Annotated in this window: 111 protein-coding genes (2 of these 111 running past the window's edge); 72 read left to right on the forward strand and 39 right to left on the reverse strand. The window is 67.7% G+C overall.

All coding sequences use genetic code 11. The annotated features are described in order from the left end of the window. Both ABQ271_RS05500 and ABQ271_RS05505 read left to right on the forward strand, forming a co-directional pair. Positions 1-1,433, forward strand: the 3' portion of a protein-coding gene (locus ABQ271_RS05500) for a MinD/ParA family protein (RefSeq protein ID WP_349310855.1). 1 nt of this gene lie to the left of the window's left edge; the window shows 1,433 of its 1,434 coding nt (coding positions 2-1,434); its start codon straddles the left edge of the window (only 2 of its three bases are visible, at positions 1-2); the stop codon is at positions 1,431-1,433. Next, positions 1,433-1,921: a peptide deformylase gene (locus ABQ271_RS05505; protein ID WP_349310491.1), complete on the forward strand. Its 489-nt coding sequence runs from the start codon at positions 1,433-1,435 to the stop codon at positions 1,919-1,921. Before ABQ271_RS05500 ends, ABQ271_RS05505 begins: the two co-directional genes overlap by 1 nt. Before the next feature lie 49 nt (positions 1,922-1,970). Here ABQ271_RS05505 and ABQ271_RS05510 read toward each other — a convergent pair whose 3' ends face one another. Beyond that, positions 1,971-3,806 (reverse strand): long-chain fatty acid--CoA ligase, encoded by a 1,836-nt coding sequence (locus ABQ271_RS05510; RefSeq protein ID WP_349310492.1) that lies wholly within the window; start codon positions 3,804-3,806, stop codon positions 1,971-1,973. 146 nt (positions 3,807-3,952) lie between these two features. Here ABQ271_RS05510 and ABQ271_RS05515 point away from each other — a divergent pair, with 146 nt between their 5' ends. From ABQ271_RS05515 to ABQ271_RS05525, 3 genes are read left to right on the forward strand one after another with little or no spacing between them, the layout of a single operon-like run. Next, positions 3,953-4,888 (forward strand): ROK family glucokinase, encoded by a 936-nt coding sequence (locus ABQ271_RS05515; protein ID WP_349310856.1) that lies wholly within the window; start codon positions 3,953-3,955, stop codon positions 4,886-4,888. A 1-nt stretch (position 4,889) separates the two neighbouring features. Beyond that, positions 4,890-5,579 (forward strand): lysophospholipid acyltransferase family protein, encoded by a 690-nt coding sequence (locus ABQ271_RS05520; protein WP_349310493.1) that lies wholly within the window; start codon positions 4,890-4,892, stop codon positions 5,577-5,579. A gap of 52 nt (positions 5,580-5,631) precedes the next feature. Next, positions 5,632-6,960, forward strand: a complete 1,329-nt coding sequence (locus ABQ271_RS05525; protein ID WP_349310494.1) for a class II 3-deoxy-7-phosphoheptulonate synthase — start codon at positions 5,632-5,634, stop codon at positions 6,958-6,960. 72 nt (positions 6,961-7,032) lie between these two features. Here ABQ271_RS05525 and pknB read toward each other — a convergent pair whose 3' ends face one another. After that, positions 7,033-8,994, reverse strand: a complete 1,962-nt coding sequence (gene pknB / locus ABQ271_RS05530) for a Stk1 family PASTA domain-containing Ser/Thr kinase (RefSeq protein ID WP_349310495.1) — start codon at positions 8,992-8,994, stop codon at positions 7,033-7,035. Positions 8,995-9,065: 71 nt separating this feature from the next. Further along, on the reverse strand, positions 9,066-10,238 hold the full coding sequence (locus ABQ271_RS05535; RefSeq protein ID WP_349310496.1) for a LysM peptidoglycan-binding domain-containing protein: 1,173 nt from the start codon (positions 10,236-10,238) through the stop codon (positions 9,066-9,068). 195 nt (positions 10,239-10,433) lie between these two features. On the opposite strand from ABQ271_RS05535, the gene ABQ271_RS05540 reads away from it, so the two are divergent. Beyond that, positions 10,434-10,760, forward strand: a complete 327-nt coding sequence (locus tag ABQ271_RS05540) for an Rv2175c family DNA-binding protein (protein WP_349310857.1) — start codon at positions 10,434-10,436, stop codon at positions 10,758-10,760. Between the two features lie 36 nt (positions 10,761-10,796). On the opposite strand, the gene ABQ271_RS05545 is transcribed toward ABQ271_RS05540, so the two are convergent. Further along, complete coding sequence (locus ABQ271_RS05545) at positions 10,797-11,894, reverse strand: polyprenyl synthetase family protein (RefSeq protein ID WP_349310497.1); 1,098 nt, start codon at positions 11,892-11,894, stop codon at positions 10,797-10,799. Positions 11,895-11,954: 60 nt separating this feature from the next. Between ABQ271_RS05545 and ABQ271_RS05550 the strand changes: the two genes are divergently transcribed. From ABQ271_RS05550 to ABQ271_RS05645, 20 genes are all read left to right on the forward strand, one after another. Continuing rightward, positions 11,955-12,332 (forward strand): DUF3040 domain-containing protein, encoded by a 378-nt coding sequence (locus tag ABQ271_RS05550; RefSeq protein WP_349310498.1) that lies wholly within the window; start codon positions 11,955-11,957, stop codon positions 12,330-12,332. A gap of 206 nt (positions 12,333-12,538) precedes the next feature. Continuing rightward, positions 12,539-12,970 (forward strand): division/cell wall cluster transcriptional repressor MraZ, encoded by a 432-nt coding sequence (gene mraZ, locus ABQ271_RS05555; RefSeq protein ID WP_349310499.1) that lies wholly within the window; start codon positions 12,539-12,541, stop codon positions 12,968-12,970. Positions 12,971-13,072: 102 nt separating this feature from the next. Next, on the forward strand, positions 13,073-14,032 hold the full coding sequence (gene rsmH / locus ABQ271_RS05560; protein ID WP_349310500.1) for a 16S rRNA (cytosine(1402)-N(4))-methyltransferase RsmH: 960 nt from the start codon (positions 13,073-13,075) through the stop codon (positions 14,030-14,032). Continuing rightward, positions 14,029-14,631, forward strand: coding sequence for a hypothetical protein (locus ABQ271_RS05565; RefSeq protein ID WP_349310501.1), 603 nt, complete (start codon positions 14,029-14,031; stop codon positions 14,629-14,631). Before rsmH ends, ABQ271_RS05565 begins: the two co-directional genes overlap by 4 nt. A gap of 4 nt (positions 14,632-14,635) precedes the next feature. Then, positions 14,636-16,447 carry a penicillin-binding protein 2 gene (locus tag ABQ271_RS05570; protein ID WP_349310502.1) on the forward strand — a complete coding sequence of 604 codons (1,812 nt, stop codon included), beginning with the start codon at positions 14,636-14,638 and terminating at the stop codon, positions 16,445-16,447. A gap of 27 nt (positions 16,448-16,474) precedes the next feature. Then, positions 16,475-17,887 (forward strand): UDP-N-acetylmuramoyl-tripeptide--D-alanyl-D-alanine ligase, encoded by a 1,413-nt coding sequence (gene murF / locus ABQ271_RS05575; RefSeq protein ID WP_349310503.1) that lies wholly within the window; start codon positions 16,475-16,477, stop codon positions 17,885-17,887. Continuing rightward, entirely contained in the window at positions 17,884-18,993 is a 1,110-nt protein-coding gene (gene mraY / locus ABQ271_RS05580; RefSeq protein WP_349310504.1) for a phospho-N-acetylmuramoyl-pentapeptide-transferase, read from the forward strand. Before murF ends, mraY begins: the two co-directional genes overlap by 4 nt. Continuing rightward, positions 18,990-20,531, forward strand: a complete 1,542-nt coding sequence (gene murD, locus ABQ271_RS05585; RefSeq protein WP_349310505.1) for a UDP-N-acetylmuramoyl-L-alanine--D-glutamate ligase — start codon at positions 18,990-18,992, stop codon at positions 20,529-20,531. The genes mraY and murD overlap by 4 nt, the downstream gene beginning before the upstream one ends. Continuing rightward, on the forward strand, positions 20,488-21,702 hold the full coding sequence (ftsW, locus tag ABQ271_RS05590; RefSeq protein WP_349310506.1) for a putative lipid II flippase FtsW: 1,215 nt from the start codon (positions 20,488-20,490) through the stop codon (positions 21,700-21,702). The genes murD and ftsW overlap by 44 nt, the downstream gene beginning before the upstream one ends. Before the next feature lie 10 nt (positions 21,703-21,712). Beyond that, positions 21,713-22,786, forward strand: a complete 1,074-nt coding sequence (locus ABQ271_RS05595) for a UDP-N-acetylglucosamine--N-acetylmuramyl-(pentapeptide) pyrophosphoryl-undecaprenol N-acetylglucosamine transferase (protein WP_349310507.1) — start codon at positions 21,713-21,715, stop codon at positions 22,784-22,786. Positions 22,787-22,855: 69 nt separating this feature from the next. After that, positions 22,856-24,256 (forward strand): UDP-N-acetylmuramate--L-alanine ligase, encoded by a 1,401-nt coding sequence (gene murC, locus ABQ271_RS05600; RefSeq protein ID WP_349310508.1) that lies wholly within the window; start codon positions 22,856-22,858, stop codon positions 24,254-24,256. Positions 24,257-24,258: 2 nt separating this feature from the next. Further along, positions 24,259-25,251, forward strand: coding sequence for an FtsQ-type POTRA domain-containing protein (locus tag ABQ271_RS05605; protein WP_349310509.1), 993 nt, complete (start codon positions 24,259-24,261; stop codon positions 25,249-25,251). Between the two features lie 157 nt (positions 25,252-25,408). Then, entirely contained in the window at positions 25,409-26,569 is a 1,161-nt protein-coding gene (ftsZ, locus tag ABQ271_RS05610) for a cell division protein FtsZ (RefSeq protein ID WP_349310510.1), read from the forward strand. Positions 26,570-26,575: 6 nt separating this feature from the next. Beyond that, on the forward strand, positions 26,576-27,265 hold the full coding sequence (locus ABQ271_RS05615) for a YggS family pyridoxal phosphate-dependent enzyme (protein WP_349310511.1): 690 nt from the start codon (positions 26,576-26,578) through the stop codon (positions 27,263-27,265). Between the two features lie 32 nt (positions 27,266-27,297). After that, on the forward strand, positions 27,298-27,744 hold the full coding sequence (locus tag ABQ271_RS05620; RefSeq protein WP_036308496.1) for a cell division protein SepF: 447 nt from the start codon (positions 27,298-27,300) through the stop codon (positions 27,742-27,744). Positions 27,745-27,748: 4 nt separating this feature from the next. Then, a complete protein-coding gene (locus ABQ271_RS05625) occupies positions 27,749-28,051 on the forward strand; it encodes a YggT family protein (protein ID WP_036308497.1) in 303 nt (100 codons plus the stop codon). A gap of 114 nt (positions 28,052-28,165) precedes the next feature. After that, complete coding sequence (locus ABQ271_RS05630; protein WP_349310512.1) at positions 28,166-28,786, forward strand: DivIVA domain-containing protein; 621 nt, start codon at positions 28,166-28,168, stop codon at positions 28,784-28,786. 11 nt (positions 28,787-28,797) lie between these two features. Further along, positions 28,798-29,415, forward strand: a complete 618-nt coding sequence (gene lspA, locus ABQ271_RS05635) for a signal peptidase II (RefSeq protein WP_349310513.1) — start codon at positions 28,798-28,800, stop codon at positions 29,413-29,415. Continuing rightward, a complete protein-coding gene (locus ABQ271_RS05640; protein WP_349310514.1) occupies positions 29,402-30,322 on the forward strand; it encodes an RluA family pseudouridine synthase in 921 nt (306 codons plus the stop codon). The genes lspA and ABQ271_RS05640 overlap by 14 nt, the downstream gene beginning before the upstream one ends. A gap of 32 nt (positions 30,323-30,354) precedes the next feature. Next, positions 30,355-30,924, forward strand: a complete 570-nt coding sequence (locus tag ABQ271_RS05645; protein ID WP_349310515.1) for a GNAT family N-acetyltransferase — start codon at positions 30,355-30,357, stop codon at positions 30,922-30,924. A 3-nt stretch (positions 30,925-30,927) separates the two neighbouring features. Here the strand turns inward: ABQ271_RS05645 and ABQ271_RS05650 are convergent, their stop codons facing one another. Next, positions 30,928-31,401 (reverse strand): NUDIX domain-containing protein, encoded by a 474-nt coding sequence (locus ABQ271_RS05650; protein ID WP_349310516.1) that lies wholly within the window; start codon positions 31,399-31,401, stop codon positions 30,928-30,930. A 48-nt stretch (positions 31,402-31,449) separates the two neighbouring features. On the opposite strand from ABQ271_RS05650, the gene dnaE reads away from it, so the two are divergent. From dnaE to ABQ271_RS05675, 5 genes are all read left to right on the forward strand, one after another. Beyond that, on the forward strand, positions 31,450-34,968 hold the full coding sequence (gene dnaE, locus ABQ271_RS05655) for a DNA polymerase III subunit alpha (protein ID WP_349310517.1): 3,519 nt from the start codon (positions 31,450-31,452) through the stop codon (positions 34,966-34,968). 65 nt (positions 34,969-35,033) lie between these two features. Continuing rightward, positions 35,034-36,143: a hypothetical protein gene (locus tag ABQ271_RS05660; RefSeq protein WP_349310518.1), complete on the forward strand. Its 1,110-nt coding sequence runs from the start codon at positions 35,034-35,036 to the stop codon at positions 36,141-36,143. 20 nt (positions 36,144-36,163) lie between these two features. After that, positions 36,164-37,465 (forward strand): histidinol dehydrogenase, encoded by a 1,302-nt coding sequence (gene hisD, locus ABQ271_RS05665; protein WP_349310519.1) that lies wholly within the window; start codon positions 36,164-36,166, stop codon positions 37,463-37,465. 13 nt (positions 37,466-37,478) lie between these two features. Continuing rightward, positions 37,479-37,952: a transcriptional regulator NrdR gene (gene nrdR / locus ABQ271_RS05670; protein WP_349310520.1), complete on the forward strand. Its 474-nt coding sequence runs from the start codon at positions 37,479-37,481 to the stop codon at positions 37,950-37,952. Positions 37,953-37,977: 25 nt separating this feature from the next. Continuing rightward, entirely contained in the window at positions 37,978-38,997 is a 1,020-nt protein-coding gene (locus ABQ271_RS05675) for a quinone-dependent dihydroorotate dehydrogenase (RefSeq protein ID WP_349310521.1), read from the forward strand. A gap of 73 nt (positions 38,998-39,070) precedes the next feature. Here ABQ271_RS05675 and ABQ271_RS05680 read toward each other — a convergent pair whose 3' ends face one another. After that, entirely contained in the window at positions 39,071-39,631 is a 561-nt protein-coding gene (locus ABQ271_RS05680; protein ID WP_349310522.1) for a DUF3043 domain-containing protein, read from the reverse strand. A gap of 52 nt (positions 39,632-39,683) precedes the next feature. On the opposite strand from ABQ271_RS05680, the gene ABQ271_RS05685 reads away from it, so the two are divergent. The 6 genes from ABQ271_RS05685 to ABQ271_RS05710 all read left to right on the forward strand — a co-directional run bounded on the left by ABQ271_RS05685 (position 39,684) and on the right by ABQ271_RS05710 (position 45,557). After that, entirely contained in the window at positions 39,684-41,075 is a 1,392-nt protein-coding gene (locus tag ABQ271_RS05685) for a dipeptidase (RefSeq protein ID WP_349310523.1), read from the forward strand. Between the two features lie 115 nt (positions 41,076-41,190). Continuing rightward, on the forward strand, positions 41,191-41,556 hold the full coding sequence (gene erpA / locus ABQ271_RS05690; protein WP_349310524.1) for an iron-sulfur cluster insertion protein ErpA: 366 nt from the start codon (positions 41,191-41,193) through the stop codon (positions 41,554-41,556). A gap of 114 nt (positions 41,557-41,670) precedes the next feature. Continuing rightward, positions 41,671-42,570: a cytochrome c oxidase subunit II gene (gene coxB, locus ABQ271_RS05695; RefSeq protein WP_349310525.1), complete on the forward strand. Its 900-nt coding sequence runs from the start codon at positions 41,671-41,673 to the stop codon at positions 42,568-42,570. After that, entirely contained in the window at positions 42,570-44,318 is a 1,749-nt protein-coding gene (gene ctaD, locus ABQ271_RS05700) for a cytochrome c oxidase subunit I (RefSeq protein WP_349310526.1), read from the forward strand. Before coxB ends, ctaD begins: the two co-directional genes overlap by 1 nt. After that, positions 44,319-44,753 carry a cytochrome c oxidase subunit 4 gene (locus ABQ271_RS05705; RefSeq protein ID WP_349310527.1) on the forward strand — a complete coding sequence of 145 codons (435 nt, stop codon included), beginning with the start codon at positions 44,319-44,321 and terminating at the stop codon, positions 44,751-44,753. A gap of 6 nt (positions 44,754-44,759) precedes the next feature. Next, positions 44,760-45,557, forward strand: a complete 798-nt coding sequence (locus ABQ271_RS05710; RefSeq protein ID WP_349310528.1) for a protein phosphatase 2C domain-containing protein — start codon at positions 44,760-44,762, stop codon at positions 45,555-45,557. 7 nt (positions 45,558-45,564) lie between these two features. Here ABQ271_RS05710 and ABQ271_RS05715 read toward each other — a convergent pair whose 3' ends face one another. From ABQ271_RS05715 to ABQ271_RS05735, 5 genes are all read right to left on the reverse strand, one after another. Beyond that, entirely contained in the window at positions 45,565-45,990 is a 426-nt protein-coding gene (locus tag ABQ271_RS05715) for a rhodanese-like domain-containing protein (RefSeq protein WP_349310529.1), read from the reverse strand. 78 nt (positions 45,991-46,068) lie between these two features. Next, on the reverse strand, positions 46,069-47,856 hold the full coding sequence (locus ABQ271_RS05720; protein WP_349310858.1) for a cytochrome bc complex cytochrome b subunit: 1,788 nt from the start codon (positions 47,854-47,856) through the stop codon (positions 46,069-46,071). Between the two features lie 32 nt (positions 47,857-47,888). Next, a complete protein-coding gene (locus ABQ271_RS05725; protein ID WP_349310530.1) occupies positions 47,889-48,968 on the reverse strand; it encodes a Rieske 2Fe-2S domain-containing protein in 1,080 nt (359 codons plus the stop codon). A gap of 38 nt (positions 48,969-49,006) precedes the next feature. Then, a complete protein-coding gene (locus tag ABQ271_RS05730) occupies positions 49,007-49,807 on the reverse strand; it encodes a cytochrome c (RefSeq protein ID WP_349310531.1) in 801 nt (266 codons plus the stop codon). Positions 49,808-49,831: 24 nt separating this feature from the next. Further along, a complete protein-coding gene (locus ABQ271_RS05735) occupies positions 49,832-50,476 on the reverse strand; it encodes a heme-copper oxidase subunit III (protein ID WP_349310532.1) in 645 nt (214 codons plus the stop codon). 122 nt (positions 50,477-50,598) lie between these two features. Here ABQ271_RS05735 and trpD point away from each other — a divergent pair, with 122 nt between their 5' ends. Together trpD and ABQ271_RS05745 are read left to right on the forward strand one after the other, a co-directional pair. Next, the gene (gene trpD, locus ABQ271_RS05740; RefSeq protein ID WP_349310533.1) at positions 50,599-51,651 is read left to right on the forward strand and encodes an anthranilate phosphoribosyltransferase; all 1,053 of its coding nucleotides are present in this window, start codon (positions 50,599-50,601) and stop codon (positions 51,649-51,651) included. Between the two features lie 6 nt (positions 51,652-51,657). Continuing rightward, positions 51,658-52,650, forward strand: coding sequence for a PHP domain-containing protein (locus tag ABQ271_RS05745; RefSeq protein WP_349310534.1), 993 nt, complete (start codon positions 51,658-51,660; stop codon positions 52,648-52,650). A gap of 4 nt (positions 52,651-52,654) precedes the next feature. Here ABQ271_RS05745 and ABQ271_RS05750 read toward each other — a convergent pair whose 3' ends face one another. The 3 genes from ABQ271_RS05750 to ABQ271_RS05760 form a co-directional block, all read right to left on the reverse strand. After that, complete coding sequence (locus tag ABQ271_RS05750; RefSeq protein ID WP_349310535.1) at positions 52,655-53,572, reverse strand: 5'-3' exonuclease; 918 nt, start codon at positions 53,570-53,572, stop codon at positions 52,655-52,657. A 16-nt stretch (positions 53,573-53,588) separates the two neighbouring features. Further along, positions 53,589-54,254, reverse strand: coding sequence for a hypothetical protein (locus ABQ271_RS05755; protein ID WP_349310536.1), 666 nt, complete (start codon positions 54,252-54,254; stop codon positions 53,589-53,591). 227 nt (positions 54,255-54,481) lie between these two features. Then, positions 54,482-55,024: a hypothetical protein gene (locus tag ABQ271_RS05760; protein ID WP_349310537.1), complete on the reverse strand. Its 543-nt coding sequence runs from the start codon at positions 55,022-55,024 to the stop codon at positions 54,482-54,484. A 230-nt stretch (positions 55,025-55,254) separates the two neighbouring features. On the opposite strand from ABQ271_RS05760, the gene ABQ271_RS05765 reads away from it, so the two are divergent. From ABQ271_RS05765 to uvrB, 6 genes are all read left to right on the forward strand, one after another. Then, on the forward strand, positions 55,255-55,536 hold the full coding sequence (locus ABQ271_RS05765; protein ID WP_349310859.1) for a YchJ family metal-binding protein: 282 nt from the start codon (positions 55,255-55,257) through the stop codon (positions 55,534-55,536). Positions 55,537-55,683: 147 nt separating this feature from the next. Then, positions 55,684-57,135 carry a 30S ribosomal protein S1 gene (rpsA, locus tag ABQ271_RS05770; protein ID WP_349310538.1) on the forward strand — a complete coding sequence of 484 codons (1,452 nt, stop codon included), beginning with the start codon at positions 55,684-55,686 and terminating at the stop codon, positions 57,133-57,135. 162 nt (positions 57,136-57,297) lie between these two features. Then, positions 57,298-58,947, forward strand: a complete 1,650-nt coding sequence (locus tag ABQ271_RS05775) for an ATP-binding protein (protein WP_349310539.1) — start codon at positions 57,298-57,300, stop codon at positions 58,945-58,947. Beyond that, positions 58,944-60,134 carry a diguanylate cyclase gene (locus ABQ271_RS05780; protein ID WP_349310540.1) on the forward strand — a complete coding sequence of 397 codons (1,191 nt, stop codon included), beginning with the start codon at positions 58,944-58,946 and terminating at the stop codon, positions 60,132-60,134. Before ABQ271_RS05775 ends, ABQ271_RS05780 begins: the two co-directional genes overlap by 4 nt. Before the next feature lie 23 nt (positions 60,135-60,157). Further along, positions 60,158-60,754, forward strand: a complete 597-nt coding sequence (gene coaE / locus ABQ271_RS05785) for a dephospho-CoA kinase (RefSeq protein WP_349310541.1) — start codon at positions 60,158-60,160, stop codon at positions 60,752-60,754. Between the two features lie 60 nt (positions 60,755-60,814). After that, on the forward strand, positions 60,815-62,896 hold the full coding sequence (uvrB, locus tag ABQ271_RS05790) for an excinuclease ABC subunit UvrB (RefSeq protein ID WP_349310542.1): 2,082 nt from the start codon (positions 60,815-60,817) through the stop codon (positions 62,894-62,896). Between the two features lie 13 nt (positions 62,897-62,909). Here uvrB and ABQ271_RS05795 read toward each other — a convergent pair whose 3' ends face one another. Beyond that, positions 62,910-63,146, reverse strand: coding sequence for a hypothetical protein (locus ABQ271_RS05795; RefSeq protein WP_349310543.1), 237 nt, complete (start codon positions 63,144-63,146; stop codon positions 62,910-62,912). Positions 63,147-63,186: 40 nt separating this feature from the next. Between ABQ271_RS05795 and ABQ271_RS05800 the strand changes: the two genes are divergently transcribed. From ABQ271_RS05800 to ABQ271_RS05850, 11 genes are all read left to right on the forward strand, one after another. Further along, the gene (locus tag ABQ271_RS05800; RefSeq protein ID WP_349310544.1) at positions 63,187-63,627 is read left to right on the forward strand and encodes a MarR family transcriptional regulator; all 441 of its coding nucleotides are present in this window, start codon (positions 63,187-63,189) and stop codon (positions 63,625-63,627) included. Positions 63,628-63,681: 54 nt separating this feature from the next. Further along, positions 63,682-66,567: an excinuclease ABC subunit UvrA gene (gene uvrA, locus ABQ271_RS05805; RefSeq protein ID WP_349310545.1), complete on the forward strand. Its 2,886-nt coding sequence runs from the start codon at positions 63,682-63,684 to the stop codon at positions 66,565-66,567. 1 nt (position 66,568) lies between these two features. Beyond that, on the forward strand, positions 66,569-68,488 hold the full coding sequence (gene uvrC / locus ABQ271_RS05810; RefSeq protein ID WP_349310546.1) for an excinuclease ABC subunit UvrC: 1,920 nt from the start codon (positions 66,569-66,571) through the stop codon (positions 68,486-68,488). 33 nt (positions 68,489-68,521) lie between these two features. Next, complete coding sequence (gene rapZ, locus ABQ271_RS05815; protein WP_349310547.1) at positions 68,522-69,394, forward strand: RNase adapter RapZ; 873 nt, start codon at positions 68,522-68,524, stop codon at positions 69,392-69,394. A gap of 56 nt (positions 69,395-69,450) precedes the next feature. Further along, the gene (gene whiA / locus ABQ271_RS05820) at positions 69,451-70,428 is read left to right on the forward strand and encodes a DNA-binding protein WhiA (protein WP_349310548.1); all 978 of its coding nucleotides are present in this window, start codon (positions 69,451-69,453) and stop codon (positions 70,426-70,428) included. Positions 70,429-70,541: 113 nt separating this feature from the next. Beyond that, positions 70,542-71,168 (forward strand): Fe-Mn family superoxide dismutase, encoded by a 627-nt coding sequence (locus tag ABQ271_RS05825; protein ID WP_349310549.1) that lies wholly within the window; start codon positions 70,542-70,544, stop codon positions 71,166-71,168. A 136-nt stretch (positions 71,169-71,304) separates the two neighbouring features. After that, positions 71,305-72,315, forward strand: a complete 1,011-nt coding sequence (gene gap / locus ABQ271_RS05830) for a type I glyceraldehyde-3-phosphate dehydrogenase (protein WP_349310550.1) — start codon at positions 71,305-71,307, stop codon at positions 72,313-72,315. 2 nt (positions 72,316-72,317) lie between these two features. Continuing rightward, positions 72,318-73,535: a phosphoglycerate kinase gene (locus ABQ271_RS05835; RefSeq protein WP_349310551.1), complete on the forward strand. Its 1,218-nt coding sequence runs from the start codon at positions 72,318-72,320 to the stop codon at positions 73,533-73,535. Then, positions 73,523-74,314 carry a triose-phosphate isomerase gene (gene tpiA, locus ABQ271_RS05840; RefSeq protein WP_349310552.1) on the forward strand — a complete coding sequence of 264 codons (792 nt, stop codon included), beginning with the start codon at positions 73,523-73,525 and terminating at the stop codon, positions 74,312-74,314. The genes ABQ271_RS05835 and tpiA overlap by 13 nt, the downstream gene beginning before the upstream one ends. A gap of 97 nt (positions 74,315-74,411) precedes the next feature. Further along, entirely contained in the window at positions 74,412-74,660 is a 249-nt protein-coding gene (secG, locus tag ABQ271_RS05845) for a preprotein translocase subunit SecG (RefSeq protein WP_018186506.1), read from the forward strand. After that, positions 74,660-75,016: an RNA polymerase-binding protein RbpA gene (locus ABQ271_RS05850; protein WP_349310553.1), complete on the forward strand. Its 357-nt coding sequence runs from the start codon at positions 74,660-74,662 to the stop codon at positions 75,014-75,016. The genes secG and ABQ271_RS05850 overlap by 1 nt, the downstream gene beginning before the upstream one ends. Before the next feature lie 35 nt (positions 75,017-75,051). On the opposite strand, the gene pgl is transcribed toward ABQ271_RS05850, so the two are convergent. Genes pgl through tkt form a run of 5 tightly spaced genes read right to left on the reverse strand, consistent with a single transcriptional unit; the run spans position 75,052 to position 81,509 of the window. Beyond that, positions 75,052-75,831 (reverse strand): 6-phosphogluconolactonase, encoded by a 780-nt coding sequence (gene pgl / locus ABQ271_RS05855; protein ID WP_349310554.1) that lies wholly within the window; start codon positions 75,829-75,831, stop codon positions 75,052-75,054. Positions 75,832-75,838: 7 nt separating this feature from the next. After that, the gene (locus tag ABQ271_RS05860) at positions 75,839-76,771 is read right to left on the reverse strand and encodes a glucose-6-phosphate dehydrogenase assembly protein OpcA (RefSeq protein WP_349310555.1); all 933 of its coding nucleotides are present in this window, start codon (positions 76,769-76,771) and stop codon (positions 75,839-75,841) included. Beyond that, positions 76,768-78,315: a glucose-6-phosphate dehydrogenase gene (gene zwf, locus ABQ271_RS05865; protein ID WP_349310556.1), complete on the reverse strand. Its 1,548-nt coding sequence runs from the start codon at positions 78,313-78,315 to the stop codon at positions 76,768-76,770. The genes ABQ271_RS05860 and zwf overlap by 4 nt, the downstream gene beginning before the upstream one ends. 3 nt (positions 78,316-78,318) lie before the next feature. After that, a complete protein-coding gene (gene tal / locus ABQ271_RS05870) occupies positions 78,319-79,431 on the reverse strand; it encodes a transaldolase (RefSeq protein WP_349310557.1) in 1,113 nt (370 codons plus the stop codon). Further along, positions 79,428-81,509, reverse strand: a complete 2,082-nt coding sequence (gene tkt, locus ABQ271_RS05875) for a transketolase (RefSeq protein ID WP_349310558.1) — start codon at positions 81,507-81,509, stop codon at positions 79,428-79,430. Before tkt ends, tal begins: the two co-directional genes overlap by 4 nt. A 231-nt stretch (positions 81,510-81,740) precedes the next feature. Between tkt and ABQ271_RS05880 the strand changes: the two genes are divergently transcribed. Next, positions 81,741-82,667: a heme o synthase gene (locus tag ABQ271_RS05880; RefSeq protein ID WP_349310559.1), complete on the forward strand. Its 927-nt coding sequence runs from the start codon at positions 81,741-81,743 to the stop codon at positions 82,665-82,667. Between the two features lie 22 nt (positions 82,668-82,689). Here the strand turns inward: ABQ271_RS05880 and ABQ271_RS05885 are convergent, their stop codons facing one another. Next, a complete protein-coding gene (locus tag ABQ271_RS05885) occupies positions 82,690-83,052 on the reverse strand; it encodes a dinucleotide-utilizing enzyme (protein ID WP_349310560.1) in 363 nt (120 codons plus the stop codon). A 95-nt stretch (positions 83,053-83,147) separates the two neighbouring features. Then, positions 83,148-84,074 (reverse strand): COX15/CtaA family protein, encoded by a 927-nt coding sequence (locus ABQ271_RS05890; protein WP_349310561.1) that lies wholly within the window; start codon positions 84,072-84,074, stop codon positions 83,148-83,150. 222 nt (positions 84,075-84,296) lie between these two features. Between ABQ271_RS05890 and sufB the strand changes: the two genes are divergently transcribed. Genes sufB through ABQ271_RS05915 form a run of 5 tightly spaced genes read left to right on the forward strand, consistent with a single transcriptional unit; the run spans position 84,297 to position 88,364 of the window. Beyond that, a complete protein-coding gene (sufB, locus tag ABQ271_RS05895) occupies positions 84,297-85,715 on the forward strand; it encodes a Fe-S cluster assembly protein SufB (RefSeq protein ID WP_036308589.1) in 1,419 nt (472 codons plus the stop codon). After that, positions 85,715-86,914, forward strand: coding sequence for a Fe-S cluster assembly protein SufD (sufD, locus tag ABQ271_RS05900; RefSeq protein WP_349310562.1), 1,200 nt, complete (start codon positions 85,715-85,717; stop codon positions 86,912-86,914). Before sufB ends, sufD begins: the two co-directional genes overlap by 1 nt. Continuing rightward, positions 86,911-87,240, forward strand: coding sequence for a non-heme iron oxygenase ferredoxin subunit (locus ABQ271_RS05905; protein ID WP_349310563.1), 330 nt, complete (start codon positions 86,911-86,913; stop codon positions 87,238-87,240). The genes sufD and ABQ271_RS05905 overlap by 4 nt, the downstream gene beginning before the upstream one ends. A 14-nt stretch (positions 87,241-87,254) precedes the next feature. Further along, a complete protein-coding gene (gene sufC / locus ABQ271_RS05910; RefSeq protein WP_349310564.1) occupies positions 87,255-88,025 on the forward strand; it encodes a Fe-S cluster assembly ATPase SufC in 771 nt (256 codons plus the stop codon). 9 nt (positions 88,026-88,034) lie between these two features. Beyond that, positions 88,035-88,364 carry a metal-sulfur cluster assembly factor gene (locus tag ABQ271_RS05915; RefSeq protein ID WP_036308596.1) on the forward strand — a complete coding sequence of 110 codons (330 nt, stop codon included), beginning with the start codon at positions 88,035-88,037 and terminating at the stop codon, positions 88,362-88,364. Between the two features lie 41 nt (positions 88,365-88,405). On the opposite strand, the gene ABQ271_RS05920 is transcribed toward ABQ271_RS05915, so the two are convergent. The 7 genes from ABQ271_RS05920 to ABQ271_RS05950 all read right to left on the reverse strand — a co-directional run bounded on the left by ABQ271_RS05920 (position 88,406) and on the right by ABQ271_RS05950 (position 97,235). After that, positions 88,406-89,311 (reverse strand): siderophore-interacting protein, encoded by a 906-nt coding sequence (locus ABQ271_RS05920; protein WP_349310565.1) that lies wholly within the window; start codon positions 89,309-89,311, stop codon positions 88,406-88,408. A gap of 15 nt (positions 89,312-89,326) precedes the next feature. After that, positions 89,327-90,151, reverse strand: a complete 825-nt coding sequence (locus tag ABQ271_RS05925; protein WP_349310566.1) for an ABC transporter ATP-binding protein — start codon at positions 90,149-90,151, stop codon at positions 89,327-89,329. Further along, positions 90,148-91,197 (reverse strand): iron chelate uptake ABC transporter family permease subunit, encoded by a 1,050-nt coding sequence (locus tag ABQ271_RS05930; RefSeq protein ID WP_349310567.1) that lies wholly within the window; start codon positions 91,195-91,197, stop codon positions 90,148-90,150. The genes ABQ271_RS05925 and ABQ271_RS05930 overlap by 4 nt, the downstream gene beginning before the upstream one ends. Beyond that, complete coding sequence (locus tag ABQ271_RS05935; protein WP_349310568.1) at positions 91,194-92,243, reverse strand: iron ABC transporter permease; 1,050 nt, start codon at positions 92,241-92,243, stop codon at positions 91,194-91,196. The genes ABQ271_RS05930 and ABQ271_RS05935 overlap by 4 nt, the downstream gene beginning before the upstream one ends. A 19-nt stretch (positions 92,244-92,262) precedes the next feature. After that, a complete protein-coding gene (locus tag ABQ271_RS05940) occupies positions 92,263-93,300 on the reverse strand; it encodes an iron-siderophore ABC transporter substrate-binding protein (protein WP_349310569.1) in 1,038 nt (345 codons plus the stop codon). 72 nt (positions 93,301-93,372) lie between these two features. Further along, positions 93,373-95,931: a DUF2156 domain-containing protein gene (locus ABQ271_RS05945; RefSeq protein WP_349310570.1), complete on the reverse strand. Its 2,559-nt coding sequence runs from the start codon at positions 95,929-95,931 to the stop codon at positions 93,373-93,375. Beyond that, a complete protein-coding gene (locus tag ABQ271_RS05950; RefSeq protein ID WP_349310571.1) occupies positions 95,928-97,235 on the reverse strand; it encodes an alpha/beta hydrolase-fold protein in 1,308 nt (435 codons plus the stop codon). The genes ABQ271_RS05945 and ABQ271_RS05950 overlap by 4 nt, the downstream gene beginning before the upstream one ends. Positions 97,236-97,424: 189 nt before the next feature. Here ABQ271_RS05950 and ABQ271_RS05955 point away from each other — a divergent pair, with 189 nt between their 5' ends. Then, complete coding sequence (locus tag ABQ271_RS05955) at positions 97,425-99,023, forward strand: ABC-F family ATP-binding cassette domain-containing protein (protein ID WP_349310860.1); 1,599 nt, start codon at positions 97,425-97,427, stop codon at positions 99,021-99,023. Between the two features lie 15 nt (positions 99,024-99,038). Here ABQ271_RS05955 and ABQ271_RS05960 read toward each other — a convergent pair whose 3' ends face one another. From ABQ271_RS05960 to ABQ271_RS05975, 4 genes are read right to left on the reverse strand one after another with little or no spacing between them, the layout of a single operon-like run. Next, a complete protein-coding gene (locus ABQ271_RS05960; RefSeq protein WP_349310572.1) occupies positions 99,039-99,872 on the reverse strand; it encodes an SURF1 family protein in 834 nt (277 codons plus the stop codon). Continuing rightward, entirely contained in the window at positions 99,869-100,072 is a 204-nt protein-coding gene (locus ABQ271_RS05965) for a hypothetical protein (RefSeq protein WP_349310573.1), read from the reverse strand. The genes ABQ271_RS05960 and ABQ271_RS05965 overlap by 4 nt, the downstream gene beginning before the upstream one ends. Next, on the reverse strand, positions 100,069-100,542 hold the full coding sequence (locus tag ABQ271_RS05970; protein WP_349310861.1) for a DUF3099 domain-containing protein: 474 nt from the start codon (positions 100,540-100,542) through the stop codon (positions 100,069-100,071). The genes ABQ271_RS05965 and ABQ271_RS05970 overlap by 4 nt, the downstream gene beginning before the upstream one ends. After that, positions 100,443-100,952, reverse strand: a complete 510-nt coding sequence (locus ABQ271_RS05975; protein WP_349310574.1) for a DUF4190 domain-containing protein — start codon at positions 100,950-100,952, stop codon at positions 100,443-100,445. Before ABQ271_RS05975 ends, ABQ271_RS05970 begins: the two co-directional genes overlap by 100 nt. Positions 100,953-101,044: 92 nt before the next feature. Between ABQ271_RS05975 and fabG the strand changes: the two genes are divergently transcribed. Continuing rightward, on the forward strand, positions 101,045-101,755 hold the full coding sequence (gene fabG / locus ABQ271_RS05980; RefSeq protein ID WP_349310575.1) for a 3-oxoacyl-ACP reductase FabG: 711 nt from the start codon (positions 101,045-101,047) through the stop codon (positions 101,753-101,755). 6 nt (positions 101,756-101,761) lie between these two features. On the opposite strand, the gene ABQ271_RS05985 is transcribed toward fabG, so the two are convergent. The 3 genes from ABQ271_RS05985 to glgC are packed head-to-tail and all read right to left on the reverse strand — an operon-like array spanning position 101,762 to position 104,398. Next, the gene (locus ABQ271_RS05985) at positions 101,762-102,445 is read right to left on the reverse strand and encodes an alpha/beta hydrolase (RefSeq protein ID WP_349310576.1); all 684 of its coding nucleotides are present in this window, start codon (positions 102,443-102,445) and stop codon (positions 101,762-101,764) included. A 37-nt stretch (positions 102,446-102,482) separates the two neighbouring features. Next, positions 102,483-103,118 (reverse strand): phosphoserine phosphatase SerB, encoded by a 636-nt coding sequence (gene serB, locus ABQ271_RS05990; RefSeq protein ID WP_349310577.1) that lies wholly within the window; start codon positions 103,116-103,118, stop codon positions 102,483-102,485. A gap of 35 nt (positions 103,119-103,153) precedes the next feature. After that, positions 103,154-104,398, reverse strand: coding sequence for a glucose-1-phosphate adenylyltransferase (gene glgC / locus ABQ271_RS05995; protein WP_349310578.1), 1,245 nt, complete (start codon positions 104,396-104,398; stop codon positions 103,154-103,156). A gap of 76 nt (positions 104,399-104,474) precedes the next feature. Here glgC and glgA point away from each other — a divergent pair, with 76 nt between their 5' ends. The 3 genes from glgA (at position 104,475) to ABQ271_RS06010 (ending at position 106,825) form a co-directional block, all read left to right on the forward strand. Then, entirely contained in the window at positions 104,475-105,668 is a 1,194-nt protein-coding gene (gene glgA / locus ABQ271_RS06000) for a glycogen synthase (protein WP_349310579.1), read from the forward strand. Between the two features lie 39 nt (positions 105,669-105,707). Next, positions 105,708-106,493, forward strand: a complete 786-nt coding sequence (locus ABQ271_RS06005; RefSeq protein ID WP_349310580.1) for an ABC transporter ATP-binding protein — start codon at positions 105,708-105,710, stop codon at positions 106,491-106,493. An 80-nt stretch (positions 106,494-106,573) separates the two neighbouring features. Then, positions 106,574-106,825: a type B 50S ribosomal protein L31 gene (locus tag ABQ271_RS06010; protein WP_349310581.1), complete on the forward strand. Its 252-nt coding sequence runs from the start codon at positions 106,574-106,576 to the stop codon at positions 106,823-106,825. 66 nt (positions 106,826-106,891) lie between these two features. Here the strand turns inward: ABQ271_RS06010 and ABQ271_RS06015 are convergent, their stop codons facing one another. Further along, positions 106,892-107,701, reverse strand: a complete 810-nt coding sequence (locus ABQ271_RS06015; RefSeq protein ID WP_349310582.1) for an exonuclease domain-containing protein — start codon at positions 107,699-107,701, stop codon at positions 106,892-106,894. 87 nt (positions 107,702-107,788) lie between these two features. Here ABQ271_RS06015 and ABQ271_RS06020 point away from each other — a divergent pair, with 87 nt between their 5' ends. Beyond that, complete coding sequence (locus tag ABQ271_RS06020) at positions 107,789-108,685, forward strand: alpha/beta hydrolase (protein ID WP_349310583.1); 897 nt, start codon at positions 107,789-107,791, stop codon at positions 108,683-108,685. Here the strand turns inward: ABQ271_RS06020 and ABQ271_RS06025 are convergent. Continuing rightward, a complete protein-coding gene (locus tag ABQ271_RS06025) occupies positions 108,645-109,202 on the reverse strand; it encodes a CGNR zinc finger domain-containing protein (protein WP_349310584.1) in 558 nt (185 codons plus the stop codon). The genes ABQ271_RS06020 and ABQ271_RS06025 overlap by 41 nt on opposite strands. A gap of 91 nt (positions 109,203-109,293) precedes the next feature. Between ABQ271_RS06025 and ABQ271_RS06030 the strand changes: the two genes are divergently transcribed. Then, entirely contained in the window at positions 109,294-110,295 is a 1,002-nt protein-coding gene (locus tag ABQ271_RS06030) for a DMT family transporter (protein WP_349310585.1), read from the forward strand. Here ABQ271_RS06030 and ABQ271_RS06035 read toward each other — a convergent pair. Further along, entirely contained in the window at positions 110,243-110,716 is a 474-nt protein-coding gene (locus ABQ271_RS06035) for an Lrp/AsnC family transcriptional regulator (RefSeq protein ID WP_349310586.1), read from the reverse strand. The genes ABQ271_RS06030 and ABQ271_RS06035 overlap by 53 nt on opposite strands. Before the next feature lie 177 nt (positions 110,717-110,893). Between ABQ271_RS06035 and pdhA the strand changes: the two genes are divergently transcribed. The 3 genes in view from pdhA to ABQ271_RS06050 are tightly spaced (each overlapping or abutting the next) and all read left to right on the forward strand, a layout consistent with a single transcriptional unit that may run on beyond the window. Continuing rightward, positions 110,894-112,012, forward strand: a complete 1,119-nt coding sequence (gene pdhA / locus ABQ271_RS06040) for a pyruvate dehydrogenase (acetyl-transferring) E1 component subunit alpha (RefSeq protein ID WP_349310587.1) — start codon at positions 110,894-110,896, stop codon at positions 112,010-112,012. Then, on the forward strand, positions 112,009-113,019 hold the full coding sequence (locus ABQ271_RS06045; protein WP_349310588.1) for an alpha-ketoacid dehydrogenase subunit beta: 1,011 nt from the start codon (positions 112,009-112,011) through the stop codon (positions 113,017-113,019). Before pdhA ends, ABQ271_RS06045 begins: the two co-directional genes overlap by 4 nt. Next, positions 113,016-113,494, forward strand: the start of a protein-coding gene (locus tag ABQ271_RS06050) for a dihydrolipoamide acetyltransferase family protein (protein WP_349310589.1). 850 nt of this gene lie beyond the right edge of the window; only the first 479 of its 1,329 coding nucleotides appear in the window; its start codon is at positions 113,016-113,018; its stop codon lies beyond the right edge, outside the window. Before ABQ271_RS06045 ends, ABQ271_RS06050 begins: the two co-directional genes overlap by 4 nt.

Consider the following 113,494-nt stretch of genomic DNA (forward strand, 5'->3'; position numbering starts at 1 on the left):
TGCGTGAGCGCGACAACGAGACGTCGGACGACGTCGACAACGGTGTGCTCGAGCGCACCGACAACCTCGAGACGACCGGGATCGGCATCGTCGACGGTGCCACGGCGCAGATCGATCTCGCCCTGCCCACGCTGTCCGACGGTGACGACGATTACGTCGAGGATGACGGATCCGCCCTTCCGGTGAGCGAGCACGACCTGCGCTACGGCGATCAGGATGCCGAGGTGCACGAGGTCGCCGCGGACGACGTCGCCACGGAAGATTCTGCGATCGCGGAGAACGAGCGCGACGAGTCCAATGAGGTCGTCGATGCGGACGTCGTCGCTCCGCACGGAGAGACCACTGTGTCCGCGCAGACGGGCGTCACGAGGCGCGCCATGCACCACCCGGTGTCCAGCGACAAGCATGCGCTCGAGCGAGTGCGCGGCGCGCGCGTCGAGGAGGAACCGCTCCAGTCCCGCCGACTCGACCAGTTGAGCGCCGATCGCGAGAGCCCCGACCTCCTCACGGCCGACCGGCTCATCGACCGCACGCGCGTTGCGGGGGCGGAGCCCGAGGGCATGTGGCAGCGACTCGTCTACGGCGCCACCGGTGGTCGGGTCGTGCTCGCGGACAACGCCCGCGTCCGTGCCCGGAAGGACCTCGACGGTCGCATCTCTGCGCCGCTGACGGGTGGCGCGAAGTTCGTGCCGGTCCTGTCCCGCAAGGGCGGCGTCGGAAAGACGAGCGTCACGACGCTCCTCGGGATGGCCCTCGCCGACGCGCGGGAAGACCGCGTGATCGCCATCGACGCGAATCCCGATCGGGGGACCCTGGCCGAGCGGATCGAACGCTCGAGCGGCAAGACCGTCCGCGACCTCGTCCGCGCCCGCGCCGACGTCTCCGGCTTCAACGATCTCTCCGCCATCGTCGCCCGGGACGAGACGCGCCTCGACATCCTGGCCTCCGACGCAGACCCGCACCTCTCCGAGGCGTTCAGTGACCGCGACTACCACGACGTCGCCGCCATCGCGGCCCATTACTACTCGATCGTCCTGACGGACAGCGGCACCGGGATCGTCCACTCCGTGATGGATGCGACGCTCGAACTGGCCGACCAGCTTCTCATCGTGGCGGGCCGGAGCATCGACGAAGCGAAGCTCGCGTCCGAGACGCTGTCGTGGCTCGAATCCAACGGGTACGCCGACCTCGCCCGCGGCGCGGTCGTTGTCCTCAACACCTCCCGTCCCGGTGCGAGCCTCGTCCGACCCAGCGAACTCGAGGCGCACTTCCGCACCCGCGTGCGCGCCGTCGTGACGATTCCCTACGACGCCCATATCGCCACCGGCGGACCGATCACCTTCCGTCGCCTCTCCGCGGCGACGCGCGGCGCGGCCCGGGAGCTCGCGGCCGTCGTCGTCGAGGGCCTCCGCGCCACGGGGACGGTCCGCTGATGGCGGTTCGTCCCATCCGCCTCTTCGGCGACCCGGTGCTCCGGAGCGTGAGCAACCCCATCGAGGACATCGACGAGGGCGTCCACGGACTCGTCGCAGACCTCGTGGACTCGGTGGCAGAACCCGGACGCGCGGGCGTCGCCGCCCCTCAGATCGGGGTCGGCCTGCGGGCTTTCAGCTACAACGTCGACGGTGTGATCGGGTACGTCCTGAACCCCACCATCGAGGTGTCCGGCGACCCCGTGCCGACGGGGGAGGGATGCCTCTCCGTTCCTGGCCTGTGGCACGACGCGATGCGTCACCCGTGGGCGCGTGTCACCGGCATCGACCTGAACGGCGAGGAGATCGTGATCGAGGGTGAGGGGCTGCTCGCCCAGGCGCTGCAGCACGAGTACGACCACCTCGAGGGCATGCTCTACCTCGATCGCCTGCCGAAGGACGTGCGCCGTCAGGCGATGCGCGAAGTGCGAGAGTCCGACTGGTTCTGACCCGCATGACAGAAGGCCCCGGTTGCCCGGGGCCTTCTGTCATCTGCGGTCAGTTGCCGAGCGAGATGTTGGTCGTCGACACGTTCGCCTGGTAGAGCTCGTCGATGTCGGCCGCGAAGTCCGACAGGATGACGTTTCGCTTGATGCTCATCTTCGGCGTCAGATGGCCGGATGCCTCGGTCCACTCGGTGTCGAGGATCACGAACTTCCGAATCGACTCCGCACGGGAGACGGTTTTGTTCGCTTGGTCGACCGCGGACTGGACTTCGGCGAGGACCTTCGGGTGCGCGATCACCTGCGACATCGGCATGTCGGCAGCCAGGCCGTTGTTCGACATCCATGTCGGCAGCATCTCGTGGTCGAGGGTGACCAGTGCGCCGATGAACGGCTTCTGGTCTCCGACGACGACGACCTGACCGACGATCGGGTTGGCGCGGATCGGATCCTCGAGCACAGCCGGAGCGACGTTCTTGCCGCCGGCGGTGACGATGATCTCCTTCTTCCTGCCGGTGATGGTCAGATAACCGTCCGAATCGAAGGAACCGATGTCGCCCGTCCGGAACCAGCCGTCGTCGAAAGCGGCAGCCGTCGCTTCGGGGTTTCGCCAATACTCCTTGAAGACGTTGACGCCGCGCACCTCGATCTCGCCGTCCTCGGCGAGGCGGACCCCGACTCCGGGGAGCGCGGGACCGACGGTTCCGATCTTCGACTTGGTGGCGAGGTTAACCGTCGCGGGAGCCGTCGTCTCGGTGAGGCCGTAGCCCTCGAGGATCTGCACACCGAGGCTGTGGAAGAAGTGGCCGAGGCGCGAACCGAGAGGGGCGGACCCCGACACCGCGTGGGCGACGCGGCCACCCATCGCGGTCCGCAGCTTGCTGTAGACGAGGCGGTCGAAGAGCGCGAACTTGATCTTCATGCCGAGCGGGATCTTCTCGCCGTCCTGCAGGCGACGCGAGTGCTCGACCGCGACGGCCGCGGCGGCTCGGAAGATCTTTCCCTTGCCACCCGCCTCCGCCTTCTGCTCCGCCGAGTTGTAGACCTTCTCGAACACACGCGGCACGGCGAGTAGATACGTCGGCTTGAACGAGCCGAGGCCGGCGAGGAGCTTCGTCGTGTCGGGCTCGTGCCCTGTCTTCACGCCGCCGTGGATGTTCAGGATCGAGATGAACCGGGCGAACACGTGTGCGAGCGGGAGGAAGAGGAGGGTCGACGCGCCGGGCTGCTGAACGACCTCGCGGAGTGCTTCGGCGGAGTTCCGCGACAGCTCGACGAAGTTCTTGTGGGTGAGGACGCACCCCTTGGGGCGACCGGTGGAGCCCGACGTATAGATGAGGGTGGCGATGTCGTCGGTGTTGGCGAGTGAGCGTCGACGCTCGATCTCGTCGTCGCTGACGTCCGAGCCGCGGGAGCGCAGCGTGTCGAGGTCGCCCGTCTGCATGGTCCAGACCTCCCGGAGGAGCGGCACCTCTGAGCGGATCTCAGCGACGCGGTCGGCGTGCACCGAGCTCTCGACGACCATGGCGACGGCGCCCGAGTCGGTGAGGATCCAATTGATCTGCGACGCGGAACTCGTCTCGTAGACCGGGACCATGACGGCGCCTGCGAAGAAGAGGGCGAAATCGACAAGCGACCACTCGTACGTCGTACGGGCGAGGAACGCGACCTTGTCCCCGGGCTGGATGCCGCTGGCCGCGAATCCCTTCGCCAAGGCGAGGACCTCGCGGTGGAACTCCGCGGCGGTGATGTCGCGCCACCCCTCACGGTCGGGGACGGCGAACAGAGCGAGCGACGGAGTCGCTTTCACCCGCTCCACCAGGATGTCCGAGGTGTTGGCGGTCGGATCCGCGGGTACGACAGCGGGGACGTCGAATAGGACGGCGCTCATGGGCGGCAACTCCTTCGGTACCGGGTGGCGTCAGGTGCGACTGAGTCTAGGGCATCGTGATCCTCGATCCCGGGGCGACGCCGCGCGGCAGCGCCCCGTTAGACTCACGGATGCCGTGCGACAGCGCGCGTGCGGAGGGGAGTGGCGTGCTCAACGTCGGCATCGACATCGGTGGGACCAAGATCGCCGGGGGCATCGTCGATCCTGATGGCGCGATCCTCGATCGTCGGCGTGTTCCCACTCCCGCCGATCCCCAGGCACTGGCGGATGCCGTCGCCGCCATGGTCGACGACCTCGTCACCGACCGCGTGGTCCATGCTGTCGGTGTCGCGGCGGCCGGCTTCATCGACGCCAGCCGTTCCGTCATCCTGCACGCGCCCAACATCGACTGGACGGACGAGCCGCTCCGCGACGAACTGGAGCGGCGCATCGGTCGCCCGGTGACCCTCGAGAACGATGCGAACGCCGCCGGGTGGGGCGAGTTCCGCTTCGGCGCCGGTCGCGACGTCCGCGACATGGTGATGATCACCCTCGGCACCGGCGTCGGCGGCGCCGCGATCATCGATGGCGACCTGCTGGTCGGCGGAAACGGCATCGGCGGCGAACTCGGCCATCTCCGCTTCGAACGCGGGGGCCGCCCCTGCGGGTGCGGGCAGAGCGGATGTCTCGAACAGTACGCATCCGGCCGGGCGCTGCAGCGGGAAGCCGCGGACATCGCGGCATCCGGATCGCTCGGTGCCGGTCTTGCTGCCGCGCGCACCGCCGACGGCATCGTCCCGGGGGCCGCGATGGCAGCGCTCGTGGCCGCCGGCGATGCAGGAGCCCTCGAGGCGGTGCACCGCGTCGCGACCGCGCTGGGGGAGGCCTGCGGAGGGTTCCAGGCGGTTCTCGACCCTGCCCTGTTCGTCATCGGCGGCGGCGTGGCCGATCTCGGTGAGCGACTCCTGCATCCCGTCCGGGAGGCCTACGCGACGGCGCTTCCCGGCTACGGCGAGCGGCCGATCGCCTCTTTCGCCATCGCGACGCTGGGTAACGACGCCGGGCTCATCGGCGTCGCCGACCTCGCCGGCGGCCGAGTCTGACATGGTCTACTGGGTCCTCAAGTACCTCATCATCGGACCGATCGTGAAAGCGATCTTCCGTCCGTGGATCGTGGGACGCAGCAACATCCCGGCATCCGGTGCAGCCATCATCGCGAGCAATCACCTGTCGGTCAGCGACTCCGTGTTCCTGCCGCTCATGATCGATCGGCGCATGTCGTTCCTCGCGAAGAGCGACTACTTCACGGGTTCCGGGCTGCGGGGATGGGCCACGCGCGTCTTCATGAAGGGGACCGGCCAGATCCCGATCGACCGGACCGGCGGCAAGGCCTCGGAAGCCTCGCTGAACACCGGCCTCCAGGTGCTCGGGCGGGGTGACATCCTCGGGATCTATCCCGAGGGCACCCGAAGCCCCGACGGGAAGCTCTACCGAGGCCGCACCGGACTCGCCCGCATGGCACTCACCGCTCGTGTTCCGGTCATTCCCGTCGTGATGATCGGCACCGACGACATCATGCCCATCGGCCGTTCCGTCCCTCGGGTCGGGCGCGTGGGCATGGTCATCGGTGAACCGCTCGACTTCAGCAGGTTCTACGGCATGGAGTCCGACCGCTTCGTCCTCCGCTCCGTGACGGACGAGATCATGGTCGCGCTGCAGCGTATGGGGGAGCAGGAATACGAGGACGTCTACGCGTCGACTGTCAAGGACCGTCGTCCGGCCGCAGCGTCCTGAGCTCGCTCGTCACACGACCGATGGGGCCACCCGCCGCCACTAGAATGAGCGGATGCCCACTCCTCTCGACCACTGGCGTTCGCTCCCGATCAAGCAGCAGCCGTTGTGGACCGACGCGGATGCGGTCGCTGCCGTCTCCGCCGAGATCGCGACCCTCCCGCCCCTCGTCTTCGCCGGCGAGGTCGACAACCTCCGCGACCGCCTCGCGAAGGCGGCGTCCGGGCAGGCGTTCCTGCTTCAGGGCGGCGACTGCGCCGAAACGTTCGCCGGAGCCACCGCGCAGCAGATCCGCGACCGCATCAAGACGGTTCTGCAGATGGCGGTCGTCCTGACGTATGGCGCGTCGATGCCCATCGTGAAGATGGGGCGCATGGCGGGACAGTTCGCCAAACCGCGCTCGAGCGACACCGAGACGCGGGGCGACATCACGCTGCCGGCGTACCGGGGAGACATCGTCAACGGATACGACTTCACCGAGGCCTCCCGCACCGCTGACCCGCAGCGCCTGCTGAAGGGGTACCACACGGCGGCATCCACGCTGAACCTCATCCGCGCCTTCACGCAGGGTGGATTCGCCGACCTCCGCGAGGTGCACAGCTGGAACCAGGGCTTCGCGAAGAACCCCGCCAACCAGCGCTACGAGCGTCTGGCGGGCGACATCGACCGTGCCATCAAGTTCATGGAGGCGGCCGGGGCGAACTTCGACGAGCTTCGCGGGGTCGAGTTCTACACCGGCCACGAGGGTCTGCTCATGGACTACGAGCACCCGATGACGCGCATCGACTCGCGGACGGGCACGCCGTACAACACCTCCGCGCACTTCCTCTGGGTGGGTGAGCGCACACGTGAGCTCGACGGTGCGCACGTCGACTACTTCTCGAAGATCCGGAACCCCATCGGCGTGAAGCTCGGGCCGTCGACGACGCCCGAGACGGCGCTCGCGCTCATCGACAAGCTCGACCCCGAGCGTGAGCCCGGTCGGCTCACCTTCATCACTCGGATGGGCGCGGGCAAGATCCGTGACGCGCTTCCCCCGCTGTTGCAGGCGGTCAAGGACTCCGGCGCGACACCGCTGTGGGTGACCGACCCGATGCACGGCAACGGCATCACGACGCCGACCGGGTACAAGACGCGTCGCTTCGACGACGTCGTCGACGAGGTGCGCGGCTTCTTCGAGGCTCATCGATCGGTGGGGACCTTCCCCGGCGGCATCCACGTCGAACTCACCGGTGACGACGTCACCGAGTGCCTCGGTGGCTCCGAGATGATCGACGAGGCGACCCTGGCCACGCGCTACGAGTCGCTGTGCGACCCGCGTCTGAACCACATGCAGTCGCTGGAGCTGGCGTTCCTGGTCGCCGAGGAGCTCGGCAACCGCTGACCGCACGACCCGAAGGCCCGGTGACCACGATCGCCGGGCCTTCGCCGTTCCCGGATGCCGTCTCGATCCGTTTCAGCCGAAGGGCTGGAACTGGGGGGTCAGGCTGATCGTGATCCCGGGGCGCTGCATCGTGCCACCGTCGGGGGTCATGGATCGGACGCGGTAGACGTCCCAGTAGCGCCCACCGAGAGGGATCTCCGCATCCTCGATGTTCGGGTTGACCTTGAAACCCGCCGCTTGGAGACGATCGACCGCTGTCCGGACGGTTTCGCCGACGACGTTCGGCACCTCGACCGGCTTCGGGCCGTCGGACACGACGATCGTGATCTCCTCGCCCTGCTGCCAGGAGCCGCCACCGCCCGGGCGTTCGGGGACGCGGATCACGAGGTCATCTGCGACCGTGCTGCTGAACTCGCGTTCTTCCTTCACCTTCATGCCGGCGCTCTGGAGGATGTCCGTCGCCTCGTCGCCGCTCTTGCCGACGACGTCGGGCAGGGCACCCACCGATACACGGAGCTCGGCCGTCGAGCCCTGGAGCACGGAGCAGCCCGCGGTGCACTCGACCGGGTCTTGCGAGCCTGCCTGCGTCACGTAGACGCGGACGATGCGGTCGGCGGCGAAGCTCGTGAAGTACTTCTTGGTCGCCGCGACGGTGATGTTGTTCTCCTGCAGGAGGGTTTCGACGTCGGTCCGCGTCCGGTCCTGGAGCGCCGGCAGATCCACGGTCGCGGGACCGGACGAGATCTCGACGGTCACCGTCGCGTCGCGGTCGAGGAGGGTCCCGGCATCCGGGTCGGTGCCCACGACCTCTCCGGTGGGGACCTCGAGGCTGTGCACATCACTCCGCTTCGCGACGAGTGCATTCTCAGCGAGCGCTCTGGAAGCAGTGTCGAAACTCATCCCCTCCAGTGACGGGACCGAGACGAGTGAACCCGGTCCGGAACCGAACCACCAGCCCACGCCGCCGGCGGCGGCCGCGAGCACGAGGACGACAGCCAGCAGCCAGCCCCCCTTCAGCGTGTTGCGATGCGAGCGTCGACGGAGCCGGGTCGCGTTGTCGACCTCGGTGGTGACGCTCGGCGCGGTGAAGGTCCCGGGCATGACCCGGGTGACTTCGTCGGAGTCCAGCGAGTCATCGACGACGACCGTGGCACCGGCGGGAGTGGAACGCACGACCTGCGGAAACACCCCGAGTTGCTTCTCGATGTCGCGGAGGCGTTCGAGCATCTCGCGCGCATCCGTCGGACGGTCCTCGGGGGAGCGCTCGGTCGCCCAGAGGACGAGTTCGTCGAGTTGTTCCGGGACGCCGGGGTTCTTGACGCTCGGGCGGGGAACGGAGTGGGTGGCGTGCTGATAGGCGATCTGCATCGGCTGCTCGCCCTTGTAGGGCTGGTCACCGGTGAGCATCTCGTAGAGCATGATGCCGAGCGCGTAGATGTCGCTCCGGGCATCGGCGGTACCCCGGGTGACGAGCTCCGGGGCGAGGTACGCGATCGTCCCGAGGAGCATCTGCCCCGTCGCGGTGTTCGCGCTCGTGGCGCGCGCCAGACCGAAATCGCCGATCTTGATGCGGCCGTCTTCCGCAAGCAGGACGTTCTCGGGCTTCACGTCCCGGTGCACGATGCCTGCGCGATGGGCGGCCGAGAGGCCCGACAGGATCGCGTCCATGATCGTGATCGTCTGAGGGAGAGTGAGGCGCTTCTGCTCGCGCAGCAGCTCACGGAGCGTGATGCCCGGGAGGTACTCCATGACGAGATAGGCCATTTCGCCGTCTTGGCCCTGGTCGAACACGTTGACGACATGGGGATCGGCGAGGCGCGCGGCGGACCGGGCTTCCTGGATGAAGCGGTTCTGGAAGACGGTGTCGTCCGAGAGATGGCCGTGCATGACCTTGAGGGCCACGCGGCGCTCGAGCCGAAGATCTGTGGCGACGTAGACGGTCGCCATGCCGCCGCGCGCGATGCGCCCGCGAACCCGGTACCGGCTGTCGACCAGGCGGCCGATCAACGGGTCGGTATGCGGGTTGGCGTTCACGTCAGAAGTCTACGGAGCCGACCCTGCGAGCCCGGGTAACGGCGCACCCTGGCTCGGACGCCGATGCGGATTCACCCATACGTCGCGAGCCAGCGCCGCGCCTGCTCCTCCCACGGCGCGTAGCGCTCGGGGTACGCCGAGATCTGCACAGCCTGCGCAGCATCCCCGAAGTCCATGTCCTCCCAGCCGTCGATGTCGAGGAGGCCGCGGGTGCGATCGCCGTTGGGGTCGGTGGGGCCGCCGAAGAACGCGGCCGCCGAGCGACGCGGGTCGCGGATCTCTGCTTCTGAACCCCACCCCGCGCTCGGGCGCTGCTGGAACAGCCCGAGCGAGTCGCGGTCGCCGCCGTCGAGGTTCCGGATCCACGACTCGACCATCGCCGTGGCGAGGGCGATGGCGATCCCGTCACGCGAGACCCCGCGCTCGCGCCCCACGTCGATGATCGTCCGGACGTTGGCGATCTGCTCGGCATCGAGCACGACCTGCGCGGCGCCCGAGCTGGCCACAGCCGGCGCCGGCGTCGGCGCTGCGGTCGGGATCCGAAGTTTCTGTCCCGGGTAGATGATGGACGTCTCGTCGAGACCGTTCGCCGCGAGCAGACGCGCGAGGCTCACGCCGCTTCGCGTCGCGATTGCCCACAGCGTCTCGCCCGAGGAGACCTCGTGAACGGGTCCGGCGGCCGCCTTCGCCGGGGCGGCGCGGACGACGGCGCGAGGGGCGGCCAACACTCCGACGGTCAACTTCTGCCCCGGGTGGATCATCGTGGACGCGCCCAGATCATTGGCGCGGGACAGGGCGGACACGCTCATGTCGTGGCGCGCAGCGATCGACCAGAGCGTGTCGCCCGCGCGGACGGTGTACGTGGATGCCGCGGGTCGGGCCTTCGGCGCGGGTTCCGCCGCGGTCCGGACGGCCTTCGGGCCCAGTCGCAGGACGTCGCCGGGGTGGATGACCGACCGCCAGTTCAGCCCGTTCCACGTGAGGACATCGGCCGTGCGGACGCCGTTGGCGGCCGCGATCGCGCTGACGGTGTCGCCGCGCTTGACGACGTGCGCGGCGACCGCGTTCCGGGATGCGGGAGTTCCGACGACGTCGAGGTCGTCTTCTGCGGCCGAAGGCGCTGCGGACGTCCGGGCGGAGAGCGGCTCGGGAGCCGGGCGTTCGTGCCCGTCAGCCGTCCCGGCGTCGAGGGGAACGAGCGAGAGTGACAGGGCGATGGACCCGATCATTGCGGGTCCGCTCATGTGTCGGACGGAGGCGGGGAGGACGTCGTTCCGGCGCACAGGTATTCCTTCTTTCAGCCTCAGATCGGTGGATCCCCCTCCGAAACCGTGACACGCGCGTGTGACTGGTGTCAATCCATGAGGCAGATGTGACTGGTGGTACAAGCGCGTGGGCAAACGTGATGCGATAGTGGAGGAGTGAGTTCTGATGCACCCGTGTCCACTGATTGGCTGAGTCTTCCCGAACTGGTGGAGCTGACGGGGGAGCCGCTCGGGCGGGTGCGCCGCATGCTCGACGAGCACCAGCTCGTCGCCTCCCGCCGTTTCGGAGCTCCGCGCGTCCCGTCGGTCTTCCTCGTCGAGGGTGAGCCCCTCTCATCGCTGCGCGGCACGATCATCGTGTTGCACGATGCCGGCTTCTCCGACGACGAAGCGATCGACTGGCTGCTCGCCCCGGAGGAATCGATCGGGTTCGCTCCGATCGAGGCGCTCCGCCAGGGGCGCAAGAGCGAGGTCCGGCGCGTCGCGCAGACCCTGGCCTGAGCGCAGGCCCTGGCCTGAGCGGACGGATGCCGCGCGTCAGGCTGCGCGGACAGTCGCTGCGCGTGCCAGGTCGCGGAGTTCGCTGACCGCGGCGTTACCGAGCCGCGCACCCCGGAGAGCTCGATCAGCCTCGGTCGCCCACTCGGTGATCCGAGCTTCGACGCGGGCCAGAGCGCCGGTCTCGACGATGGTCTGCTGCAGGTGGGACACCTGCTGGGGTGTGAGATTGCGGTCGCCCACGAGTTCGTCGAACACGCGAAGCGCTCCCGGCGCGAGAGCGGCGCGGGCGTAGGCGATGAGCAGAGTGCGCTTCCCCTCGCGCAGGTCGTCACCCACGGGCTTTCCCGTCACGACGCTGTCTCCGAACACCCCGAGGACGTCGTCGCGCAGCTGGAACGCAAGGCCCACGGGATGCCCGAAGTCAGCGAGCACGCGATATTGCTCGTCGTCCGCACCGGCCAGGACCGCGCCGAGCTGCAGCGGATGCTGGACGCTGTACCGCGCCGACTTCAGCGACGCCACGCGGAGCGCACGGTCGGGGTGCGTATCGACGGGAGCGGCCACGTAGGCGGACTCCTCGGCGACGTCGAGGAACTGACCGATGGTCACTTCGCGGCGCATGCGCGCGAACTCGGTGCGAGCGCGGTGCGCGCCCATCGGGTCGATCTCCGCCAGACCCTCTTCGAGGAGGTCGTCACTCCACGCCACGAGCAGATCGCCCAGCAGGATGGCGGCGGACCGGCCGAATTCCTCGCCGTCGCCCGCCCATCCCTTCGATCGGTGCTCGGACTCCCAGGCCCGATGCGACGCCGGGCGACCTCGGCGGGTGTCGGAGCGGTCGATGACATCGTCATGGACGAGGGCGGCGGCATGGAAGATCTCGAGGGCAGCGGATGCCGCGGTCACGGCGTCCGGAACGCTCGGTGCTCCGCTCGTTGCGGCCGTCGCGACAGCGCGCCACCCGGCCAGGCAGAACTTCGCTCGGAACCCCTTGCCTCCGGTGGCCGCGGACGCGCCCGACTCGACGAAAGCCTGCGCCTCCTCGCCGAATTCGGATGCGGCGTCCCGCTGGGCCTTCAGGAACCTCTCGACTCGCTGGGAAACGGCCACGATCGGATCGGGGAAGGAGGACACGGGCCTAGCCTAGTGATCGCGCGGACGCGTAGACTTGATGGACCGAACCGAGGGGGATGCATGCCACTGTCAGAGCAGGAGCAGCGTCTGCTGGACGAGATGGAACGCCATCTCATGCGCAACGACGCCGATGTCGTCAGCGCGGACCGGGGATCCGCTCCCCTCAGCTACCGCAACATCGTCTACGGCTCCGTCATCGTGCTCTTGGGTATCGCCGGGCTCGTCGTCGGAGTAGCGACGTCGCTCATCGTGATCGGTGTGATCTCTTTCGTTCTCATGGTGGGAGGCGTCGTTCTCGCCTTCACGCCCGCGAAGGGCGCGGCGGCATCCCGCGCCGCCACCGGAACCCGCAAGCCCCGTCCCGCCCAGGCCCCGGCCTCCGCCTCCTTCATGGACCGGATGAACGATCGATGGGATCGCCGTAACGACGATCGCTGATCCGGCCTCCACAGCCCTCCACTTCTGAAGCACCGACCTCCGGGTCGGTGCTTTTTTTGTGCCCTCCGGGCGTCGGGGGTACAGGCCAGGTGTGCGGAGTGGCGCGGCGCAGCGTCGCCGTCCCCGAGATCTGTCGCAAAGTGGAGGAAAGTGGAGTAAAGTGGCGTCAACCTGGAGCGGGCCGGATGTAGGGGGGTGACCGAGCGATGTTGTTGGGCACCCACACCCCGAAGCTGGACGACAAAGGTCGGGTCATCCTGCCGGCGAAGTTCCGCGACGACCTCGGCCCCGGCATCGTCATCACCCGCGGTCAGGAACGGTGCCTCTACGTCTTCAGCTCGGTCGAGTTCGAGCGCGTGTACGAGCGCATCCGGGAAGCGCCCCTGACCAACAAGCAGGCTCGTGACTTCCAGCGCATGTTCCTCTCGGGCGCGAGCGCCGAGAAGCCGGACTCGCAGAACCGCATCACCATCCCGCCGCACCTGCGTACCTACGCCGGGCTGGAGCGGGAGCTGATCGTGACGGGTGTCGGCGCGCACGCCGAGATCTGGAACGCCGACGCGTGGAACACCTACGCCGACAGCAACGAGGACACCTACTCGGACATGGAACAGGAGGTGATTCCCGGACTCTTCTGATCCTCGACTGCGACTCCCAGCCGCACGCCCTGACGCACTTCCCCGGCGCCAGGTCGGAGCGGATGGGGATCGGGGTCGAGGGCCCACGGACCCGAACGCACCATGACACACGACGACATCCACACCCCCGTTCTGCTCGACCGCTGTGTCGAGCTGCTCGCCCCTGCGCTCCAGCGGGACGGCGCGGTCGTCGTGGACGCCACACTCGGCATGGGCGGTCACTCCGAAGCGCTCCTCGACCGCTTCCCGCAGGTGCGCCTCATCGGCCTCGACCGCGACACCGACGCCCTCCGGATCGCGGGGGAGCGGCTCGCCCGCTTCGGCGACCGGGTGACCCTCGTGCACACGGTGTACGACGGCATCGCCGAGGCCGTCCGCAGCGCAGGCGTCCGCCAGGCCGACGGCATCCTGTTCGATCTCGGCGTCTCGTCGCTGCAGCTCGACGACGCCGACCGGGGCTTCGCATACTCGAAGGACGCGCCGCTCGACATGCGGATGGATCAGACCTCGGGCACGACCGCCGCTGACGTCGTCGCGACCTACGGCGAGGGAGACCTGCGACGGATCTTCGAGCGCTACGGCGACGAGAAGCTCGCCGGACGATATGCCCGAGCGATCATCGCCGCACGTCAGCAGACTCCGATCGAGCGCTCGGCGCATCTCGTCGAGATCCTGATCGCCGCGACGCCCATGGCCGTCCAGCGAGAGCGCAGCGGACACCCCGCCAAGCGCGTCTTCCAGGCGCTGCGCATCGAGGTGAACGGCGAGCTGTCGGTGCTCGAGCGCGCGCTTCCCGCCGCGCTCGGCATCCTGCCCGTCACCGGTCGGATCGTGGTCATGTCGTACCAGTCGCTCGAGGACCGCCTCGTCAAGCGCGTCTTCGCTGAGGCCACCCGCTCGACGGCACCCGCGGGACTCCCGATCGAACCGCCCGAGCACGCCCCCCGGTTCCGCCTGCTCACCAAGGGCGCGGAACTGGCATCCGACGAAGAAAAGATCCGCAACCCGCGCGCCACTCCGGTGCGGCTGCGTGCGGCCGAGCGAGTGAGGGAGGCGTCATGAGCGCTTCGGCCCAGGCCACCACAGTCATCGAGACCGCCCCCGACGAGCTCCTCCTCGGCTCGGAAGCACCCATTCTCCGCCCCGTCGGTCGCATCGGCGCCGGCGTCGCGCCTCGGCGTCGCCCCCGCCGCGTGTTCGGCGTCGTCGCGGTCGCCGGCGCGCTCGCCATCGCCGGGGTGCAGATGGGGTTGTCCATCGTCACGACGCAGGGCGCCTTCGAGGTCAAGAGCCTCACGTCGCAGCAGCAGGACGCGAACTACCGCAAGCAGATCCTCCAGGAGGAGGTCGCCGGTCTCAGCTCGCCTCAGTTCCTCGCGGCCAACGCGGCGGCTCTCGGCCTCGTCGCCGGCGGTGAGCCGAACTACCTCCGCCTCAGCGATGGCACGACCCTCGGTCCGCAGAAGGGCGCGTCGGATGCCTCTTCGATCGAGGCGCTCTCGCGGGCGGCGGTGTCGAACGCTCTCGTCGCGGGCGTGCCGCTCGTCACCGACCCCGAAGCGAGCCTCGACACGGGCGTCTCGATCGACAAGGACCTGCTGGCCAATACGCCGACACCCCCATCGATCACCGACGGACTGCCGACCCCCGCCACACACTGAGATCATGACGACACGAGCAACCCGAAGCCCGCGCCGTCGCACCGTCGTCGCTCTCGCCGTCGTCCTGGCGGTCTTGGTGGCGTTCGTCGTCCGGCTCGTCGACATCCAGATCGTCAACGCGAGTCAGCACGTCGAGGACGCCTTCAGTAAGGGCATGCAGACCACCTCCACGCTCCAAGGGGCAAGAGGATCCATCGTCGATGCGAACGGCTCTCCGCTCGCCACGAGCATGCTTCGGTACAACGTCGTGGTCGACCCGATGCTCGCGGAGCAGGGGATGTCGCTGCGCGACGAGAACGGCGCGATCGTCAAGGACGACGCCGGCGACGCGGTCAAGGTAACCTGGCCGGAGATCGCCGCTGAGATCGCAGAGGTGACCGGGCAGGACGCCGACGACGTGCGTGCGACCGCCGACGATGCGGTCGCGAAGGATCCGAAGAGCCGCTACCAGGTGATCAAGCGGCTCGTGTCGACGGCGGAGTTCCGGAAGCTCGCCGACTTGCAGATCCCGTTCGTCAGCTTCGAGCCCGTTGCTTCGAGGTCGTACCCCGACGGCGCGGTCGCCGGCAACATCCTCGGCTTCGTCGGTTCTGACGGCAAGCCGTTGGAGGGCGTTGAGATGCTGCAGGACTCGTGCCTGGAGCCCACCAACGGCAGCATCCGCTATCAGCGTGGTGCGAACGGCGTGACCATTCCCGGGACCGCGGTTGAGAAGCCCGCCGTCAACGGCGGAACGCTCAAGCTGACGATCGACTCCGACCTCCAGTGGTACATGCAGCAGCTGATCGCCGAGGAGACCGACCGATACCAGGCCGACTGGGGCGGGGTGCTCGTCATGGAGGTCGCGACGGGCAAGATCCGCGCGATCGCGGAGACCAACACCGTCGACCCCAACGACCCCGGCGCCAGCGAGCCACAGGACCGCGGCTCGCGGCTCCTGCGGTTCTCCTTCGAGCCGGGTTCCACGTTCAAGCCCGTCACCGCCGCGACCGCCATCGAGCATGCGGGAGTCACGCCCGGAACGACCGTCACGGTCCCCGACCGCATGGTGTTCGACAACGGGGCCGTCGTGAACGACTCCGAGAAGCACTCCACCGAGAACCTCACACTCAACGGCGGCCTCGTGACCTCCTCCAACGTCGCGATGTCGCAGTTCGGCGCGATGGTGGACCCGCAGACCCGGTACGACTACCTGAAGAAGTTCGGCGCCGGTCAGCCTTCCGGTCTCGACTGGTCGGGCGAGCCGAAGACGACGCTGAGCCCCGCAGACACGTGGGACAACCAGACGAAGTACGCCACCACCTTCGGGCAGGCGTTCACGGTCACCGCGGTCCAGGTCGCGAGCGCGTACCAGACCTTCGCGAACGGGGGAGTGCGGATGCCGGCATCCCTCGTCGAATCGTGCACGAAGGCGGACGGCCAGGTCGTCACGCCGAAGCTCGCCGCCCCTGAACGCGTCATCAAGGAGGAGACGGCGAAGGAGGTCTCGCTCATGCTCGAGAACGTGTTCGCGCAGGGGACGCTGGCCGACGACGTCGCCCTCCCCGGCTACCGCATGGGCGGCAAGACGGGCACGGCGCAGATCTCGGACGGCAAGGGCGGGTACAAGAAGAACCTGTACTTCACGTCACTCGTCGGCTTCGCTCCCGCCGAGGATCCGAAGTATGTTGTCCTGACGGTCTTCGACGAGCCTAAGAAGCAGCGCATGTCGTCGGCCAACCGCTCGGTGTTCAAGAAGGCGATGGCGCAGGTGCTCACGCACTACCGCGTCATGCCGTCGGGCTCGGAGACCCCCCTCCTGCCCGTCACAGGCTGAACCCGAGCGCACGAGGAGATCCCCCGCATGATCCGCATGACGCTTGCCGAGGTGACGCACGCCATCGGCGGTACGCTCCACGTCCACGGCACGGACACCCCTGAGACCGTCGTCTCCGGGGTTGTCGACACCGATTCGCGTGAGATGGGACCAGGTTCCGTCTTCGTCGCCAAGCCCGGCGACGTGACGGACGGTCACCTGTTCGTCGGCACCGCCGTCGAGGCGGGAGCGGTGCTCGCGATCGTCGAACGCCCGGTCGAGGTCCCTGTCACGCAGATCGTCGTCGGCGATGCCGTCGTCGCTCTCGGCGCTCTCGCGCGCGACGTCGTCGCCCGTGTGCGAGCTCATGGCAACCTGCGGGTCGTCGGCATCACCGGCTCCAACGGCAAGACGACCACGAAGAACCTCCTCGCCCGCATCCTTCAGGACGAAGGGCCCACGGTCGCCCCTCGCGCGTCGTTCAACAACGAGGTGGGCGCGCCGGTCACCATGCTCCGCGTCGCGGATGACACCCGCTTCCTCGTGAGCGAGCTGGGCGCCTCGCGCCCGGGGCGTATCGCGGAGCTCGCCGGTCTCATCACCCCCGACATCGGCGCGGTCCTGATGGTCGGTCTGGCGCACGCGGGGGGCTTCGGCGGCGTCGAAGCCACCCAGAAGGCGAAAACCGAACTCGTCCAGGCGCTCCGTCCCGGCGGCACCGCGGTGCTGAACTCCGACGACGCCCGTGTGGCGGCGATGGCGGTCGCCGCTGCGGAGCGCGGCGCCTCCGTCCGCTGGTTCGGTCGCGGTCCCGCTGCGGATGTCCGGGCTGAGGACGTCGAGGTCACCGCATCCGGCACCACCGCGACGATCCACGTCGACGGTCGCAGCCTCCCGCTTCACCTGCGGGTGCTCGGCGAGCATCACATCATGAACGCCCTCGCCGCGATCACGATCGCGCAACTGCTGGGGGTCGACCCTGACGATGCGATCGCTCGGATGGGGACGGTCGAGATCGCCGAACGCTGGCGGATGCAGCCGCTCGGCACCGAGCGGGTCCGCATCATCAACGACGCCTACAACGCCAGCCCCGATTCGATGGCTGCCGCGCTCCGGACCGTCGCGCAGATCACCGCACCCGGACAGCGCAAGGTCGCCGTTCTGGGCGCGATGTCCGAGCTCGGTGAACAGGCGGGGGAGGAGCACGATCGCATCGGGCTCCAGGCCGTTCGCCTCCGTTACGAGCGCATCGTCGTGATCGGCACCGCCGCGCGACGCCTTTTCCTGGCTGCCATCAGCGAGGGCTCCTGGGACGGCGAAGCCGTCTTCTTCGAGACCGCTGACGAGGCCTACGACTACCTGACGGCCGAGCTCCGCGACGGTGATCGCGTGCTGGTGAAGTCCTCCAATTCCGCCGGGCTCAGGTTCCTCGGCGATCGTCTGGGAGAATTCTTCTCGTGAGATCTCTGCTGGCCGCTGCGACGATCTCGCTGGCTTTCACTCTGTTCCTGACGCCCCTGTTCATCCGGTTGTTCCGGAAGATCGGATGGGGGCAGGTCATCCGTACCCCGGAGGACGCCCACAACCCGAGTCACCACACGAAGCGGGGAACGCCCACGATGGGCGGGATCGTCTTCATCCTGGGAACGATCGTCGGGTTCCTCGTCGGAAGCTACACCGGTGGCACCGAGCCCACGATCTCCGGCCTGCTCGTCCTCTGGATGATGGTGGGCCTCGGGATCATCGGCTTCATCGACGACTACATGAAGGTCCGCTCGCAGCGGAGCCTCGGGCTGTCGGGGTGGCGGAAGATCGCCGGCCAGATCGCCGTCGCGGTCCCGTTCGGCGTCATGGCCCTGAACTTCCCGAATCAATACGGCGAGACCCCGGGTTCCGCCTACATCTCGTTCTTCCGCGACATCCCGACCCTCTCCTTCATGGCGCTCGGCGCCATCGCCGGGTGGATCCTCTACCTCACCTGGATCTCGTTCATGTCGGTCGCGTGGTCGAACGCCACCAACCTCACCGACGGACTCGACGGTCTCGCGACCGGCGCCGGCATCTTCACGGTCTCGGCATACAGCCTCGTGACGTTCTGGCAACTGCAACAGCGCTGCCACTCGGCCGCACTCGTGACGGAGTACACGGCGGCCTGCTACGACACGCGCGATCCGATGGGTCTCACGATCGTCGCCGCATCGTTCGTCGGCGCCCTGGTCGGATTCCTCTGGTGGAACGCCCCGAAGGCGAAGATGTTCATGGGCGATGTGGGCTCGATGGCGATCGGCGGCGTGATCGTCGCGATGGCCGTCCTGAGCCGCACCGAGATCCTCTCCATCATCCTCGCGGGCGTCTTCATCATCGCCCCCGCCTCGGTCATCCTGCAGCGCTACTACTTCAAGGCGACGGGGGGCAGACGCCTCTTCCTGATGAGCCCGTTCCACCATCACCTCGAGATGCGCGGCTGGCCCGAGATCACGATCGTGGTCCGGATGTGGGTGATCGCCGGCATGCTCGCGATCTTCGGCGTCGCCTTGTTCTACGTCGGCTGGCTGGCCGCGGTATGAGCACCGACCTCGATCGACTGACCAGCTGGAACTCCGACTGGTCGGGGCTGCGGGTCGTCGTCCTCGGGCTGTCGATGACGGGCTTCTCCGTCGCCGACACCCTGGCTGAGCTGGGCGCCGAGGTCCTCGTGGTCACGGAGCACGCGGACGAGGAGTACGCGAGGCTCCTGCCCGTCATCGGCGTGCAGATGTGGCAGGGGGCGCTGGACGCCGTTCCCGATGAGCTCGTCGCGCATCGCCCCGACGTCGTCATCGCATCGCCCGGGTTCGCGCCCCACCATCCCGTCGTTTCGTGGGCTCTCTCCGCGGGCGTGGCCGTATGGGGTGACATCGAACTCGCGTGGCGCGTCCGCGACAAGGTCCTCCGTCCCGACGGGACGCCCGCCGACTGGGTGCTCATCACGGGCACGAACGGCAAGACCACGACGACGCAGCTGACCGCGACCATGCTCGTCGCGGGCGGACTCCGCGCCGCTCCGTGCGGCAACATCGGGGTACCCGTGCTCGACGCGGTCCGGGACCCCGCGGGCTTCGACGTCCTGGTGGTCGAGGTGTCGAGTCATCAGCTCTGGTACCTGGGGCTCCAGTCCGGGGACGATCGACTGTCGCCGCACGCGAGCGTCTGCCTCAACCTCGCCGCGGACCACCTGGAGTGGCACGGCTCGTTCGACGCCTACCGCGACGCGAAGGCCGTCGTCTACCAGCGCACCCGGGTGGCCTGCGTCTACAACAAGAGCGACGTCGCGACTCGCGAGATGGTCGAGGACGCAGAGGTCGTCGACGGATGCCGCGCCATCGGTTTCGATCTCGGCGTCCCGGGTCCGAGCGACCTCGGCGTCGTGGACGGGATCCTCGTCGACCGCGCCTTCCTCGAGGAGCGGCGGACCAACGCCCTCGAGCTCACGACGGTGGACGAGCTCGTCGAGGCGGGCCTCGCCGCACCCCACGTCGTCGCGAACATCCTCGCTGCAGCAGCGCTGGCACGCTCGTTCGACGTCCCGCCCGCAGCGATCCGAGACGCCCTGCGCGGCTTCCGACTCGACCCGCACCGCATCGAGGTCGTCGCCGTCGCGGATGGCGTGACGTGGATCGACGACTCCAAGGCGACGAACCCGCACGCGGCGGCATCCTCCCTGCAGGCGTACCCGGGCGCCGTGTGGGTGATCGGCGGGCTGCTGAAGGGCGTCGACATCGACGATGTGGTCGCATCCAGGGGTCCGGCGGTGAAGGCGGCGATCGTGATCGGTGTCGACCGCGCCGAGATCGTCGAGGCTTTCGGGCGACACGCCCCGGCGGTTCCGGTGTTCGAGGTCGACCACGCTCAGACTGAGGACGTCATGACCGAGGTCGTCGCGCTCGCGGCGGGCGTCGCGCAAGACGGAGACGTGGTCCTCCTCGCTCCGGCAGCGGCATCCTTCGACCAGTTCGCCTCGTACTCGGATCGCGGTCGGCGCTTCGCCGCCGCGGTGAACGCACGGATCGGAAAGGACGCCGGTGACAACCACGACCGACCGTCCGGCCCCGTCGGATCCGGCTGACCGAGGTTCCTCCGCCTTCACGGCGCGCGTCGCCCTCGGCAAGGTCTTCGCCCCGGTCCCGAGCGAGTTCCTGCTCATCGCCTCCACGGCGCTGATCCTCACGATCTTCGGCCTCGTGATGGTCCTGTCGGCCACCATGGCGACGTCCGCCGAGGGCGGGCCGTTCCAGACGGTGCTCCGTCAGGCGATGTTCGCGGTTCTCGGCGTGCCGCTGATGTTCGTGTTCAGCCGTTTGCCGGTTCTCTTCTGGAAGCGCATCGCCTGGATCGCCCTCGGTGTCGCGCAGGCTTTCCAGCTGCTCGTGTTCACCGGCCTCGGTTACGACTTCGATGGCAACCGCAACTGGATCTCCATCGCCGGCGTCCAGGCGCAGCCGTCGGAGTTCCTGAAACTCGCCTTCGCGCTCTGGCTCGGGTACGTCCTGTACCGCAAGCACACGCTCCTCGGACTGTGGCGGCACGTCTTCATCCCCGTCGTGCCGGTCTCGGCGATGGTGATCGGCTCGGTGCTGGCGGGCAAGGACCTCGGCACGGCGATGATCCTCGTGCTGATCCTGCTGGGTGCTCTCTTCTTCTCCGGGGTCAAACTGCGGGTGTTCATCATCCCCGTCGTCGCCGCCATCGTGATCGTGGGACTCCTCGCGCTCACGAGCGCGAACCGCATGGCACGCATCACCAGCTTCCTCAACCCCAACTGCCTGGACGAGTATTACAAGGGTTGCTACCAGCCGCTCCACGGCATCTGGGGCCTTGCGAGCGGCGGCGTCCTCGGTCTGGGCCTGGGGAACTCCCGCGAGAAGTACGCATGGCTGCCGGCGGCATCCCACGACTACATCTTCGCGATCATCGGAGAAGAGCTCGGCCTCATCGGGTGCATCGTCGTGCTCGCCCTCTTCACACTCTTCGCCGTCGGCGCCTTCCACGTCGTCCGGAAGACCAATGACCCGTTCATCCGCATCGCCGCGGGCGGCATCACGGTGTGGGTCGTCGGCCAAGCGCTCATCAACATCGGCGTCGTGCTGCGCGTCTTCCCCGTTCTCGGTGTGCCCTTGCCGTTCATGTCGCAGGGCGGAACCTCGCTCGTCTCGGTGCTGATGGCCTGCGGGGTGCTGCTGGCGTTCGCCCGCACGCTGCCGTCCTCCGCGCCGGTGGCTCCGCCGGCCCGCCGGTAGGCTCGATCCGGTGACCACGTACCTTCTGGCCGGCGGCGGGACCGCGGGCCACGTCAATCCGTTGCTCGCCGTCGCTGACGCTCTCACTGCCCGAGAGCCCGACGCCACCGTCCTCGTCCTCGGTACGCGGGAAGGTCTCGAGGCGCGCCTCGTGCCCCTCCGCGGGTACGAACTGCTCTTCGTCGACAAGGTCCCGTTCCCGCGTCGACCGGATGCCGCGGCTCTCCGCTTCCCCGTCCGCTTCGCGCGCGCGGTGCGTCAGGTCCGGAACCACCTCCGCGAGCGCGGCGTCGACGTGGTCGTCGGCTTCGGCGGCTACGCCTCCGCCCCCGCGTACATCGCGGCCGGCCGCGCGGGTGTGCCCGTCGTCGTGCACGAGGCGAATGCCAAAGCGGGACTCGCGAACGTCCTCGGCGCGCGGCGAGCCGCGGCATCCGGTGTCGCGTTCGACGGCACGCCGCTGCGCGGAGCGGAGGTCGTCGGGATGCCGCTCCGGCCCGAGATCGTGCACCTCGACCGAGCGGCCCTCCGCGCCGAGGCCGGCGAAGCGTTCGGGCTGGACCCCGCCCGTCCGGTCCTCCTCGTCTTCGGCGGGTCGCTCGGTGCCGTCCGGCTGAACCGAGCACTCGCGGACTCGTGGCAGGACGTGGTGGCGGCCGGTTGGCAGATCCTCCACGCGGTGGGGGAGCGCAACGACGTCGCCGAGCCGGGTGACCCGTCCTACCGCGTCGTCCCCTATATCGACCGCATGGACCTCGCCTTCGCCCTCGCCGACGCGATCGTGTCGCGCTCGGGCGCGGCGACGGTGAGTGAGATCAGCGCCCTCGGCATCCCGGCCGTCTACGTGCCTTATGCGGTCGGCAACGGCGAGCAGGCGCTCAACGCGGCGTCCGCCGTCGCCGCGGGTGCCGCCGTTCTCATCCCCGACGGCGAACTGAGCGGCGACCGGGTCCGCTCGACGATCGTCCCGCTGCTGGCCGATGCTGATGCGCTCGACCGGATGCGGGCTGCCGCGGCGAGCGTCGGAACCCGCTCCGGCAGCGAGAACGTCCTCGGTCTCATCGATCGCGCCCTCGCCCGCTGATCCGCGGCGCCGGACGCCCCAGCGCGCCGCAGCGTCCTCCCGGCGGCCCCGACCTAGACTTGACGGGCCATGATTCGACCCGATCTCTCGCTCCCCATTCCTGCGGACATCACCGCTGCCCACTTCATCGGGATCGGTGGTTCTGGGATGTCGGGCCTCGCCGGGATGTTCCTCGATCGCGGCATCCGCGTTTCGGGGTCGGACCGATCCGACAGCGCCGCGATGCGCGCCGTCGCCGCGCGCGGAGCCGACGTGCACGTGGGGCATGACGCGGCGAATCTGCCCGACGGGGTGGACGTGGTCGTCTTCACCGGCGCGATCTGGCCGGAGAACCCGGAATACCTGCGGGCGAAGGAGCGCGGCGTTCCGGTCATCCACCGGTCACAGGCGCTGCACTGGCTCGTCGGCGGGCGCCGCCTCGTCAGCGTCGCGGGAGCGCACGGCAAGACCACGTCGACCGGCATGATCGTGACGGCGCTCCGCGCCATCGGCGCGGATCCGACCTTCGTCAACGGTGGCGTCATCGCGTCGCTCGGTGTCTCGAGTGGCACGGGATCGGACGACCTGTTCGTCATCGAAGCGGACGAGTCCGACGGGTCGTTCCTCTTGTACGACACCGCGGTCGCGCTCATCACGAACGTCGACCCCGATCATCTGGACCACTGGGGCTCGCGCGAGGCGTTCTACAAGGGCTTCGCCCGGTTCGCGGACGCCGCCTCCCAGGCGGTCGTGATCTCGTCCGACGATCCGGGTGCTCGAGAGGTCGCCGCGTCCCTCACGCACGACAACGTCGTATCGTTCGGCACCGCGCCCGAGGCCGACGTGCGGATCTCCGACATCGTCACCGAGGGACCGGTGTCCTTCACGATCCACCACCGGGGCGAGTCGGTTTCCGGCGCGTTGGCCGTTCCTGGCGCGCACAACGCGATCAACGCCGCCGGCGCCGTCGCCGTCCTCCTGACGCTGGGGTACGAGCTGGAGCCCGCCGTGCGTGCGGTCGAAGAGTTCGGCGGCACTGTCCGGCGCTTCGAACTGCACGGCGTCCGCGCCGGCGTGGCCGTCTACGACGACTACGCCCACCATCCGACCGAGGTCGACGCCGCCCTCTCGGCGGCGCGCACGGTCGTCGGCGAGGGGCGGATCATCGCGGTTCACCAGCCGCACACGTACTCGCGCACGCAGGCGATGTACCGCGAGTTCGCCGACGTCCTCGAGTCCCGCGCCGACCACACCGTCGTCCTCGATGTCTACGGTGCCCGCGAAGACCCGGTCCCGGGCGTCACCGGTGCGCTCGTCAGTGGTGCCTTCGCGAACCAGGATCGGGTCCGCTTCGTCGCCGACTGGCAGCAGGCCGCCGAGTACGCGGCATCCGTCGCCCAGCCGGGGGACTACGTCATCACGCTCGGCTGCGGGGACGTCTACCGCATCATCCCGCAGGTGCTCGACGCCCTCGGGCCGGAGCGGGACTGACGATGCGACGGCCGTCGCCGCTGCCGTCCACGCCACCGGCACGTCAGCGACGAGAGCCGGCGCCGTCCCGTCCTCGAGAAGCGGCGCCAGAGCCCGCCGCGGAGGTCACTAAGCCGGCTCCCGAGCCGCCTGCGACGGGTCGCCTCGCGCCGGTCGTCCCGTTCGAGCCGTCCCCGTCCCCGTCCGCGCCCGCGGCTGAGAAGGGTGACGCCGCTTCGGATGCCGAGGCGGAGCGCCCTCTCGGTGTCCGCGACGTCTGGGCGGCGGCACGAGCACGTCGCCGCGCGCTGCGTCGCGAGGTGCGTCGCTTCACGGTGCGCCAGCGCCGTCGTCGCTACGCGTGGCTCGGCGCCCTGGCGGCGGTGGTCCTCGTGGGGCTCGGCGCAGTCGCGACTGCCTATAGTCCGCTGTTCGCCGTGTCCAAGATCACCGTGGTCGGCACCGACCGACTCGCCCCGGCCGCCATCGAACAGGCGCTCGCGGGCGAGATGGGTACTCCGCTCGCTCTTGTCGATTCGAGCGCTGTGAAAGCCGCACTCGTCGCGTTCCCGCTCGTCGAGAGCTATTCGATCGAGGCCCGTCCGCCGCAAGAACTCGTCGTCCGCATCATCGAGCGCACCCCCGTGGGCGTCGTGGAGACCAAGGCCGGGTTCTCGCTGGTGGATGCCGCCGGGGTGGTCCTCGGTACGACGAAGGATGCCCCGAAGGGGTACCCGGTCATCGACGCCGCCGGCGGAGCCGGGTCGCGGACCTTCCGCGCCGTCGGTGCGGTCTACCGCTCGCTTCCTGCCGACCTTCGGGCACAGGTGACCGAGATGTCGGCCACCACGCCCGATGACGTGACCCTCACGATCGACGGTGCCGACATCCTCTGGGGGAGCGCGGAGAAGCCGGTCGAGAAGGTCCGGGTGCTGAAGGCGGCGATGGTCGCGCAGCCTCCGTCGAAGGTCAAGGAGTACGACATCTCCTCGCCTACGGCCGTCGTCATCCGCTGACGCGACATCCGATCCGACGACACGCCCGCCGCGCTGCGGGCTGCCGTCGTGGTCGCGCCTACGTTCGGAATCAGGAATTGCATACTCGGCAATTCTTTAAACCTCTGGTTGAGGTTGAAGGTTTGCACTCGAGGTTCAGGACGATACGGAGGCCGGCGTGAGCCAGAACCAGAACTACCTTGCTGTGATCAAGGTCGTTGGCGTGGGTGGTGGCGGTGTCAACGCCGTCAACCGCATGATCGAGCTCGGCCTTCGCGGCGTCGAGTTCATCGCCGTCAACACGGACGCTCAGGCGCTGCTCATGAGCGACGCCGACATCAAGCTCGACGTGGGGCGTGAGCTGACTCGCGGTCTGGGCGCCGGCGCCGACCCCGAGGTGGGTCGTCGCGCTGCCGAGGATCACGCCGAGGAGATCGAGGAAGCGCTCGCGGGCGCCGACATGGTCTTCGTCACGGCGGGTGAGGGCGGTGGCACGGGAACCGGTGGTGCACCGGTCGTCGCACGGATCGCGAAGTCGATCGGCGCGCTGACCATCGGCGTCGTGACCAAGCCGTTCTCCTTCGAGGGGCGCCGTCGGCAGACCCAGGCCGAGACGGGCGTTTCGAAGCTGAAGGAAGAGGTCGACACCCTCATCGTCGTTCCGAACGACCGACTTCTCGAGATCAGCGACCGCGGCATCTCGATGATCGAGGCGTTCGCCACGGCAGACCAGGTTCTGCTCGCCGGTGTTCAGGGCATCACCGACCTCATCACGACCCCGGGCCTCATCAACCTCGACTTCGCCGACGTCAAGTCGGTCATGCAGGGTGCGGGCTCCGCGCTCATGGGCATCGGTTCCGCCCGGGGCGCTGACCGCGCCATCAAGGCCGCGGAGCTCGCGGTCGAGTCGCCGCTGCTCGAGGCTTCCATCGAGGGCGCCCACGGCGTGCTGCTGTCGATCCAGGGTGGCTCGAACCTCGGCATCTTCGAGATCAACGACGCCGCTCAGCTCGTCAAGGAGGCCGCGCACCCCGAGGCCAACATCATCTTCGGTACCGTCATCGACGACACGCTCGGCGACGAGGTGCGCGTGACCGTGATCGCCGCCGGTTTCGACGGCGGAGAGCCGGAGAAGAAGGTGGAGCCGATCACGGTGTCGCGCCCGGCATCCGCTCCGGTGCTGCCGCCGCTGCCCGCGGACACCGTCGCCCGCGATCTCGCGGCCGCCGAGAAGAGCGGCGCCCGCGAGTCGGTCTCCGTCTCGGCGCCGTCGTCCTCGAGCGATTACGACTCCGCGTTCGGCGATGACGACCTCGACATCCCCGACTTCCTGAAGTAACCCGTCGTGGATCTTGGCTCGCGGCTCGCCGACATCGACGCGCGCATTTCGGATGCCGCTCGATCGGCGGGCCGCGATGCCACGACGATCACCCGTATCGTCGTGACGAAGTTCCACCCCGTGGAACTGGTGCAGGACCTCGCCGACCTCGGTGTCACCGATGTCGGCGAGAACCGTCAGCAGGAACTCAGCTCGAAGCGGGAGACCTACGCGGGCCGTCCACTGCGGTGGCACTTCATCGGCCAGGCGCAGACCAACAAGGCTCGGGCCGTTCGGCGGGATGCCGACGCTGTGCACTCGCTCGACCGAGCCCGCCTCGCCGACTCCCTGCACACGGCGCGACGCGAGGATGACGAGTCAGACATCCTCGACGTCCTAATACAGGTGAATCTCACCGACGATCCCGGTCGCGGGGGAGTCGAGCCGTCCGGCATCGTGGAGCTCGCAGAGCACGTGGCCGCGTCCTGCCCGTCGCTGCGCTTGCGCGGAGTCATGGCGGTCGCGCCCCTCGATGAGGAGCCCGCTCCGGCCTTCGCCCGGCTGGCCGACTACGCCGGCCTCGTCCGCGGTGTCGTGCCGGATGCAGAGTGGATTTCCGCCGGGATGACCGGCGATTTCGCCGAAGCGATCGCGGCAGGTGCGACACACCTGCGGATCGGTTCGGCAATCACGGGCCCGAGGCCCGTGCACGGATAGCCTCGTCACAGACGAGCAATACGGAGGATGCGATGTCGAACCCGCTCAAGAAGACCATGGTGTACCTGGGCCTCGCCGACGAGGAAGAGGTGTACGAGGAGCCCGCTCCCCGTCGGGAGAAGCAGGTCGAGAACAAGACTGCGCCGGTGACCCCGATCCACCGCCCCGCCGTCGTCCGTCAGCCTGCTCCGGCCACGGTGAGCGAGATCGTCACCGTGCACCCCAAGCAGTACCGCGACGCGCAGACCATCGCGGAGAACTTCCGCGACGGCATCCCGATCATCATCAACCTCTCGCAGATGAGCGACGCTGACGCGCGCCGCCTCATCGACTTCGCGAGCGGTCTCTCGCTGGGTCTGTACGGACGGATCGAACGTGTGACGAGCAAGGTGTTCCTGCTCTCGCCGGAGAACGTCGCAGTGTCCGGCGAAGGCGCGATCGCCCAGGGCGACGCGGACTCCGCCCCCTTCACTCACTGACGCCGTGTCGGTCATCGGCCTCATCGCCGGGATCCTCAACGCGCTCCTGCTCATCTATGTGCTGTTCCTCCTGGCACGTCTGGTGTTGGAGTACATCCCGATGTTCAATCGGGAGTGGCGTCCGCGGGGCGGCTGGCTCGTCCTCGCGGAGGTCGTGTTCACTGTCACGGATCCGCCGATCAAGTTCTTCCGGCGCTTCATCCCTCCGCTGCGGATCGGACCCATCGCGCTGGATCTCGCCTTCCCGATCACGATGCTCTGCTGCTTCGTCCTGCTGTCGATCACGCAGGTGCTGAGCCGCGTGTGACCACCGCGTCGTCGCACCCATGACAGCCGCGGACTATGCTGTCGGGGTACGGCTCGCGCCTCGCGGGTCTTCGTTGACCGGCCCGCTTCCTGAGCCCCGAAAGAGGAAAGACACATGCCTTTGACTCCCGAAGACGTCGTCACCAAGCAGTTCCAGCATGTTCGCTTCAAGGAGGGTTTCGACCCCGATGAGGTCGACGACTTCCTCGACGAGATCGTCGTCGAGTGGCGCAAGACCATTGCTGAGAACGAAGAACTGAAGGCGAAGCTCGCCGCGTTCGAGTCCGGTGAGACGCCCGCTGCTCAGGAGTCCGCTCCGCAGACCGAGTCGGCCCCGCAGACCGAGGTCGTCGAAGAGGTGCCGGATCCGGCCGAGCCCGTCGCCGAGGCACCTGCTGTCGCTGACGCCGCCGCCCCTGTGGCCGCCTCTGCGGGCATCATCGAGCTCGCTCAGCGCCTGCACGACGAGCACGTTGCCGAGGGCAAGGCGCAGAAGGAGAAGCTCATCTCCGAGGCGCAGGCCGAGGCTGACACCATCCTCAACGACGCTCGGGCGAAGGCCCGTGACGAGATCACCCGCCTCGAGAGTGAGCGCGGCACCCTTGAGGGTCGCATCAGCGAGCTGCGTCAGTTCGAGCGCGACTACCGTGTTCAGCTCCGCGGCTTCATCGAGGACAAGCTGCGCGACCTCGACGTCGCCGGCACCTCGGGCTCGACGCCCATTCCTGCGTCCTGACCGTTCGCACATTGTCGAGCCGAACGTCCGCGACGCGGACGACACTGCGCGCCGCAGCGGCCGGCACCACCATCGCGATCCTCGCGGTGCTGGTGCTGGCCGCTGATCAGTTCACCAAGTACCTCGCTCTCGCGAAACTGCCCGAGCGGCAGGCGGTGCCCGTCCTCGGGGACTTCCTCCAGCTGTACCTCACGTTCAACCCGGGCGCGGCGTTCTCGCTGGGCGAGGGCGTCACGTGGGTCTTCACGCTCGTACTCGCGGCCGCGGCGCTCACGATCGTCTTCCTGGCCGCGACGCGCGTTCGCTCCCGTGCGTGGGCAGTCGTCCTCGGCCTCCTGCTCGGCGGGATCCTCGGGAACCTCACCGACCGCCTCTTCCGCGATCCCGGGTTCCTCGTCGGCCATGTCGTCGACTTCATCCACACGCCGTGGCTGTGGCTGTGGTTCCCGTCCGCCATCTACAACGTCGCGGACATGTTCATCGTCACGATGATGATCGCCGTCGCGATTCTGGTGCTCCTCGGTCGTCGGTTCGACGGCACGCGCGAGAGGGATGCCGCGCGCGCGGCAGCGGCAGCAGAGGCGGACGCTGACGTCTCGGCATCCGCTGACCCTCATGCCCAGCCGTAGCCTGCCCGTCCCGGACGGTCTCGACGGCACCCGGGTCGATGCGGCGCTGGCGAAGCTCCTCGGGTTCTCCCGCACGTTCGCCGCCGAGGTCGCCGAGAGCGGCGGAGTCCACGTCGACATGCGACCGGTCGGCAAGTCCGACAAGCTCGTGGCCGGTGCCTGGCTCCAGGTCGACTGGGAGGAGAAGCGCGGACCCGAGATCGTCCCGATCGCGGTCCCCGATCTCGGGATCGTCCACGACGACGACGAGATCGTGGTGGTCGACAAGCCCTCAGGGGTTGCGGCGCATCCTTCGATCGGGTGGGAGGGGCCGACGGTCGTCGGCGCTCTCGCGGCCGCCGGATTCCGTATCGCCACATCCGGCGCTGCCGAACGTCAGGGTGTCGTCCACCGGCTCGATGTCGGCACGAGCGGCCTGATGGTGGTGGCGAAGACCGAGCGGGCGTACACCGCGCTGAAGCGTGCGTTCAAAGAGCGCGAGGTCGACAAGGTCTATCACACCGTCGTCCAGGGGCATCCGGATCCCCTCGTCGGGACGATCGACGCTCCCCTGGGGCGGCATCCGAACCACTCCTGGAAGTTCGCGGTCGTCCCTGACGGCAAGGACTCGGTGACGCACTACGAGACTCTCGAGGCCTTCCCGCGGGCATCGCTCCTCGAAGTCCATCTCGAGACCGGGCGTACGCACCAGATCCGCGTGCACATGGCCGCCCATCGGCATCCCTGCGTCGGTGATCCGCTCTACGGCGGCGACCCCACCCTGGCGCAGCGCCTCGGGCTCACGCGGCAGTGGCTGCATGCGCACGAACTCTCCTTCGCCCACCCGGCGACGGGGGACTGGGTCACGTTCCGCTCGGAGTATCCGGCGGATCTCGCCCATGCCCTGGAGATCCTCCGCGAGCAGTGACACCGGCCGGGGGAGTGCGGCATCCTGCTGTCATGGACATCGAGGTGCGACCGGCGACCTCCTTCGAGGACATTCGGACGATCGTCGGGCCGAAGCGTCCCGACGCGAACGTCTGCTGGTGCTTGACCTATCGACTCCCGGGACCGGAACACCGGGCACTGGCGGGACCGGCTCGCGGCGACCGCATGCGCGAGCTCGTTGCAGAGGGCCCGCCAGGCGTCCTGGCTTACGACGGCGATGAGGTCGTCGGATGGGCAGCGGTCCACCCTCGGTGCGACACGTCGTTCGCGAAGAACCGGCGGATCCCTCATGTCGATGACCTCGACGTGTGGTCGCTCTGGTGCATCCGGGTGCGCCCTGGGCATCGTGGAAACGGCATCGCCCACGCCCTGGTTTCGGGAGCCGTCGACTACGCGCGGTCCGAGGGAGCGCCGGCGGTCGAAGGCTACCCCGTCGACAATCGTGGCGAGAAGGTCGACCTCACGATGGCGTATGTCGGGACGCGTCGCCTGTTCGAGCAGGCTGGTTTCACCCTCGCCGCAGAGACGGACTCCGTACTGAATGGGTTCCCCCGGGTCGTCATGCGACTCGACCTCGGCTGAACCTCAGCGGCCGCCGGTGAAGCTCGCGGGGTCGTCCTCGGCGATCGCGAGGGCGATCTTGCGGACGTGCGGCGGATCGACGTCGACAAGTTCGCCGAGCCCGTAGAAGCCGACCTCGGTCAGTTCGCCGTCCGCGGGATGCGGGTCGCCCGACACCCAGTCGCACCGGAACACGAGGTCGAGGTAGTCGACCTCGTCACCGTTGGCGTAGACGATCCGCGGGATCTGCTGGACCGCCGCCAGCCGAGTCGCACGCACGACGACTCCGGCCTCTTCGAGACACTCCCGGACCGCCGTGTCGGCGGGTTCTTCGCCCGGCTCCACGATGCCGGACACCGACTGCCACTCGCCGTTGTCGGCCCGCTTGCCGAGGAGCACCTTCTCGTCGCGGAAGACGACGGCGGTCACGCCGACGAGGGGGAGCGGGGCGGTGCCGATCTTCTCGCGGAGGGCGAGGACGAACTCGGGGGTGGTCATGCCGACCAGCCTAGGCGCCGTGTCAGAACCGGAACGTAGACTCGATCCGTGGCATCCGACTCCTTCGTTCACCTGCACGTCCACAGCGAATACTCGATGCTCGACGGGGCCGCGAAGATCGGCGCGATGACGCAGGCAGCCGCCGATTACGGGATGCCGGCCATCGCCGTGACCGACCACGGCAACACCTTCGCCGCGTTCGAGTTCTACCGTGCGGCCCAGTCCGCCGGCGTCAAGCCGATCATCGGCCTCGAGGCGTACGTCACTCCCGGCACGCACCGCAGCGACAAGTCGCGCGTGGCGTGGGGGTCCCCCGATCAGAAGAGCGACGACGTCTCGGGATCGGGTGCCTACACCCACATGACGATGTGGAGCCAGAGCACCGAGGGCATGCACAACCTGTTCCGGTTGAGCTCCCTGTCGAGCATCGAGGGCTACTACTTCAAGCCCCGCATGGACCGCGACCTTCTGCAGACCTACGGCAAGGGGCTGATCGCGACGACGGGGTGTCCGTCGGGCGAGGTGCAGACCCGTCTGCGTCTCGGCCAGTACGAGGCAGCGCGCGCCGCGGCGGCAGAGTTCCAGGACATCTTCGGCAAGGAGAACTACTTCGCCGAGATCATGGACCACGGCCTGTCGATCGAGCGCCGCGTCATGACCGACCTCATCCGGTTGTCGAAGGATCTGAACATCCCGCTGGTCGCGACCAACGACTCGCACTACACGCATCAGCACGAGGCCGATGCCCACGAGGCGCTGCTGTGCGTCCAGTCGGGCTCGACGCTCGACGACCCGAACCGCTTCAAGTTCGACGGCGACGGGTACTACATCAAGACGGCGCAGGAGATGCGCCAGCTCTTCCGTGACCACCCCGAGGCCTGCGACAACACGCTGCTCATCGCAGAGCGGTGCGAGGTGGAGTTCAACACCTCCGCGAACTACATGCCGCGTTTCCCGGTGCCCGAGGGTGAGACCGAGGACAGCTGGCTGATCAAAGAGGTCGAGGCGGGCCTCCACTACCGGTACCCCGACGGGATCCCCGACCGCGTTCGCAAGCAGGCGGAGTACGAGACCGGCATCATCTTGCAGATGGGCTTCCCGGGGTACTTCCTCGTGGTCGCCGACTTCATCAACTGGGCGAAGGACCACGGCATCCGCGTCGGTCCCGGCCGCGGCTCCGGTGCCGGATCGATGGTCGCCTACGCGATGCGCATCACCGACCTCGACCCGCTCGAGCACGGCCTCATCTTCGAGCGCTTCCTGAACCCCGACCGTGTCTCCATGCCCGACTTCGACGTCGACTTCGACGATCGTCGCCGCGGCGAGGTCATCGACTATGTGACGGAGAAGTACGGCTCCGAGCGCGTCGCGCAGATCGTCACGTACGGCACGATCAAGTCGAAGCAGGCGCTGAAGGATGCCGGTCGTGTCCTCGGCTTCCCGTTCTCCATGGGCGAGCGCCTTACGAAGGCCATGCCGCCGCCCGTCATGGGCAAGGACATGGAGCTCGGCGGCATGTTCGACGCGAAGCATCCGCGCTACAAGGAGGCGAGCGAGTTCCGCTCCCTCGTCGACACCGATCCCGACGCGAAGACCGTCTTCGACCGCGCGATCGGACTCGAAGGGCTGAAGCGCCAGTGGGGCGTCCACGCCGCCGGCGTCATCATGTCGAGCGAGCCGCTGATCGACATCATCCCGATCATGCGCCGCGAGCAGGACGGCCAGATCGTCACGCAGTTCGACTACCCGTCGTGCGAGACCCTCGGCTTGATCAAGATGGACTTCCTGGGGCTTCGAAACCTCACGATCATCTCCGACGCCCTCGACAACATCCGCACCAACCGCGGCGAGGAGCTCGACCTCGAGCACCTCGAGCTCGACGACCGACCCGCGTACGACCTCCTGAGCCGCGGAGACACGCTCGGGGTGTTCCAGCTCGACGGCGGCCCCATGAGGGCCCTCCTGCGCCTGATGAAGCCCGACAACTTCGAGGACATCTCCGCTGTCATCGCGTTGTACCGACCGGGCCCCATGGGCGCGAACTCGCACACGAACTACGCGCTGCGCAAGAACGGCGTGCAGCCGATCACCCCGATCCATCCCGAACTCGAGGAGCCGCTTCGCGACATCCTCGACACGACCTACGGCCTGATCATCTATCAGGAGCAGGTCATGGCGATCGCGCAGAAGGTGGCCGGTTTCTCGCTCGGCCAGGCCGACATCCTCCGCCGCGCGATGGGTAAGAAGAAGAAGTCCGAACTCGACAAGCAGTACGCGGGCTTCTCCGGCGGCATGAAGGAACGCGGGTTCGGCGACGCGGCCATCAAGTCGCTCTGGGACATCCTGCTTCCCTTCTCGGACTACGCGTTCAACAAAGCGCACTCCGCCGCATACGGTCTCGTCTCCTACTGGACCGCCTACCTCAAGGCTCACTATCCCGCCGAGTACATGGCCGCGCTCCTGACGAGCGTCGGCGACTCGAAGGACAAGATGGCGGTGTACCTCAACGAATGCCGTCGCATGGGCATCCGTGTCCTCCCGCCCGACGTGGGGGAGTCCATCCGGTACTTCGCCGCCGTCGGCGAGGACATCCGCTTCGGCCTCGGCGCGGTCCGTAACGTCGGCACGAACGTCGTCGACGGCATCGTGTCCGCCCGCACGGACGGTCCGTACACGAGCTTCCACGACTTCCTGACGAAGGTGCCGGCCCACGTCGCGAACAAGCGGACGGTCGAATCCCTCATCAAAGCGGGTGCATTCGACTCGCTCGGATCGACACGACGCGCGCTCATGGAGATCCACGAGGACGCCACCGAACAGGCCGTCCTCGACAAGCGCCGTGAGGCCAACGGCGAGGTCGGCTTCGACTTTGACAGCCTGTGGGGCGACGACGAGCCCCAGCAGGTGGCGCGCGTGCCCGAACGCCCCGAGTGGACGAAGAAGGACAAACTCGCGTTCGAACGCGAGATGCTCGGCCTCTACGTGTCCGATCACCCGCTCGCCGGGCTCGAGATTCCGCTGGCGAAGCACGCATCGACCTCGATTCACGATCTGCTCGTCTCGGACGACATCTCCGACGGCGACATCGTGACCGTCGCGGGGCTGGTCACCAGCGTCCAGCATCGAGTCGCGAAGCAGAGTGGCAACCCCTACGGCATGATCACGGTCGAGGACTTCGACGGCGAGGTGACGGTCATGTTCATGGGCAAGACCTACACCGAGTTCCAGTCGATGCTGGTGGCGGACTCGATCCTCGTCGTCCGCGGCCGCGTGTCTCAGCGTGACGACGGGCGCAACCTCCACGGTCAGTCGGCGTTCGTACCCGATCTGGGATCGGTCGACGCAGCGGGTCCGCTCGTCCTCCTTCTGCCCGAGCATCGCGCTACGGAGACGACGATCGGTCAGCTCGCCGCCGTGCTCGACCGGCATCCCGGTGCGACCGAGGTGACGTTGAAGCTGCATCGCGGAGGTGTCGCCAAGGTGTTCGAGGTGCCGGCTCAGGTGGGTGTCACCGTCGACCTCTATGGAGAGTTGAAGGGGCTGCTGGGACCGCAGTGTCTCGGCTGAGTCGCCGCAATGGCGCGGGGTAGGATCGCAGGCGGCGCTCATCGGCGCTGTTCGGAAGGAGCATCGTGACTGACCAGAAGACGAACCCCGAAACGCCGGACGAAGCCGGGAGCAGCGTCGAAGACCTCGACGTCACTCTCGTTCGTGCGCCGGAGACCTCCGTGTACGAGACGAGCGTCGAGCAGGAGACCGAGGCGTACGACTTCACCACGGATGCCGCTCCTGCACAGGACGCTGTCGTCTCCGAGCCCGTCGACCCAGAGCCTGTCGCTGCAGAGCCCGTAGACGCAGATCCCGTCACCGCCGAGCCCGTCGCTGCCGACGAGCAGCCGGCAGCGGAGGCATCCGAGGCGGGGCACATCCCGCCGCAGTACGGTATCGGCCCGTTCTCGCTCCGCGAGGTTTCGCTGCTCGGTGTGTGGGCACTCGCCTTCCTGTTCTCGTTCTTCCCGCTGTACGGCGACGACCAGTTCAGCCGCCTCCTCGGCGGGGCGACGGTCTGGACCTCCGGGATCGACTGGGTGCTGACGATCGGTGCGCCCACCGTGGCCGTCTTCCTCATCACGCTCCGCCGGTTCTCGCCCGACGGCATCCGTCGCGTCGGCTCTCTCGGGATCGATCAGTTCGCCTCCGTCGTCTTCTCCGTTTCGGTCGTCATCTGGCTGAGTTGGTTGTGGACGAACATCGCACGAGGAGCGGCAACGGGCGTCTGGCTCAGCAGCTGGGTCGTCTGGGTGGAAGTGATCCTCATGACTGCGGGCGTGGCGCTGACGGTCCTGGCACCGTTCATCCCGCCCTTCCACGAGGACTTCCTCCACCGGGTCGAGACCCTGTCCCACCGCGTCGCCCGTCGTGCCCGTCCCGTCGTCGCACGCCCGCTGTCGGATGCGCGGTACACGATGGCAGCGCCGTCCGTCGACCCGGAGCCCGCGCCGTACGGTGACCCGATCGAGGACGACGAGCCCGCTCCCGCCCCCGCATCCGCGCAGCAGGCCTTCTGGGCGCTGGCTCCCGCGGAACGGGACGTCGTCGACGAGAACGGAACTCCGCTCTTCCGCATCGGCCCGACCGCCTGGGCGCTGGTGATCGAGGACCGCGGAGATTCGTTCGTCGTTCGTCACGAGGATGGTCGGATCGGCTACCTCACCGACGTCTCGGGCGTCACCCGGGGCTGAGCCGCCGGTAGCCTGGAGGGATGCTCCGCACGATCGACCTCCGGGGTCGCGCCGTCACACCGACCGACCTTCTCGCCGCCGTACCCCGCGCCACGGCCGCACGTGACGAGGCCCTGGCCACGGCAGCGTCGGTCGTCGCCGACGTGGCTGAGCGAGGTGAGGTGTCGCTGCGTGAGCAGGCCGCACGCTTCGACGGCGTCGAGGGGCACGACATCCGGGTCCCAGGCGTGCACCTCGATGAGGCGCTCGCGTCCCTCGACCCTGCGATCCGCTCTGCTCTCGAGAATGCGATCGGACGCGTGCGGCTCGCTTCGGCCGCGCAGGTCCCTGCGCCCGTCGTGACCGAGATCGCTCCCGGCGCTCGGGTGGAGCAGCGCTGGCGTCCTGTCCGGCGTGCAGGTGTCTACGTCCCGGGTGGCAAGGCGGTCTACCCGTCGAGTGTCGTCATGAACGTCGTCCCCGCACAGGTGGCCGGTGTCACGCAGGTCGCGCTCGCTTCGCCGCCGCAGCGAGAGTATGGCGGGCGGGTCCACCCCGTCATCCTCGCCGCCGCGAAGCTGCTCGGCGTCACCGAGGTGTACGCCATGGGCGGCGCGGGAGCGATCGGCGCCTATGCCCACGGAGTCCCCGATCTCGATCTCGCCCCGGTCGACGTCATCTCCGGCCCGGGCAACAATTTCGTCGCCCTCGCCAAGCGTGTCGTGGCGGGCATGGTCGGTACCGACTCCGAGGCGGGGGCGACCGAGATCCTCATCGTCGCCGACGACTCCGCCGACCCACGTCTCGTCGCGGCAGACCTGGTGAGCCAGGCCGAGCACGACGAGCAGGCTTCTGCACTGCTCGTCACCGACTCGGCGGAGCTCGCCGATGCGGTTGCCGGGGAGGTCGACCGACGCGCGGCCGCGACCCGGCACGCCGATCGCGTGGCGCAGGCTCTCGCCGGTCCGCAGTCGGCCATCGTCCTCGTCGACGACATCGCGACTGCTACTGCTTTCAGCAATGCCTACGCCCCCGAGCACCTCGAACTCCAGCTCCGCGACCCTCGTCCCGACGAGTACGTCAACGCGGGCGCGGTCTTCGTGGGGGCATGGACGCCCGTGAGTCTCGGTGATTACCTCGCCGGCAGCAATCACGTGCTTCCGACGGGCGGTCAAGCGCGGTACGCGTCGGGCCTCTCGGCATCCACGTTCCTGCGTCCGCAGCAGGTGATCACTTATGACCGCGACGCCCTGCAGGCCGTGCACGACGACATCGTGACGCTCGCGAATGCCGAGGTCCTCCCCGCGCACGGCGAGGCCGTCACGGCACGCTTCGACGCGTAGTCTGGATGCCGCCATGCACTGCCCCTTCTGTCGCCACTCCGATTCCCGTGTCATCGACTCGCGCACGAGCGATGACGGACTTAGCATCCGTCGCCGTCGCCAGTGCCCCGAATGCGGCGGCAGGTTCTCGACGATCGAGACCGCGAGCCTCAACGTGATCAAGCGCTCCGGCGTGATCGAGTCGTTCAGTCGCGAGAAGGTGATGTCCGGCGTGCGGAAGGCCTGCCAGGGCCGCCCCGTGACCGAGGCCGACCTCGCCATGCTCGCTCAGGCGGTGGAGGAGTCGGTGCGCCAGACGGGCGTCTCGCAGATCGACACGAATGAGATCGGGCTGGCGATCCTCGGGCCGCTCCGCGAGCTCGACGAGATCGCCTATTTGCGGTTCGCGAGCGTGTACCAGGCGTTCGAGACCCTTGACGATTTCGATGACGCGATCGCGCTCCTCCGCGCCGACCAGGCGCAGAAGGCGCCGCGACAGGACGCCTGAGCACGACGCCCTAGGCTGGGAGCCGATGTATCGACTCCTCTTCGACCTCGTCCTCCGCCGGCTCGACCCGGAATCCGCTCACCACCTCGGGATGGGCGTGATCCGCCTCGCCGCGGTACCCCCGTTCTCGGCCGTCGCGCGCGCGCTGACCCGACCGGCACCGGAGCTGCGGACCGAGGCGCTCGGACTCGTCTTCGACTCGCCCTTCGGCGTGGCAGCCGGGTTCGACAAGAACGCGGTCGGAGCGCTCGGCCTGCACGCACTGGGCTTCGGACACATCGAGGTCGGCACGGTGACCGCGATCCCGCAGGACGGCAACCCCCGCCCGCGTCTGTTCCGCCTGCCGGCGGACCGCGCCCTGATCAACCGGATGGGCTTCAACAACGACGGTGCGGCCGCCGTCGCTGCGCGGCTTGAGCGGATGCGGCGCCGCAAGCATCGTCCCGTCCTGGGTGCGAACATCGGCAAGTCCCGCGTCGTGGACGTCGCCGACGCGACGGCGGATTATGTCGCGAGCACGCGCCTTGTCGCGCCTGTGGCGGACTATCTCGTCGTGAACGTGTCGTCCCCCAACACGCCCGGGCTCCGCGGCTTGCAGGCCGTCGAGACGCTGCGGCCTCTTCTGACCGCGGTGAAGGATGCCGCCGGTGCCACGCCTCTTCTGGTGAAGATCGCCCCCGACCTGACCGACGACGAGATCGACGGCATTTCGGCGATGGCGGTGGATGCCGGCCTCTCCGGCATCGTGGCGACCAACACCACGATCGCTCGCACCGGACTGACGACGGATCCCGCGCGCGTCGAAGCCATGGGTGCGGGAGGTCTTTCCGGCGCCCCGCTGCGCGAGCGCTCGCTCGAGGTGCTCCGCCGGGTCCGCGCGGCCGTTCCGGCAGATTTCTGCGTGATCGCCGCCGGGGGAGTGGAGACGGCATCCGACGTGCGCGATCGTCTGGCAGCCGGCGCGGACCTCGTGCAGGGCTACAGCGCGTTCGTCTACCGCGGTCCCCTGTGGGCTCGGCAGATCAACCGCGGACTCGTGCGCTGACGCACGGCATCCGGAGTGCCACGCACAGAAGGCCCGCACCTTTGGGTGCGGGCCTTCTGCGGTGAGGTGTGGATCAGCTGGGGTACTCCCCGCGGCGTACCTGCGCCTTCGGCAGCCGCATGAAACGCATCTGCACCGAGCGCATGGCGGCATACCAGCCGAGACCCTTCTCGCGGCGATCGCCCCACTTCGCGGCGGCGAGCTTCTTCACCTTGCGGGAGAGCATGGCCATGTCCGCGACCACGAAAAGGAGATACGCCCAGAGACCGACGTACGCGTAGAAGACGATTGCGGTGTTGGGCACGAGGGCGAAGAGGATGACGATGACGAGAAGCGGCATCACCAGCTCGCCGAAGTGCCAGCCGGCATCCGTGTAGTCGCGGGCGAAACGACGCTGCGGACCGCGGTCGCGAGGCGTGAGATAGCGCTCGTCTCCGTTGGCCATGCCGATCCGTGCCTTGTCGCGCTGCGCTGCGAGCTCGGCCTTGGCGCGGGCGCGGGCCTCTTTCGTGTTGGCGACGAGGGGCCGCTTGCGCGCCGCTTCCTGCTCGGCGCGCGAGGGCGTCGGGCGGTTCTTCCCCGCGCCGGTGGGGGCGTCGGGGGCGGTGTCGGCGGGGGGCGGTGTCTTTGCCACGGGGTGGTTCCTCGAAATCGGCGAAAAGGGCGTGCGACATAAGATTACCCGCATGACTTCCGACACCACTCGGTCCGCCGCGGTGCGGGAAGCGGCCCTGACCCAGGTCCCCGCCGCCCTCGCCGATCTGGGTTCCCTCGTCCGCATCCCGTCCGTGGCTTTTCCCGGATTCGACCGCGCGGAGGTGCAGCGGAGCGCGGAGGCGGTGAAGGCTCTCGTCGACGAACTCGGAATCTTCGAGCGCGTCGAGATCGCGACGGCCGTCATCCCCGAGACCGGTGAGGAGGGGATGCCGGCGGTCCTCGCGACCCGCGCTGCCCGCAACGGACGGCCGACGATCCTCCTTTATGCGCACCACGACGTGCAGCCGGTCGGCGATGAGTCGCTGTGGGAGTCGCCGCCGTTCGAACCGACGCTTCGCGACGGTCGCATCTACGGCCGCGGCGCTGCCGATGACAAGGCCGGGATCATGGCTCACATCGGCGCCCTCCGTGCGCTCATCGAGGCCGCGGGACCGGACTTCGACCTCGGCGTGAACCTCTTCTTCGAGGGCGAGGAAGAAGCCGGATCGGCATCCTTCGCGCAGTTCCTCAGCGACAACGCCGACGCGCTCCGTGCGGACGTCATCGTCGTCGCCGACTCGGGCAACTGGGACTCCGAGACCCCGGCCCTGACGGTCTCGCTCCGGGGCAATGCGCGGTTCACCCTCGACATCGAGACCCTCGATCACGCGTCGCATTCCGGCATGTTCGGCGGCGCGGTCCCCGATGCCATGCTGGCTGCCGTCACCCTCCTCGCGACGCTGTGGGATGCCGACGGCGCCGTTGCGGTGGAAGGCCTCGAATCGCGGGATGCCGCGACGCCCCCGTACTCCGAAGAGACGCTCCGGAGCGAAGCCGGGCTCCCCGACGGCGTATCCCCGATCGGGCGCGACGAGATCCTCAGCCGCATCTGGAACAAGCCGTCCGTCACGATCACCGGGATCGACGCGCCGAGCGTCCGCAATGCCTCCAACACCCTGTCGCCGAAGGTGTCCGTCGTGATCAGCACTCGTGTCGCGCCCGGCCAGGCGGCGGCCGACGCATTCGCGGCGATCGAGACGCACCTGCGCGCGCACGCACCGTTCGGCGCTCGGCTCACGTTCCGCGACGTCGACTTCGGCGACCCGTTTCTCGTCGACACGTCGGGGCCTGCGGTCGAGAAGGCCCGTGCGGCGCTGGAGAGCGGGTACGGCCGGACCCCCGTGGACATCGGGGTGGGTGGATCGATTCCGTTCATCGCCGACCTCGTGCGGGAATTCCCGGGTGCGGAGATCCTGGTCACCGGAGTCGAGGACCCCCACGCGCGGGCACACAGTCCGAACGAGTCGCTCCACGTCGATACCTTCCGTCACGCGCTGATCTCCGAGGCCTTGCTCCTCGCATCGCTCGACGCGTCTGAATAAACCGTCGTCCGGATACCCGCGCCGCCCGGCCAGACCGTGTGAGGCGACGTAGAATCGTCTCAGTACGCCGCCCCCGTTCCTCAAGAACACTGGCGGCCCGACCATGGGGAGAGTCATGACCGACATCGCCACGCAGTCCACCGAGACCGTTCCCGCTCACGGCGTCGCCCTGTCCGACGCCGCGGCCGACAAGGTGAAGAGCCTTCTGTCGCAGGAGAACCGCGACGACCTGCGGCTCCGCGTCGCCGTGCAGCCGGGTGGTTGCTCGGGTCTCATCTACCAGCTCTACTTCGACGAGCGCTATCTCGACGGCGACAAGACCGTCGACTTCGACGGTGTCGAGGTGATCGTCGACGACATGTCGGTGCCCTACCTCGACGGCGCGAAGATCGATTTCAAGGACACGATCTCGGAGCAGGGCTTCACGATCGACAACCCGAATGCTGCGGGCAGCTGCGCCTGCGGCGACAGCTTCCACTGATCCATCCGGGCTTCCCTCGGTCGGCCTCGGCATCCTGAACGGATGGCCGGAATCCCGTAAGAGGTTGCCCTAGACTGGCATGAGTCTGACCTTCATGTCCCCGAAAGGTGCACCGTGCGCGTCAACCGCCGACTCCGTTGGGTAGCCCTCCCGCTTGCGATCGCCTCCGCGGTCGCCCTTGCGGGATGCAGCCCTACAACAGCGAACGGCTTCCTCCCCGGCTTCGATGAGGGAGGCGGGCAGGCGACGAACCACACGTCGATGATCGCCGGCCTCTGGACCACGTCGTGGATCGTCGTCCTCGCCGTCGGCGTGATCACGTGGGCCCTCATGGGCTTCGCGGCGATCGCGTATCGCCGCCGTAAGGGCCAGTCGGGTCTTCCCGTGCAGCTCCGTTACAACATGCCGATCGAGATGTTCTTCACGATTGCGCCGGTCATCCTCGTGCTGGGCTTCTTCGCTTTCACGGCTCGCGACCAGGCCATCCTCGAGACGCAGTACAAGGACCCCGACGTCTGCATCACCGCCATCGGCAAGCAGTGGGCGTGGGACTTCCAGTACAACGGAAACGACTGCGACAACCCGAAGGATGCCGTTTGGACCATGGGCGTCCAGGCTCAGACAGACGCGCAGGGCAACATCACGAGCGAGCTTCCCGAGCTCGTGCTCCCCGTCAACAAGAAGGTGACGCTGCAGCTCGAATCGCGCGACGTCATCCACTCGTTCTGGGTCGTGGACTTCCTCTACAAGAAGGACATGTACCCCGGCCGCGAGAACTACTGGTCCTTCACCCCCACGAAGGAAGGCACGTTCGACGGCAAGTGCGCCGAACTCTGCGGCCAGTACCACTCGATGATGCTCTTCACCGTGAAGGTCGTCTCCGAGTCCGAATATAAGAGCTACATCGCATCGCTGGAGTCCAAGGGACAGACCGGCGACATCGACGATGTCTTGGACCGCCAGCAGAACGCACCGGGAACGGGCGCGCCCGCCGCTGAGGGAGAGCACAACTGATGGCCACCATCGCACCTCCGGCCCCGACAACGACGCTTCCCCCGCGTCAGGCTGCGCTGCTGAGTACCTCTCGCGTCGAGCACAAGGGCAACATCGTCGTCAAGTGGATCACCTCCACCGACCACAAGACCATCGGGTACATGTACCTGATCGCATCTGTTCTGTTCTTCATGCTCGGTGGCGTGATGGCGCTCATCATCCGCGCCGAGCTCTTCGAGCCCGGCATGCAGATCGTGCCGACGAAGGAGCAGTACAACCAGCTCTTCACGATGCACGGCACGATCATGCTGCTGATGTTCGCGACGCCGCTGTTCGCCGGCTTCGCCAACGCCTTGCTGCCGCTCCAGATCGGCGCTCCCGACGTCGCATTCCCGCGTCTGAACGCCTTCGCCTTCTGGCTCTTCACGTTCGGCTCGACGATCGCCGTCGCCGGATTCCTCACCCCTCAGGGCGCGGCTGCGTTCGGATGGTTCGCCTACCAGCCGCTGGCAGGCGAGAGCTTCAGCCCCGGCGCCGGTGGAGACCTCTGGATGCTGGGCCTCGGCATGAGTGGTTTCGGCACGATCCTCGGTGGCGTCAACTTCATCACGACGATCATGACCATGCGTGCGCCCGGTATGACGATGTGGCGCATGCCGATCTTCAGCTGGAACACGCTCGTCACCAGCATCCTGATCCTGATGGCCTTCCCGGTCCTGGCAGCGGCGATCTTCGCTGCGGCTGCTGACCGCATCCTCGGCGCTCACATCTACGACCCGGCCAACGGCGGCGTCCTGCTCTGGCAGCACCTGTTCTGGTTCTTCGGCCACCCCGAGGTCTACATCATCGCGTTGCCGTTCTTCGGCATCGTGTCCGAAATCTTCCCGGTGTTCAGCCGAAAGCCGATCTTCGGATACAAGACTCTCGTCTACGCCACCATCGCGATCGCCGCCTTGTCGGTGTCGGTCTGGGCACACCACATGTACGTCACGGGCGCTGTCCTGTTGCCGTTCTTCGCCCTCATGACGATGCTCATCGCGGTTCCGACGGGCGTGAAGATCTTCAACTGGATCGGCACGATGTGGCGAGGGTCGATCACCTTCGAGACCCCGATGGTCTTCGCTCTCGGCTTCCTCGTCTCGTTCGTCTTCGGTGGTCTGACCGGCATCATCCTGTCCTCGCCCCCGCTCGACTTCCACGTCTCCGACTCGTACTTCGTGGTGGCGCACTTCCACTACGTCGTCTTCGGCACCGTCGTCTTCGCGATGTTCGCCGGGTTCTACTTCTGGTGGCCTAAGTGGACGGGCAAGATGCTCAACGAGCGCCTCGGCCTCGTGCACTTCTGGCTCCTGTTCATCGGCTTCCACATGACGTTCCTCATCCAGCACTGGCTGGGCGCGGACGGAATGGTCCGCCGGTACGCGGACTACTCGGCCGCCGACGGCTGGACATGGCAAAACCAGGTGTCGACCATCGGCTCCATGGTCCTCGCGGCCTCGATGGTCCCGTTCCTGCTGAACGTCTGGATCACGGCTCGGACCGCGCCGCGGGTGACCGTCAACGACCCATGGGGCTACGGCGGATCGCTCGAGTGGGCGACCAGCTGCCCGCCGCCGCGGCACAACTTCACGTCGATCCCGCGTATCCGCAGCGAGCGGCCCGCCTTCGACCTCAACCACCCGGAAGCCGGCATCCCCGTCGGCGTGGGCCCGGCAAAGGACGCTCCCGATGCTCCGGTTGTCGATCTGACGAACGGAGAGGTCAAGTAAATGAAGACCAACACCAATCTCTGGTGGGTTCTCACCTCCTTCTTCGGCCTTGTCGCGGTGGTGTACGTCGGCTGGAACATCCTCGCCCACCCTCAGCTTCCGGTCTTCAACCGGATCGAGTGGGTCGGATCGGTAGCCCTCGTCTTCGTGACAGCGATGGGCGCGATGATCGCGTTCTACACCGGTCGCGTGGAGAAGGCGCAGGGTGGAACCCTGCCGGAAGACTCCCTCACGGCGGACATCGACGACGGTGACCCAGAAATGGGCGAGTTCTCGCCGTGGTCCTGGTGGCCTCTCGTGCTCGCCGGTTCCGCTGCCATCGCGTTCATCGGTCTTGCTGTCGGCGAGTTCATGATCCCGATCGGCTTCGCCATCTTCATCGTCGCCATCGTCGGCTGGGTCTACGAGTACTACCGGGGCTACTTCGCCCGCTGAGTCGCCATGCGTATCAGTGCAGGCGTCTGTTCGGACGTCGGAGCCCACCGGGCCGTCAATCAGGACGCTGCCTTCTCGACGCCGTTCGCCGCAGCTGTGGCGGACGGCGTCGGCGGTGGTCCGTCGGGTGACCTCGCAGCCGCCGCGATCATCCACCGCCTCATCACGATGCGCGGTGCCCTCCCGAGCGCTGAGAACCTCCTGGAACGGCTTCGCGCAGCGAACTGGGACATCGGAGCCCACGTGAGGCGGGATGCCGCCCTCGCCGGGATGGCGAGCACGTTGACCGGTGTGTGGCTCACCGTCAGCGGTAGCCTCGTCCTCGCCCACACGGGTGATTCGCGGGCCTATCTGCTCCGAGACGGTGAGTTCACGCGGCAGACTCGTGACGACTCGTATGTTCAGGCTCTCGTGGATCGCGGCCTCGTGCGTCCGGAGGATGCGTGGACTCACCCGCGCCGCAACATCATCACCGCCTCGTTCGGCGGCAACGATGACGACACCATCCGCGCGGAAACGCGCGACGTCCTCGCCGGCGACCGGTGGCTTCTCTGCAGTGACGGAGTCTCCGATTACGTGCCGGAGGAGGCAATCGGTGCCATCCTCGGCGGCATGTCGGATCCCGCGGCTGCGGCGCACGCGACCGTCGACCTCGCGCTGACAGCCGGTTCCCGTGACAACGTGACGACGGTCGTGTGCGACGTTGTCGACGGCATGCCCGATGTCGACGCGGTGCCCGTCATAGCCGGGGCAGCGGCATTGCGGTGGACCGAAGTCATCGAAGCTGGCCTGGCGACCGCCTGAGGCTACGTCACGGCCGCGCGCGGACCGGCATCACCAGCGGGTCGAACATGCGGGGGAGCGGCCCCTGGGCGGCTTCGACGGGCAGACCTTCGCGCGCCCAGTACTCGTAGCCGCCGATCATCTCGCGCACCGAGTAGCCGAGCTGGGCGAACTCGACGGCGCCGCGCGCGCCGCCGTTGCAGCCGGGGCTCCAGCAGTAGACGACCACGGGCGTGGTGAGAGAGATCTCGCGGGGCGCTCGTCGAGCGATCTCGCCGTGGGGCATGTGCACCGCTCCCGTGGCGTGCCCCTGGTTCCAGGCTTCCCGATTGCGGACGTCGACCAGAATGAAGTCGTCTTCGGCGCGCTGGGCGGCGTACACGTCGCTCGGGTCTGTTTCGACGAGCAGTTTCGTCTGAAAGTAGGACAGCGTTGCAGCGGGCGAGATCGTCATGTTCCGACGCTACGGGGACGAAGAAGCGGCGGGGTCTGACCAATCGGTCAGACCCCGCCGCTTTCCTGCCAGAACAGCTCAGTCGTTCGAGCGGTCGTCCTTCTTCCGAGGCGAGTCGTCCACCACGATGATGTTCGACGGACGGTTGGCCGTCTCCGGGTTGTGGCCGTCATCGATCGGGCGGAGGGGAGCGTCGGGGACTCCGGCGCGCTCATGAGCGCCCTGGATCTCCTCCTGCTCCTCGTGCTCGATGTGCTCGAGCTCGTGGTGCTGGTGAGCGATCGCGGCATCCACCTCGGCCTGCGTGACCGGCGACAACCGGTCCTCGAAGAACCAGCGCGACAGCGAAGCGCGGACATTCTGGGTCCACGGGATGCGGCCGTGGTCGTTGGGCCGGACCACCAGAGGCTCGTGAACCTCGAAGTCGATCAGCTTGACCCGCTCGTACACGTCGACGGGCTGGTGGACCTCGATGTACTCGCCTCCGGGGAGACGGACGATGCGACCCGACTCGTAACCGTGGAGCGCGATCTCGCGGTCCTTCTTCTGCAGAGCGATCGCGATGCGCTTCGTGACGAAGTACCCGACGATCGGGCCGACGAACAGGAGCGCCTGGAGGGAGTGGATGACACCCTCCATGGTCAGCGAGAAGTGCGTGGCGATGATGTCGGACGATGCAGCAGCCCACAGCACGGCATAGAAAATCACGCCGGCGACGCCGATCGCGGTCCGGGTCGGAGCGTGGCGGGGACGCTGCGCGATGTGGTGCTCACGCTTGTCTCCCGTGACCCACGCCTCGATGAACGGGTACACCGCGACGAGCACGATGAACAGGGCCAGGACCGTCAGAGGCAGCAGGATGCCGAACGAGAACGTGTGGTCGAACAGGACCAGATCGAGGTTCGACGGTGCCAGGCGGAGGGCGCCGTCCGCGAATCCGATGTACCAGTCAGGCTGGGTACCCGCGGAGACGGGGGAGGGGTCGTATGGTCCGTAGTTCCAGATCGGGTTGATCGTGAACAGTGATGCGATCAGGACGAGCACACCGAACGTGATGAACAGGAAGCCGCCCATCTTCGACATGTAGATCGGGACCATCGGGTAGCCCACGACGTTGTCGTTCGTGCGCCCGGGGCCGGCGAACTGCGTGTGCTTGTTGATGATCATCAGCATCAGGTGCGCCGCGATCAGAGCGATCAGGATCAGGGGCAGCAGCAGGATGTGGAGGGTGTACAACCGGCTCACGATCGCCGTTCCAGGGAACTCGCCGCCGAACAACAGATAGGACGTCCACGTCCCGATCAACGGGATGCCCTTGATCATGCCGTCGATGATGCGGAGACCGTTACCCGAAAGGAGGTCGTCGGGAAGCGAGTAGCCGGTGAAGCCGAGGGCCATCGCCAGGACGAAGAGGACGAATCCGATCACCCAGTTGAGCTCGCGCGGCTTACGGAATGCGCCGGTGAAGAACACGCGGAGCATATGGACACCGATGGCCGCGATGAACAGCAGGGCCGCCCAGTGGTGCAGCTGGCGGACCAGCAGGCCACCGCGGAGGTCGAACGAGATGTTCAGGGTCGACTCGAGCGCAGCGGACATCTCGATGCCCCGCAGCGGCGCGTACGCACCGCTGTAGTGTGTGGGCGCCATCGATGCTTCGAAGAAGAACGTCAGGAACGACCCGGACAGGAAGACGACGACGAAGCTCCACAGAGCGATCTCGCCGAGCATGAACGACCAGTGGTCCGGAAAGATCTTCCGGCCGATCTCCTTGACGAGACCGGAGATGCTGGTCCGCTCGTCGATGTAGTTCGCGGTCGCGCCGATGAAACGACCGCCGAGGGGCTTCTCGGTCGTCGTGGCCACGGTGGTGGCCGGTGAGGATTCAGTCGCGGTGCTCAATGACGCTCCCAGAAACTTGGCCCGACGGGCTCTTCGAAGTCGCTCTTCGCGACCAGGTAACCGTCTGCGTCCACCGTGATCGGCAGCTGGGGGAGCGGTCGGGCGGCCGGGCCGAAGATGACCTCGGCGCCGCGCGACACGTCGAACTGTGACTGGTGGCAGGGGCAGAGCAGGTGGTGGGTCTGCTGCTCGTACAGCGCGACGGGGCATCCGACGTGCGTGCAGACCTTCGAGTACGCCACGATCCCGTCGTAGGACCAGTCGAGGCGGTTGTACTCGGCGGGGAGCTGCTCAGGAAGCAGCCGCATGAGGAGGACGATGGCCTTGGCCTTCTCCTCGAGGTAGCCGTCGAGGTGGTCGACGTCCTTCAGCGATTCAGGGATGACGTGCACGGCGGATCCGAGTGCGATGTCCGCAGCGCGGATGGGAAGGCCGGAGGGGTCGTGCGCGAGACGCTCGCCCTCTTTCCACATCGTGTGCTTCAGCAGAGCGACGGGGTCACCGACGAAGGGGTGATCCGGGTTGTTCGACCCGTGCGGAGCAAGGCCACGGAAAAGAGTGACACCGGGCACGATCGATGCGACCACGGCGGCGATGAGACCGCCGCGAATTGCCGTGCGGCGCCCGAAACCGGACTCCTCGTTCGCTTCGCGGAAGACGTTGACCGCAGCTTCGCGAGTCGATTCCTTGCCGCGGGTCGGGTGACGCTCTTCGATGTGCTCCTTGTCGGGCATGATCGCCTTCGACCAGTGGATCGCTGCGATCCCGATCGTGAGAAGGGCGAACCCGATGCCGAGTCCGATGAAGAGGTTGTTGCTCCGGATGTCTCCGAAGTTTCCGGTCTCGATCGGGAAGAGCATGTAGGCGGCGATCGCCCACAGGCTGGCGGCGAGCGAGACGTAGAACAGCGTGTAGACGGTGCGGACCGCGCGATTCATCGCGGCAGGGTCCTTGTCGGTCATCCGCTCGCGGTGGGGCGGCAGACCGGGGTTCTGCACGGGGTCGGCGACCGCGACGACGAGTCCCGACGAAGGCCGAGCCTTCTCGAGCGCCTGCGGCTCTTCCTCGTGTGACATTGTGCTCCTCGCCTAAAAATTCTTTACGTCAGTGGGGGTCAGTTGGACTTCGCGGTGATCCACACCGAGATGCCGATCAGCGTGCCGATGCCGAAGATCCAGATGAACAGACCCTCGGACACGGGCCCGAGCGACCCGAGCGTGAACCCACCGACGGGTTCGCTCTTCTGGAGGTACATGAGCGACGAGATGATGTCGCGCTTCTCGTCGGGCGTGATGGTCATGTTGTTGAAGACCGGCATGTTCTGCGGGCCGGTGACCATCGCTGCGTAGATGTGCAGCGGGCTCGTCTTCGTGAGGGCAGGCGCGTACTTGCCTTCGGTCAGGGCGCCGCCCGCGGCTGCGACGTTGTGGCACATCGCGCAGTTGACACGGAACAGCTCCGCACCCTCCGTGAGGTTGCCGCCTCCGTCGAGGATCTCCTCGTCGGGGTATGTCGGACCCGGCGCAACGGACTGCACCCACGAGGCCATCGCCTTGATCTGGTCCTCCGTGAACTGCGGCGTCTTCTGCGGAGCCTGGGGGCCCTGCGCCTGCAGGGGCATGCGACCCGTCGACACCTGGAACTCGACGGACAGTTCGCCGACGCCATAGAGCGAAGGACCATCTGCGGTGCCCTCGAGGTCGAGGCCGTGGCAGGTCGCACAGTTCGCCTGGAACAGCTTCTTACCGTCTTCGACGGTCAGTGTGGAGGCGGTGTCGGTGGGCGATGTCGACGCCATTGCCGCGGATGCGCCGGCGTAGATGCCACCCGTGAGCAGCAGGCCGACGCCGATGAGAGCGGCGGCCGCCCACTTGCTGCGACGGCCAGCCTGCCGACGCGGGGTCTTGGATGCCATTGAGGAACTCAGCTCCGCTCTGTATTACCGGATGAAGTAGATGACGGCGAAGAGGATGATCCACACGACGTCGACGAAGTGCCAGTAGTAGGACACGACGATCGCGGAGGTCATTTCTTTACGGCCGAAGTTCTTGACGGCGAAGGCACGTCCGATGATGAGCAGGAAGGCGACGAGGCCACCCGTCACGTGGAGGGCGTGGAAGCCGGTCGTGATGTAGAAGGCCGACGCATAGGAGTCGGCACTGATGGGCATGCCCTCCGCGACCAGGGTGGCGTACTCCCACACCTGACCGGACACGAACACCGCGCCCATGATGAACGTGAGGTAGAACCACTCGACCATGCCCCACTGGCGGAAGTTCCAGAAGGACCCGCGACGGTAGGGCTGGAAGCGCTCGGCTGCGAAGACGCCGGCCTGCGCGGTGAAGGATGACAGCACGAGGATGAGCGTGTTGACCGCGGCGAACGGGATGTTCAGCAGTTCGGTCCGTCCGGCCCACAACTCCGGCGAGGTGTTGCGGATCGTGAAGTAGATCGCGAAGAGGCCTGCGAAGAACATGACCTCGCTGCCCAGCCACACGATCGTGCCGACAGCCACGGGGTCCGGTCGTTTCACCGAACGCAGTGCCTGGTTGTATGTCGCGGGAGTCGTCGTCACGCTCCCCATTATGGCCGATGTTGGGGGAGGGTTTCGCATTCCTGAAGGTACTTCTGTCTTTCCGCGGGGTCGGCGGTGTCGATGGGTCCGCCGGGAGTCGCCTACCAGAGTGCTGAGTAGGATCAGGGGTCATGGCGGACATGTACTCCTGGCCCGAGATTCTCACCACGGTGCTCGAGGGGAAGAACCTCAGCGTGTCCGAGTCGACGTGGGCGATGCGCCAGGTGATGCGGGGGGAAGCGACACCGGCGCAGCTGGCCGGCTTCCTCGTCGCTCTGCGAGCGAAGGGCGAGACGGTCGACGAGATCGTCGGCTTCCGCGATGCGATTCTGGAGGCCGCGGTCCCTCTTCCCGTGCCCGCTGACGTCCTCGATATCGTTGGGACGGGCGGCGATCGTTACGGGACCGTGAACGTGTCGACGACCGCCTCGGTCATCGTGGCGGCCACCGGCATCCCCGTCGTCAAACACGGCAACCGCGCCTCCAGCTCGAAGTCGGGTTCATCCGATGTTCTCGCCGCCCTCGGCGTCGACCTCACCCAGGCGCCCGAACGCGTCGCCGAGGTGCTCGAGGAGGTCGGGATCACCTTCGCGTTCGCGTCGGCATTCCACCCCGGGTTCCGGCATGCGGGTCCTACGCGGGCGGAGCTCGGGATCCCGACGGTGTTCAACTTCCTGGGTCCCCTCTGCAACCCGGCGCGCGCCGAGGCGAACGCTGTCGGCGTCGCGCACCTGGACCGCGTCCCGCTCATCACGGGGGTGTTCCAGACACGCGGTGCGACGGCGCTCGTGTTCCGCGGTGACGACGGGATGGACGAGCTCACGACCACCGGCCACAGTCGGGTCTGGGAGGTCAGTCGCGGCGACGTGCGCGAGCACGACCTCGACCCGCGAGACCTCGGCATTCCCCGCGCAGAGATCGCCGACCTGCTCGGCGGTGACGCCCAGCACAACGCGGAGATCGTTCGCCGGGTGCTCGACGGCGAGCCCGGGCCGGTCCGCGACATCGTCCTCCTGAACGCGGCGGCGGGAATCGTTTCGTATCGGTTGTTCCGGGATGCCGCAGAGCTCCAACGGCCGTTCGTCGAACGCCTCGCCGACGCCTATGCAGAGGCCGCTGCGGCGGTCGATGCGGGTGCCGCGCGGTCGAAGCTCGACGCCTGGGTCGCTGCGTCCGGACGCTGACTCGTCATGGACCCGATCGACGCCCTCACCGAGATCGCTGAACTTCTCGAGCGGGATAGGGCGTCGCGGTACAAGTCGAAAGCGTTCCGAGCGGCTGCGCAGACCCTTGCCGGATTGAGCCCGGCCGATCGCGAAGACGTGTCTCGCCTCCGAGCGCGAAAGGGCATCGGGGATTCCACCTTCGCCGTCATCACGGAAGCCTTGTCGGGACACGTCCCGACATACCTGGCCGAGCTCCGCGAGCGAGTCGCCCCACCGGAGCCGTCGGCGCTGCGCACCCTGCTCCGGGGCGATCTCCACGCGCACTCGGACTGGTCGGATGGGTTGACGCCTATCGAGCTGATGGCCGACGCGGCGCGTGCGCTCGGTCACGAGTATCTGGCGCTGACTGATCATTCACCGCGGCTGCGGGTGGCGAACGGGCTGTCGGCCGAGCGACTCCGCGAGCAGCTGAAGCTCCTCCCGGACTTCAGCGACGAGGCGTTCACCCTGCTGAGCGGAATCGAGGTCGACATCCTCGATGATGGTTCCCTCGATCAGGAGGATGAGCTTCTACGCTCCCTGGACGTCGTCGTCGCCTCAGCCCACTCCTCTCTGCGCATGGATCGGGTGCCGATGACGCGGCGGCTGGTGACGGCGGCATCCGACTCTCGTGTCGATGTCCTCGGTCACGTCACCGGTCGCCTCGTGTCGGGTGCTCGGGGGACGCGTCCCCCTTCGGTGTTCGACGCGCGAGCCGTCTTCGAGGCGTGCGCGGAGTACGGCACGGCCGTTGAGATCAACTCGCGCCCGGAGCGCGAGGATCCCCCCGACGAGCTGTTGGCTCTCGCGATCGAGATCGGATGTGTCTTCTCGGTCGATTCCGATGCCCACGCTCCCGGTCAGCTGTCGCTCCTCGATCACGGCGCCGCCCGCGCCGAGCGGGCGGGCGTGCCGGCGGATCGCGTCATCACGACCTGGCCAATGACCCGCCTGCGCGAATGGAAGGCGACGCGCTGAGCCGTCAGGCCCGAGCGGCCAGAGCCGCGGCCGCGCGCGTCGCGGAGGAACCCAGCGACCACGCCTCGGCCAGGTGAGTCACCACTGCGTCATCCGGAAGGGTGATGCGGGAGTCGACCTCCGGGAGATGGAGGGTCCTGACGACTTCGACGACACGCGGTGCCACGTCGAGGTACTCGGATGCGGCGATGATCTTCGCCTGTACTCCCGAACTCATTCCTTCGCCAGCCTGAGCGGCCCGCCGGATGCCGTCGAGGTCACCGTGTGCGGCGAGCAGAGTCGCCGCCGTCTTCTCGCCGACACCCGCGACCCCGGGCAGCCCGTCGGAGGCATCCCCTCGCATAGCGGCAAAGTCCGCGTATTGGGACGGGAGAACCCCGTACTTGGTCACGACGGCGGCATCCGTCAGCACCTCGAGCTTGCTCATGCCCCGACCGGTGTAGATGACGCGGACGCCGCGGGAGTCGTCCACCAACTGGAAGAGGTCGCGGTCGCCCGTGATGACGTCGACGGGCATCGTGTTCGTCGATGCCAGCGTGCCGATCACGTCATCCGCCTCGTGGTCGGCCGCGCCGATGATCGGGATGCCGAGTGCGCCGAGGGCTTCGCGGATCACCGGGACCTGGATCTCGAGAGGGTCGGGGACCTCCTCGATGTCTGGCGCGGAAGGGACCGCCTGGGCGACGCGGTGCGTCTTGTAAGACGGGATGAGATCGACACGCCACTGCGGACGCCAGTCGTCGTCCCAACAGGCGATCACGTGCGTCGGCTCGTACGTGGACACCAGTTTGGCGATCATGTCGAGGAAGCCGCGGACGGCATTCACGGGACGGCCGTCCGCCGCCTTGACGGTGTCGGGAACGCCGTAGAAGGCGCGGAAGTAGACGCTCGCGGAGTCCAACAGCATGAGGCGTTCGGTCACGCGCTCATCCTCGCACTCAGCACCCGGGGCCGCTCGGGTCTTCCGCGCAGGTGCGTTCGACGAGCGCGGTGTCAACGTCGACGATGCGGATCACGGTGGTGGGTGCAGTGAGCTCGAGCAATCCCGCGATCGGGAACCAACCGCCCCCTGCGTCGGCCTCCGCCGCATACCGGATCGTCACGCCGACCTCGTACTCGCCCGGTTCGCCGTAGCTGTGACTGGTGTCGGTCGCCGTGAACTGCGGCACATCGAGGTCTTGCCACGAGGTGCCAGGGCTGGTCGTCTCCCGGCGAGTGCCGTCGCCGTAGTCGAAGACGTAGGAGACGGGGGTGAATCGGACCGTCACGGGGATGTCGAAGATGTCACCGGTCACGGTGTGTTCGGTCGCGTCGACGACGAAGTTCGTCGGCATTCCCACCACGCCGATGCCGTCTGGTTCGCCGACGACCTGCGGCGGGTCCGGAGCGAACTCCGCGACGTCCTCGATGGTGGCGGTGGTCGGATCCGGGGCAGCGGGGGCAGGTGCGGGTTCGGCCGGCTGCTGCTCGGCTTGCTCCGTGCCGGGCAACGGCGCACCGCCGGGGGTGATGGTCGCGCCCCCGCACGCCTGATCGAACGCACACTCCGCAAGCCATTCTTCGCGAGTTCGGCTGCCGGGGTAGAACGCGTCAGGGTCGCGCACCGGGGGAGGGGCAGTCGTCGAGCCTCCGCCGTGCGCTTCGCCGCCGTTCGAGTTCCGTGAAGGCGGATCGGGGGTCCGGGTTTCGTCTCGGGTGGCGCCGATGGCGACGGAGGTGCCCTCATTTTTCGCATCGCACGTTGAGACCCACCCGCCGGCGCTGCATTCGCTGGACGACGTTGTCGCCGGTGCGAACGGGCTCAGTGCGAGCGCTACCAAGAGGACTCCGCTCAACACGAAGGTTCTCCATCACGACCGTCGAGCGAGACGATCTTAAAGGCGGCTGCATGTCTACTTAGATCGAGGGTGATGAGGACACTTTGGACGTCCGGGCGCTCGTCGTCGACAATCGATCTGCCTGAAGAGTCGAGAACGTCAACTTTTGAAACATCAACGCAACTCGCTAGCTGGGCGCGGTTTGCGTCTGGTGACCACTCGATCGGCTCAAGTCGGGAAATTTTTGATTCGCCTCGTACCGTCAACCTCTCGGCGTGGTACTCGCTCAGTGTTTTCCGCTCTTTGTTCACAGCGTCACCAGACATCAACGCATAAACCGGCTCGAAGGTCGCGGGATCCGACAGATCCACTTCATTCAACGCATCCACATACGCCCGATAGGTGGCCTCCGCCGCGGCGAAGGCTTCCTCCTTCGACGCGAAGCCTGTCGGAGTGGGAGTGGGGGTGGGAGTCGGAGCGGCGGCCGGTGTGCAGGCGGACAAGACGGCGGCGAGTGTGACCGTGGCTACCAGCACGGCTGAACGTCGAGCGATCATGCGACCACGGTAACGAAGAGACGCCGCCCATCCGCGGGTTCTCCACAGCGCGTAGGCTCGCGGAGGTCGTTCGGGAGCGGTGGGGAGGGATCATGTCGTTCGGAGCTGCGGCATCCGCTCGTCGAGGGCGTCGAATCGCGCTCGATGAGCCCTGCCCGTGTGGGCGACGTGAGTTCGGGGCGTGCTGCGGACCAGTCCTCGGTGGGCGGGCAGCGGAGACGCCCGAGGACCTGATGCGGTCGAGATACACCGCCTTCGCGCTCGGTGACGCGAGGCATCTGCTCGACACGTGGTTCCCCGCGACCCGGCCCGACGACCTGACACTCGACCCCGGGACCAGCTGGACCCGGCTCGACTTTCTCGGCGCGGAGACCGCCGCGGACGGTCGCTCGGGACGAGTGAGCTTCCGCGCCCACTGGCTGGAGTCCGGGACAGTCGAGACGGGTGCCTTGGAAGAAGACAGTCGATTCGTCAGACACTCCGGTCGCTGGTATTACGTCAGCGCCCTCTGATACTCTGGAGCGTCGCACGCGTGGCTCTTGAGTCATGCCCGGGCGACATCGCACCACCAACCACTCTGCCCCGATCGGCTGCCGCACGTCCTCGTGCGGATGAGTTCCGGGGCCCGATTACAACACCATCCAAGGACAACCCCCTACATGACTAACGCAACGACCGCCCCGGCCACCAAGCAGGTCGCCATCAACGACATCGGATCTGCTGAGGACTTCCTGGCCGCGGTCGAAAAGACCCTGAAGTTCTTCAACGACGGAGACCTCATCGAGGGCACCGTCGTCAAGATCGATCGCGACGAGGTTCTCCTCGACGTCGGCTACAAGACCGAGGGTGTCATCCCCTCGCGCGAGCTCTCGATCAAGCACGACGTCGACCCCAACGAGGTCGTCAACGTCGGCGACCAGGTTGAGGCCCTCGTTCTCCAGAAGGAGGACAAGGAAGGCCGTCTGATCCTGTCCAAGAAGCGCGCGCAGTACGAGCGTGCCTGGGGCGACGTCGAGAAGATCAAGGAGAACGACGGTGTTGTCACCGGCTCCGTGATCGAGGTCGTCAAGGGTGGTCTCATCGTCGACATCGGCCTTCGTGGCTTCCTCCCCGCGTCGCTCATCGAGCTCCGTCGTGTCCGCGACCTCACGCCGTACCTCGGCCAGGAGATCGAGGCCAAGATCCTCGAGCTCGACAAGAACCGCAACAACGTCGTTCTTTCGCGCCGCGCCCTGCTCGAGCAGACGCAGTCCGAGTCGCGCTCGAACTTCCTCAACAACCTCCACAAGGGCCAGGTCCGCAAGGGCACCGTCTCGTCGATCGTCAACTTCGGTGCGTTCGTCGACCTCGGTGGCGTCGACGGTCTCGTCCACGTCTCGGAGCTCTCGTGGAAGCACATCGAGCACGCATCCGAGGTCGTCGAGGTCGGCCAGGAAGTCACCGTCGAGATCCTCGAGGTGGACCTGGACCGCGAGCGCGTCTCCCTGTCGCTGAAGGCGACGCAGGAGGACCCGTGGCAGGTCTTCGCCCGCACCCACGCGATCGGTCAGGTCGCTCCGGGCAAGGTCACCAAGCTCGTTCCGTTCGGTGCGTTCGTCCGCGTGGCAGACGGCATCGAGGGTCTCGTGCACATCTCCGAGCTGTCCGGCAAGCACGTCGAGCTCGCCGAGCAGGTCGTTTCCGTCGGTGAAGAGGTCTTCGTCAAGATCATCGACATCGACCTCGAGCGTCGTCGCATCTCGCTGTCGCTGAAGCAGGCCAACGAGTCGGTCGACCCCAACGGCACCGAGTTCGACCCGGCCCTCTACGGCATGGTCACCGAGTACGACGAGAACGGCGAGTACAAGTACCCCGAGGGCTTCGACTCCGAGACCAACCAGTGGAAGGAAGGCTTCGACGAGGCCCGCCTTGCCTGGGAGGCCGAGTACGCCGCAGCTCAGGGTCGCTGGGAAGCCCACAAGGCTGCCGTCGCCAAGGCCCTCGAGGCCGAGGCTGCCGCTCCGGCCGACTCGGGCTCGTCGTCCTTCTCGTCCGAGGTCGCGAGCGGCGCGGGTACCCTCGCCGACGACGAGGCGCTGGCTGCTCTGCGTGAGAAGCTGTCCGGTCGCTGATCGACAACACCTGAATCGAGGGGTCGGAGCCATGTGCTCCGGCCCCTCGGTCGTTCCTGGACGTATCCCGTCCCGCCCGGCGCCCGGTAACGTGCAGGTGTGACGCAAGAGCACGAGGGATCGACTGCAGATCGATCACCGCCGCCACGGACGGGGGTGCGGATGCATCGGTTCTTCGACGCGCCCCGTCGGCAGCTCCCGCTGACAGAGCTTCGCGACCGTGTCGCCGCCAACAACCAGCTCCTCCTGACGGGCATCGTCGCCGCCATCTTCCTCTCTGGAATTCCCAGCGGCTGGCTGGCGGGGGCGCCGCAGTTCGCGCCGGGTGCAGTGATCGTCGTCGTGGCGGCCGTGGCCAGCCTCGCGGTTCCCTGGTCCCGCCTCCACCCCTCGTGGGTGGCCGTCATCCCCCTCCTCGACATCGTCGCCATCGGTCTCATGCGGACATCTGACGTACCGGGGATCGGGCTCTTATGGGCGTTCCCGACGATGTGGCTGTCGTCCATGGGGCGGCTGGGGTTCGTGGCGGCATGCGTCGGTTCGATCAGCGCGTATTGGATCGCCCTCCTCTTCGTGCCGGAGTTCCAACTCACGTGGGCCGTGATCGTTCTCCCCGCGGTCGTCATCGCCATCGGCGCATCCACGTACAACGCCACGCGACGTTTCCTTGCTCAGCGCGCCCTGCTCGACCGCCAAGCGGAGCGTCTGACTGCCGCTCTGCGATACGCGAGCCGGCAGGAGCAACTTCTGACTGAGGTCCTCGACACCGTCGACTTCGGTGTCCTCCGGGTCGGCGCGGACGGTGAGATCACCTTCGTCAACGACGCGCTCGGTCGTTTCCAGCAGCGCATCCCGGGATTCGGGCGAGTCGACGGCGGGGAGCAGATCTTCGCCGCCGACGGAGAGACCCCACTGGCGGCAGAAGACCGACCCCTTTCGCGCATCATCCGAGGAGAGAGCTTCAGCGACGTCGTCCTCTGGTACGCCGTCTCGGATTCGCGCCGTGCCGCGCTCAGCCTCACCGCCCGGCGGATGAGGGATGCCGACGGCAACCCCGCAGGCGTCGTCCTCGTCGCGCGCGACGTCACTGACGAGCGGACCGCGCTCAAAGCGCGCGACAGCCTCGTCGCCTCGGTCTCCCACGAGCTGCGCACTCCGCTGACCTCGATCATCGGATACCTCGAGCTCGTGCTCGACACGGAGGACGTCCCGGATTCGGTGCGTCGGCAGGTCGACGTCGCGTACCGCAACAGCGAGCGCCTCCTCAGCATCGTGTCCGGGATCCTCGCCGCATCCACCGCCTCACGGATGTCAGCAGAGGTGACGGTGTCGCCGGTGATCCATGACGTGGGATCGGTCGTCCGGGCCGCGGCATCCGATCTCGCCCCGGTCGCGAAAGAGCGGGCGATACGCGTCGATACGAGCGATGTGGACGACACCCCTGCCTTCATCGATCCGGCCCGCATCCGTCAGGTCGTCGACAATCTGATCAGTAACGCCATCAAGTTCAACCGCGACGGCGGAGCCATCGTGCTGAGCAGTTCGACGGACGGTGACGTGTCGTGGTTCCTCGTCCGCGACACGGGGATCGGGCTGACGCCGGAGGATCAGGAACGGCTGTTCGAGCGGTTCTTCCGCGCAGAATCCGGAGTCGCCGGGACGGGCTTGGGACTGGCGATCAGCCGAGAGATCGTCCGAGCCCACGGCGGCGATATCACGGTGACGTCCACGAAGGGAACGGGCACGACGTTCATGGTCCGCCTGCCCGCACATGCCACCGCCGTGCCCGAATCGTCCGAGGACGCGCCATGAGCCTTGATCTCTTCTCCGTGACGGTCATGAGCGCGATCGTCGCGTTCGTCGCCACCGCGATCTTCGTGATCGAGACGCTCCGTCGCCGGGATGCCGGCGCGGGCAGACTCTGGGCAGTTGCCTACCTCTGCGGGACGGTGACCACCTTCGCCTACATCTCGTGGGCAGCGGGCATAGGCGCGGAAGTGAGTATCGCGATCGGCAATGCCGCCTTCGTCATGACCCCGGCATTCATGTGGCTCGGCAACCGGCGTTTCAACGACCGCCCTATCGTCTGGCAGTCCATCGTCGTCGCGGTGCTCGCGGTGACGACGTTCCTTGCCGCCGTCATCCGTGTCCCGATCGAGGGCGCGTGGGGCGGATGGACGGTCATGGCCGCACACATCGTCTTCTTCTTCCTCGCCGGGGGATGGGAGGCGACGCGCCGGCCCATGGGCCGCATGGGCAACGCACGCCTGCTGAGCGGCGTCCTGTTCGCGGCCGCGGTGTACTACGTCGCCCGGCTCGGCGTCTTCATCGTCGGCGGCGGGCCCGACGAACCGTTCTTCGTCACCTGGTTCGGCTCCATCTCCGCCAACATCGCGACCGTCGTGCTGACGATGGTCGCCGTGGTCGTCACGTCGATCCTCCGCGCCACGAAGAGTGCGACCCAGCGTTACGAGTGGCTGAGTGAGAACGGCGTCGCAGCCGACGGCGTCATGCTCGCCAGGACCTACCGCGACGCCCTCGGGGATATGGCGGAGCGCGCCGGGTGGCGCCGCGAACTCGTCAGCGTGATCATCGTCCACGTCGACGGGCTCGACGAGATGGCTGCCGCCTTCGGGTCGGATGCCGCAGACGAACTCGCCGCCCAATGGCGCCGATCCGTGCGCCGTCACGCCCCGGCATCCGCCTTCGTGGGGGAGGACGGGGACGCGACCCTCGCGGTATGCGGTGTCGCCAGTACCGCTGCGGACGCGCGCCGACAGGGTGCGGTCATCTACCGCGGCTGCATCGACGACCTCGCGGGGAACCCGACTGGGCTGCTTCCCGTCGTGGGCGTCGGGGTCGCGCTGACGGAGACCGTCGGTTACGACACCGGTCTGCTCATGGAGTCCGCACGCGGAGCGGCCATCCGCGCGTCGCGGAGCCTCGAGGCATCCGTTCTCTTCGGAGGTCTCGATGAGGCGCGGTCCCACCTGACCTGACCGGAGCGTGGCATTCTCGAGGAATGCCTCTCATCGCACTGACCGGCGGAATCGCGTCGGGGAAGTCCACCATCGCCCGGCGCCTGGCAGAACACGGTGCCGTCGTGGTCGACGCGGACGGCCTCGTGCGCGAGGTGCAGCAACCCGGCTCGCCTGTCCTGGCCGCGATCGCGGCAGAGTTCGGACAGGACGTGCTGACCCCCGCCGGCGAGCTCGACCGCGCCGGGCTCGCATCCCGCGTCTTCGGTGATCCGGATGCCGTGGGCCGCCTCAACGCGATCGTCCACCCGGCAGTTCGCGAGGAGTCCGCGCGCCGCTTCCGCGCGGCCTTCGAGGCGGATGCGGAGGCGGTTGTCGTCTACGACGTCCCGCTGCTGCTGGAAGCGCGTGCGGAAGACCCCTGGGAGCTGATCGTCGTCGCTCACGCACCGGCCGCGCTTCGTCGCGAGCGACTCGTGACGCTGCGAGGGATGGCGCCGGCCGACGCGGACGCTCGGATGTCGGCCCAGGTGGACGACGAGCGGCGCTTGGCGATCGCCGACGTCGTCATCGACACCGCCGGCGACATCGCCGACACTCTCGCGCAGACCGACGCGCTCTGGGCTCGGCTCACCGCCTGACATCCCACGCCGAGGGCGAACGTCGGAGCCGGTGTCGGAGGCCCGCCCTACGCTGGAAGCATGCAGACCACGCGATCCGTCCGGCCGTTCGAGGTCGTCAGCGAGTACGTCCCGAGTGGTGACCAGCCCCAGGCGATCGCACAGCTCGCCGGCCGTATCAATGCGGGCGAGACGGACGTCGTTCTCCTCGGTGCCACGGGTACCGGCAAGTCCGCGACCACGGCTTGGCTGATCGAGCAGGTGCAGCGTCCGACGCTCGTGCTCGCGCACAACAAGACCCTCGCGGCCCAGCTGGCGAACGAGTTCCGCGACCTGATGCCGAACAACGCGGTCGAGTACTTCGTGAGCTACTACGACTACTACCAGCCCGAGGCGTACGTCCCGCAGACGGACACCTTCATCGAGAAGGACTCGTCGATCAACGCCGAGGTCGAACGCCTCCGCCACTCGACCACGAACTCGCTCCTCAGCCGTCGCGACGTCGTCGTCGTGTCGACGGTGTCGTGCATCTACGGCCTCGGGGCGCCGGAGGAGTATCTCCGGGCGATGGTGGCCCTGCAGGTGGGGGAGCGGTACGACCGCGACGCCCTCATTCGCAAGTTCATCGCGATGCAGTACAACCGCAACGACGTCGACTTCTCGCGCGGCAACTTCCGCGTGCGCGGCGACACGATCGAGATCATTCCGGTGTACGAGGAGTACGCCGTTCGCATCGAGCTGTTCGGCGACGAGATCGAAGCGCTGTACATGCTGCATCCGCTCACGGGCGATATCGTCCAGAAGCTCGAGAGCGTGCCGATCTTCCCGGCATCCCACTACGTCGCCGGCACCGATACGGTGCAGCGCGCCATCGGGACGATCGAGCACGAACTCGAGGAACGTCTCAAGGAGTTCGAGTCGCAGGGCAAGCTCCTCGAAGCGCAGCGCCTGCGTATGCGGACGAGCTTCGATCTCGAGATGCTCCAGCAGCTCGGGTTCTGTTCGGGCATCGAGAACTACTCCCGCCACATGGACGGACGGATGCCGGGCGAAGCGCCCCACACTCTGCTCGACTTCTTCCCCGATGACTTCCTGCTGGTCATCGACGAATCGCACGTCACCGTGCCGCAGATCGGCGCGATGTACGAGGGGGATGCCTCCCGCAAGCGCACGCTCGTCGACCACGGGTTCCGGCTCCCGAGCGCGATGGACAACCGTCCGCTCCGCTTCGACGAGTTCAAGCAGCGGATCGGGCAGACCGTCTACCTGTCGGCCACGCCCGGTCGTTACGAGATGGGCATCGCCGACGGGATCGTCGAGCAGATCATCCGCCCGACGGGTCTCGTCGATCCCGAGATCATCGTGAAGCCGTCGAAGGGCCAGATCGACGACTTGCTCGAGGAGATCCGCCTCCGGGTCGAGCGCGATGAGCGTGTTCTCGTGACGACGCTCACGAAGAAGATGGCTGAGGAACTCACCGACTTCCTCGGCGAGCACGGGGTGCGGGTGCGGTACCTGCATTCGGACGTCGACACGCTCCGCCGCGTGGAGCTGCTCACCGAGCTGCGCCAGGGTGTCTACGACGTGCTCGTCGGCATCAACCTGCTCCGCGAAGGTCTCGACCTCCCCGAGGTGTCACTCGTGGCGATCCTGGATGCCGACAAGGAGGGATTCCTCCGTTCCGGAACGTCTCTGATCCAGACGATCGGCCGCGCGGCTCGCAACGTCTCGGGTGAGGTCCACATGTACGCCGATCGGATCACCGACTCGATGGCCGCCGCGATCGAAGAGACCGACCGCAGACGCGAGAAGCAGGTTGCTTACAACCTCGAGCACGGCATCGATCCGCAACCGCTGCGCAAGAAGATCGCCGACATCACCGATGCTCTCGCACGCGAGGCGAGCGACACCCGCGACATGATGGACAGTCGCAGCAAGGGCAAGAACAAGTCGGGCAAGGGCAAGAGCCCCACCCCGCAGCTGCGGCGAGAGGGGATCGCGGCTGAGGGGGCGAACCAGCTCGAGGCGACGATCGAGGACCTCACGCGTCAGATGCTCGCGGCGGCAGACGAACTCAAGTTCGAGCTCGCGGGGCGACTTCGCGACGAGGTTCAGGACCTGAAGAAGGAGCTGCGGGCGATGGAGCGAGCCGGCCACGCCTGATCAGGCGCCCCTGTCATGGGCAGTGGATGAGCGGGCGCTCGCCCGTCCGGTCGAAGGTGTGCTGCGACATGGGGTTGCCGCAGAGTGGGCAGGCGCGCTCCGTGCGGATCGGTTCTGGTTCGGTCTCGTAAGGACCGACCGAGGCGGGACCGGCGTATCGGATGAGGCGGTTGTTCCACCACGCGTAGAAGCCACCTGCCGCGCGAATCCGCTGGCGGAGCGGCGGCCGAGATTCCCGTTCCTCATCCATACTGATTAGTGTACTAACTATTAGAGGGATGAGGACCTTGATGGACGATGACGCTCTGAAGCTGGAAAGCCAACTCTGCTTCGCGATCGTGACCGCGGCGCGGAATGTCGTCTCGATCTATCGGCCCGTCCTCGAGCCGCTCGGGCTCACGCACCCTCAATACCTCGTGATGCTCGCGCTGTGGGAGAGGGCGCCGCAGTCGCTTTCCGAGCTCGCCGCGACGCTCGCTGTCGAGCCCGCCAGCCTTTCCCCGACGATCAAGCGGCTCGAAACGCAGGGACGTCTGATCCGCCGTCGCCGGGCCGCCGACGAGCGGGTCCTCGACATCGAGCTGACGCCGGAAGGGCGTGCTCTGAGAGAGCGTGCACTGGATGTCCCGCGCCAGATCATGGAACGGGTCGGCCTCGGCGTCGCGGATGTCGAACGGCTGCGGGACGGCCTCCAGCCCTTCGCCGGCGGTCGCGACACGCGCGCGGACTGATCGCGGGGAGCGAAGCCCGGAGCCCATGTCGGTGGCCCAACCTAGGATTGACCGGTGCCCATCGTCCCCGTTCCCCACGCCTCCAAACTCAGTGTCCGCGGCGCTCGCGTCCACAACTTGAAGAACGTCGACCTCGAGATCCCGCGCGACTCGCTCGTCGTCTTCACCGGACTTTCCGGTTCGGGCAAGTCCAGCCTCGCGTTCGACACGATCTTCGCCGAGGGACAGCGCCGATACATCGAGTCCCTCAGCTCCTACGCGCGCCAATTCCTCGGGCAGGTCGACCGTCCTGACGTCGACTTCATCGAGGGACTCAGCCCGGCGGTGTCGATCGATCAGAAGTCGACCAACCGCAACCCGCGCTCGACGGTCGGCACGATCACCGAGATCAACGACTACATGCGCTTGCTCTGGGCGCGCGTGGGGGTGCCGCACTGTCCCGAGTGCGGCGAGCGCATCCAGCGCCAGACGGTGCAGCAGATCGCCGACCAGCTGATGGAGCTCCCGGAGCGCACCCGCTATCAGGTTGTCGCGCCCGTTGTCTCTCAGAAGAAGGGCGAGTTCGTCGACCTCTTCAAAGAGCTCTCCGCGAAGGGTTATGCGCGCGCGATCGTCGACGGCGAGACCATCCAGCTCGCTGAGCCGCCGACACTGAAGAAGAGCTACAAGCACGACATCGCCGTGGTCGTCGACCGCCTCGTCGCGAGCCCCGACATCCTGAGCCGTGTCACCGACTCCGTTGAGACGGCTTTGGGCCTGGCCGGCGGTACCCTGCAGATCAACTTCGTCGACGGAGAGGGAGACGACGCCTGGCAGAGCTACAGCGAGAAGCTCGCCTGCCCGAACGGACACGCGCTCCAGCTCACCGAGATCGAGCCGCGCACCTTCTCGTTCAACGCGCCGTTCGGTGCGTGCCCCGCGTGTTCCGGTCTCGGCACGCGCATGTCCGTCGATACCGAGCTTCTCCTCGGCGACGAAGAGCTCTCGATCGCCGAGGGCGTCATTGTGCCGTGGACCACCCAGGGCAAGGGGTTGTTCCAGTACTACGAGCGCCTGCTCATCGGACTCGCCGATGATTTGGGCTTCTCTCTCGACACGCCCTGGAAGAAGCTCCCCGCCGACATCCAGGACGCGGTCCTCTCCGGCGAGAACTACAAAGTCACCGTCAAGTGGAAGAACCGCTACGGCCGCGAAATGCGCTACGCCTCGGGCTTCGAGGGGGTCATCCCGTACATCGAGCGTCAGTTCACTCAGGCAGAGACCGATACGCAGCGCCAGCGCTGGGCTGAGTTCCTCCGCGAGGTCCCGTGTCCTGTCTGCAACGGTGACCGGCTGAAGCCGGAAGTGCTGTCGGTTCTCGTCCACGGACACTCCATCGCGGATGCCTCCCGCCTGAGCCTCGGCGAAGCGCAGGAGTTCTTCGCCGACCTGTCGCTCACCGACCGCGAGGCGCAGATCGCGGCAGCCGTGCTGCGCGAGATCCGCGCCCGCCTCGACTTCCTCATCCAGGTCGGACTCAACTACCTGAGCCTGAGTCGCGCGGCCGGATCATTGTCGGGCGGTGAGGCGCAGCGAATCCGACTCGCGACGCAGATCGGCTCCGGTCTGACCGGAGTTCTCTACGTGCTCGACGAGCCGTCGATCGGACTTCACCAGCGCGACAACCGCCGGCTCATCGAGACGCTCGTCCGCCTGAAGAGCCTCGGCAACACACTCGTCGTCGTAGAGCACGACGAGGAGACCATTCACGCCGCCGACTGGGTCGTCGATATCGGGCCCCGTGCGGGGGTCGAAGGCGGCAACGTCGTCCATTCCGGTCCCGTCGACCTGCTGCTGACCGACGAGGAGTCCATCACGGGCGCCTACCTGAGTGGGCGGCGTGCGATCGCGATGCCGAAGAAGCGCCGCAAGATCGACAAGAGTCGGCAGTTGCGGGTCGTCGGCGCGCGGGCCAACAACCTCCAGAACGTGACCGTCGACTTCCCGCTGGGCGTCCTCACCGCCGTCACGGGCGTGAGCGGTTCGGGCAAGTCTTCGCTCGTCAACGGGATCCTGTACGAAGTCCTGGCGACCAAGCTCAACGGCGCCCGTCGCGTGGCCGGCAAGCACACGCGCATCACGGGACTCGAGCACCTCGACAAGGTCGTGCACGTCGATCAGGCACCCATCGGGCGGACGCCGCGCTCGAACCCCGCCACCTACACGGGCGTGTTCGACCGCATCCGATCGCTGTTCGCAGAGACCAATGAGGCGAAGGCGCGCGGCTACCAGCCGGGTCGATTCAGCTTCAACGTCAAGGGCGGTCGCTGCGAGGCGTGCTCGGGTGACGGCACCATCAAGATCGAGATGAACTTCCTGCCCGACGTGTACGTCGACTGCGAGGTGTGCCACGGCCAGCGCTACAACCGCGACACGCTGACCGTGCACTACAAGGGCAAGAACATCGCCGAGGTCCTGAACATGCCGATCTCCGAGGCGGCGGACTTCTTCGAGCCCATTCAGGCGATCCACCGATATCTCAAGACGCTCGTGGACGTCGGTCTCGGCTACGTCCGGCTGGGGCAGTCTGCGACCACGCTCTCGGGCGGCGAGGCGCAGCGCGTCAAGCTCGCGACGGAACTGCAGCGACGCTCCAACGGCCGGACGATCTACGTCCTCGACGAGCCGACGACGGGTCTCCACTTCGAAGACGTCCAGCGGCTCCTCGAAGTCCTCAACAGCCTGGTCGACAAGGGGAACTCGGTGCTCGTCATCGAACACAACCTCGATGTGATCAAATCCTCCGATTGGGTCATCGACCTGGGTCCGGAAGGAGGCTCCGGCGGCGGCACGATCGTCGCGACCGGCACACCGGAGCAGGTCGCTGCGGTGCCCGAAAGCCACACGGGGCAGTTCCTCGCCGAGCTCCTGGATGTGGCGCCCGCGCGCAAGGCGGGCTGACGTGGCATCCGCTCTTCCCTACAAGCCGAAGCCGGGGGAGATCCCCACGGACCCGGGGGTGTATCGCTTCCTGGACAGCGACGGTCGCATCCTCTACGTCGGCAAAGCGAAGAACCTCCGGGCTCGACTGTCGAACTACTTCGCTCCGCTTCATACACTGCATGAGCGCACGCGTCGGATGGTCACCACGGCCGCGAAGGTGGAGTGGACGGTCGTGGCGACCGACATCGACTCGCTGCAGCTCGAGTACACGTGGATCCAGGAGTACTCACCGCCGTTCAACGTCCGGTACAAAGACGACAAGTCCTACCCGTACATGGCCGTGACGTTGGCCGACGAGGCTCCTCGCGTCATCGTGACGCGCAACCGGCGGATCCGTGGGGCGAAGTACTTCGGGCCGTATCCCAAGGTCTGGGCGGTTCACGACACGATCGATCAGCTCATCAAGGTGTTCCCGATCCGCACCTGCAGCGATTCCTCGTACAAGAAGGCCATGGCGTCGGGACGACCCTGCTTTCCCGGTCAGATCGGACGGTGCGGTGGCCCGTGCTCGATGAAGGTCACGATCGACGAGCACCGTGCGATCGTCGGCGACTTCATCGCCTTCATGTCGGGAAGCGACAAGCAGTACACGAAGCGGATGGAGGCCCGGATGCGGGAGGCCGCCGCCGCCATGGACTACGAGGCGGCCGCGTCGTATCGAGACAAGCTGCAGGCTCTCGACGCCGTCCTCAACCGCAGCGCGCTGGTGTTGACCGAGGACACGGATGCCGACCTGTTCGGCGTGGCGGAGGATGAGCTGTCCGCTGCGGTGCAGCACTTCATCGTTCGCGGGGGGCGTGTCCGTGGTGTGCGGGCAACGACGATCGACAAGGAACTCGACATCTCGGGCCCCGACCTCGTCGACCAGATCCTCCAGCGGGCGTACGGAGCTGCCGGCGCGGAGGACATCCCGCGTCAGGTGCTCGTCCCGACGATGCCGGACGACTCGGCGGAGCTGGAGGAGTGGCTGCAGTCCCGTCGCGGCAAGAAGGTGTCGGTCCAGATCGCGCAACGCGGGCAGAAGGCCGACCTCATGAGGACGGCGACGATCAATGCGCAACAGGCTCTCATGCTGCACAAAACCCGCCGGACGAGCGACTACACGTCGCGCACCAAGGCCCTGACCGACCTGCAAGAAGCGCTCGGCATGACCGAGGCCCCCCTCCGGATCGAGTGCTTCGACGTCTCGCATCTCGGCGGAACGGGCGTCGTCGCCTCGATGGTCGTGTTCGAGGACGGTCTGCCGCGGAAGGACCAGTACCGGTCGTTCTCCGTCAGCGAGACCACCGACGACACCGACTCGATGTACCAGGTGCTCATGCGGCGGCTGGCGCACATCGACCGGGATGAGGCGGAGCAGGAGGCCATCGATCCGATGGCCGACGGCGAAGTGGATGCCACGCGTAAACGCCCGCGCTTCGCGTACCGACCTCAGCTGCTGCTCGTCGACGGCGGGCAGCCGCAGGTCCAGGCCGCGGCGCGCGCGCTCCGCGATGCCGGGCACGCGGAGATCGCGCTGTGCGGGATCGCGAAGCGGCTGGAAGAAGTGTGGCTGCCGGACGATGACTTCCCGGTGATCCTGCCACGGTCGTCCGAGGCGCTGTACCTCCTGCAACGACTCCGGGATGAAGCTCACCGGTTCGCCATCACGCATCAGCGCAAGAAGCGCGGCCGGGACATCACGACGGTCCTCGCGGACATCCCTGGTCTGGGGGAGGCGCGCATCAAGGCGCTCCTCCGGCATTTCGGATCGGTGAGCAAGTTGAAGCAGGCCTCCCCGGAGGAGATCCAGGAACTCCCCGGCATCGGTCCGCGGCTGGCGTCCAGCATCCATTCCCGCCTGGCGACCGGTTCGGTCGCGGCGCCGTCCGGTGGCTAGTCTGGTCGTACACGCGTGAAGGACGGGGTACGGATGGACGGCCAGACGGCGGGCGAGGTCCTGATCGTGACCGGCATGTCCGGAGCCGGCCGGACGACCGCGGCGAACGCCCTCGAGGATCTCGATTGGTACGTCGTCGACAACCTCCCCCCGCAGATGCTCTCGCATCTCCTGGACCTCACCGCCCTCGCGGCCGACGCGCTGCCGAAAGTCGCAGCGGTCGTCGATGTCCGCGGGCGACAGCTGTTCGGGGAGCTTCCCTCCGTGACTCGGTCGCTCCGTGATGGCCGCCAGTTGCGGGTGCTCTTCCTTGATGCTGCCGACGAGGTCCTCGTCCGGAGATTCGAGGCGGTGCGGCGCCCGCATCCCCTGCAGGGGGAGGGCACCATCCTCGACGGCATCCGGCGCGAACGCGAACGAGTGGCCGCGATCCGTGAAGCGGCCGACGTCATCGTCGACACGAGCGGACTGAACATCCATCAGCTGGCGAACCGCATCGTCGATCTGTTCAGCGACGACGGCGACGCTCGGCACACGGTCACGGTCATGAGCTTCGGATTCAAGTACGGTCTGCCTCCCGACGTCGATCTCGTCGCCGACATGCGATTCCTCCCGAACCCCTACTGGGAGCCGTCGTTGCGCGCCCTCACCGGCGAAGACGGGGCGGTGCGGGATTTCGTTCTCGGGCAGGAGGGCGCGCGCGAGTTCATCGATGCCTACGCCGCTGCTCTTCACCCCGTCATGCAGGGGTACCAGCGCGAGAACAAACGTCATTCCGTCGTGGCCGTCGGATGCACCGGCGGCAAGCATCGCTCGGTCGTCACGTCCCTCGAACTCGCGGAGCGACTGGCCGAGGAAGCGGGCGTCGCGGTGCGGGTCACGCACCGTGACCTGGGTCGCGAGTGACCGGTGCGCGAGTAAGCTGATCCTTTGTCCCCGATCGCCCCCACTGAAGGATCGCCGTGCCGCTGACTGCTGACGTGAAGACGGAACTCACTTCGGTCCGTGATCCCCGCCCCACGGCTCGCGTCGCAGAGCTGACCACGATCCTCCGGTTCTCGGGCGGACTGCACTCCATCGCCGGCCGCGTGGCCGTCGAGGCGGAGGTGGAAACCGACGTCCTGGCCCGCCGGGTGGCTCGCGACCTCGTCGAGATCTACGGGGTCCGCCCGGAGCTCGCCCACGTGCAATCCTCCGGTGGCCGCACCGCCAACCTCGTCGCCGTTCGTGTCATCGAAGGCGGCGAGACGCTCGCTCGACAGACCGGTCTGCTGGACAACCGCCGCCGCCCTGTGCGCGGTTTGCCGAACAAGCTGACCACGGGCGCGCGCCCCGACCTCGCGGCCGTGTGGCGGGGAGCGTTCCTCGCTGCCGGAACGCTGTCGGACCCTGGCCGATCCGCGGCCCTCGAGGTCGCCTGCCCCTCCGGAGAGGCCGCGATGGCGCTGGTGGGGGCCGCACATCGGCTCGGAATCGCGGCCAAGGCCCGCGAGGTGCGCGGCGTTCCCCGCGTCGTCGTCCGCGACGGCGAAGCGATTCGCGCGACGCTTCTCATGATGGGCGCTCAGAAGACCGCCGCCGCCTGGGAAGAGATGCGCCAACGCCGCGAGGTGCGCGCCGGAGTGAATCGTCTCGTCAACTTCGACGATGCCAACCTCCGACGCTCCGCGCAGGCCGCCGTCGCCGCATGTGCGCGGGTCGAGCGCGCGCTCGAGATCCTCGGCGACACCGTCCCCGACCACCTCAAGCAGGCGGGCGACCTCCGCCTCGCACATCGCGACGCGAGTCTCGACGAGCTCGGTCACCACGCAGACCCGCCCCTGACGAAGGATGCCGTGGCGGGCCGCATCCGTCGTCTTCTCGCCATGGCCGACAAGAAGGCCGCCCAGGACGGGATCCCTGACACGGAGTCCGCCGTCCCCGCCGGCCTCGAAGACTGACGGGATACATCTCCTCCTCCCGGGAAGCAACCGGGTGCCCGGTGGGTTGGCCCTCAATAGGATGAATCCGACCGGCTGCGCCGTGTGCGCGGCACCGACAGAAGGAAGAGGACATGGCGAAGTACACCCTGCCTGAGCTCCCGTACGACTACTCCGCGCTCGAGCCGAGCATCAGCGGCAAGATCATGGAGCTTCACCACTCGAAGCACCACCAGGCGTACGTCACGGGAGCGAACACCGCCCTCGAGCAGCTTGCCGAAGCGCGTGAAACCGGCAACCTGGCGAACGTCAACAAGCTGGAGAAGGACCTCGCGTTCAACCTCGGCGGACACGTCAACCACTCGATCTTCTGGACCAACCTGGCTCCGGCGTCGCAGGGTGGCGGTGGCGAGCCCGAGGGTGAGCTCCGCGCTGCGATCGACGAGTTCTTCGGCGGCTTCGACAAGTTCCAGGCTCACTTCACCGCCGCCGCCACCGGCATCCAGGGCTCCGGCTGGGCCGTCCTCAGCTGGGACCCGATCGGCGAGCAGCTCATCATCCAGCAGCTGTTCGACCAGCAGTCGAACACGGCTCAGGGCACCGTTCCGATCTTCCAGCTCGACATGTGGGAGCACGCCTTCTACCTCGACTACCTCAACGTCAAGGCGGACTACGTCAAGGCGGCGTGGAACATCGCCAACTGGCAGAACGTCGCGAAGCGTCTCGACGCCGCTCGCGAGAAGACGGCCGGCCTGCTCTAGTAGTAGGGTCGTTCACAGGTGAGGATGCCGGGCTCCTCCCGGCAACGGGGGCTGAGCCCCGGCATCCTCTCTCTTTTCCAGCACATCGCGAATCGACCCCTTCCTGGGGCGTGCGCGAAGAGAAACGGGAGACAACGTGTCTGTCAAGATCGGCATCAACGGCTTCGGCCGTATCGGACGCAACTTCCTCCGCGCGGCACTCGCGCAGGGAGCTGACCTGGAGATCGTGGCGGTGAACGACCTCACCGACAACAAGAGCCTCGCGCACCTCCTCAAGTACGACTCGGTCGGTGGACGACTCGACGCCGACGTCTCGTACACGGAGGACTCGATCACCGTCAACGGCAAGACCATCAAGGTCTTCGAAGAGCGCGACCCCGCCAACCTTCCCTGGGGCGACCTGGGCGTCGACATCGTCATCGAGTCGACCGGTCGGTTCACCAAGGCTGCTGACGCCAAGAAGCACATCGCCGGCGGTGCGAAGAAGGTCATCATCTCGGCGCCCGGCACCGACGTCGACGGCACGTTCGTCATGGGCGTCAACGACGGCACGTACGACTCCGCGACGATGCACGTCATCTCCAACGCGTCCTGCACCACGAACTGCCTCGCCCCGATCGCCAAGGTCTTCAACGACAACTTCGGCATCGAGCGCGGCTTCATGATGACGGCTCACGCCTACACCGCCGACCAGAACCTCCAGGACGGCCCGCACAGCGACCTGCACCGTGCGCGCGCCGCGGCGATCAACATCGTCCCGGCCGCCACCGGTGCCGCCAAGGCGATCGGTCACGTGCTGCCCGAGCTCAACGGCAAGCTCAGCGGCTCGTCGTACCGCGTGCCCGTGCCCACCGGCTCGATCGTCGACCTCACCGTCGTCACCCCGACCGAGGGCCTGACCGTCGAGGCCGTCAACGCCGCGTTCGAGAAGGCGGCCTCCGAGGGCGAACTCGTCGGCTTCCTGAAGTACAACTCCGACGCCATCGTGTCGAGCGACATCCAGCTCGACCCGCACTCGTCGGTCTTCGATGCAGGTCTCACCAACGTGTCGGGCAACCTCGTCAAGATCTCGTCCTGGTACGACAACGAGTGGGGCTACTCGAACCGCCTCGTCGACCTCACCGAGCTCGTCGCCAGCAAGCTCTGACGATGGCTCTGCGCACCCTCGATTCGCTGGGTTCGCTCGCAGGCAAGCGCGTCATCGTCCGTGTTGACTTCAACGTCCCCCTGAAGGACGGCGTCATCACGGACGATGGCCGTGTGCGTGCGGCGATCCCCACGCTCCGCGCGTTGGTCGAGCAGGGGGCGCGCGTTGTCGCTGTCTCCCACCTCGGCCGTCCCGACGGAGCGCCCGACGCGAAGTACAGCCTCGCACCTGTGGCGACGCGTCTCGCCGAGCTCCTGGACCAGTCCGTTGCGTTCGCGAGCGACACCGTCGGTGACTCGGCGCGGGACACCGTCGCCGGCCTTGCCGACGGGCAGGTCGCCGTCCTCGAGAACCTCCGCTTCAACGCCGGCGAGACCGCGAAGGATGACGCGACTCGTCGTGGCTTCGCGGAAGAGCTCGCCGCCCTCGGCGACGTCCTCGTCTCCGACGGTTTCGGCGTCGTGCACCGCAAGCAGGCGTCGGTTTACGACCTCGCCGAATTGCTGCCGTCCGCAGCGGGTCTTCTCATCGAGAAGGAGGTCGACGTCCTCGACCGCCTGACCGAGCGTCCGGAGCGCCCTTACGCCGTCGTCCTGGGCGGCTCGAAGGTCAGCGACAAGCTCGGCGTCATCGAGCACCTGCTGCCGCGCGTGGACAAGATCCTCGTCGGCGGGGGGATGCTCTTCACCTTCCTTGCGGCCCAGGGCCACAAGGTGGGCAAGAGCCTTCTCGAAGTCGACCAGCTCGACACGGTCCGCCGGTACATGGAGACCGCGCGCGAGCGTGGTGTCGAGCTGATCCTGCCCGTGGACGCCGTCATGGCTGCCGGTTTCGCTGCCGACGCCGACCACGTCGTTGCGTCAGCCGATGCCCTCGAGGACACCGATTTCGGTGCCGACGGAATGGGTCTCGATATCGGACCGAAGACGGCCGAACTATTCGCTGACGCGATCCGCAGTGCGAAGACGGTCTTCTGGAATGGCCCGATGGGCGTCTTCGAGATGCCGGCCTTCGCGGCGGGCACGAAGACGGTCGCGCAGTCGCTGACCGAGGTCGACGGCCTGTCGGTCGTGGGCGGCGGCGACTCCGCCGCGGCCGTTCGTCAGCTGGGCTTCCGCGATGACCAGTTCGGCCACATCTCCACCGGTGGTGGAGCCAGCCTCGAGTTCCTCGAGGGTAAGAAGCTGCCCGGATTGGAGATCCTCGGATGGGAAGCGTGACCCGCAAGCCGCTCATCGCCGGAAACTGGAAGATGAACCTCGACCACCTCCAGGCGGTCGCGTTCGTCCAGAAGTTGCACTGGACGCTGAAGGATGCCGCACACGAGACCGCTTCGGTCGAGGTTGCGGTGTTCCCTCCGTTCACCGACATCCGGACGGTGCAGACCCTCATCGACGCCGACAAGATCCCGTTCGCCCTCGGCGCGCAGGACCTGTCGACGAAGGACTCCGGTGCCTACACCGGCGAGGTCTCGGGAGCATTCCTGAAGAAGCTCGACGCCCAGTACGTCATCATCGGTCACTCCGAGCGCCGTGAGTACCACGCCGAGTCCGACGACGTCGTGGCCGCGAAGGTCCAGGCCGCGCTTCGACACGGCCTCGTTCCGGTCATCTGCGTCGGTGAAACGCTCGAGCAGCGAGAGGAGTCCGGCCCGACGGCCGTGTCCGTCGCACAGCTGCGCGCTGCTCTCGTCGGCGTCCCCGCGGACGCTGACGTGGTGGTCGCGTACGAGCCCGTCTGGGCCATCGGCACCGGACAGGTCGCATCGCCCGAGCAGGCGCAGGAGGTCTGTGCGGCACTTCGCACCGTGATCTCCGAGTCGCTGGGGGATGCCGCGGCCGAGCGCACCCGCATCCTGTACGGCGGATCGGTGAAGTCGGGCAACATCGCCAGCTTCATGCGCGAGCCCGACGTCGATGGTGCCCTTGTCGGCGGAGCGAGCCTCCTCGCCGACGAGTTCGCTGCCATCATCCGCTACCAGAAGCACGTCGGCGTGTGATCTCGAGCGGTGCGGCGCCACCCGGCGTCGCACCGCTCAGCCGGTATACTCGTGCGAGCGCCGAGCACCTCGGCGACCCGAAAGGCTTTCAACGACTGTGGACATCCTCCAGCTTGTGCTGCAGGTCCTGCTGGGACTCACCAGCCTCCTGCTCACGCTCCTCATCCTCTTGCACAAGGGACGCGGCGGCGGCCTCTCCGACATGTTCGGCGGCGGCATGAGTTCGGCCATGGGCTCCTCGGGCCTCGCTGAGCGCAACCTCAACCGCTTCACCGTCGTGCTCGCCCTCGTCTGGTTCGTCTCGATCGTGGCCCTCGGCCTCATCACGAAGTTCCAGAGCATCTGATGGCCACGGGGGGAAACGCCATTCGTGGCACCCGCGTGGGCGCGGGGCCGATGGGGGAGCAGGATCACGGCCACCACGCTGACCGCGTAGCGGTGTCCTACTGGGATGCGCACGGCAATGAGACGGTCCGGTACTTCGCTGCCGGCATCTCGGAGGAGGAGATCCCCGAGACGATCGATTCGCCTCACTCCGGGCTCCCCGCAGGTCGCGACAAGGCGAACCCGCCCGCGCTCGCGAAGAACGAGCCCTACAAGACCCACTTGGCTTACGTGAAGGAACGGCGCACGGACGAGGAAGCCGAATCGATCCTCGGTGACGCTCTCCAGCAGCTCCGCGATCGGCGCGGCCAGAGCTGAGCGGCATCCGCTCTTTCGACAGACCCCGGGTTCTCTTAGAACTCGGGGTCTATCAGTTCTTCCGGAACTCCCTGCGCAGCGGCCTCATCGACGAAGAAGACCGTTTGCTTGCGACCCTTCGCTCCCGCGGCGGGCACGGAGTGGTAGCTGGCGCCGGCGAGAGCGAGCCCCAGGGCGGACGCCTTGTCGGTACCCGGAAGGACGAGCCACACTCGGCGGGACGAGTTGATCACCGGGCGGGTCAGGGTGATGCGCTCGGATGGCGGGACCGGCGACTCGCGCACGGCGAGGACGGCATGGTCGGTGTCCGCGATCTCGCTCCGATCGGGGAAGAGTGACGCGATGTGGCCGTCCGATCCGACGCCGAGGAACGTCACCGTGAATCGTGGCCAGGCCTGCTCCTCGGTTCCGAACGTCGCGAGCTCGTCGGCGTAATCGGCGGCTGCTTCGTCGTGCGTGCGACCGCTGTCGGCAGCGGCGATCGGGTGGATGTTCGCCTCCGGGACATCGATGCGCGACAGGAACGCCTTCCTTGCGGCGTTCTCGTTGCGGGCCGGATCGTTCGAGGGAACGAATCGCTCGTCGCCCCACCAGAAATGAACCTTCGACCAGTCGACGTCGTGACGTGCGTCGCTCTCGCCGGCGGCCTGCAGGACCGCTGTTCCCGACGTGCCACCGGTGAGAAGGACATGCGTCGTCTTCCCGTCGGTCGCGCGTGACGAGATCCGTTGGAAGAAGCGCTTCGCGACACCTTCGGCCAGTGCCCGGGCATCCGGACTGACGACGACGCGCTTCTCCGCGCGGAACTCCGACATACGACTCCTACCTCGTGGGAGGGTCGAGGAGCTCCCACCCTTCGGTGATCACTCGACCATACAAGAGGTCAGGATCGAGGCGGCGCAGCTCCTCCGCGAGGCACTCGCGCAGCGAGCGACGCGGCAGCACGATGTCGTGCGTGGGCTGACCGGGCTGGGTGAGCGTCGCGTCGGTCGCACTGGTGCGTTCGAGGACGATGTCACCGGACGCACGCGACAGTGTGACCGAACGGATGCCGTGGGCCCACTCGTTCGAGTCGGTGTAATGCCACTCGACGGCGACATCCAACTTCAGGCGCAACCACGCGGCCAACAGCCCCGTCGAGGGGGAGCTGCCGGCACCGACGACCGTGACCGCCGTGACGGGCTCGAACGGGGGCTGGTCCAGGACAGCGGCGAGCTGTTCGCGCCAGTTCGTGAGACGCGTCCACGCGAGGTCGGTGTCGCCGGGGGCGTAGATGGAACCGAGCTGGGCGAGACGGTCGTGCGCGATCGGCTTGGTCGAGGCATCCGTGATCCGTCGTTGCGCCATCCGCCCGATGGGGGACTCCGCCACGTCGACAGGCGGGTCTTCCGGCCACCAGGCGACCACGGGTGCGTCGGGCAGCAGGAGGCCGTTGACGAGGCTCTCCTGGTTGCCGGCCGCGGCACCGCGGGCACGGAGCACGACGACCTCGCTCGCGCCGGCGTCGCCGCCCACGCGGATCTGGGCATCGAGGCCCGTCGGAGCGTCGGGCTCGACGACGAGCACGATGACCCGCATCGGGTGCTCACGAGAGGCCGCATTGGCGGCGTCGATCGCTTCCTCGTCGAATCCTCCGGTCGAGACGATCACCAGCGTGAGCACGCGACCGAGGGCGGCAGCGCCGCCCTCTTCGCGCACGCTCACGAGCTTCTTCGCGATCGTGGACACCGTGGTGTCGGGCAGATCGACGATCATGGGCGCCTCCAGACGCGGCCGTCGCGGGCCAAGAGCTCATCGGCCGAAGGGGGACCCCACGAACCGGGGGAGTACTGCTCGAGCGGTTCTTCCTGCGTGGCCCAGAACTCCTCGATCGGATCGAGGATGCGCCACGAGAGCTCCACCTCTTCGTGACGTGGGAACAGCGGCGGGTCGCCCAGGAGCACATCGAGGATGAGTCGCTCGTAGGCTTCGGGGCTCGACTCGGTGAACGCGTGGCCGTAGCCGAAGTCCATCGTCACGTCGCGGACTTCGTTGCCGGCGCCGGGCACCTTCGAGCCGAAACGCAGCGTCACTCCCTCGTCGGGCTGGATGCGGATGACGAGGGCGTTCTGCCCCAGCTGCAGGGCCTGTGAACGCAGGAACAGCAGCGGGGGCGTGTGCTTGAACACGACGGCGATCTCGGTGACGCGGCGACCGAGACGCTTGCCGGTACGCAGGTAGAACGGCACGCCGTTCCATCGACGCGTCGCGATCTCGAGCTTGACGGCGGCGTAGGTCTCGGTGCGAGACTGCGGGTCCATGCCGTCTTCGTCGAGGAACCCGGTCACCTCTTCGCCGCCCTGCCAGCCACCCGCGTACTGCCCGCGGGCGGTGGCGGTGGCGAGGTCCTCGGGCAACGTGACGGCGGCGAGTACCTTCTCCTTCTCGGCACGGAGGTGTTCCGCGTCGAGGGAGATCGGCTCTTCCATCGCGGTGAGGGCGAGGAGCTGCAGCAGGTGGTTCTGGATGACGTCGCGAGCCGCGCCGATGCCGTCGTAGTACCCGGCCCGACCGCCGACGCCGATGTCCTCGGCCATCGTGATCTGGACGTGGTCCACGTAGTTCGCGTTCCACAGCGGCTCGTACAGCTCGTTCGCGAAGCGCAGCGCCAGGATGTTCTGGACCGTTTCCTTGCCGAGGTAGTGGTCGATGCGGAAGATGGCGTCGGCGGGGAACGCGACCTCGAGGGCCTCGTTCAGTTCGCGCGCGGTCTGCAGGTCGCTGCCGAACGGCTTCTCGATGACGACGCGGCGCCAGGTGTCACCCTTGGCCGTTTCATCGACGAGACCGGAATCCCGCAGCTGACGCGCCACGACGGGGAAGTCCTTCGGCGGGATCGACAGGTAATACGCGTGGTTACCCATGGTGCCGCGCTCGGTGTCGAGCTTCTCGACCGTCTCACGGAGTCGGGCGAAGGATGCCGGGTCGTCGAACTCGCCCTGGACGAACCGGATGCCCTGCAGGAGCTGGTTCCACGTCTCTTCGCGGAATGGCGTCCGCGCATGCTGACGCACGGCGTCGTAGACGACCTTGGCGAAGTCCTGATCCTCCCAATCGCGCCGTGCGAATCCGACCAGAGCGAACCCCGGGGGCAGCAGGCCGCGGTTGGCGAGATCGTACACAGCAGGCATGAGCTTCTTACGCGACAGGTCGCCCGTCACGCCGAAGATCACGAGCGCGCTCGGTCCCGCGATGCGGTTCAGGCGGCGATCGCCAGGGTCGCGGAGGGGGTTGTTCCCCCGCGAGATCTCAGCAGCCATCGGTCAGCGTGCGCTGTCGAGAGCCGTCTGCACCGTGCTCTGCAGGTCGTGCCAGGAAACGATGAACTTCTCGACGCCCTCATCCTCGAGCACCTGCGTGACGTCGACCAGGTCGACTCCGGCCTCGGCGAGCTGGTCGAAGACGCCGTGCGCATCCTCGTACGCGCCCGTGACGGTGTCGCCCGTCACCTTGGCGTGATCGAAGGTGGCCTCGAGCGTCTTCTCGGGCATCGTGTTGACGGTGCCCGGGGCGACCAGCTCGGTGACGTACAGGGTGTCGGGGAGTGCGGGGTCCTTGACGCCGGTGGAAGCCCACAGCGGCCGCTGCACGGTCGCACCGGCCGCGATGAGCTCGACCGCGGACGACTCTGCGAAGCGCTTCTCGAACAGCTCGTAGGCGAGGCGGGCGTTCGCGATGCCGGCTTTGCCCTTCAGCGCAGCGGCCTCGCCGGTGCCGATCGCCTCGAGGCGCTTGTCGACCTCCGTGTCGACGCGCGACACGAAGAACGACGCGACGGAGTGGATCGTCGCGATGTCGTGACCGTTCTCCTTGGCCCGTCGCACACCCTCGAGGTAGGCGTCGATGACCGCGGCGTAGCGCTCGAGGCTGAAGATCAGCGTGACGTTGACCGAGATGCCCTCCGCGAGAACCGCGCTGATCGCGGGCAGACCGGCCAGCGTCGCGGGGATCTTGATGAGCGTGTTCGGTCGGTCGACTTTCGCCCACAGTTCCTTCGCCTGCGCGACGGTTGCGTCGGTGTCGTGAGCGAGATCGGGGGAGACCTCGATCGACACGCGTCCGTCGACGCCGTTCGTGCGGTCGAAGACCGGGCGGAAGATGTCGGCGGCGTCACGCACGTCGGTCGTCGTGATCTCGAAGATCGCGGTATCGACGTCGGCGCCCTGGCCCGCGAGGGCCTGCAGGGGCGCGTCGTAGGAGTCGTCTTCCTTGTTGCCGATGGCGGCCTGGAAGATCGACGGGTTGGTGGTGACGCCGACCACGTCGCGCGTCTCGATCAACTGGGCGAGGTTGCCCGTGTCGATCCGCGACCGTGAGAGGTCATCGAGCCAGATGCTGACGCCGGCGGCGGACAGGTCCTCGGTGGGGGTGCTCATGCGTTCTCCTTGACGGTTGCGCGGGCCGCTTCGACGACCGCTTCGGCAGTGACGCCGAACTTCTCGAACAGGGTCTTGTAATCGGCGGAGGCGCCGAAGTGGTCGATTCCGATGGTGCGTCCGGTGTCGCCGACGACCGCCTTCCAGAGGCCGGTGGCGCCAGCCTCTACCGAGACGCGCGCCTTCAGCGCGGTGGGAATGACGGACTCGCGGTAGGCGGCATCCTGCTCGGCGAACCACTCGAGGCTGGGAGCGGAGACGACGCGAGCGCCGATCCCCTCCGCCGCGAGAGTCTCGCGTGCTGCCACAGCGAGCTGCACCTCGGAGCCGGTTGCGATCAGGACGACATCGGGCTCGCCTTCTGGCGCGTCGAGGAGGACGTAGGCACCCTTCGCGACGCCCTCGGTGGTGGCGTAGCCGTTTTCCCCACGCGGGAAGACCGCGATGTTCTGACGGGTCAGAGCGATACCGGTCGGTCCGTCCTGTCGACGGAGGATCTCGAGCCACGCGGCGGCCGTCTCGTTCGCATCCGCGGGACGCACGACGGTGAAGTTCGGGATGAGGCGCAGCGTCGCGAGCTGTTCGATCGGCTGGTGCGTCGGACCGTCCTCGCCGAGGGCGACGGAGTCGTGCGTCCAGACGAACACCGAGGGGATGTTCATGAGAGCCGCGAGGCGCACTGCCGGTCGCATGTAGTCGCTGAAGATCAGGAACGTCCCGCCGAACGGCCGAGTCGGTCCGTGCAGCTTGATGCCGTTGATGATCGCGCCCATGGCGTGCTCGCGGATGCCGAAGTGCAGCACGCGGCCATACGGGTCGCCAGACCATTCGTGCGTCGACCACTCGGACGGGATGAAGCTCTTCGCGTCCTTGATCGTCGTCAGGTTCGACTCGGCGAGGTCGGCCGATCCGCCCCAGAGCTCGGGCAGCTCGGCAGCCAGAGCGTTGATGACGAGGCCGGATGCCGCCCGGGTCGACACATCCTTGCCCGCCTCGAACGCGGGAAGGGCGGTCTCGATGCCGTCCGGCAGGGTTGCGGCCTCGAGACGGTCGAGGAGGGCTTTGCGCTCCGGGTTCGCAGCGGCCCAGGCGTCGAAGGACTCCTGCCACGCGGCCCGGTCGGTCGCAGCACGCTCGGCGAGCGAACGGGTGTGCGCCAGCACGTCGTCGGCGACGGCGAAGTGCTCCTCGGGGTCGAACCCGAGCACCTTCTTCGTCGCGGCGAGTTCGTCGGCTCCGAGGGCTGATCCGTGGATCTTGCCGGTGTTCTGCTTGCCGGGAGCCGGCCAGCCGATGATCGTCCTGAGGATGATGAGAGAGGGCTTCGACGTCTCCGCCTTGGCGGCCTCGATCGCGGTGTGGAGAGCGGCGACGTCTTCGACGTACTCGCCGGTCTTCTTCCAGTCGACGGTCTGCACCTGCCAGCCGTAGGCCTCGTAACGGGCCTGGACGTCCTCGGTGAAGGCGACGTTGGTGTCGTCCTCGATCGAGATCTGGTTGGAGTCGTAGATGGCGATCAGGTTGCCGAGCTGCTGGTGACCGGCGAGGGAGCCGGCTTCGGAAGTCACGCCCTCCTGCAGGTCGCCGTCCCCGGCGATGACGAAGACGTGGTGATCGAAGGGGGAGGTGCCGGCATCCGCGTCGGGGTCGAACAGGCCGCGCTCGTAACGGGCGGCGTAGGCGAAGCCGACGGCGGAGGCGAGGCCCTGGCCGAGGGGGCCGGTGGTGATCTCGACGCCCTTCGTGTGGCCGTACTCCGGGTGACCGGGGGTGAGGGACCCCCATGTGCGAAGCGCCTTGAGGTCGTCGAGTTCGAGGCCGAACCCGCCGAGGTAGAGCTGGACGTACTGCGTGAGCGACGAGTGACCCGCGGAGAGGATGAAGCGGTCGCGACCCAGCCAGTGGGTGTCGGTCGGGTCGTGGCGCAGCACGCGCTGGTAGAGCAGATACGCGGCCGGCGCGAGGCTCATCGCGGTTCCGGGGTGGCCGTTGCCGACCTTCTCGACGGCATCGGCCGCCAGCACACGTGCGGTGTCGACCGCGCGTCGATCGATCTCGTCCCAAACCAGCTCTGACACCAGGAACCCTTTCGTCGGTGAGTCAGCGCCGACGACCGCTGGTCTCGAAAGAAGAGGGACGTCCCGCGCCGGGATTTTCAGCATATCGATCCGAGGCCCCCGCCGAGGCCGGGCGGCGTTCTATGACGTGCGCTCTGAGCGAAGCGCAGGAGAGCGGTGGCCGGGCGGACGGGCGGGACTCGCTCCGGTGGATGCCGTAGACTCGGCCGGACGATCTACACGGCAGGGGCGATGGCACTCACGGACACCGGCGCGCGCGAATCCGCGCCCGCTCGACAGTCGTTCGGCCGAACCCTCCGCGCGTACGTTCAGCTGACGAAGCCGCGCGTGCTCGAGCTCCTCCTCGTCACGACGATCCCCGTCATGTTCCTCGCGGAGAACGGTCTGCCCGACCTCTGGCTCATTCTCGCGACGGTCGTGGGCGGTGCCATGAGCGCCGGCTCCGCGGCATCCTTCAACATGTACCTCGATCGCGACATCGACGCTCACATGAAGCGGACGGAGAACCGTCCGCTGGTGACGGGCGAGGTATCGCCCCGCGGTGCGCTCGTGTTCTCGTGGACCCTCGCCGTCGTCTCGACGGTGTGGCTCCTGGTCTTCACGAACTGGGTCGCGGCTGCCCTGAGCGCCACCGCGATCTTCTTCTACGTCGTCATCTACACGATCCTGCTGAAGCGCCGTACGGAACAGAACATCGTCTGGGGCGGGATCGCCGGGTGCTTCCCCGTCATCATCGGCTGGTCTGCCGTCACGAGTTCGCTCACGTGGACGCCCTTCATCCTCTTCCTCCTCGTCTTCCTCTGGACTCCGCCGCACTACTGGCCGCTGTCGATGAAGTACAAGGGGGATTACGCCGAGGTCGACGTGCCGATGCTCGGCGCGACCCGCAACGGTGCCCAGGTCGGTCTGCAGGTCATCCTCTACGCATGGGCCACCATCGCGAGCTCGCTTCTGCTGATCCCGGTCGCAGGCATGGGCCTCGTGTACACCGTGTCGGCCCTCGTCTTCGGTGGCTGGTTCGTGTACGAATCACACCTTCTCTACTCCCGTGCCGTGCGGGGCGAGAAGGTTCAGCCGATGCGCGTGTTCCACGCGTCGATCACCTACTTGACGCTGCTGTTCGTCGCGATCGCGATCGACCCGCTGCTGCCCTTCTGAGCGCAGCGGGCCGACCACGGGGTCAGCGTGCTGCGCCGTCGAGGACGGGCTCGGCCGTCTCAGGCGACTCGATGTCGGCAGGCTCGTCCACGACGTCGGCGGGCGCGACCTCGCCGCGCGGCGCGGTCGCGAAAGCGCGCAGAGAGCCGAGCGTGAAGGCCAACAGCAGACCGATCACGCCGACACCGATGAGGATGGCGCCGAGGATGGCCCAGACCTGTCCGACATAGACCTCCACGCCGGTCGCTGTGCCGGCGTTGAGCGCGGTCTCCATCGTCCCGAGCTTGTCGATCAGGACGACGGCGCCGGCGGCGCTGGACGCGAGGGAGCCTGCAACGAGCAGCCAGAACGGGATGCTGCGGGTCAGGCGGGGGCGGGTGTTCATCGAATCTCCTCCGGGTCGGAGCCGCCCGGTCTCGGACGGCCCGGGCCACTGTTCCCGACGCACCCGGGCAGGAGTGATGCGGACCCTATGAGATCTCAGTGAGACGCGACGGCCGCGTCGGGTACCGGAGCCTTCATTCGGAGGATGACGACCGTCATGGTGGCCGCGGTCAGGGCGGCGAGCACCATATGGACGCCGACGGCGATCTCGGGGAGGCCGTTGCGCGCCTGATACAGGCCCACTGCGATCTGCACGGCTTCAGCCGCGAGGAGCACCGTCGCCCAGGTGCGAGGGCGCAGTGTGCGCGCCCAGGCGACCGCGACGAGGACCAGCGTCAGCGCGAGGAGGGTGTAGCCCGGCCACGCGTGGATGTGCTCGAGGAGCTCCGCGTTGAATCCGTTGCGACCCGCGGCTGCGTCACCCGAGTGGGGGCCCGCGCCGGTGGTCAGGACGCCGAAGGCGATGGTCACAGCGAGGACCGCGGTGGTCAGATGCGCCATGCCCGCGTACCAGGTGGGGACGACTCGGACCCGGCGTGCGGCCGTTTCCTTCATGCGCACCAGGAAGGCGGCGCAGACGCACACCAGGACGAGGGATACGACGTAGTGGAAGCCGACGATGAACGGGTTGAGGCCCGTCAGGACGGTGATGCCACCGACGACGGCCTGCGCGACGACGCCGCCGAGCACGATGAGTGCCAGGACGAAGAGATCGCGGCGGGTGTGCCGCATCCGCCAGACGAGGATGACGACGATGAGCGCCAAGATGCCGACGAGGCCCGTCAGCGTGCGGTTGCCGAACTCGATGACCCCGTGGATGCCCATCTCGGGCGTCGCGACGAGCGACTCCGGCGTGCACGTGGGCCAGGTCGGGCAGCCGAGCCCCGAGCCCGTCAAGCGCACTGCACCGCCTGTGGCGATGATCAGCGTCTCGGCGATGAACGAGAGCCAGGCGAACAGAGGCAGCAGCCGCGGCGTCCGGGTCGCAGACGGGGCGGTCGGTGTCGACGCGGTGATGAGCATGGGGTCGCCTCCGGGCGAGGGGCCGGCACGCCGCGGGGGATGGCCGTGCCTGTAGAATGAAGCAGTCGGCGAGCGCGATCCCCATCGCAGCCCGCACAACGATTCTAGGCGCGGTATCGCGTCGTCAGAGCGGCCAGCAGCGGCATCCCCCCTCGAGCACTCCTCTTGCGGGACGGAATGCCGGAACGGTTGACACCGTTGCCGCCCGTGAGGAGGAAATTCATGTCGGATGTGCTCATCGACCGTCCCGAACTCGAAGGCCTGGGGGTGTACGAGTTCGGCTGGCACGACGCGGATGCCGCCGGTGCCATCGCCCAGCGCGGTATCAACGAGGACGTCGTCCGCGGGATCTCTGCGCTGAAGAGCGAACCCGAGTGGATGCTGAAGACCCGACTCAAGGGCTATCAGCTCTTCGGTCGCAAGCCCATGCCGACGTGGGGCGCTGACCTCTCCGGTATCGACTTCGACAACATCAAGTACTTCGTGCGCTCGACCGAGAAGCAGGCGCAGACGTGGGAGGACCTCCCCGAGGAGATCCGTAACACGTACGAGAAGCTGGGCATCCCCGAGGCGGAGCGTCAGCGCCTCGTCGCCGGTGTCGCCGCGCAGTACGAGTCCGAGGTCGTCTACCACCAGATCCGCGAGGACCTGGAGCAGCAGGGCGTCATCTTCATGGACACCGACACGGCTCTCCGCGAGCACCCCGAGTTCTTCGAGGAGTACTTCGGCACCGTCATCCCGGCCGGCGACAACAAGTTCGCCGCGCTGAACACGGCCGTCTGGTCGGGTGGATCGTTCGTCTACGTCCCGAAGGGCGTCCACGTCGAGATCCCGCTCCAGGCCTACTTCCGCATCAACACCGAGAACATGGGCCAGTTCGAGCGGACGCTGATCATCGCGGACGAGGACAGCTACGTCCACTACATCGAGGGCTGCACCGCGCCGATCTACAAGAGCGACTCGCTGCACTCCGCCGTGGTCGAGATCATCGTGAAGAAGAACGCCCGCGTTCGGTACACGACGATCCAGAACTGGTCGAACAACGTCTACAACCTCGTCACCAAGCGCGCGGTCGCCCACGAGGGCGCGACGATGGAGTGGGTCGACGGCAACATCGGCTCCAAGGTGACGATGAAGTACCCGTCGATCTACCTGATGGGCGAGCACGCGAAGGGCGAGACCCTGTCGGTCGCTTTCGCAGGCCCCGGCCAGCACCAGGACGCCGGCGCGAAGATGATCCACATGGCTCCGTACACGCAGTCGTCGATCGTCTCCAAGTCGATCGCCCGCGGCGGCGGCCGAGCGGGTTACCGCGGCGAGGTCCGCGTGGACGCGAATGCGCACCACTCCGCCAACACGGTGCGGTGCGATGCGCTCCTGGTCGACACGATCTCGCGCTCCGACACGTACCCCGCCATCGACATCCGTGTGGACGACGTGCAGCTCGGCCACGAGGCGACCGTCTCGAAGGTCAGCGAAGAGCAGTTGTTCTATCTCATGAGCCGCGGCATGCCCGAGGACGAGGCGATGGCGATGATCGTGCGCGGCTTCATCGAGCCGATCGCCCGCGAACTGCCCATGGAGTACGCCCTGGAGCTGAACAAGCTCATCGAGATGGGCATGGAAGGATCCGTCGGCTGATGACGACAGCGACTCAGGCCCCCGCATCCGATGCGAAGGGCCACATCGACCCTGCGGCGATGTTGACCGGTAAGGCAGCCGTTCCGGTGCAGACGCGTTCCGCGCGTCCGTGGTCGTTCGACCCGGACGACTTCGGTGCCCCCACGGGCCGCGAGGTCAACTGGAAGCACACCCCCCTCGACCGCGTCGCGTCCCTGCTCGTGAACGAGCCGGCTCCGCACGACGTGATCGGCGTCGAGGTGGCCGGTCCGGATGCCGTTGAGCACCGTCGCCTGCAGAAGGACGAGGGTCCTCGCGGTGAGGTCTTCCGCCCCGAGGACGTCGTGAGCGCGATCGCGTGGGCCCAGGAGCCCGAGGCGCCACTCATCCGCATCCCCGCCGACACGGAGCTCGACGAGCCCGTCCTGGTGACGTTGACCGGTCGCGGTGGTGTCGCGCACGCGCACGTCGTCATCGAGGCGCAGGCGAACTCCCGGGGGACCGTCGTCCTTCGTCACGAGGGCTCCGCCGCGCAGGCCCAGAACGTCGAGATCATCGTGCGGGACGGTGCGTCGCTGACCGTCGTCTCCGTCCAGCGGTGGGACGACGACGCCGTGCACCTCGCGGCGCACCAGGCGCGCGTCGACCGCGACGCGACCCTCACGCACATCGTCGTCAGCCTCGGCGGCGGCCTCGTGCGGGTCAACCCCTCGGTCGAACTCGCCGGTTCCGGCGCGCGGGGCCGCCTCTACGGGCTTTCGTTCGCGGATGCGGGCCAGCACCTCGAGAGCCAGGTCTACCTGCACCACAAGGGCGACCACACGAACGGCGACGTCCTCTACAAGAGTGCGCTGCAGGGCGCGTCGGCACGGACGGTCTGGATCGGCGACGTGCTGATCGGACCGGATGCCGTCGGCACCGACTCCTACGAGGCGAACCGCAACCTGGTCCTCACGGATGGTGCACGCGCCGATTCGATCCCGAACCTCGAGATCGAGACCGGCGACATCGTCGGCGCCGGTCACGCGAGTGCCACCGGACGGTTCGACGACGAGCAGCTCTTCTACCTTCAGGCGCGCGGAATCGACGAGGAGCAGGCACGACGCCTCGTCGTCCTCGGCTTCCTCGCTGAGATCGTCCAGAAGATCGGCATCCCCTCGCTCGAAGAGGAGTTCATCGCCGCGATCGAGGCTGAGCTCACGGCCGGTGTCCCTGCATGAGCGCGCAGAAGGTCCTCAGCCTCAGCGAACTGACCCAGGACGAGGCGGTTCGCGTCGAGGTGAACGGTGTGCCCATGGCGGTCGTGCTCGACGCCCAGGGCGAGGTGCACGCGATCGGCGACACCTGCACCCACGGTGACATCTCACTCGCCGACGGTTTCGTCGAAGGAGAGTCGTTGGAGTGCTGGGCCCACGGGTCCGCGTTCTCGCTGCGCACCGGCCGACCCCTGAACCTCCCGGCCTACGAGCCGGTGCCCGTCTACGAGGTCACGATCGAGGGGGACGATGTCCTCATCGATCCCACCGTGACCAAAGCCGTGAACTGAAGAAAGAAGCTGACATGCCTGTCCTCGAGATCCGCGACCTCCACGTGACGGTCGAGACGGAAAACGGCGAGACCCCGATCCTCAACGGTGTGACGATCACCGTCCGCACCGGCGAGACCCACGCCATCATGGGCCCCAACGGCTCGGGCAAGTCGACGCTCGCGTACACGATCGCCGGTCACCCTAAGTACACCGTCACGAGCGGCACGATCACGCTCGACGGCGTCGATGTCCTCGCGATGTCGGTCGATGAACGCGCCCGTGCCGGCCTGTTCCTGGCCATGCAGTACCCGGTCGAGATCCCCGGTGTGACGGTCACGAACTTCCTCCGTACCGCCAAGACGGCGATCGACGGCGTCGCGCCCTCGATCCGCTCGTGGACCAAGGACGTCAAGGGCGCCATGCAGAACCTGCGCATGGACCCGAAGTTCGCGGCCCGCAACGTCAACGAGGGCTTCTCCGGCGGCGAGAAGAAGCGCCACGAGATCCTCCAGCTCGAGCTCCTTCAGCCCAAGATCGCCATCCTCGACGAGACCGACTCGGGTCTCGACGTCGACGCTCTGAAGATCGTCTCCGAGGGTGTCAACCGCGCGAAGGAGCAGAGCGACATGGGCGTCCTGCTCATCACGCACTACACCCGCATCCTCCGCTACATCCAGCCCGACTTCGTTCACGTCCTCGTGAACGGCCGCGTCGCGGAAGAGGGCGGCCCCGAACTCGCGGCACGACTGGAAGACGAGGGTTACGACCGTTTCCTCACGCCGGTCGGCGGCGAGCAGGCCTAGGATCTTCGCATGACCGACACGCTCGCACCCGAGAAGTACGACGAGGTCACCGAGGCCTTGAAGGACGTGATGGACCCCGAACTCGGAGTCAACATCGTCGACCTCGGCCTGATCTACGACCTGGGATGGGACGACGAGAACGACGCGCTCGTCATCCACATGACCTTGACCTCCGCGGGCTGCCCGCTGACGGATGTTCTCGAGGAACAGACGGGCCAGGCCTTGGACGGCGTGGTGGACCGTTTCCGGATCAACTGGGTCTGGATGCCGCCGTGGGGACCCGAGAAGATCACCGATGACGGCCGCGACATGATGCGGGCCCTCGGGTTCTCGATCTGACCTGACTGCGAAAAGCGGTGCGACGATGTCGCACCGCTTTTTCAGTTCTCCGAGCGGCCCAACCGCCAGTACCCCATGAACGCGACGGCACGGCGATCGACGCCGACCTCGCTCACCAGGTGGCGTCGGAGGGCCTTGATGGCGGATGCCTCGCCGGCGAGCCACGCGTACAACGGAGCGCTCTTCAGAGCGGCACCGCCCTTGGCCGTGCGGGGGACCTCCCACAGGATGTCGTGGTCCACGTCGATCTCCTCGACTTCCGCTCCGATCCCTTGGGGCGCGAGGCGGGAGGCGACCTCCGTGACGGCGGCGATGAGGTGATCGTGGCGGCGGCCTTCGCCCTCCCGTGCGGCCGTGATGAGCTCGAAGCCGGGATGTGCGGGGAGGTAGGCGATGTCGTCGGGGTGGGGGACCTCGAGGACCACGACACCTCGAGCGTCGGCGGGCAACTGCTCGAGGATCCGGGCGATCGCGGGAGCTGCCGTCTCGTCTCCCGCCAGGAGGATGTTGTCGGTCTTCGCCGGGGGCACGAAGTCGATGCCGTAGTTGATGCCGGTGTGGGCTGTCGTGGGGGCGAGGATCAGGACCTCGTCACCGGCCTTCGCATCGGCGATCCAGGCGGAGGCGGGCCCCATCACGTCGTGTGCGACCATGTCGATGTCGACCTCGTTGTCGGCGTTGCGTACCGCGCGAGTCGTGTAGGTCCGCATCACAGGGCGCGCGTCGTCGGGGAGTGCCCGCCACTGGTCGTACCAGTCCTCGCCGGTGGGCATCGAGTCGATAGGTGCCGTCGGGGTGGGGAAGAGGACTTTGACCCGCTGGTCGAATCCCGGGTCACCGTAGATCGAGAGCGCCGTGTCCTTGAAGGTGAAGCGGCGAAAGCTCGGGGTCACGTCGGCGACGGACGCCACGGATGCGCGGAAGAAGGCCATGGTGCTCTGGGTCATCGGTCACTCCGGGGATCAGCGGGCGGCGCCGTCGAGCGGCGCGGGGACGTGGTGGCGGCCGATGGGAAGGACCAACGGTCGACCAGTGAGGGGATCGGGGATGACACGGCTGTCGAGGCCGAACACCTCCTGGACCGTCTCGGCCGTGAGGACGTGCTCGGGCTCGCCCGAGGCGAAGATTCGACCCGCGCACATCGCGACCAGGTGGTCGGCATAGCGGGCGGCCAGATTGAGGTCGTGGAGCACCATCACGATCGTGGTGCCGCGCGTCTGATTCAGGTCGGTCAGCAGGTCGAGGACGTCGATCTGGTGGCTGACGTCGAGGAAGGTCGTCGGCTCGTCGAGGAGCAGGACGTCCGTTTGCTGCGCCAGTGCCATCGCGATCCAGACGCGCTGGCGCTGCCCGCCTGAGAGCTCGTCGACCGGTCGGTCCGCGATGGCGACGATGTCGGTCGCTTCGAGCGCCTCCGCGACGGCGGCATCGTCGGCTGCGGTCCATCGTGCGAGCGGGCCATGGTGCGGTGTCCGGCCGCGGCTGACGAGGTCGGAGACGGCGATGCCCTCAGGGGCGATGGGCGACTGCGGCAGCAGCCCGAGATCGCGCGCGACCTGCTTCGTCGGCATCCGGTGGATGTTCTTGCCGTCGAGGAGGACCTGTCCCGACGTGGGGGAGAGGAGGCGCGCCATCGCCTTGAGCAGCGTCGATTTGCCGCACGCGTTCGCGCCCACGATGGCGGTGACCTTGCCTGCGGGGACGGTGAGGTTCAGGGTGTCGACGATCGTCCGATCGCCGTACGCGAGGGAGATGCCCTCCGCGGTGAGGGTGCGGTGCGCGGTCATAGGGTGCCTCCCGAGCGACTGCTGCGGATGAGAAGGATGATGAGGTACGGCGCGCCGAGCACGCCGGTGACGACGCCGACGGGCAACCGCAGCCCGAGGAGGTACTGTCCGACGAAGTCGGCGACCAGGACGAGGAAGGCGCCGAACAAGCCGGCGACGAGGACGGGCGACCCGACGGGTCCCAGCATCCGCGCCGCGATGGGACCGGCCAGGAAGGCGACGAACGAGATGGGTCCCGCGGCAGCGGTCGCGAACGCCAGCAGGATGACTGCGGCGATGATCAGCATGATCCGTCGACGCTCCACCGGCACCCCGAGGGCTGCTGCCGTGTCATCGCCCAGCCGCATCAGCTCGAGGTCCCGCGTGAGCCACAGGACGACGGGGACACCGATCAGCACGGCGACGGCGAGGGGGACGGCTTCGTTCCAGGACGCCCCGTTCAGATTGCCGGTGATCCAGCGCATGGCCGCCTGAAGGTCCCACTCGGCCGCCCGCGACAGGACGTACGCCACGACGCTGTTGAAGATCGCGGCGACGCCGATCCCGATGAGGATGAACCGTGCTCCCGCACCGCCGTCCTTGAACGCGAGGAGATAGATCGAGAGCGCGGTGACGAGCGCGCCGACCGTGGCGATGATGGCGACGGGCGTCTGGCCGAGCGAGAGGAAGACGATCCCGACGACCGCTGCAGCGCTCGCACCCGCGTTGATCCCGATGATGTCGGGACTCGCGAGCGGATTGCGGAGCATGGTCTGGAAGATCGCTCCGCCGATGCCGAAGCATGCGCCCGCGAGAAGACCGACGGTCGAACGGGGAAGCCGGAGCTCGCCCACGGTGAACGAGGCTCCCGGGACGAGCTGGCCGGTGAGGACGCCCCAGACCTCGGCGGGGGAGTAGAAGGTCTGCCCCACCATCAGCGAGATCGCGTAGGTGAGCGCGACTGCGACTGCCAGTGCGCTCGTGACGAAGATGCGCCGCCGTGCGCGACGTGAACGGCCGAGGCTGACGAGGTCGAGCGTCGACTGCTGAACGGATGCCGCGGTCACAGCGCACGCATCTTCTGGCGGCGGACGATGGCGATGAAGAAGGGGGCGCCGACGAGTGCAGTGACGACACCGACCTCGACTTCCTGCGGCGGGGCGATCACACGACCGATGACGTCGGCGATGGTGAGGAGGCCGCCGCCGACGAGCGCCGAGATGGGCAGGAGCCACCGGTGATCGGGACCGACGAGCAGTCGGCAGACGTGCGGCACGATGAGGCCGACGAACCCGATGGGGCCGGCAACCGCTGTCGCCGCGCCGCAGAGGATGACAGCACCGAGAGCCGCGAGAAGTCGCGCCGTCTGCACGCGTTCGCCGAGCCCCGCCGCCAGGTCGTCGCCGAGAGCCAGGGAGTTGAGCCCGCCGGCCGAGGCGAAGCAGATGGCCGCCCCGACGACGAGGAACGGGATCACGAGAAGGATCTTGTCGGTCGACGCACCGCCGACGCCGCCGATCTGCCAGAAGCGGAACACGCTCATGACGTCGATACGGGGGAGCAGGATCGCGCTGATGAGCGACGTGAAGGCGACCGCCGTCGCGGCGCCTGCGAGCGCCAGCTTGAGGGGACTGGCGCCGCCTCTGCCGAGGGACCCGACCGTGTAGACGAACAGCGCCGCGACCGCCGCGCCGAGCATCGCGAGCCAGATGTAGCCGGAGGCATCCGTGACGCCGAAGAACGCGAGCCCGATGACCACGGCGAGGGAAGCGCCGCCGTTGATGCCGAGGATCTGCGGATCCGCGAGCGGGTTCCGCGTCACTCCCTGCATGACTGTCCCCGCGACCGCCAGCGCGGCCCCGATGATGAGCGCCAGGATCGTTCGGGGAACGCGCTTGGCTACGGCGGCGGCTGACGCTGTGTCGACGTCACCGGCGAGTCCCGCCCAGATGTCGGCCGGGCCCACCGACCGCGCGCCGAGAGTCACGGACAGGACTGCCGCCACCGCCACGAAGGCGATGAGCGCGACCAGCCAGATCACGCGCCGCCGCCGCCGCGGTCGCCGTCGCAGGGACGGGACCGCGGCGGCGGTGGGAGCGAGGGTGATGGACACGTCGATGGATCGGACAGGCTCAGGAAGCCTTCTTCGCCGCCTCCGCGAGCATCGTGATGAATGTCGCCGTGTGGGGGTCGGTGATCGAGAGCGGGCTCGGGTTCGCTGCCGCCGCGAGCGGGTCGTTCACCGACGGCAGGACCACGACGGCGCCGTTCTTCACCGCGGGGATGCGGGACAGGAGCGGGTCCGCCTGCATGGCGGCCAGCGTCGAGTCATCCCCGTACGTCACGAGAACCTGGAGGTCGCTGAAGCGCTCGATGTCCTCCGTGCTGTTGACGATCCAGAACTCCTTCGAGGTCTTCGACTGCTCTTCCACGGTCTTCGGGGGCACGGTTCCGAGATCCTTCAGGAACTTCGCGCGGGGGTCCTCGAGCGTGTAGAACCCGATCTGGCTGAGGTTCGTGGGATCGAAGGAGCTGAACATCGCCTTCTTGCCGGCGATCTCGGGGTACTTCGCGACCTCGTCGTCGAGCGTCTTCGTCAGCGTGGAGACGAGATCTTCGGCTTGCGTCTTCAGACCGAGTGCGGTGCCGTTGGTGATCGTCATGTCCTGCCATGTGGTGCCCCACGCCACCTCGGGGTAGGCGACGACGGGAGCGATCTTGCTGAGCTTGTCGTAGTCCTCGCGGTTCAGCCCCGAGTAGGCGGCGAGGATGACGTCGGGCCGCGAGTCGGCGACGCCCTCGAAATCGATGCCCTGGGCCTCGTCGAACAGCGTGGGGGTCTTGGCGCCGAGCTCCGTGAGCTTGTCCTCCACCCAGGGAAGGACTCCGTCGCCGTCATCGTCGCCCCAGGTGACCTTGGGCATGCCCACCGGCACGACGCCGAGGGCCAGGGCAGCTTCCTGGTTGCCCCACGCGACCGTTGCCACGCGCTCGGGCTTGCTCTTGATCGTGGTGTCACCGAACGCGTTCTTGATGGTGACGGGGAACGCGCTGGATGCCGCGGGGTCCGATGACCCTCCGCCCGCTGCGGGAGCGGCGTTGGTCGCGCAGCCGGTCAGGACGAGAACGGATGCTGCGGCGAGGGCGAGCGCGGTGCGGATGCGAGGCACGGATGTCTCCTGATGAAGATGATTAGGGTCGCCTAACCTTACATCGATCGGAAGACGTGCGGAAACCGGCGATCACTTCTGAGCGCCCGCGTGGGGCGTTGTTCGGCGACCGAACGCCCGCACCGCCTGGCGAGCAGTCAGGGTGGGTAGGTACGCACGCGCCAGCGCCAGTCCGATCGCCGGCAGCGCCAGGGGGTCGGCGTAGACCAGGTGCAGTTGGCGGAACTCGGGCCGGAACTTCGTCTTGAACCGAAGGAGCGAGCGGAACCCGTACACCGGCTCGAGTGAGCGGCTGAGGACGGCGAGGATCGCGCGAACGGATGCCGACTGACCGTCGGGGCCGCGGTCGACGGCGAGGGGTGCCCCCGAGAGACTGACGAAGTCCAGCGCCTCCTCGCCCGCATGCAGGATCGTCCGCGCGATCAAGAACTCCATGACGCCGTTCATGCTGTCGGGCGCGCGGCGCATGAAATCGAGCGTCCAGCCTCGAATCCGACCCTCGTGGAACGTCGGGAGCCAGCTCGTCACGGCGTGGACGCGGTCCTCGCCGTCGACGGCGATCATCAGCTTGACATCGCTGTCGAGGAGTTCGTCGAGGCCGCCGAGCGTGAAGCCCATCTCCGGAAGATCGCGCTCGGCGACCCAGAGTTCGGAGATCTCGCGCACCTGAGCGGCGTGGCGGGCCGGCAGGTCGCGGAACGCGACCCACGATGCCGTGAGTCCTTCCTTCTCGGCGCGGTTGATCGCCGTGCGGATGTCCTTCATCTTGCCGCCCTGCAGCGACCAGCCGGTGGGGCGGATGACGGTCTCTTCCGCGACGGCGATGGAACCGTATCCGCGGTCGGCGAGCGCACCGCGGAGCTCATCGGTGACGGAGTAGAAGGCGACCGTCCACCCGTGATGGGCGCAGTGCCGGGCGAACGTTTCCGCGACGGCTACCCCGTCGCCCGCCGGGGCGATCGGGTCGCCGGTGGTGATGGCGACATCGTTGATCACCCGATACGCCACGGCGCCGCCGGTGGGAGCGAACCAGTAGTCGTTCCCGTCCCACGTGGCCATCCACGAGAGTGTGCTGGCGGAGCCCGCGCGGAGGAGCTTTTCGATCCTCGTGCGATCCGGACCCCGGGCGGTGTCGATGGGAGAACGGTTCTGCATGCCCCGGTGCGCGATGACGATCAGCAGGATCCAGAACAGGGGCCCGACCCACTGCGAGGCCGCCACCGCGACGGGACCGGTCGCCACCATGTCCACCGGTTCGAACGCGAGGAAACCGACCGGGATGTAGTGCTCGGGCAGATCCAGTACGAGCGCGGCGAGCGAGGCCGTCGGGGCGAACTGCTCGCGGGCGGCCCAGGCGATGGCGAGGTATCCCGCAGCCGTCCCGAGGAAGGCGATCGCCCCCAGACCGAGGAATCGACCCGCCACACGTCCACCGTGCCCGGCTGGGAAGAGGGGGCGGGCGAGGATCAGGATGGCCGCGATGCCTGCCGGGACAAGTGCTGCAACGACATCGAATGCGCCGAACTCCTCCGCGGCGGCCGACTGGAAACGCGTGTACTCGGCGGTGGCGACGAGAGGGAGGAATCCGTAATAGACCGCCGCGAGCGCCGCGAACAGGAGGTTCAGCGAGATGGCGAGGTACAGACCGACGCGACGACCGCGGTAGATCCCGCGCGCGGCGAGGAGTAACGCGATCAGGGGAAGGACGGTGACGAGCACTGCACCCGGTCCATCCAGTCGGATCAAGGCGACGGCATCCAGGCACTGACGTGTGAAGTCGCCCGTCTCGCATCGTGCTGCGACGAACGCGGGGTCGTGGAGCGGATCGCGGAACAACGACCCCAGGGGATTGAGGACGCCGATGCTGTGCGGGGCGAGGATCGACACGACGGGGCCGAGGGCCGTCACCGCCACGATCGCCGACAGGAGCGTCCGTGCTTCTCGTCGACTCGCCCGAGGGCGTGTGATCTCCGGTCGTCGGTGCGCGAGGAGGAGTCCGGCGAGGATGCCGGCGATCCCCGCACCCAGCCGGTACTGGTCGGCGGGGGCTCCGGCGTACAGGACGAGCATCGCCAGGATGGCGAACCCGATGATCCGCACCCGCCTTCGCAGAAGGGGACGCGCGAACGCGGTCGCCGCCATGATGGTGCCGGCGACGGCGATGGTCGGATCGAAGACATGGTGCCCGCGGGTCGCTTGCGCGCCGTACAGGTTGGAGGCCAGGCCGAGCGCCTGCGCCGACAGTCCGAGGGCGATCCCGAGCACGGTGACCGCGGCGAACACCGCCAGCATCCGGAGATGCCCCATGCGTCGTTCGCTCCACCCGAGCCCGGCGACGACTGCCAGGAGGGTGAGCGCCAGACCGCCGGGCTTCGGGACGAAGAACACCGCCGTGAACACCGAGAGCCAGTCGTGATTGAGGAGAACCGTGTCGAACCCGGTGGACGCGATCGCATCGAGCGTGCGACGGAACTCCCCGTCCGGTCGTGTGAAGCGGTAGACGCTCGCGAGGGCGACGACGGCGGCGATCCCCCAGGTCGTGGGCACCGACCGCGCGAGCCGCGCCGCGGCATCCCACGCGGCGCGAAGGCGCTCCCCGCGCGGTGGCGCCGTCGTTCCTGGCGAGGTCATCGGTCGAGCCCCCAATGATCGGCGATGAGGACCAGCCCGCGGGCGAAAATCTGTGCCCACGCGTGGGAGTCGTGCGCCGTGTTCGGCACTTCGATGTAGTGCGTCGTCATCCCTGCTGCGCGAGCGTCGGACACGAGTGTGCGGATGCCGGGCATGAATCGGACGTCCAGTGCTCCCACGCCGAAGACGGCGATCGTGTTCTCATACGGTGCGTGGGCGGCCATGATGGCGGAGGGTGCGGCGGCGGCGAACGCCGCGGCGTCGCCGCCGAAGCCCTCCGCGATGGTCTTTTCGTCGGATCCCAGCGACGGGTGCAGCTGTCCGGACGCGTCGAGGATGGCATTGAACAACTCGGGATGCTGCGCTCCCAACTGACTCGCACACGTTCCACCCTGGGAGAGCCCACCGACACCCCACGAACCGGGTGCGAGAGTCGCGTTGAGATGCGTCCGAATCCACTGCGGGACGTCGACGGTGAGGTAGGTCGCGGAGTTGCCCGCGCGGGCGGAGTCGATGCACATCGGATTCGTCTCGGGAGAGCCCAGCTGATCGGGTGACACGACGATGGGTGCAAGCCCCCGGTGTGCCGCGGCGTAGGCGTCGAGGTGTTCGCCGAGCCGGTCGACGATGAGGGGGTTCTCCGGGCGGCCGGGCTGCCCCGACATCATGATGAGGACAGGAAGACGGGGCGGGTTCCGCACGAGTGCGGCGGGCGGTAGGTAGACCACGGCGGGTCGGGCCTGGAACCCCGACACCGTTCCCGGGATGACGACGGAGCCCAGGGCGCCGTGGGCCGGAATGTCCGCCGGTGGTCGCCACGAGGCGATCGTCGGCGCGTCACTTCCCGCGCGAGCGATCGTCGGGAGTCCTTCTTCCACGGAGCTGATGCCGAGAGCGCTTCCGAGGGTCGGGTACTCGCCGAAGTCGATGTTCACCCCCATCGCAGCCGTTCCGACGAAGAGCACGATGGCCAGGATGCTGCCGATGACGCGTCGCCACGTGGCGCGGATGAGCGAGGCGAGAGCGAGGCCGACGCCGGCGAAGCCCGCGACGATCCATCCCCGGACGACGGGGGTCAGGTCGGCGTCGAACAGGTCGAGCCGGTCGGAGAGGAGCCACGTCGACGCGAATCCGAGCATGCCGCCGACGAGGGTCGAGGTCGCGGCCACGATCGCCCAGGTCCGGCCTCGCCAGCGGCGCGACGGCCGGAGGGCGAGGAGCAGGAGGAGTGCTGTCGCTGCGAGGAGGTCGGTGACGATGACAACGGGTCCGTCGGTGATACCGACTCCCAGCAGAACGTTCATGGTGCTCCTTCGAACCCAGTCTCGTTCCGGCGGTGTGGCAAACCTGGTCACCGAGGCTATATCGCGGTGACTTCATAGTCGAGGCATAGGAATGGGGTCGCACGCTCACGGCCGGCCCCGTACGGGGCATCTCCGTATACTGGGGGTTTGGCCACTCGGCCGCCCTCCCTGAAAGAACGGACGTCTGCTGTGCTCGCCGTGCACGATCTCGAGATCCGCGTCGGTGCGCGCACGCTCATGTCGGACGTCTCCTTCCGGGTGTCGCCCGGCGACAAGATCGGACTGGTCGGGCGTAACGGTGCCGGCAAGACGACGCTGACCAAGGTCCTCGCGGGCGATCTGATCCCCGCAGACGGCAAGGTGGATCGCATCGGCGAACTCGGATACCTTCCGCAGGATCCGCGCACGGGTGACCCCGAGATGTTGGCACGCACGCGCATCCTCGACGCTCGGGGGCTCGGTTCGCTGGTTGTCGGGATGCGCGAGACTGCAGACGAGATGGCGTCGACGGATGCCGCTGCCGCCGATCGTGCGATGCGCAAGTACGGGTCGCTCACCGAGCGGTTCGAGGCACTGGGCGGGTACGCCGCAGAAGCGGAGGCCGCGTCGATCGCGCACAACCTGTCTCTGCCGGATCGCATTCTCGACCAGCCGCTCAAGACGCTCTCGGGTGGTCAGCGGCGACGCATCGAGCTCGCCCGCATCCTCTTCTCCGACGCACAGACGATGATCCTCGATGAGCCGACGAACCACCTCGACGCCGACAGCGTCGTGTGGCTGCGCGAGTTCCTGAAGGGCTACAAGGGCGGGCTGATTGTGATCAGCCACGACATCGAGCTCGTCGGCGAGACGGTCAACCGCGTGTTCTATCTCGACGCGATGCGCCAGGTCATCGACGTCTACAACATGAACTGGAAGAACTACCTCCGCCAGCGCGCCGCCGACGAGGAGCGCCGTCGCAAGGAGCGCGCGAACGCCGAGAAGAAGGCGACCGCCCTCCAGCAGCAGGCCGCGCGGTTCGGCGCGAAGGCGAGCAAGGCGGCCGCGGCCCACCAGATGGTCGCCCGGGCGGAGAAGCTCCTCGCGGGTCTCGACGACGTTCGGCAGGATGACCGCGTGGCGAAGCTCCGCTTCCCCAAGCCCGCGCCCTGCGGCAAGACACCGCTCATGGCCAAGAACCTCTCGAAGTCCTACGGGTCGCTCGAGATCTTCGCGAGCGTGGACCTCGCCATCGATCGCGGCTCACGCGTGGTGGTGCTGGGCCTCAACGGTGCGGGAAAGACGACGCTCCTCCGCATCCTCGCCGGCGTCGACAAGGCCGACACCGGGATCATCGAGCCGGGTCACGGCCTGAAGATCGGCTACTACGCCCAGGAGCACGAGAACCTCGACGTCGGTCGTTCCGTGCTGGAGAACATGATGTCGGCGGCTCCCGACATCACCGCCACCGAGGCGCGAAAGGTGCTGGGTTCGTTCCTGTTCACCGGCGATGACGTCTTGAAGCCTGCCGGCGTTCTCTCCGGCGGCGAGAAGACGCGACTGTCGCTCGCGACTCTCGTCGTCTCGTCGGCGAACATGCTGCTGCTCGACGAGCCCACGAACAACCTGGACCCGGCCTCCCGCGAGGAGATCCTCGGTGCGCTCGCGCACTACGAGGGTGCTGTCGTGCTCGTGTCCCACGATGAGGGCGCCGTCGAGGCGCTGAACCCGGAGCGCGTGCTCATCCTCCCCGACGGGGTCGAGGACATCTGGGGCCGCGACTACATCGACCTCATCACGCTGGCCTGACGCGGCTGAGCGTGGTCAGCGGGCGTCGAGGAGCTCGTCCTCGGCCTCCATGTCGCTGTCGCGGCGTCGAGCCGTCGCTCGGGGCGAGCGCGTACGTGTGCCGCTCTCCTCGTCCTCGCGCCGGTGCCGGATCTCGGTTCGGATCATGTACCAGATGAAGGCGAACCCCATCACGGCGAAGAGGATCCACTGGATCGCGTAGGACAGGTACGGTCCGGGATCGGCGGACGGGTCTTCGAGGGAGTTCGGCCGCTCCACTGGCCGCGGCGTCTCGTCCGTCATGAGGACGTAGGCGGAGTCGACCATGACGCCGGACTGCCCGGTCTCCTTGCCGATCAGGTCGAGATCGATCGTCGGCACCTGGCCATCGGCGGCGATGCGCCCCTCGCGGGCGGCGGGCTCTCCGGCCTGGAGCCGCCCGGTCACGGTGACCTCTCCCGCCGGGGGCGCCGGAATCTCATCGGGTTCGGGCTGATCGTCGCCCGGGCGGACCCAGCCCCGGTCGACGAGGACGACACGTCCGTCATCGGTGCGGAGGGGAACGAGGACTTCGAACGCACTCGTGCCGCCATGCGGGCGGTTGCGGACGAGAAGGGCCTCATCGGTGAGGTATTCACCGGTCAGCTCGACCGGCCGCCACTCGTCTTCCGGGTCGAACGCGCCGCCCTCGGGAATGAGCTCCGACAGTGGCACCGCCTCGCGCGAGTAGTTGTTCTTCACCAGCGTGAGCTCCGCGTCCCGCTCGGCGTTGCGCGAGAACTGCCAGTTCGACAGCATCGCGCAGGCGATCGCGAAGACGACCGCCATCGCCACGTAACCGCTCCAGCGGAGCGCCGTCTCCCTGGTCATGAGGCGGATGCGGATGCGAGGGGGAGGACGTCGACCGGGAAGCTCCGCGACGCGAGGTAGTCGCGGAGGAACTCGACGTGGTCAGGACACGCGACCCACACCTTGCGCCGTTCGGCGGAGTGGATGCGGGGGTTCCGCCAGACGACCTGCCACTCGGCATCCGTGCGGCATCCCGCTCGGGAGCACTGCGCGACGCTCATCGATCCTCCCGCGGGGGGTTCTCCTGAATCCGGATGATCCCGTCGTCGGTGGCCGGCGGGGGAGCGGGCGAGGAGGTCGTCGCCTCGATCTCGCGCGAGGGGCGCTCCGCGATGATGACCTCTTCCTGGTTGCCGGTGTTGGCGACGACGACGGCGAGGTACGGAAGGACGGCGGCGCCGGCCGCGAAGATCCAGGTCTGCCAGCCGTAGGGCGTCACCGTGACCATCAGGATGAAGCAGGCGACGCGGACCGTCATCATGATGATGTAGCGACGGCTTCGGGAACGTGCGTCGACCTCGGGTGCGGTGGCGAGCGAGGTCGCGGACTGCGTGCGGTCGTGCTTGGTGTGGCGAGACGTGAGAAGGCTCCTCAGGAATACTGGCTGAGGGCCGGCATGGACGCAGCGAATGCGACGATGAAGATCAGCCAGAAGGCGATGATCAGCACGAGAATTCCCGTGCCCACCCAGCCGACGATGGTTCCGCCCAGCGCGAGACCGCGGCCGTTCTCGCCGGAGGTCTTCAGCTGCTTGAGGGCCATGTGGCCCGTGATGACGCCCACGATGGACGCCACGAACGGAAGGATCGTCAGTCCCGCGATCGACGCGATGAGCGACACGATCGCGAGCACGTTGGTCGGACGGGCAGGCACGGCGTACCCGTAGCCAGGCTGTCCGTACGCCGGCTGTCCGTATGCCGGCTGAGCGTACGGCTGCTGTCCGTAACCCGGGGCGACGGGAGCCTGCTGTCCGTAGGGTGCCGAGGGCTGACCATAGGCCGGCGGAGCGTACGGCGGGGCGACCGGAGACGACACGTCCGGCGCGGGCGGTGCCGGCGGCGTGTTGGCGGGCTGCGGCGGGGTGTTCGTGGCGTCGGTCACGTCCGTCTCCTTCAGGCGAGTTGGCCTCCAGCCTACCGGTCGGTCACGCCGCTAGGCTGGTGCGGTTCACCCGGCTCGAAGCAAGGAGAAGAATGTCCCGCGAACGCGTCGTCCTGGTCACCGGAGGCAACCGCGGCATCGGCCGTGCGATCGCGGAGCGGTTCGTGTCGGAGGGGTATTCCGTCGCGGTGACGGCTCGTTCCGGCGAGGGCCCCGAGGGGACGCTGACCGTCCGAGCCGACGTCACCGATGCCGCCTCGCTGGATGCCGCCTACACCGAAGTCGAGCAGAAGCTCGGACCCGTGGAGGTCGTGGTCGCCAACGCCGGGATCACCAAGGACACCCTGCTGCTGCGGATGACCGAGGACGACTTCGACTCGGTCGTCTCCACCAACCTCGGCGGTGCGTTCCGCGTCGTCAAGCGGGCAGCGAAGGGGATGCTGCGCGCGAAATGGGGCCGCGTCATCCTCATATCCTCCGTCGTCGGCCTGTACGGCTCGGCGGGACAGATCAACTATTCGTCGTCGAAGAGCGCGCTCGTGGGGTTCGCCCGCTCGTTGACGCGTGAGCTGGGTTCGCGGAACATCACCGCGAACGTGGTCGCTCCCGGGTTCATCGAGACGGACATGACCGCCGCCCTCCCGGACGACACCCAGGCCGACTACAAGAAGAGCATTCCCGCCGCCCGGTTCGGTGCTGCCGAAGAAGTCGCTGCCGCGGTCGTGTGGCTCGCGTCCGACGACGCCGCTTACATCTCCGGCGCCGTCATCCCGGTCGACGGCGGCCTCGGCATGGGGCACTGACGCAGGTCAGCGCACCGCCGCGGCGATCCGGCGTGCCAGCTCGTCCGGAGCGGAGAACTGGGGCCAGTGCCCGGTGCCGAGTCGGACGACCTCTGCCTCCTGGATGGCATCGAACTCGGCGGCGAAGTCACCCCACGCCGTCACCACCTCGCGGAACGTCGGCTCGTCCATCGATCCCATCAGCATCGTGACGGGGATGCGGTGCCGCGCCGTTCCCTCCAGGGGAAGCGGGTCGGTCGGCACACGCTCGGGCACGGATGCCGCGAGAGGCGCCGTGCGTGCGCGCGTCGCGTCGTCGAGGTCTGCGGTGTCCTCGGCGTCGAAGAATTCCCACCCCGGGAACGGCACGACGCCGTTTTCAACGGGGAACTCCGAGATCGACGCACCGGGGGGCGGCGGCGTCGTGTCGACGAAGACGACGCGGCGGACGACGTCTGCGCGCTGCTCGGCAGCTGCCCAGGCGACGTTGCCGCCACCGCTGTGACCGACGAGGACGACGGGCCCACCGACGCGATCGATCTCGGCCACGACCGCGTCGATCCAGTCGCTGAGGCCCGTGTCGGATGCCGGCTCGCCCACACCGGGCAGGGTCAGGGGATGCGGGGTGTGTCCGGCGTCACGCAGCGCGGGGACGACGTCGTCCCAGGAAGAGGCCGTCAACCACAGGCCGGGGATCAGGATGATGTCCATGACGGGAGGCTACGCCGCCCTCCCGACATCGCCCAGATCAGGGGAGGAGCGGGATCAGCTCGGCCAGATCGACCGGCCCGACGACGATGTCGGCGCGCCGACGGACCGCGGGCTTCGCGTTGAACGCGACCCCGAGGCCCGCGGCATCCATCATCATCAGGTCGTTCGCGCCGTCTCCCACCGCGATCGTGGCGGACGCAGCGACGCCGTAGACATCAGCCCATTCCCGCAGGGCGTCCGCCTTCGCTGCGGCGTCGACGATCGGGCCGTCCACGGCGCCGGTCAGGATGCCGTCGGCCACCGCGAGTCGATTGGCGCGCCACACGTCGACCCCGAGGCTCGGCGCCACGATGTCGAGGATCTCGTGAAACCCGCCGGACACGACGGCAGCGATGCCGCCCCGCTCGTGGATCGCAGCGATCAGCTCGTGGATGCCGGGGGTCGGCTCGATGCGTGAGAGCACCCGGTCGAACGACGCGACGGGGACACCCTCGAGCTCTCCGACGCGCGAGCGCAGACTCGCCCCGAAATCGACCTCGCCGCGCATCGCCGCCTCCGTCGCGGCGGCGACTTCGGCACCGCGGCCGGCTTCATCGGCGATGAGCTCGATGACCTCGTTGCGGATGATGGTGGAGTCGGCGTCGAACACGACGAGAAATCGGGCGTCAGGCACCCGTCAACGCTATCGGCTGGACGACGACGCACCCGTCAGGACGGGATCCGGATGTTCTTCCCCACGACGGTCAGTCCGCTGTCGGTGACGGTGAAGCCCCGGGACAAATCGAGCTCCCGGTCGACTCCGACGGTGGCGCCCGGTTCGAGGACGACGTTCTTGTCGAGGATCGCGCGGTGCACGCGGGCACCTGCCCCGACACTGACGTGATCGAACAGGACCGAATCGGTGATCGTCGACCCGCCGCCCGAGAGCGTCCACGGGCCGAGGACGCTCCGTTCGAGGTGCGTTCCCGAGAGGACGCAGCCGAGCGACACGATCGAGTCGATCGCATTGCCGATGCGGCCCACGCCGTCGCGGACGAACTTCGCGGGCGGCGAGTTCACCGACTGCGAGCGGATCGGCCAGTCCATGTTGTACAGGTTGAAGATCGGCAGCGCGGAGATCAGGTCCATGTGCGCGTCGAAGAACGAATCGATCGTCCCCACGTCCCGCCAGTAGTCCCGGTCGCGATCGGTCGATCCCGGCACATCGTTGCGCTTGAAGTCGTAGACCGCCGCCTCTCCGCGGGAGACGAAGTAGGGGATGATGTCGCCGCCCATGTCGTGGTTCGACGTCGGCAGTTCGCCGTCGGCCTCGACGGCTTCGATGAGTGCGTCGGTGTCGAAGACGTAGTTGCCCATGGAGGCGAGCACCTCGCCCGGGTTGTCGGCGAGCCCCGTCGGATTCTGCGGCTTCTCGAGGAAGTCGCGGATCGTGACGCCGTCGGCCGGGTCGACGTCGATGACGCCGAACTGGTTGGCGAGCTCGATCGGCTGACGGATGCCGGCGACCGATGCCCGCGCCCCCGACGCGATGTGCGCGTCGATCATCTGCTGGAAGTCCATGCGGTAGACGTGGTCCGCGCCGATGACGGCGACGATGTCGGGCTTCTCGTCGTGGATGAGATTCAACGACTGGAGGATCGCATCGGCGGACCCCGAGAACCACCGCTTGCCGAGCCGCTGCTGCGCGGGCACCGACGTGACGTACGCCCCGAGGAGCGCGGACATCCGCCACGTCTGCGAGACGTGACGGTCGAGGCTGTGCGACTTGTACTGCGTCAGGACGACGATCTGGCGAAGCTCAGAGTTGATCAGGTTCGAGATCGCGAAGTCGATGAGACGGTACTGCCCGCCGAAGGGGACAGCGGGTTTCGCGCGGTCCTGGGTGAGCGGCATGAGGCGCTTGCCCTCGCCACCGGCGAGGACGATACCGAGGACCTTCGGGGATGCTGGCATGTGCTCACACTATGGCGATTTGCGCTGAGGGGGTGAGGACTTTGGTGCGTGTTCCGTGTGGCCTAGAGTTCGGTCCATGCGCGTCGACATCGTCACGAAGGAGTACCCGCCGGAGATCTACGGCGGAGCGGGAGTCCACGTCACCGAACTCGTGTCGGCGTTGCGTTCGCGCATGGAAGTGCAGGTCCGGGCCTTCGGCGATCCTCGCGACGAAGCGGACACCACCTCGTATGCGGTGCCCGCCGGTCTCGCCGAGGCGAACGCTGCCGTCCAGACCCTCGGCACCGACCTCGAGATCGTGGGCGACGTGGCCGGCGCCGACGTCGTGCACAGCCACACCTGGTACGCGAACTTCGCCGGATTCCTCGCGTCGAAGCTCCACGGCATCCCTCATGTCGTCACGGCTCACTCCCTCGAGCCGCTCCGGCCGTGGAAGGCCGAGCAGCTCGGCGGCGGCTACGCCGTGTCGAGCTTCGTCGAGCGGACGGCCTACGAGAACGCCGCCGCGGTGGTCGCCGTCAGCGACGGGATGCGTCGCGACATCCTCCGCAGTTACCCCGCCCTCGATCCCGCGAAGGTACGCGTCATCTACAACGGCATCGACGTCGACGCCTGGCAGCCGCGGGAAGACCCGGAGCTCCTCTCGCGCTGGGGGATCGACCCGTCCCGACCCTCGGTCGTCTTCGTCGGACGCATCACCCGGCAGAAGGGCCTGCCCTACTTCCTGCGGGCCGCCGAGCTCCTGCCGCCCGAGGTGCAGCTCATCCTCTGCGCCGGTGCCCCTGACACTCCCGAGATCATGGCCGAGGTGCAGGGTCTCGTCCGGCAGCTGCAGCAGACGCGCGAGGGCGTCGTCTGGATCGAGGAGTTCCTCCCGCGCCCCGACCTCTGCGCGATTCTCACCTCCGCGACGACCTTCGTCTGCCCGTCCGTCTACGAGCCCCTCGGGATCGTCAACCTCGAGGCCATGGCGTGCGGCGCTGCGGTGGTCGGGACGGCGACCGGCGGCATCCCGGAGGTCGTCATCGACGGTGTGACGGGGCGTCTCGTCCCGATCGAGCAGGTCGAGGACGGCACCGGCACGCCCGTCGACCCCGACCGGTTCGTGGCCGACCTCGCCGCGACGCTGACCGAGGTCGTCTCCGATCCCGAGAAGGCGAAGGCATACGGGCGCGCGGGACGTGAGCGCGCGGCATCCGCGTTCAGCTGGGAAGCGATCGCGGATGCCACGGCCGAGCTGTACCGCGAGGTCACCGCGACCAGCCGGTAGCCTCCCGGCACGGCCCCGACCGATCGATAGGCTGGGAGCATGCCTCAGGTGCTCGAACTCGCCGACGTCGTCGTCCGTCGGAACTCCCGCAACATCGTCGATGGGATCGACTGGACCGTCGACGCGGATCAGCGGTGGGTCGTCCTCGGCCCCAACGGCGCCGGCAAGACCACGGTTCTGCAGCTCGCCGCGACTCTCGTCCACCCGAGTTCGGGTTCCGTGACGGTGCTCGACGAGGTCCTCGGGCGCACGGACGTGTTCGACCTCCGCCCCCGCATCGGCTTCGCCTCGTCGGCCATGGCCAAGCGCGTTCCGCAGGACGAGACGGTCCTCGACGTCGTCCTGACGGCGGCGTACTCCGTGCTCGGCCGCTGGCGTGAGGACTACGAGGCCATCGACGAGCGGCGCGCCCGCCGCGTGCTGGGGGAGTGGGGTCTCGCCGACCTCGCCGATCGGACGTTCGGAACGCTGTCGGACGGCGAGCAGAAGCGGGTCCAGATCGCTCGCGCCGTCATGACCGACCCCGAGATGCTCCTCCTCGACGAGCCCACGGCGAGCCTCGACCTCGGCGCCCGCGAGGAGCTCCTGAGCCTCCTGGGTGGTTACGCCCGCGAAGAGTCGACTCCCGCGATGATCATGGTGACCCACCACGTGGAGGAGATACCCGTGGGCTTCACGCACGTCCTCCTCCTGCGCGACGGTGCTGTTGTGGCGCAGGGGCCGATCGCCGAGACGCTGACCGCGGAGAACCTCACGGAGACGTTCGGGATGCCGATCACGCTGACGTCCGAGGATGGCCGGTTCGCCGCGCGCGCGGCATCCTGATAGGATCTTGCGTTGGCGCGTTCGCGCTGCAGACTTTCACCCGCATCTGGCAAAATCCAGGGCACTTCGTGAGGAACCCAATGAAGACTGACATTCACCCCGAGTACCGCGCCGTCGTGTTCCGCGACCTCGGCTCCGGCGAGACCTTCCTGACCCGTTCGACGGTCACGAGCGAAAAGACGATCGAGCTGGACGGTGAGACCTACCCGGTCATCGACGTCGAGATCTCGTCCGCCTCGCACCCGTTCTACACGGGCAAGCAGCGCATCATGGACTCGGCCGGCCGCGTCGAGAAGTTCAACCAGCGCTTCAAGAACTTCGGCAGCAAGTAAGCAGCCGTTCACGAAGGCCCCGCTTCGGCGGGGCCTTCGTCGTTCCCGGGATGGGGAACGAGACGATCAGCGGATCGGCCAGCTTCCGTCGACGTCGGCGTCGAGTCGGCCGATGCGGACGAAGTACTCGCTGAGACTCTCGGCCTGGGCGCGCGCCCAGGCGATCTGCTGGGTGTGCAACTCGTGGGCGGACGTGTCGAGTTCGAACCGGGCGGCGATGGCCTGCGCGACGCGCCCCGCCGCGATCGCGTCGGCGGCGGCGTCGTGTGCGCTGTCGAGCGTCACGGCGTAGTGCGCGGCGACGACGTCGAGCGTGCGCTTCCCGCGGCGGAACTTGTCGTAGGTCTTGTCGACGACGAGAGGATCGATCACAGGTGATGGTTGCTCGATCGGGGCGACGCCGTGGCGCAGCCCTTCGTACTTGAGGAGTGAGAAGTCGAAGGGCGCGTTGTAGGCGACCACCGGGATGCCGGCGGCGAACAGATCCCGGAGCGCGGCCGTCACCTCCGCGATGACCTCGGCAGCGGTCCGCCCGCCCGCGCGTGCCTGCTCGGTCGTGATGCCGTGGACGGCGGTCGCCCCGGCCGGGATCTCGACGCCCGGGTCGGCGAGCCACGTCCGCGCGTCGATGACGGCGCCGGATGCGTCGAGGACACCCACGTGCGCCGTCACGATGCGGTCGGACCGGACATCGACGCCGGTGGTCTCGAGGTCGAACACCCCGATCGGACCCGCGCACGGGCCGGAGACGACGAGCGCGGGTTCGGGGTCGACGGCGGTCGGTGTCGGGACAGCGGCCGGGGCCGTGACGGCGGGGGATGCCTCACCGCTCCACGCGTCGTCATCCCACAGCGGAACTTCCCCCCAGGTGCCCATGCTCCGACGCTACGGTCGACCCCCGACATCCCGGTGGATGACGCGCCGCCCAGCGTGACGCGGACGCACCGCTCGTAGACTCGACGGGTGACTGCCGAGAACCCTTACGCCGCACGGCTCGCCGCGATCCCCGTCGAGCGGCACGACGTGGTCGTCGCAGGCGTGCGGACGGCGTACTGGGTGTACGGGCCCGAGGATGCGGCGACGACGATCCTCGCGGTCCACGGTTTCCGCGGGGACCATCACGGGCTGGAACCCGTCGTGGCGTTCCTCGAGAGTGTCCGGGTGATCTCGCCGGATCTGCCGGGCTTCGGCGAAACGGCGGCCCTGTCGGGCGCGCACGATCTCGACGGCTACGCGGCGTGGCTCACCGCCTTCGCTGAGACCGTGGCGCCCGGCGCTGTCGTCCTGGGGCATTCCTTCGGCTCGATCGTCTCGTCCGCCGCCGTCGCGCGCGGCCTCGCAACGCCTCGACTGATCCTCGTGAACCCGATCGGCGCACCTGCGCTGGAGGGCCCACGCGGCATCCTCACGCGGCTGGCCATCTTCTATTACTGGGCGGGCGCGCGGCTGCCGAAGCGCCTCGGCGACGCGCTCCTGCGGAACGGCCTCATCGTCCGCGTGACGAGCATCGCGATGGCCAAGACGAAGGACCGGCGTCTCCGCGCCTTCATCCATGACCAGCACGACACCTACTTCTCGCGCTTCGCTGATCGCGACACCTTGCACGAGGCGTTCGTCACGTCGGTCTCCCACGACGTCCGGGCCGCCGCTGCCGACATCGATGTGCCGACGCTGCTGATCGCCGCCGAGAACGACGACATCACTCCGCTGTCCGCACAGCACGCGCTGCAGCGGATGTTCCGCGACGCGGATCTCGTCGTCATCCCGAAGGTCGGCCACCTGATCCACTACGAGACGCCGCGCGCGGCGGCGATCGCGGTCACGCGCTTTCTTCGGCCTTCCGACGGCGATACGCCATGACGTTCATGCGGTTGCCGCAGTTGCCGGTGTCGCAGTAGCGCTTCGAGCCGTTCTTCGAATAGTCGATGTATACGGCGTCGCAGTCGTCGGCTGAGCAGACGCGGACGCGGTCGAACTCGTCGGAACGAATGACGTCGACGAAGGCCATGGCGACCTCGACGGTGATGCGGGTGGCGAGCGGCGCCGCGTCGTCGGTCGCGTGGATGTGCCAGTCGTACCCGTCGTGGATCACCAGTTGGGGGAGCGCCCGACCCTCGCGGAGCATGGCGTTGACGATGGGCACCGCGGCGACGCGGTCCCCGGTCCAGAGCTGACGCAATTGCGACCGGGCAGAGCGCAGTTCGTTGAGTTCGACGTCGTCGCGGCGGATTGCTCCCGTGTACGGGTATTCCCGCAGGAACTCGGTCATGTCGTCGAGGGTGGCGAGACGGTCGACCCCTTCCCCGTCGATCTCGGGGAGGGAGTTCACGAGCGCGGTCGCCGCTCGCAGCGCATTCTCGGTGTCATGAATGAACATGGTGTTGACTCCTGACGCGTGTCGTCGCTAGTGTCACCAGTGTAATGACACTTAGGTCATGACGAACCGATCTCGCCTCTGAGGACCGCAGATGACTCGTACGATGTCCGTCCGGCTTCCCGCACTCCCCGCGCGCGGCGTTGTTCCGCCGAGCGGCCTGATCCTCGCGGTGACGAGTGCCCTGACCTTCTCCGTCAGCGGTCCCATCGCCAAGCCGCTGCTCGAGGGCGGCTGGTCGCTCGCGGCCGTGCTCGCCATCCGGATGGGTGTCGCCGGCCTCGTGCTCCTGCCCGCACTCATCCGAACGCTCGTCCGGCGCCCCGATTTCCTCCGTGTGCACTGGGTTTCGCTCCTCGCGTTCGGGCTCATCCCCGTGGTCGGCTGCCAGATCTTCTACTTCTCCGCGCTGCAACGGATGCCGGTGGGCATCGCCCTGCTGATCCAATACCTCGCGCCGGTCATGCTCGTCCTCTTCGTCTGGGCCCGGAGCCGGCGTGCTCCGTCGCGCGTCGTCCTCGTGGGTTCCGTCGTGGCGATGGTCGGACTCGTCCTGGTGGTCGACATCGCCGGCGCCCGATTCGACCTGCTGGGTACCGTGTTCGCGCTGCTCGCTGCGGTGTGCGCGTGCGTCTACTTCGTGATGAGCGAGCGGACCGGCGATGACCTGCCGCCGTTGTCGCTCGCCGCGGGTGGGCTGCTCATCGGCACGGTGACCATCCTGCTGCTGGCGGCCGTCGGCATCCTGCCCCTGTCGGCATCGGACGCTGCCGTGGACCTGCTCGGGATGACCGTCTCGCCGCTTCTCCCGCTCGTGCTCGTGGGGCTCTGCACCGCGATGGGATACGCGCTCGGCATCATGGCTGTTCCGCGGATCGGGTCGCGGCTCGCGTCGTTCGTCGGGCTGTCCGAGGTGCTGTTCGCGTTGAGCTTCGCGTGGCTGCTGCTGGGGGAAGCCCCCGCGTTCGTGCAGTTCGTCGGCGGCGCGCTCATCCTGGCGGGCGTCGTCCTCGTCCGTATCGAGGAGCGTGCGCCCGCCGATGTCAGTTCCCCCGCCGAGCCGCTGCCAGGAGAGGTCGGACCCGGTACCCGATGACCTCGCCCATCGCGAGGGACGTCTCCGTGCGCTCGACGCCGTCGATGGCGAGGATCCGCGCGTCGATGTCGAACAGGTGTTGCGTGTCTCGGGCGGCGACGCGCACGAGGAGGTCGACCGGTCCGCTCATGCCGTGGCACTGGACGACCTCGGGGATCTCCTGCAACTCGACGGTGATGCGCGGCAGGTCCGCCTGATGCACCTGCACGTGCAGGATCGCGTCGATCGCGTAGCCGAGAGCGGCGGGTGACATCGCGCGCTCGTACGACAGGAATACCCCCGAGCGCTCCAGCTTGGCCATGCGGGCCTGCACGGTGTTGCGGGAGAGCCCGAGTCGCTCGGCCAGGGCGACCACTGTTGCGCGGTGGTCATCGGCGAGGGCGTTCAACAGCTCGAGATCCACGTGGTCGAGAGCGCTCATAGTGCCACACCATAGCAGGGCGGTACTCCGCGGCTTACGCATCCTGCTCAATGTTCTCCACGATGCTTGAGCGAGGTGCGATGTCGGCTTAGTCTCGCACCATCCGGCGACGAAGCCGGTGTTCTGCGCCGGTCGTCCGTCCACAAGACGCGCGTCCGCGATCAGAGAGGGACGACGATGACCGACACTCTGACCCCCGCCGCCGTGACGGCGAGCGACACCGAAGATGTGGCCCGCCTGCTCGATCATGAGGGCCGCCGTGTCCGCGATGAGCGGCTCGAACCGTGGGCCGCGGACGTGGATGCGCCGATGCTCCGCCAGGTGTATCGGGACATGTTCCTCGCCCGGCGACTCGACGCCGAAGGAGTCGCTCTGCAGCGTCAGGGACATCTCGGTCTGTGGGCGCCGGCGCAGGGCCAGGAAGCCGTCCAGGTCGGCACCGCGTGGGCGTGCCACGACGACGACTTCCTCTTCCCGAGCTATCGGGAGATCGGCATCGAGGTCGTCCGCGGCGTGCAGCCCCAGGACTTCGTCCTCGTCTGGCACGGCGCGCAGCATGCCAGCTGGAACCCTTTCGACGTTCACGTCGCGAACCCGCAGATCATCATCGGCGCGCAGAGCCTGCACGCCGTGGGGTACGCCATGGGCATCCAACGCGACGGCGGTGATCAGGTCGCTGTGGCGTACTTCGGTGACGGTGCCACGAGCCAGGGCGATGTCAACGAAGCGATGATCTTCGCCTCCTCGTACGGAGTGCCCGTCGTGTTCGTGTGCTCCAACAACCAGTGGGCGATCTCCGAGCCAGTGGAACTGCAGTCGCGGACACCGATCTCGCACCGCGCGCCGGGCTTCGGCATCCCGAGTCTGCGTGTCGACGGCAACGACGTCCTCGCGTGCATCGCCGCGATGCGCTGGGCCGCCGATCATGCGCGAAGCGGCCGCGGACCGGCGTACCTCGAGGCGGTCACCTACCGCGTGGGACCGCACACCACCTCCGACGACCCGACGCGCTATCGCGACGCGGACGAGGTCGCCTACTGGCGATCGCGCGATCCCCTGGCCCGGGTCGAGGCGCACCTGCGTTCGCTCGGAGCATTCGATGACGCCTTCGCGCAGTCCTTGACGGCGGATGCCGACCGCTTCACCGCGGCGATGCGGAGCGCCGTCGTGGGGGCCGTGGCCCCCGAACCCCTCCGGGTGTTCGACAACGTCTACGCCGAGCCGCACAGCGGACTCGATGAACAGCGCGCGCGATTCGCTTCCTACCTCGACGGATTCGCGGGCGGTGCGTCATGACCGAACTCACGATGGGCAAGGCCCTCACCGCCGCCATGCGCCGAGCACTCGCGGACGACGACCGCGTCCTCGTCATGGGGGAGGACATCGGCCGGTTGGGCGGCGTCTTCCGCATCACCGATGGGCTGCAGGCGGAGTTCGGCGCTCGCCGCGTGGTCGACACCCCCCTCGCGGAATCCGGGATCGTCGGGACGGCCGTCGGGCTCGCCTTCCGTGGGTTCCGGCCGATCGTCGAGATCCAGTTCGACGGCTTCGTCTACCCCGCCTTCGACCAGATCGTGAGTCAGGTGGCCAAGCTCCACTACCGCACGCAGGGCCGCGTGAAGATGCCGATCACGATCCGCATCCCGTGGGCCGGCGGAGTCGGCGCGGCCGAGCATCACTCCGAGTCGCCCGAAGCCTACTTCGTCCACACTGCGGGGCTCCGGGTCGTCGCGGTGTCGAATCCGCAGGACGCCTACACGATGCTCCGGCAGGCGATTGCGAGCGATGACCCCGTGATCTTCTTCGAGCCGAAGCGGATGTACCACGCGAAGGGTGAGGTCGACCTCGACGCCGATATCGCCGACGCCGCTCCTCTCGGCCTTGCGCGCGTCGTCCGGGAGGGCACCGATGTCACGGTCGTCACGTACGGAGCCCAGGTGACGACGGCGATGGATGCCGCACTCGCCGCCGAAGACGAAGGGGTCTCCCTCGAGGTCATCGACCTGCGATCACTCTCGCCCATCGACTACGGCACCGTGGCCGCATCCGTCCGCCGCACCGGTCGCGTCGTCGTGACGCACGAGGCGTCCCGCGAAGCCGGCGTCGCCGCGGAGGTGATCGCGAGCATCACGGAGAAGTGCTTCCACTACCTCGAAGCGCCGCCCCTCCGGGTCACGGGTCACGACATCCCGTACCCGCCCGCGAAGCTCGAGCATCACCACGTGCCCGATCTCGATCGCATCCTCGACGCGGTCGACCAGGTCCTCGGCCGCTCCTCGACGGTGCCGGAGGTGACCGCATGATCACCGAGTTCCGCCTCCCCGACCTGGGCGAGGGCCTCCGCGAAGCGGAGATCGTCCAGTGGCACGTCGCGCAGGGCGACGTCGTCACCCTGAACCAGACGATCGCCGAGGTCGAGACGGCCAAGGCCGTCGTCGAGCTGCCGTCGCCGTTCGCCGGCACCGTGTCCGCCCTGCACCACGCCGAGGGTGACACCGTCCCCGTCGGCGAGATCCTGATCGCCTTCGACGTCGAGGGTGCGGATGCCGCCGAGTCCGACGCGCCGGCAGAGGCGAAGCGCCAGCCGAACCTGGTCGGTTACGGCGCCGCACCGCGAAGCTCCGATCGGCCTCAGCGCCGTGCCCGCGCCGGTGCCGGAGGTGACACGGCCGACCTGGCCGTCCGCGAGGCCGCACCGCACGACGCCATCGCGCCGACCGCGCCGGAGCACGAGCCGCGCGAGCGGCCCCGGTCCACCCCGCCCGTGCGCAAGCTCGC

Origin of the sequence: Microbacterium sp. MM2322 (assembly GCF_964186585.1) — a bacterium.
Taxonomy (GTDB): Bacteria; Actinomycetota; Actinomycetes; order Actinomycetales; family Microbacteriaceae; genus Microbacterium.

Bases quoted from the DNA above. Each gene is read 5' to 3' on its own strand.
- ABQ271_RS05505 (WP_349310491.1), top strand. From the start codon at position 1,433: ATGGCGGTTCGTCCCATCCGCCTCTTCGGCGACCCGGTGCTCCGGAGC.
- ABQ271_RS05510 (WP_349310492.1), bottom strand. From the start codon at position 3,806: ATGAGCGCCGTCCTATTCGACGTCCCCGCTGTCGTACCCGCGGATCCG.
- ABQ271_RS05520 (WP_349310493.1), top strand. From the start codon at position 4,890: ATGGTCTACTGGGTCCTCAAGTACCTCATCATCGGACCGATCGTGAAA.
- ABQ271_RS05525 (WP_349310494.1), top strand. From the start codon at position 5,632: ATGCCCACTCCTCTCGACCACTGGCGTTCGCTCCCGATCAAGCAGCAG.
- ABQ271_RS05535 (WP_349310496.1), bottom strand. From the start codon at position 10,238: ATGAGCGGACCCGCAATGATCGGGTCCATCGCCCTGTCACTCTCGCTC.
- ABQ271_RS05550 (WP_349310498.1), top strand. From the start codon at position 11,955: ATGCCACTGTCAGAGCAGGAGCAGCGTCTGCTGGACGAGATGGAACGC.
- mraZ (WP_349310499.1), top strand. From the start codon at position 12,539: ATGTTGTTGGGCACCCACACCCCGAAGCTGGACGACAAAGGTCGGGTC.
- rsmH (WP_349310500.1), top strand. From the start codon at position 13,073: ATGACACACGACGACATCCACACCCCCGTTCTGCTCGACCGCTGTGTC.
- ABQ271_RS05565 (WP_349310501.1), top strand. From the start codon at position 14,029: ATGAGCGCTTCGGCCCAGGCCACCACAGTCATCGAGACCGCCCCCGAC.
- ABQ271_RS05570 (WP_349310502.1), top strand. From the start codon at position 14,636: ATGACGACACGAGCAACCCGAAGCCCGCGCCGTCGCACCGTCGTCGCT.
- murF (WP_349310503.1), top strand. From the start codon at position 16,475: ATGATCCGCATGACGCTTGCCGAGGTGACGCACGCCATCGGCGGTACG.
- murD (WP_349310505.1), top strand. From the start codon at position 18,990: ATGAGCACCGACCTCGATCGACTGACCAGCTGGAACTCCGACTGGTCG.
- murC (WP_349310508.1), top strand. From the start codon at position 22,856: ATGATTCGACCCGATCTCTCGCTCCCCATTCCTGCGGACATCACCGCT.
- ABQ271_RS05605 (WP_349310509.1), top strand. From the start codon at position 24,259: ATGCGACGGCCGTCGCCGCTGCCGTCCACGCCACCGGCACGTCAGCGA.
- ABQ271_RS05620 (WP_036308496.1), top strand. From the start codon at position 27,298: ATGTCGAACCCGCTCAAGAAGACCATGGTGTACCTGGGCCTCGCCGAC.
- ABQ271_RS05630 (WP_349310512.1), top strand. From the start codon at position 28,166: ATGCCTTTGACTCCCGAAGACGTCGTCACCAAGCAGTTCCAGCATGTT.
- ABQ271_RS05640 (WP_349310514.1), top strand. From the start codon at position 29,402: ATGCCCAGCCGTAGCCTGCCCGTCCCGGACGGTCTCGACGGCACCCGG.
- ABQ271_RS05645 (WP_349310515.1), top strand. From the start codon at position 30,355: ATGGACATCGAGGTGCGACCGGCGACCTCCTTCGAGGACATTCGGACG.
- ABQ271_RS05650 (WP_349310516.1), bottom strand. From the start codon at position 31,401: ATGACCACCCCCGAGTTCGTCCTCGCCCTCCGCGAGAAGATCGGCACC.
- hisD (WP_349310519.1), top strand. From the start codon at position 36,164: ATGCTCCGCACGATCGACCTCCGGGGTCGCGCCGTCACACCGACCGAC.
- nrdR (WP_349310520.1), top strand. From the start codon at position 37,479: ATGCACTGCCCCTTCTGTCGCCACTCCGATTCCCGTGTCATCGACTCG.
- ABQ271_RS05675 (WP_349310521.1), top strand. From the start codon at position 37,978: ATGTATCGACTCCTCTTCGACCTCGTCCTCCGCCGGCTCGACCCGGAA.
- ABQ271_RS05685 (WP_349310523.1), top strand. From the start codon at position 39,684: ATGACTTCCGACACCACTCGGTCCGCCGCGGTGCGGGAAGCGGCCCTG.
- erpA (WP_349310524.1), top strand. From the start codon at position 41,191: ATGACCGACATCGCCACGCAGTCCACCGAGACCGTTCCCGCTCACGGC.
- ctaD (WP_349310526.1), top strand. From the start codon at position 42,570: ATGGCCACCATCGCACCTCCGGCCCCGACAACGACGCTTCCCCCGCGT.
- ABQ271_RS05705 (WP_349310527.1), top strand. From the start codon at position 44,319: ATGAAGACCAACACCAATCTCTGGTGGGTTCTCACCTCCTTCTTCGGC.
- ABQ271_RS05710 (WP_349310528.1), top strand. From the start codon at position 44,760: ATGCGTATCAGTGCAGGCGTCTGTTCGGACGTCGGAGCCCACCGGGCC.
- ABQ271_RS05715 (WP_349310529.1), bottom strand. From the start codon at position 45,990: ATGACGATCTCGCCCGCTGCAACGCTGTCCTACTTTCAGACGAAACTG.
- ABQ271_RS05725 (WP_349310530.1), bottom strand. From the start codon at position 48,968: ATGTCACACGAGGAAGAGCCGCAGGCGCTCGAGAAGGCTCGGCCTTCG.
- ABQ271_RS05730 (WP_349310531.1), bottom strand. From the start codon at position 49,807: ATGGCATCCAAGACCCCGCGTCGGCAGGCTGGCCGTCGCAGCAAGTGG.
- ABQ271_RS05735 (WP_349310532.1), bottom strand. From the start codon at position 50,476: ATGGGGAGCGTGACGACGACTCCCGCGACATACAACCAGGCACTGCGT.
- trpD (WP_349310533.1), top strand. From the start codon at position 50,599: ATGGCGGACATGTACTCCTGGCCCGAGATTCTCACCACGGTGCTCGAG.
- ABQ271_RS05745 (WP_349310534.1), top strand. From the start codon at position 51,658: ATGGACCCGATCGACGCCCTCACCGAGATCGCTGAACTTCTCGAGCGG.
- ABQ271_RS05760 (WP_349310537.1), bottom strand. From the start codon at position 55,024: ATGATCGCTCGACGTTCAGCCGTGCTGGTAGCCACGGTCACACTCGCC.
- rpsA (WP_349310538.1), top strand. From the start codon at position 55,684: ATGACTAACGCAACGACCGCCCCGGCCACCAAGCAGGTCGCCATCAAC.
- ABQ271_RS05775 (WP_349310539.1), top strand. From the start codon at position 57,298: ATGCATCGGTTCTTCGACGCGCCCCGTCGGCAGCTCCCGCTGACAGAG.
- ABQ271_RS05780 (WP_349310540.1), top strand. From the start codon at position 58,944: ATGAGCCTTGATCTCTTCTCCGTGACGGTCATGAGCGCGATCGTCGCG.
- coaE (WP_349310541.1), top strand. From the start codon at position 60,158: ATGCCTCTCATCGCACTGACCGGCGGAATCGCGTCGGGGAAGTCCACC.
- uvrB (WP_349310542.1), top strand. From the start codon at position 60,815: ATGCAGACCACGCGATCCGTCCGGCCGTTCGAGGTCGTCAGCGAGTAC.
- ABQ271_RS05795 (WP_349310543.1), bottom strand. From the start codon at position 63,146: ATGGATGAGGAACGGGAATCTCGGCCGCCGCTCCGCCAGCGGATTCGC.
- ABQ271_RS05800 (WP_349310544.1), top strand. From the start codon at position 63,187: ATGGACGATGACGCTCTGAAGCTGGAAAGCCAACTCTGCTTCGCGATC.
- rapZ (WP_349310547.1), top strand. From the start codon at position 68,522: ATGGACGGCCAGACGGCGGGCGAGGTCCTGATCGTGACCGGCATGTCC.
- ABQ271_RS05825 (WP_349310549.1), top strand. From the start codon at position 70,542: ATGGCGAAGTACACCCTGCCTGAGCTCCCGTACGACTACTCCGCGCTC.
- ABQ271_RS05835 (WP_349310551.1), top strand. From the start codon at position 72,318: ATGGCTCTGCGCACCCTCGATTCGCTGGGTTCGCTCGCAGGCAAGCGC.
- tpiA (WP_349310552.1), top strand. From the start codon at position 73,523: ATGGGAAGCGTGACCCGCAAGCCGCTCATCGCCGGAAACTGGAAGATG.
- ABQ271_RS05850 (WP_349310553.1), top strand. From the start codon at position 74,660: ATGGCCACGGGGGGAAACGCCATTCGTGGCACCCGCGTGGGCGCGGGG.
- pgl (WP_349310554.1), bottom strand. From the start codon at position 75,831: ATGTCGGAGTTCCGCGCGGAGAAGCGCGTCGTCGTCAGTCCGGATGCC.
- ABQ271_RS05860 (WP_349310555.1), bottom strand. From the start codon at position 76,771: ATGATCGTCGATCTGCCCGACACCACGGTGTCCACGATCGCGAAGAAG.
- zwf (WP_349310556.1), bottom strand. From the start codon at position 78,315: ATGGCTGCTGAGATCTCGCGGGGGAACAACCCCCTCCGCGACCCTGGC.
- tal (WP_349310557.1), bottom strand. From the start codon at position 79,431: ATGAGCACCCCCACCGAGGACCTGTCCGCCGCCGGCGTCAGCATCTGG.
- ABQ271_RS05880 (WP_349310559.1), top strand. From the start codon at position 81,741: ATGGCACTCACGGACACCGGCGCGCGCGAATCCGCGCCCGCTCGACAG.
- ABQ271_RS05885 (WP_349310560.1), bottom strand. From the start codon at position 83,052: ATGAACACCCGCCCCCGCCTGACCCGCAGCATCCCGTTCTGGCTGCTC.
- ABQ271_RS05890 (WP_349310561.1), bottom strand. From the start codon at position 84,074: ATGCTCATCACCGCGTCGACACCGACCGCCCCGTCTGCGACCCGGACG.
- sufB (WP_036308589.1), top strand. From the start codon at position 84,297: ATGTCGGATGTGCTCATCGACCGTCCCGAACTCGAAGGCCTGGGGGTG.
- sufD (WP_349310562.1), top strand. From the start codon at position 85,715: ATGACGACAGCGACTCAGGCCCCCGCATCCGATGCGAAGGGCCACATC.
- ABQ271_RS05905 (WP_349310563.1), top strand. From the start codon at position 86,911: ATGAGCGCGCAGAAGGTCCTCAGCCTCAGCGAACTGACCCAGGACGAG.
- sufC (WP_349310564.1), top strand. From the start codon at position 87,255: ATGCCTGTCCTCGAGATCCGCGACCTCCACGTGACGGTCGAGACGGAA.
- ABQ271_RS05915 (WP_036308596.1), top strand. From the start codon at position 88,035: ATGACCGACACGCTCGCACCCGAGAAGTACGACGAGGTCACCGAGGCC.
- ABQ271_RS05920 (WP_349310565.1), bottom strand. From the start codon at position 89,311: ATGACCCAGAGCACCATGGCCTTCTTCCGCGCATCCGTGGCGTCCGTC.
- ABQ271_RS05925 (WP_349310566.1), bottom strand. From the start codon at position 90,151: ATGACCGCGCACCGCACCCTCACCGCGGAGGGCATCTCCCTCGCGTAC.
- ABQ271_RS05945 (WP_349310570.1), bottom strand. From the start codon at position 95,931: ATGACCTCGCCAGGAACGACGGCGCCACCGCGCGGGGAGCGCCTTCGC.
- ABQ271_RS05950 (WP_349310571.1), bottom strand. From the start codon at position 97,235: ATGAACGTTCTGCTGGGAGTCGGTATCACCGACGGACCCGTTGTCATC.
- ABQ271_RS05960 (WP_349310572.1), bottom strand. From the start codon at position 99,872: ATGACCAGGGAGACGGCGCTCCGCTGGAGCGGTTACGTGGCGATGGCG.
- ABQ271_RS05965 (WP_349310573.1), bottom strand. From the start codon at position 100,072: ATGAGCGTCGCGCAGTGCTCCCGAGCGGGATGCCGCACGGATGCCGAG.
- fabG (WP_349310575.1), top strand. From the start codon at position 101,045: ATGTCCCGCGAACGCGTCGTCCTGGTCACCGGAGGCAACCGCGGCATC.
- ABQ271_RS05985 (WP_349310576.1), bottom strand. From the start codon at position 102,445: ATGGACATCATCCTGATCCCCGGCCTGTGGTTGACGGCCTCTTCCTGG.
- glgC (WP_349310578.1), bottom strand. From the start codon at position 104,398: ATGCCAGCATCCCCGAAGGTCCTCGGTATCGTCCTCGCCGGTGGCGAG.
- glgA (WP_349310579.1), top strand. From the start codon at position 104,475: ATGCGCGTCGACATCGTCACGAAGGAGTACCCGCCGGAGATCTACGGC.
- ABQ271_RS06005 (WP_349310580.1), top strand. From the start codon at position 105,708: ATGCCTCAGGTGCTCGAACTCGCCGACGTCGTCGTCCGTCGGAACTCC.
- ABQ271_RS06010 (WP_349310581.1), top strand. From the start codon at position 106,574: ATGAAGACTGACATTCACCCCGAGTACCGCGCCGTCGTGTTCCGCGAC.
- ABQ271_RS06015 (WP_349310582.1), bottom strand. From the start codon at position 107,701: ATGGGCACCTGGGGGGAAGTTCCGCTGTGGGATGACGACGCGTGGAGC.
- ABQ271_RS06025 (WP_349310584.1), bottom strand. From the start codon at position 109,202: ATGTTCATTCATGACACCGAGAATGCGCTGCGAGCGGCGACCGCGCTC.
- ABQ271_RS06030 (WP_349310585.1), top strand. From the start codon at position 109,294: ATGACTCGTACGATGTCCGTCCGGCTTCCCGCACTCCCCGCGCGCGGC.
- ABQ271_RS06035 (WP_349310586.1), bottom strand. From the start codon at position 110,716: ATGAGCGCTCTCGACCACGTGGATCTCGAGCTGTTGAACGCCCTCGCC.
- pdhA (WP_349310587.1), top strand. From the start codon at position 110,894: ATGACCGACACTCTGACCCCCGCCGCCGTGACGGCGAGCGACACCGAA.
- ABQ271_RS06045 (WP_349310588.1), top strand. From the start codon at position 112,009: ATGACCGAACTCACGATGGGCAAGGCCCTCACCGCCGCCATGCGCCGA.